Here is a 115,343-nt window from a genome sequence, read left to right on the forward strand (position 1 = left end):
TAGCAAGGTGGTCCCACACCTTCCCATCCCGAACAGGACTGTGAAACGCCTTTGCGCCGATGATAGTGGACGGACGTCTGTGAAAGTAGGTCATCGTCAAGCTCTTATTCCTCAAAACCCCCGCAAGCATCCCTTGCGGGGGTTTTGTTTTAGGCGGCGACAAAAGCGCAGGCTACCGGCCTGTCTCGGATTGCTCGAAGGCCTGACCCTGGACCGCCCGGTTCAGGCGCACCGCCACCCCTCCTGGCCCGTTCCGGGCTGCGTGTATTGCGTGTTCTTACCGACGCCGTTTGGCCTAAGTCTAGTAGGTTGGTCATGACATTCTGTCCCGGCACCATAGGATTGACGGACAATGCGTCGCTGTTTACCTTCAGAATGCTCGGTCGTTCTACTCTTGCTGTGCCGATTGTTTGTTGTTGAGACGCGGCGACAGACCACTTCTTCTTCTTCTTCTTCTTCTTCTTCCTCTTCTTCTTCTTCTGCTGCTGCTGATTGCCCCGGGTAGTGACTCTGATCGGCATGAGGGGGGCCTGCTCTATGATTGGTGCGCATAGCGCGTTTAATGCTTTAGTTGCAGACAACGTGGCTGGATCATCGCTGCAGAGTGGTCGCTCTACTCTTCGCGCTCGTAGCATTAGCAGCTGAGCTTTTCGCACCAATCAGCTTTGTCTACCAAGATTGGCGCCTGCAACTGCCGACATCTGTCTCCTTAGCTTAGGGCTGTAGCGTACTTAGTCACTGCCTGTATTCGTCCTCCCTGATCCTCCTGAAATTCCTACTCAGTTTTCTCTTTGCGCCGTAGAATATGGGTAAATACTTTAGAGCTAAAGGAGTTGCCCGTGGGTGCAGAGACAGTAGTAGACGCGATTGTGGTTGGGGCAGGGCACAACGGCTTGGCAGCAGCGGTTGAACTGGCCAGTAAAGGCTGGAAAGTTCAGGTTGTGGAAGCCAAAAGCTCGGCAGGTGGTGCGGTCAGCACTCAGGAGTTGACCTTGCCAGGCTTCAAGCATGATGTGTGCGCCATGAACTTGTCCTCCTTCGCAGGCTCTGCGTTCTTCCAGCGCCATAAAGAAGCTTTGGCTCGCCATGGCTTGGCATTCGTCCCTGCAGAGCATTGCTTTGCCAGCGTGTTCCGGGATCAAAGTTATTTGGGCGTCAGTACAGACCTGGAAACGACCTTAAGGCGTATTCGAGCTGTTTCTGAGAAGGACGCTCAGGCTTGGCAAGCCATGCTAGATGACTTCCAGAGCAAGGCTCCCCATCTGTTTGCTGTGCTCGGTAGCCCTATGCCTTCGTGGGGCCTGATGAAAAGCGCCTGGAAGAGCTGGCGGGAGCTGGGCAAGGATGGCGTTGCAGAGCTGATGCAATTGCTGCTGGCGACGCCTCGTGACTTTCTGGACCGCCATTTCGAGAGCGACTCAGTGAAAGCCATGATGGCAGCCTGGGGGCTGCATGTGGATTTCACACCAGACACAGCAGGCGGTGCCTTGTTTCCTTATCTGGAGTCCATGGCCAACCAAGCCTTCGGCATGGTGATCGGGCAGGGCGGTGCTGACACGATTATCCGTGCCATGACGAGCTTGCTGCAGGAGTTGGGCGGTGAGCTGCTGTTGAATGCCCCCGTGCAGACAGTTGAACAAGAGAATGGTCGCGCCAGTGGTGTTGTTTTGGCCGACGGTCGCCGCTTGAAGGCACGCAAGGCGGTCATCGCGAATCTGAATCCTCAGCTCGTCTTTGGTCGTCTGGTGCAGTCTGCTACCGTTCCCAAAGATTATCAGAAGAAAGTCGATGCCTTCCGCCCCGGTTTAGGCACCATGATGATCCATTTGGCTCTGGATGGCTTGCCTGATTGGACAGCTGGCACCGAGCTGCAGCGTTTCTCCTACGTCCATCTGGCACCCGATATGGCCATGATGAGCCGCGTCTATGCCGAAGCAGCTGCAGGTTTATTGCCTGCCGAGCCAGTTCTTGTGGTTGGACAAGGTACAGCACTGGATCCTTCGCGCGCCCCGGAGGGGAAACATACTTTGTGGATTCAAGTGCGTGTGCTGCCAGCCCAAGTCAAAGGCGACGCTTCTGGCAAGATTGCCGCTGGCGATTGGTCGCAGCTTAAGGATGCATATGCAGAGCGCGTCCTGGATCTGCTTGAAAGTTATGCGCCGGGCCTGCGTAGCAAGATCCTGGCCCGCCATATCATGTCGCCCCAGGATCTGGAGCAGTTCAATGCGAACTTGATTGGCGGTGATAACCTCTCGGGCAGCCACCATCTGGATCAGAACTTCTTCTTCCGTCCAGTGGCCGGTTACTCCAAATACAAGACGCCGATCAAGGATCTGTATTTGTGCGGCGCCTCGACCTGGCCCGGTGCAGGGACGGGGGCCGGATCAGGTTATATGCTGGCCAATCTGTTGGCGAAGTAAGTCAAAGAACTAAAGGCCATTCAGACGTTGCCGGGCATGTTCCAGGCGCAGCTGTTTGGCCTCCATCTCCTGTAGTTGTCGTCGTATCCCATCGATATGTTCTTTGGCGGCGCGTCGGGCCAAGTCAGCTTGGCCTTGCGTGACGGCATTGCATAAACGCGCATGTTGTCTGTCCAACCTGCGTTTGGAGTCATGGTCGGGATACAGGTGCTGCACGGACACGCGCACCGTAGATAACATCAAATCGTTGAACAGGCTGATCATATGTACCAGCACCGGGTTGTGCGAGGCCTCACAGATTGCCGCATGAAAAGCATGATCTGCCCGCGCAACCTGTTCAGGCGCTGCATCCTGCATTTGCAGATCCTCCAGTTCCTGAAAGCGTCGTCGTATCATGATGTGATCGGCTTCCGTCCCCCTGGAGGCGGCTAGTTGAGCCGCCTCGCTTTCCAGCAGCTCACGCACTTCCAGCAAGTCATATAGAGTGCGCCCTTGCGCTTGAAGCAGGTGCTCCAGCGGCTTGCTGACGGCTGAATCAATCAGGTTGGCGACAAAGGAACCTTTGCCATGCCGGGTTTCAATCAAGCCGCGCACGCGCAGGATTTGTAGCCCTTCGCGCAGGGCAGATCGGGACACCGCCAGCCTTTGCGTCAGTTGCCGCTCGGAGGGCAGGACTTGTCCCGGTTTCAGGACGCCATCCATAATAAAAGTTTCGATGCGTTGGGCGACCAGCTCGGCGGTGACTTCCAAACGCTTGGGTTCCTGCATTTTCATTCGTGGTCAGACCAGTTGTATGCCTGTGGAAATGATAACAAGCTGATTATCTATCTGTCTGATTTATAAGTATAAAGATAAACCCTAATACTCTCTTAGGGTAAAAACTGGTCGGACCAGTAGCCTGACGGCTGGACAAGCCAGCCCGCATCAAAGACCATCCGTTTCAGGAGACTTTAAAAGACAGGAGGCGTCATGAGCTTGCGCTACGACGAAAAACTGGACGGTGTGCTGCCCCGCGTGGACAGGATGCAGCTGCTTAGCCGTTTGCGTGATGATATTCCCGGCCTGGATGTGCTGCACACTGATGAGCAACTGCATCCTTACGAGTGCGATGGACTGAGTGTTTATCGCGCCAAACCCTTGCTGGTCGTTTTGCCCCGTAATGTGGAGCAGGTACAGGCCGTGATGCGCTTGGCTCACGAAGTCGGCGTGCCGGTGGTGGCCCGTGGTGCGGGTACCGGCTTGTCGGGCGGTGCCATGCCTTTGGAGCAGGGCATTTTGCTGGTGATGGCGCGCTTGAACCAGATTCTGGATCTGGACCCCGTAGCCGGGATTGCTCGCGTTCAGCCCGGCGTGCGTAATATCGCGATCTCTCAGGCGGCCCAACCCTTTGGCTTGTATTACGCACCGGACCCGTCTTCGCAGATTGCCTGTTCAATTGGTGGCAACGTAGCGGAAAACGCGGGTGGTGTGCACTGCCTGAAATATGGTCTGACCGTACACAATATCCTGCGCCTGGAAGTGATTACCGTCACAGGCGAACGATTGATTCTGGGCTCCGAAGCTCTGGATACGCCCGGCTTTGATTTGATGGCCCTGTTTACGGGTTCCGAAGGAATGCTGGGGGTAGTCACGGAAATTACCGTCAAGTTGCTGGCACGTCCCCCCTGTACGGTGGTGCTGCTGGCCAGCTTTGACGAAGTGGAAAAAGCAGCTGATGCCGTGGCCCAGATTATTGCCCAAGGCATTGTGCCGGCAGGGCTGGAGATGATGGATCAAATGTCCATCCGCGCAGCCGAGGACTTTATCCACGCTGGCTATCCTGTTGATGCACAAGCGATCTTGCTTTGCGAGATTGATGGCGCTTTGGAAGACGTGCAGGACGATGTGGCTCGTGTTGAGCAGGTTCTTTTCAAGGCCGGCGCGCAAGAAGTGCGGGTTGCGCGGGACGAGCAGGAGCGACAACGCTTCTGGGCCGGTCGTAAAAACGCCTTTCCCGCTGTAGGCCGGATTTCTCCCGACTATTACTGCATGGACGGCACCATTCCGCGTCGTCAGTTGGCTTATGTGCTGAAGAAAACCGCCGAGCTTTCCGAAGAGTACGGCCTGCGCGTCGCCAACGTGTTTCATGCGGGCGATGGCAATATGCACCCGCTGATTCTGTTCGATGCGAATCAGCCCGGCGAGCTGGAACGCGCCGAAGCCTTGGGTGGCAAAATTCTGGAATTGTGCGTGGAAGTAGGCGGCACAATTACTGGCGAGCACGGCGTAGGCCGAGAAAAAATCAATCAGATGTGTGTGCAGTTCAATGAAGACGAGCTGCAGTTTTTCCATGCGATCAAAGCTGCCTTTGATCCCAAAACCATGCTGAATCCCGGCAAGAACATTCCTACTTTGCATCGCTGTGCAGAAATGGGCGGCATGCACATCCATCACGGGCAATTGCCTTTCCCAGAGTTGGAGCGCTTCTGATGAGTACCGTAGAACATAAAAATCAGGATCGCAGCGCTGAATTGCTGGAGCAGGTCCAGCAAGCCCTGACCACTAAAACCCCCTTGCGTTTGCAAGGCGGCAATACCAAAGCTTTTTTAGGCAAAGCCGTGCAGGGGCAAGAGCTGAGCCTGGCAGGCCATGAAGGGGTGGTCGATTACGATCCGGCGGAATTGGTCGTCACGGTGCGTGCCGGGACTTCCGTGCAAGCGCTGGAAACGATCTTGAACGAGCAAGGCCAATGCCTGCCTTTTGAGCCGCCTCTGTTTGATGGCCGCGCCACTGTTGGTGGAGCCACCGCCTGTGGTCTGTCGGGACCGCGTCGTCCCTGGGTAGGCTCATTACGAGATTATGTACTGGGCTGCCGTTTGATCAGTGGCATGGGCACACATATGCGTTTTGGTGGCCAGGTCATGAAGAACGTCGCCGGTTATGACGTATCGCGGCTGATGGTCGGCGCACAGGGTTCTTTGGGTGTGATTACCGAGGTGTCTTTCAAAGTCTTGCCGCGCCCACGTAGCCGTGCCAGCCTGGTTCTGGAGGTAGCCCAGCAGGAAATCGCCGGTTTATTGCGCAGTTGGCGTGACCAAAGCCGTCCCATTACGGGCGCAGCCTGGCAGGACGGACGTTTGCATTTGCGTCTGGAAGGTGGCGACAGCTCGGTGCAATTGGCTCAAGAGCAAATCGGTGGGGAGGCTTTGGACTTGTCCTATTGGGACGATTTGTGCGAGCAGCGCCTGGAGTTCTTCAAGCAACCCGGCACCTTGTGGCGGATCGCCTTGCCAGTCGATGCCCCAGTGCAAACATGGCCCGGCCAGGTTCTGGTGGATTGGGGTGGGACACAGCTGTGGCTGAAGTCCGATGCTGCTGCCGAGCAGATTCACGCGCAGGCTCAAGCTTTGAAAGGGCATGCCCGTTGCTGGTCCGGATCAGGTGCAGGGCAGGATGTCTTGCCCGAGTCCTTGTTGATATGGCATCAGCGTTTGAAACAACAGCTGGATCCTGCTGCCATTTTTAATCCAGGTCGTCTCTTTCCTTCGGCGGAGTCCACATGCAAACACAACTGACACCATGGGCTCAGCAACTACCGCAAGCCGAGCAAGCTGAAGCTATTTTGCGCTCCTGTGTGCATTGTGGGTTTTGCAATGCCACCTGTCCGACTTATCTGGACCAGGGCAACGAGCTGGACGGCCCTCGTGGCCGGATATACCTGATCAAGATGTTCCTGGAAGGCAAAGCGACCTCGGAGCTGACCCAGCATCACCTGGATCGTTGCCTGAGCTGCCGCAATTGTGAAACCACCTGTCCTTCGGGGGTGAAGTATCACAACTTGCTGGATATAGGTCGGGCCGCACTGGAGCCCAAAGTAAAGCGTCCCTTGAAGGACCGTGCCATGCGAGTCGCACTGACGCAGATTTTGCCAGAGCCTGCTCGAGTCAGTGCCTTGCTGGGGGTAGCGCGAACCATGCGTCCCTTGCTGCCATCTTCTTTACAGGAAAAAATCCCGCCCAAGCAAAATGCGGATTTGACACGACCCGCACAGCGGCACAGCAAGCGTGTCCTGATGCTGGAAGGCTGTGTTCAGCCAGCCATGGCGCCTTCCATTAATGCTGCGACGGCCCGGGTGTTGGATCGCTTGGGCATCAGCGTGACGCCCATCGCTCAGGCAGGCTGCTGTGGCGCTTCGTCTTTTCACTTGGGTGCGCAAGAACAGGGCCTGGAGCAGGCGCGTCGCAATATCGACGCCTGGTGGCCGCAGATCGAACAGGGAGCTGTGGCGATTGTGCAGACCTCCAGCGGTTGCGGCGCTTTTGTGAAAGAGTACGTGGACCTGTTCAAGAACGATCCGGCCTACGCCGAGCGCGCTCGCCGCGTCAGTGAACTGGCCAAGGATCTGGTCGAAGTGCTGGAAGAGCAGCCTTTGGAAGAATGCCTGAACACGCAAACCCGCCCACGCCTGGCTTTCCATTGTCCGTGTACTTTGCAGCATGCGCAAAAACTGGGGGGGCGAGTTGAGACCGTGCTGACTCGTCTGGGTTTTGATCTGGGCGCCGTGCCGGATAGCCATTTGTGCTGCGGCTCGGCGGGCACCTATTCATTGACTCAGCCCGAGATCGCAGGACGCCTGCGGGATCGCAAGATGGATGCGCTGGAAAGCAGCAAGCCTGACCTGATTGTCACGGCCAATATGGCCTGCGGGAATCATTTGAATGGAGCAGGTCGGACTGCAGTCAAGCATTGGATTGAGTTGGTGGATGAGTTTTTGAACTGAGTTCGTTGGTCCGTCAGTGCTTATGTTCGTACGGGCTTCCAGTCAGACCAAACAGCATAGAGGGGGCGAATGCCCCCTCTGTTCGTTTGAATCCAAGATACAGGAAAACCATGGCATAGACACGCTGTTCTGACCTGTAATGGTCTTCAGTTCTACGTGCTTATATTCGGCACGAGCGCGATAGCGGATGAGCTTGTTGTCACCGCCCTGGATGCGTATCTAGGCTTATACCTCTGGCTAGTCTATCAACCATGACAAGCAATCAAGGCTTGCCCCTGAAAGTAGCGTGCGAATTACAGGCTTGGACTGGGGGGCTACTTCAGCTCACGTACCTTGCAACGAGTCTTTCCTAGCTCGTCCTCTCGGCAAGAGGTAGCCGCGGTACCGTCGGCATCAAAATAAATCCCCATATTTTCTTTCTTGTTGTTGGGCGGGCCGAAGCGATTGGCCGGGTTTCTGTTCTGCTCAAGCTGGGGCAGGCGGTTGCGCTCCAGTTGCTGTTCTCGTGCCGCTTGGCGTGCCTTTTCCTCATTGTTCATCGCCTTCTGGAAGTTTCTGCTGAACTCCGAGTCCTTGGCCGGATCTTTGGGTGTGGCTGCCGAGGGATTCGCTTCGCGTGGCATGACGGAGGTCGAGCGCAGCTTTTTAAGATCTTCAGTCGTGACGGAAAAGTCCGGAGAAGCCGCGTGGCTGGCAACGGCGAGGAAACTGAGCAAGACAACTGCAATAGGGTTCAGATATTTGCGCATCAGAATTTACTCGACGTGGATGAGGTTTGATTATCTATCGTTTGATAAACATTGCATGGTTTTTCCGTCTGCACTCTATACAGAGGATTGACACGAGCACAAACGGAAACAGGGCGAGCCAGGTGCCTGTGGCTTAGCCAGATAGCGACAAGCCTTACAAGGGGACGATTGAACAGAATAATGTCACGAACACAGGCTGTCAGACGTTTAATGTGGTTTTCTGACATGGACTTGGGAAAACGCATTTAGCGTTGCCGCGACGTAATATGTGCTGTGTATCCAGATAACACCTTAGGGAGGAGAGAAAATGAGCGGGCAAAAACAAGATCACAGTGCGTTTTTTTCAGTACGAACAGCCGCCATATCGCTAGTGCTTTGTATGGGAGGTGCAGCGGCTAATGCCGCTTCAGTGACGTTTTCTCATAAAGACTGGGATCTACGTTGCGATAACACGCTAACCTGCCGCGCCGCCGGGTATGCGGCTGATGGTGAGGAGCTGGGTTCAACGGTGTTATTGACGCGTAAAGCGGGCAGTGGAGAGCCGGTGGCAAATAGAGTCATGCTTGCACACTACGACGATCCCGAGTGGCCAAAAGACTCATTGCCAGAACTTGTTATTGCGGGCCGTAAAGCTGGTTCACTGAGTGTCGCGGGGGATGAGTCTTGGCAAATGAGTGAGGCGCAGTTAGCCCAGTTTTTGGCAGCCTTGAAAAAAGACGCCGTAATTTCCTTTCGTGGGAATGGCAGCACTTATGCATTCTCGGGGGCAGGTTCAAGTGCCGTCTTGTTGAAAATGGATGACGTTCAAGGACGTGTCAATACGCCAGGGGCTATTCTGCGTAAAGGGAAGGGCAGCGAGTCTACGGTCAAGGCACCTATTGCTGCGCCAGTTATCAACCGTGCACCGGTAGTTGATAAAAGCTTGCGCCCCATGACAGCGCAAGAGGACGCCTTGATAAGGCCTGTGCTGTTGAAGGTACTTGCCGCTGATGAAGAGCAATCCTGTAGCGCTGACATGCTGTCCGAGCCATGGGAAATCGCACGATTGAATCAGCAGTTTTCCCTGGTTGGCGCGCCTTGCTGGTTAGCCGCTTATAACGGTGGGGCAGCCTATTTTGTGATCAATAACAATATGCAGTCTGCTCCGGTGTTAGTGAGTACCAGCGCCACTGATTACGATAATGGCATGATCTCGTCCAGCATGAAGGGGCGGGGTTTGGGCGATTGCTGGAGTTACGAGGCATCGGTCTGGGATGGAACCGACTTTGTTGAAAGTGAACGCGGCGACACCGGGCGTTGTGCTCTGATTCGCGCTGGGGGCGCCTGGAATATTCCGGAGCATGTCAGCCAAGTGGTCGGGCCGTGAAGTTATAAAAACGCTACCGATGTGGGCTTGGAGTACTGATCCCCCCGGCTTTCGAGCCTGGGGGTTTATTTTTTTTGTTCTCAGCTCGGCAATGGTATGTTGGTGAGCGGAGAAACCTAACGGTTTCTGGGCTGGCTTGCTATGGCCGCTGCATGTTTGGCATTGCTTGCCATATGCCTATTTGCATGAGGCCAGTCGTGGGGCTTTTTGGGGCCGTCTATGTGGAATAGCTGAAAGCGGGCGATTAATTGCTTCGGATGTCAGGAAGCTAAACCATTGATTCGATTAAATTATTGATTATTTTATTTCAATGGTTTTAGATTAGCTGGTGCCGATGAAAGGAATCGAACCCTCGACCTTCTCATTACGAATGAGCTGCTCTACCGACTGAGCTACATCGGCTAACCTAAGACGATAAGTATATCCTGTTTTTTTCGGGTTTGTAAATTCTGCGCACGCATTTGGGCTGCGGCGTGCTATGTTGGGCGTTTTCAGCCTGTGAAGGGGACGATGATGCTGGGGATCAAGATCAGTTTGGTGGTAGCGGCTTTCTTGCCTTGGTTGGCGGCGATTTGTGCCAAAGCCGGTGGGGCGGGCTTTACGAATCATGAGCCTCGTCCGTGGCTGGCCAGCCTGTCGGGCTGGCGTGGTCGGGCCAATGCGGCGCAGGCCAATGCGTTTGAGGCCTTACCGTTCTTTTACGCGGCTGTCTTGTTGGCTTTGTGGTCGGGGGCGGACGCCTTGCGCGTGCAAAACCTGATGATTTCCTGGATTGTGCTGCGCATGCTGTATTTGCTGATGTACATAATGGACAAGGCCACCTTGCGTTCGCTGGTGTGGTTCCTGGCCTTGGCCGTCAATATCTGGATTGTGTTCCTGCCCGTGCTGCGGACTTGATGAAATGAAGAAGGGCCTGTTCTGTGCTTTTGATCAAGCATGGAACAGGCCCTGGGATTGCTTGCTTGGACTATTGGCAGGCCAGCCGCAAAGCTGGCCTGTTTTTATTTGCCGTTGCTTTCTTGCTCTTCCGCTTCCACGCGGGCGCTGACGGCCGAAGGGAACAGGTCCCAGCAGGCAATGAACATGGCGGCGATCAGCGGGCCAATCACAAAGCCGTTCAGGCCGAAAATCGACAAGCCGCCCAGGGTGGAGATCAGGATCACGTAGTCCGGAATCTTGGTGTCTTTACCCACCAGCAGGGGGCGCAGCAGGTTGTCTACCAGGCCGATTACCAAAATACCAAAGGCGGTCAGGATGATGCCGGGAACGTAGTGGCCCGAGACAAAGAAGTAGATGGCAACCGGAGCCCAGATCAGCGAGGCGCCCACGGCAGGCAGCAAGGACAGCACGGCCATCAGCACACCCCAGAACAGTGCGCCTTGAATGTCCAGGAACCAGAACATGACCCCGCCCAGCGCACCTTGGGTGGCTGCCACAGCGATATTGCCTTTGACGGTAGCGCGTACCACAGTGGTGAATTTGCGGAACAGATGGGTTTTCTGGCCCTCGCTCAGAGGGATCAACTGGCGGTAATGACGACCCAACTCCACGCCATCGCGCAGCAGGAAGAACAGCATGTACAGCATGATGCCCAGGCTGACCAGGAACTGGAAGGTGTTCTGGCCGACGTTCAGGGCTTGTTTCGTCAGGAACTGGCCGCCTTGCACGGCAAACTCAGAGAACTTCTCTTGCAGGGATGCAAAGTCATGCAGACCAAAACGAGCGGCAAAATCCGTCACGCTAGGGGGCAGGGCATTCAGTATTTTTTGCAGGTAGGCGCCCGGATTGAGCTGACCGCTATTCATCAAATCGTACAAAGAGGCGATTTGTTGAACCAGGGAAATGGAAATCAGGATGACCGGAATAATGACGATCAAAATGATGACCAGCAAACTGATCAGGGCAGATAGAGACCGCCGGCCTTTGGTTTTAGCCAGCAGTTTGCGTTGCAAAGGGGTAAACAAGATAGCCAGAACGGCACCCCAGAATACGGCCCCATAAAAGGGAAGAAGTATCCAGACAAAGGCAGCGGATACAGCGGCCAGCAAAAGCAAAAAGGTATGGAATTGTAGATTTGGCCGGGTGGACATGGAGTTTTTCCATTAGCGTGAATTTGAGCCGATTGTAAGGGGGAATCCTTACTATGAGCGTGAATCTTGGTATCTGTTTATTGGGTTTCTGTGGGCTTTAAAACACGCTTGTTTTGCATATTCTTGTCATATGAGTTTTGCGCGGCAGGAGAGTCCCAAAAGCTGCTTTAAGTATGAAGGGTAAGCTGGGGGCGCCTGCTTGCGGGTAGCGGCGCCAGCCGGGTTGATGCATGGGCTTGGGGCTTATTGCTCCGGTTGGCGAGCCAGCTGCAAGTAATAGCTGCTGCGCCAGACATGCTGGCTGCTGCGTTCGAACCAGCGATGGGTGTCTGTGATGCGCAAGGTGCGTGAGACATCATCATGGCCTTGTGGTGCGGCTAGAAGCTGACTGCGAACGGCGCTTAACAAATCAGCCAGGGCCTGGGCTCTGGCTTGTACTTGCTCCAGCCAATCACCAGGGGCTTGTCCGTGCAGGCCTTGCTGCGCCAGGGTATTTAGCTCTGTGGCCAGGGTTTGGGCTTGCTGGTAACGATTGTCCTGCAGGTCCGTGCTGGGCGGATGTTGCAGCCGGCTGCGCAGGCGCTGCATGTGGTCAATGGTGTGCAAGAGCGCGCTGATACGGGCGGCAACGGCGGGATCATCGGCAGCGCTGGGGATGCGTAATACAAATTCGTAGGCTTGATCCAGGACTGTCTCGATTTGCTGCAGGTCGGCAGTGGCGGTGCTGGGGCGGCTCATGTTCAGACTGTGCTGATACAGGTTCAGCAGGCGCTGGGCCAACTCTTCCAGGGTGCGTTGTGTGGTTTCCAGGGCCAGGGCCGGTACTTGCAGCAAGCTGTCGTCCAGATGGTGCTGGGGGCGGGCAGCCCGGTCGGGTACCAGGCCTTGTACCCAGCGAGCAAACTGCTGGGTAAAGGGCAGGCACAAGGCAGCCCCCAGGCCGATGAACAGGCTGTGAAAGGCCGCCAGTCCCAATGCACCGGGAGGAATGTTGATGTAGGAGCCTGTGGCGTACATGGTTTTCAGGAACAAGGGCAGGATCAGCAGCCCCAATAGACCGGCAATAACGTTGAACAGAATGTAGGCAATGGCCGTGCGTTTGGCGTAAATGGTGCCACCGATCGCAACCAGTACGCCGGTCAGGGTGGTGCCTATGGAGGCACCCACGACAATGGCGGCGGCCTGGTCAAAGCTGACGGCACCGGCATCCAATGCGGTCAAGGTCATGGCGATTGCGGCGGTCGAGGATTGCAGCACGGTGGTTAGAGCCAGGCCAGTCAGCATGATCAACAAGTGTGCGCCATAGCCTCCTGTCGGCATATGGGCCAGGCTGAAGCTGGCTGCCAGCCCTTGCATGCCGTCTTGCAGCATGCCCAATCCAAGAAACAGAGTGCCAAAGCCTGCCAGTGCCCGACCCAGCTCTTTATAGCGACCGGGGGCCAGCAGTTTGAGCAGGGCACCCAAGCCTATCAACGGCAGGGTGTAAAAGCCCAGATTCACTTTCAGCCCCAGGCCAGAGATGATCCAGCCGGTGGCGGTATTGCCCAGACTGGCACCGATGACTACGCCTATGGCTTGTGTAAAGGAGATCAGGCCCGCACTGACAAAACCAATCAGTGTGACGGTGGTGGCGGTAGAGGATTGGGCCAGTGCGGTAATCAGGGCGCCGGAAACAAAGGCCTTGATGGGCCTGCCGGTAAACGCCAGCAGGATCTGCTTGAGAGAACCACCCGCAAAAGCCACCAGTCCTTCGGACAGCAGCATCATGCCAATCAGGAAAAGGCCAAGCCCCCCTAAAAAGGGGAAAAGAGTATCAAGCATAAAAGAGTGCAAGCAGCGAAATAATCGGCAGATTCCGGCGCGACAGACCGGGATAGAAATCAGGATGCTGCATTATCGCCAGTTACGCAGCCTATGGAGTGAAATACTTCAGTGTTGCAAACTGGACGTTTCTGGAAGCGTATGTTGCAAACACAGCGGTCATTCTCTTTTTTGTGTATAAGAGCGCTTGGGCGTCTATTGTAAAAGAGAGGGCAATGTGGATTTTCGTAAAAGTGTGAAGCTGGCTGCAGGGGCCATGCTGCTGGGTAGTTTGATGGCTGGCCAGGCACAGGCGGTGCAGATGTGGCATTCCGATACGGTCTTTGCGAATCAGGGAATGTGCGCTGCGAACTTTACTTTTGATTCCCAAATGGAGCCGGTGCAGCAACTGAGGGTTCATATTCAGGTGCTAAGCAAGAAGAACAATAAGCTGGTGGCCGAGGATGTGATCGAGGTGGACGATTTTGGAAGTTCCAGTGCCGATCGCTATGCCACTGGTTATTGGTATAACGAAATCGCTTGCGATCAGAATTTGCGAGTGGTGGTGACGGGGGCGACTGCTGTGATGAATGGCGAGCGTGTTGATTTGTTGGCCAAGGATCTGCTGGAAGTGGAGAACTTTGTGCCGTATGAGATCAGCATTACACCCGCAGGAGCCAAGTAAGCGATTCTGGATAGTGATCTTGCAGACAAGGCCTCTTGAGCAATCAAGAGGCTTTTTTCATGAGGCCAGACGTAGAAAAGCCCAGCTACTTGCGTAGCTGGGCTTTTGTATTTTTGGCTCCCCGACCAGGGCTCGAACCTGGGACCTGCGGATTAACAGTCCGTCGCTCTACCGACTGAGCTATCGGGGACCAGCAAAGAAAATAATTATAGGGTAGGGCTATCGAGATTGTAAAGAGGTATTTTTTGAGAAATGTATTTTCATATACGCAAAACCGGATACGGCCTTGGCAATAGGCGTAAATCCTGATTTTTTCATTGGGAACATACCGTCTGGTCAATAAGGCTCATGAGCCCGCTTTGTAGCAAATGGTTGCAAGCCTTTTGTTTATTGGCTTTGCGACCGTTTAGCTCATTTTTTGCTGAATTCTCTGTAGGTGAAAAACTAGGGAAAATGCGTATGAAACCCAGTAAACACGCTGGATTCGGTTTATTGACACCAATATTGTTTATGTCTGAAATATAAATGCTTGCAGTATATGTGCCTCAACTATCAAGCCCCTTTCATCCCTGTTTCAGGGCTGATCTGTTGAGCAGTTTTGCTTCAAGAAATAGGAGGGGGTGCAGGGGATTGACGTCGGGAAATCAGCTTTTCAGGCGGTGGGACCCAGCACTTGATCAAGAGCCGGACAACGATAAGAAATCCGGCATTCAGACGTTTACAGAGAACAGAGAACATGAAAAAAACTATCTTGGCAGCCATGTTGATGCCTGTGTTGGCGGTTCCCGCATACGCCGCATCGAACGTGACCTTGTACGGCGTGGTGGATACAGGCCTGGGCTACGAGCAGTGGAAAGGGAGCGACCTGAAAGGCGGCGCAGAAAAACAAAGTCGTTTTGGTCTGTACGATCAGGGCTGGATGGGTAACCGCTGGGGCCTGATGGGCAGTGAAGATCTGGGTGGCGGTCTGAAAGCCAACTTCATGCTGGAAAGCGGCTTTGATCTGAGCGATGGCAATATGCGCCAGAACCGCTTGTTTGGTCGTCAAGCCACCTTGGGCCTGAGCGGCGAATCCTGGGGTCGTGTGGATCTGGGTCGTCAAACCACTGTGACTTCCCTGTACGTTGCCGGTGTAGCCAGTCCCTTTGGTGGCAACGGCTACCAGTACGGCGTGGGCGCTGCATTTGATGCGGCCAACACGGTTCGTTACGACAATATGGTCGCCTACCAGAGCCCCGAGTTCTCCGGCTTCCAGTTCGGTGCTGGCTATTCTTTCAACACCAACGGCGCACAAAAGTGGGATCGTAGCGGTTTGACTGGCAATGCCATCAACAGCGACGACGCTAACGTGAAAGCCTTTAGCGTGGCCATGCGTTACACCAATGGTCCTTTGAAAGCGGCCTTGAGCTTTGACCAGGCCCGTTATGGTTCGGCTCGTGAGCAAGGCGGCAACCTGGTTGCGGCTGAAAGCGGCAATGTCAGCGCCTGGAACCTGGCTGCCAGCTACAAATTCAGCTTTGCTACCTTGCACGCTGCTTTTGGCCAAAGCCGTAATGGTTACATCGGTGGCTCGCTGCAAACCGAACAGTTTGGTCCCGGACTGCACAAAGACCTGAAGGTTAACTCCTACGCGCTGGGCGTGACAGTTCCTGCAGGCAAGGCCGGCTCGGTTCTGGCTTCCTGGACCATGGCTGATCCACGCTCGACTCCGCGCAGTACTGATGATGCCAAGACCCAGCACGTATTTAGCGCTGGCTACCTGCACAACCTGTCCAAGCGCACCAATCTGTACGCGATTGGCTCCTACGCTCGCAACATCGGCTACTACAGCGATCTGAAGAGCACGGTTGCCACGGTCGGTATCACGCACCGTTTCTGATCTTTCTGACTGATTCTGCCAGCTCCGGGTCGACGTAGTGCGTTAGCAGCGGCGGCATCGGCCCGGGCAGGGGCTAGGTCAGGGGAAAAGAGCCACAGCGGGGCTGCATCAACATGCAGTCCCGCTGTCTTTTCGGCTGAAGGATTTTGTTTGTCCAAATGTTAATGGCGCTGCTGCGTCGTTATCGGACAGACGCGTTTTGCAGGGACAAAAAAAATCAGCCCAAAGCAAATGCTATGGGCTGATTTCAATGGTTTTCTTGGCTCCCCGACCAGGGCTCGAACCTGGGACCTGCGGATTAACAGTCCGTCGCTCTACCGACTGAGCTATCGGGGACCAGAGAAAAAGAATATAGCATGTATTTTGTGAAATGTGCAAGTTTTCATGGAGGAACAGCACAAAAGTTTTGGCATGTTGGTGCTGTTTTCACGGGCGGGCAGGCTAAGTCCTTGTCTTTATTGGGGAGTTGGCTCGACATCGTGTCATTCGCGATATTCGGTTTTGGAGAGTCGTGCACTCTAGTGGGTCATTGGCTGCAATATTGGCAGGGTCAACGTGGCCGCTGCCAGAAGCAAAGAGTAGAATCGACGGCTTGTTGACTCTTTTTTTCGCTGGGGCCAGCAGCTCTTGTGCTGACGGTGTCGCCCTGCAAAGTGATGAATTCCCATGCAAGCTAGTCAAAGCTCCAGTGCGCAGCGCAGTTCCTTTTTAATTGGACTGGCCCTGTCGGGGGGCGGCTCTATTCTTTTCTCCGCCAAAGCGGTGGTTGCCAAGCTGACCTACCAATACGATGTCAACGCCTTGACCGTTATTGGCTTTCGAATGCTCTTGTCGCTGCCTTTCTTTCTGGCTATTGCCCTTTGGCAAGTGAAGAAAGTACGGCAGGGCAAGCTGGCCGCACTGACTGGTCGTCAGAAGCTGGAGCTGGTGGTGCTGGGCTTTCTGGGCTATTACCTGGCCAGTTTGCTGGACTTTATCGGCCTTGAATATATTTCGGCAGGGCTGGAGCGGCTGATTCTGTTTTTGTCGCCTACCTTTGTGCTGATGTTCTCCGCCATCTTTCTGAAACGACGCATTCTGCCCAAACAATGGCTGGCTCTGGCGCTGGCCTATTTAGGGGTAGGGCTGGTCTTTGTGCAGGACTTGAGCCTGACCGGCGATGATGTGCTGCTGGGTGCGCTTTGCGTGTTGGGTTCGGCCATTTCCTATGCCATCTACCTGATTGGTTCGGGCGAGCTGCTCAAGGCCATTGGTTCTACACGGCTGGTGGCTTATGCCATGTCCTTCTCGGCGGTCTACACCCTGATTCACTTTTTTGCCGTGCTGGGCTGGCAGGGGCTGGTGCAGCCTGCGCCGGTCTATGGCCTGTCCATGATTCACGCCGTCTGCAATACGGTTTTGCCGACCTTTATGACAATGTGGGCGGTGGAGCGCATAGGCGCACCCATGAGTGCTCAAATGGGGCTGATTGGCCCAGTTTCGGTTCTGTTTCTGGCGAACTGGTTTCTGGGGGAACCGATTACGCTCATGCAATTGCTGGGTACGGCCTTTGTACTCAGCGGCGCGATGGTCTTGAGCCGCCGCTAAGTCCCGGCACAGGCTGGCTTACTTGCCGTTGTTGGCCAGCCGTTTTTCGATTTCGTCGCGGTGCACGTCGTAGGTGGTGAAGCCGGCCAGGTTCTCCGGCATGTTCAGCTTGTCTCGATGGATCAGCGTCTGGCGAATATCATCCAGACCGCTACGCCAGTGCTCGCGCATGGTCATGCGACCAAACTGATAGTCCTTGTAGTGCTGCTCGTAGGGCTGGTTGCGGTAAATCAGGTGCACCACGTTGTAGCGCTTGTTGCTGGCCAGCTCTTCGGCCAGGCGGCACGGCAACAGGTCTTTGCGTTGATCTTCGGGGATCAGGGTGAGCAGCTCTGACAGGATATGACGCATGTACTGCGAATGACGCATGTCCTCGGTCACCATACGGGTACGGCTGGAGTAGCGGATCTCGTTCAAGCGGTCGCTGACTTCACCCATATTGTTGGGTACCGGGCCACGCGCACTCCACAAATCCACTTGAAACACCAGGGTGTCCCGGCGGGGTGACTGATCCAGCACATAAGAGAGCGGCGTATTGGAAACCAGACCGCCGTCCCAGTAATACTGACCATCAATTTCCACGGGGGCAAAAGCCGGAGGCAGGGCACCCGAGGCCATGAAGTGTTCGGCTCGCAAGGTGGTGCGATGGTTGTCAAAGTAAACAAAGTTGCCCGTGCCTACATTGACCGCACCTACCGAGATGCGCTGACGCTTGTCGTTGATGCGATCAAAGTCACATAAACGTTCCAGCGTGTCTTTCAGGGCGCTGGTGTCGTAATAGCTGGCACCTTCGGGCACGCCCGGTGTGGCTTGCATTGGAGGGGGGAAACGGGGGCGGAAAAAGCCACGCTGTCCCAAGACCAGGGCGTTGCTGGCATTGAAGGCGCTGATGGCCTCACGCATGACATCGTTGATACCAAAGAGGGCACGCTCCAGGCAGGCTGGGCTGGACCAGCCATAGTAGGGCTCGCAAATGGTATTCCAGAACTCCCGCAGGCGTTCTACCTGCCGCTCGGGGGGATTGCCCGCAATAATCGCGGTGTTCAAGGCCCCAATCGAAATCCCGGATAAACAGTCTGGCTCGATTCCTGCTTCCAGCAAACCTTCATATACACCGGCTTGATAGGCTCCCAAAGCGCCGCCGCCTTGCAATACCAGGGCTACCGTTTCGTAGGGTGGCAAATAAGAGGGGCGGGCAAAAGCGGGGACATCTTGCGCTTGTGGCGTAGGAACAGTGTTCATGGCATCACTCGGTTCAAGAGGTGGGCAGGAGAGCGGGACTTATGGTCCCTTCTGTTTGTGCTGCACTGCAGCAAGAATAGCATTGCTGCGGGTGTCAACCATCATCAGAATGCAAACTTGCGTCAAGTTTCCGATGCGCTTGAACCGGACTCCGGGCTGTGTACATGTTCCGCAAAAGCGCTTAACACCTGGCTACGGTAGCGTTCTTTATGCAGGACCAGGGACAGGCGGCGCTTCAAATCCAGAAAAGGGGTGTCCAGGATGCGTAGTCGCTGATTGGCAACAGCATCCAGGGTAGCTGCCTGTGGCAGGCAAGCCAGGCCCAGTCCGGCGATGACCGCCTGTTTGATGGCTTCTACCTGACCCAGCTCCATCAGCACATGGCCGCCGGGCAGCACATTCAAGGCTTGTTCGGTCAGCGCTCGGGAGGCCGAGCCACGTTCGCGCATGATCCAGCTCATGCCCGCAAAGTCCTGTTTTTCCAAGGTGGCCTTGGTAGCCAGCGGGTGATCAGGGGCGGCGCAGACGACCAGCGCATCTTCGCGCCAGATCCAGGTTTCCAACTGAGGGTGATTGACCGGGCCTTCCACGCAGGCAATGTCGCAGCCATGTTCCAGCAATTGATTGATGATGTTGGCCGTGTTGTCCACGGACACATGCAGGGACACGCGCGGGTGCTGGCGCACAAACTGCCCCACCAGATCCCCAATCAGATAGTTGCCGACGGTATTGCTGGCCCCGATGCGGATTTCACCACGCAACTCGCTTTCTTCCTGCTGGCTTTGCATCTCCCGCAGGCGCTCCAGAATTTCGCGAGCGTGCGGCAGCAATTGCTTGCCGCGGCTGGTCAGTTGCATGCGCCCCGGCGTGCGTTCAAACAGGGGACAGTCCAGCTGCTTTTCCAGTTCGGCCAAGGCCATGCTGGCGGCGGGTTGGGACAAGTGAATCTGGGCTGCGCAAGCACGCACGGTGCCCAAGGTGGCAATGCCTACGAACACTTCCAGTTGTCTGATGCTGATCGCATTCATGATAAATAAAATTGATACTTACGATAAGTAATAATGAATTTTTTAATACTCGGGGTCAACCTAAAATTACTTTTACTTATTACATATCTGGAATGACGAGATGAGCAGTGTGACCGATTTACCAGCAGGAAGCACGACCCTGAAGGCACAGGGCAAATCGGGTTTCTCTCTGAAGCCGTCGCGTTGGTGGGGTTTTTTACTGGCGGTGGCCGTAGGTGTTGCGGCTATGGGCCTGGGCAAAGTGTGGCCTTTGATTGGCGGTCCGGTTTTTGCGATTGTCTTGGGCATGGTACTGCGTAACAGCATGGGCGTGGCTACGGTGTTTCAGCCCGGTTTGCGCTTTTCGTCCAAGGTGTTGTTGCAGTGGTCGATTATTGGTCTGGGTTTTGGTTTGAGCCTGCCGCAAGTGATGCGTACCGGTATGGATTCGCTGGCGGTGACCCTGGTGACCTTGACGGTGGCGTTTGTGACGGCGCTGGTGCTGGGCCGAGCCTTGGGGATTCCTTCCAAGCTGCGCACCTTGATTGGGGTGGGGACAGCGATTTGTGGTGGCTCGGCCATTGCAGCCGTCACGCCCATTCTCAAGCCTGAGGAACATGAAACCGCACTGGCGATTTCCACCATCTTTATCTTCAATATTGTGGCTGTGCTGATTTTCCCCTTGGCCGGTCACATGATGAATATGTCGGACGCAGGTTTTGGGGTGTGGGCGGGAACCGCCATCAACGATACGTCTTCGGTAGTGGCTGCAGGCTATAGCTACAGCCGTCAGGCGGGTGACCACGCCACTATCGTCAAGTTGACTCGGGCAACCTTGATCATCCCGATTTGCCTGATTCTGGCGGGTCTGGAAGTGTGGCGTTCGCGTCAGGCTGGTCGGGACTTTGACTTGATGCGTGTGTTCCCCTGGTTCATCGTCTGGTTCATGGTGGCCTCGGCTCTGCGCTCGCTGGGTTGGGTGCCGGTGGAGTGGCTGGAACCCCTGCGTTTTCTGGCTGAGTTCCTGATGGTGCTGGCCCTGGCTGCTATTGGTTTGTGTTCGGACTTGCGTGTGATGGCCCGAGCCGGCGTGCGGCCTGCCTTGCTGGGCTTGGGAGTCTGGATCGCGGTGGCGGTCAGCAGTTTGCTGGTACAGCGTTGGATAGGTGTCTGGTAAGACAGGTATGTAAAAAGCCCCTGTCAGTGGAAGATAACTTTCACTGACAGGGGCTTTTTTGTCGCCGGACCGTCCCAAGACAAAAACTCCCCCTCGGGGGGCAGCAAGCCGAAGGCGTAGCGTGGGGGCTTTTTTTGTCGCCGGGCCGTCCCAAGACAAAAAGCTCTCCCTCGGGGGGCAGCAAGCCGAAGGCGTAGCGTGGGGGCTTTTTTTGTATGTGGGCTACTGGCTTAGACGAACCAGGACGCCGGGCTGCGATTCAGCGCCACGCCTACGATATAGGCAAAGATGGCAATCGCAATCAGGGCTGCCACGCCGCGGCTAAAGGCGGTTTTACCGCGCTTGATGGCATAGCTGCCTACCACGATGTAGACCACCAGCAGCACAATCTTGGTCAGCAGCCAGGGCTGGTTGGCGGCTGCGCCCAACATGCCGGCCAGCGCCAGACCACAGACCAGCAAGACGGTATCGATGACATGCGGGGCAATGCGCACAAAGCGATTCTGCAAACAGGATGATCCGCTGACTGACCAAAAGGCCCGAATAATGAAAAACAAAATGCTCAGCCCGGCGGCTGTCATGTGCAAGTGTTTGATGGCCACGTAAGTCATGCCTGTTATTTCCTTCTGAAGTTCAGGGTGCAGAAAAGGGCAGTATACGCAGGCTGAGCCTTAAAAGTTTTTCTACGTCCGAGCCTGTGTCTGCCCGGACGCAAAAAACAGTCGTATTCAAAGCAGATTGACGGGCAGTTTCAGATAGATCTGACCATTGCTTTCTGGTTCGGGAAAGTGTCCGGCGCGGATATTGACTTGAATGGAAGGCAGGATCAGACGCGGCATGCTCAGGGTTTTATCGCGTGCGTGGCGGCGCTCGCAAAACTGTTTCTGGCTGATGCCGTCGTGTACGTGGATGTTGCTGTCCTTCTGCTCCTGAACCGTGCAGTGGAACTGGGGCTCCCGTCCTTCAGGCGGATAATCGTGGCACATGAACAAGACCGTATCTGCGGGCAGGGCTAGCAGGCGCTGGATGGATTCATAAAGCTGGCTGGCGCTGCCACCCGGAAAGTCGCAACGGGCGGTACCGACATCGGGCAGGAACAAGGTGTCGCCCACAAATACGCCCAGACCTTGAACGTGATAGGCCATATCTGCCGGGGTATGACCGGGCACGTGCAGAGCCTGCACCTGAATGGCACCGATCTGGAACGGTTCCTGATCCTTGAACAGCGTATCGAAGGGTGTGCCGTTGGCCTGAATCTCGGACTCTATATTAAAGATGCGACTGAACGTGGACTGCACTTGCTTGATGTGTTCGCCAATGGCTATTTTCCCGCCCACCTGTTCTTGCAGCCACACCGCAGCGGACAGGTGGTCGGCATGGGCATGGGTTTCCAGAATCCATTGCACCTCCAGCTGATGCTGGCGCACAAAGTCCACGACCTTCTGGGCAGACACGGTGCTGCTGCGGCCGGAGGCGGCGTCGTAGTCCAGCACCGAGTCAATGATGGCGCATTCGCGTTGATCTTCGGCATAAACCACGTAGGTGAACGTGGACGTGTCCGTATGAAAGAAGCTGGCGACCTGGGCTTGGAGCATGTCAGACCTCTTGTTGCTTATAAAATATGAAAAGATATTATATAATAATATATATTGTATTTTTGTAGAACGTTATGAATCAAACCGAACTGGAAGCCCTGCGACAGGTAGCGGGCCGAGCCAGCAGCTTGCTGGGCAGCCTGGCCAACCCCGACCGCCTGATGATTCTGTGCACGTTGGTGCAGGGCGAATGCAATGTGGGGGAGCTGGCGCAGCGCAGTGGAATTTCACAACCTACTTTATCCCAGCAATTGACGGTTTTGCGGCGCGAAGAGCTGATTGCCAGCCGCAAAGAGGGCAAGTACGTCTATTACCGCCTGGAAAACCCGGCGGTGTTGGCTGTCATGCAAACTTTATATGGAATTTTTTGTGCCCCAGGAGGCATTGATGATCGCAATTGACTGGAGTTCCTTTACCCCGTGGAGCGCCTTGTTTGGCGGCGCTTTGATTGGTTTGGCGGCCGCTGTGCTGGTGCTGTTCAATGGTCGGGTGTTTGGCATATCCGGCCTGCTGTCGGGCACCTGGAGCGGGGAGGCGGGTGACAAGGGCTGGCGCTGGATGGCCTTGTTGGGTCTGGCGGCGGCGCCCTGGCTGTATCGCCTGGCCGGGGAAACCGTACCTGTCGTGCAGCCGCAGCCCTGGATGTGGGTGGTGGTAGCCGGTTTGCTGGTGGGGTTCGGAACCCGTTTGGGTTCGGGGTGCACCAGTGGTCATGGTGTGTGTGGTTTGTCGCGTTTGTCGCCCCGTTCTTTGGTGGCAACGCTGATGTTTATGGCCAGCGGCTTTCTGACCGTGTTTGTCTTGCGTCATCTGATCTAAGGGGCCCGCCATGCATTATTTCATCGCTTTAGTTTCCGGCCTGATTTTTGGCTTGGGTTTGTTGATTTCCGGCTTGGCCAACCCCAGCAAGGTGCTGGCGTTTCTGGATCTGGCCGGAGCCTGGGACCCGTCTTTGGCCTTGGTAATGGCCGCGGCAATTGCGGTGGCGATTGTGCCGTTCAGTCTGGCACGCCGTCGTCCTTGTGCTTTTGTGACTGGCCAGCCCATGGATCTGCCCAAGCAGCGTCAAATAGACCGTCCCTTGGTGTTGGGTGCTTTGATTTTCGGCGCTGGTTGGGGTGTGGCAGGTTTCTGCCCTGGACCGGCCATTGTGCTGGCTGCGTCGGGCGCACCGTTGGCTATTTTGTTTCTGGTCGCGATGCTGATCGGAATGTGGGCGGCAGGGCGGGTGCGTGGCTAAGGACCACGTCACACCGCCTTAGCCCAAATGGGTAGTGGGAGCCGGGACTTGATCCGGCTCCATATTCACCAATCCCTGCAAAATGCCGCAATGCTCCAGGCCACCGGCCTGTCCGCAGCGGTGACGCAGTTCAATCAGTTGTTTTTGCAGGTGTTCCAGCTCGGCAATGCGTACGGCCACATGCTCGATGTGTTCATCCAGCAAATCGTTGACCGGGGCGCAGTCTTGCGCTGGGCCGTCCATGAATGCCAGCAGGCCGCGAATTTCTTCGTGCGTCATATCCAGGCTGCGGCAGTTGCGAATAAAACGTAGCCGTTCCAGGTGGATACTGCGGTACAGGCGGTAGTTGCCCTCGCTGCGCTCCGGCTCGGGCAGCAGCCCAACTTTCTCGTAATAGCGGATGGTTTCCGTGTTGCAGTGGCTTTTTTCCGCCAACTCACCAATTTTCATTGCTTGGCCTCCAAAGGGCTTGACCTTGTAGTTACTTTAGGCTTTCTACTGGTCCCATGCAAGAAGCGAGGAACTGCTATGACATCAGCTAACAACACATCAAAGCTCGGCGTGGGGCAGTGCACAACATCAGCCTGCCAGACCGAGCACGTACATGACCATAGTCATGATCACGACCATGCGGCGGGCGATCACAGCCACGAGCATAGCCATGATCACGATCACAGCCATGCAGAACAAGCGTCGCACTCCCACGAGGGGGCGTGCTGCTCGGCACCCGCATTTGGCCCATCGGTGACCTTGGCGGCCAGTACCTCCACTCGTCTGGTCGTGCATATTGCTGATATGGACTGCCCGGCGGAAGAGAACATGATTCGCTCCGGCCTGAAAAAGCTGGATCAGGTGCAGAACCTGGGTTTTGACCTGATGCAACGTGTGTTGACCGTAGACCACGTGGATGGTGCCCGTGACAAGGTGCTGGGCGCGTTGCGCGGCCTGGGCTTTGAACCCCGCATGGCCGATGAAGAGCCTGTGAAGCAGGTATCGCCCAAGCAAGGTCTGATTCGCATTGCCGGCGCTGTGGTGCTGGCTTTGGCCGCCGAGATCAGCCACTGGCTGGCGGCCCCCGAGTGGCTGGTGATTGTTCTGGCTCTGGCCGCGATTCTGTCCGGCGGCGTGCAGGTCTACAAGAAGGGCTGGATTGCGCTGCGTAATGGTCAACTCAATATCAATGCCTTGATGAGTATTGCCGTTACCGGCGCGGTACTACTGGCCCAATGGCCTGAAGCCGCCATGGTGATGTCCTTGTTCAGCCTGGCTGAGTGGATTGAGGCTCGTTCCCTGGACCGCGCCCGTAATGCGGTGGACAGCCTGCTCAAGCTGGTTCCGGATGAAGTGCTGGTCAGTGCCGATGGCAAGGATTGGCAGCGTGTACCGGCCAATCAGGTGCAGGCAGGCTGGCAAGTGCGTGTGGCCCCTGGGGAGCGTTTTGGCCTGGATGGCAAAGTTCTGCAAGGGCTAAGCACGGTTAACCAGGCTCCTATCACGGGTGAAAGTGCCCCCGTGGACAAAGCGCCCGGTGACGAGGTTTTTGCAGGCACCATCAATGGCATGGGCGAACTGGTGTATCAGGTCCAGGCCGCGCATGATGAAACCTTGCTGGCCCGTATCACACGTTCGGTTCAGGAGGCCCAAGCCAACAAGGCTCCGATTCAGCGCTTTGTCGACCAGTTCTCCCGCATCTACACCCCGCTGGTTGTGGTGGCAGCGGCCTTGATGGCTGTGGCCTTGCCCTTGATCTGGGGTGTGAGCTGGTCGGAGTCCGTGTACCGTGCTCTGGTTCTGCTGGTGATTGCTTGCCCTTGCGCCCTGGTGATTTCCACGCCTGTGGCCGTAGTCAGTGCCCTGGCCAGTGCCGCACGTGCCGGTATTTTGATTAAAGGTGGCGTGTATCTGGAGCGGGCTCGTCAGTTGCGGTACTTGGCCGTGGACAAGACCGGCACCCTGACCTTGGGCGAGCCTTCCTTGAGCGAATATGGCAGCCTGCGTCCAAGCCTGTCGGATAGCGAAGTGCTGGACATGGCCGTTGCTCTGGCCGAGCGTTCGGATCATCCTGCCTCGCAAGCGATTGCCCGTGGCCGTGTGGCATCGGGTCTGGTGCGCCTGGATCAATTCGAAGCTTTGGCGGGTAATGGTGTGCAAGCACAAGGCACGACTGGCCAATTGCGTCTGGGCAAGCGTAGCTGGGTGCTGGGGCAGAACAAGGCTGAGTCCAGCCAGGCCGAGCAGCAAGCGGTAGAGAGCGGTGCCACCATGGTGTATCTGGGTGACGAGCACGGTCTGCTGGCCTGGTTCGCCATGATGGATACGCTGCGTCCCACCACCAGCCAGGCGATTCGCGATCTGCAAGCGCAGGGTGTTCAGGTGGAAGTGCTTTCGGGCGACCACGAGCAAGCCGTGCGTCATGTCGCCCAGCAAGCCGGAATCAAGGATTTCCGAGGTGGTTTGCTGCCACAGGACAAGCTGGACCGTATCGAGGAAAAACTGGGTAACGGTTTGGTGGCGATGGTGGGTGATGGCATCAATGATGCACCCGCCCTGGCTCGTGCCGATGTGGGTATCGCGATGGGAGCTTTGGGTTCGGACATTGCGATCGAGACCGCTGACGTGGCCTTGATGGACGATGATCTGGGCAAGATTGCCTTGCTGATGCGTCAGTCCCGAGCCTTGCATGCCGTGTTGTGGCAGAACATCAGCCTGGCTTTGGGTATCAAGGCCGTGTTCCTGGTGATGGCCCTGACCGGACAAGCCACCATGTGGATGGCCGTGTTTGCCGACGTGGGTGCCAGCTTGCTGGTGGTGCTGAACAGTTTGCGTTTGCTGCGCGCCCGCAACCCTTGAACTCCGTGTTCGTTGTCACTGAGCCCCACCTCAAAGAGGTGGGGTTTTTTTTTCGCCGGGCCGTCCCAAGGCTCGGCGCCCCCGGTAAAAAGCGCCCCCTCGGGGATGAGCCTGGACACACAGTAGTCCATTGCGGACTGCTGTGTGCCTGGCGAATCCGAGCGGCATGCAGGCCGCGAGGTGGAGCGCAAGCCGCAGGCGCAGCGTGGGGCCTTTTTTATGCCGCATCAAATAAGCCCATCACTAACGTGAAGTTTTTTTGACACGCAGTAGTATCATTAAGGCTTCATTTGGGTTGAGGCCCTGCTTGTTTCTCATCTGTGTCGAGCAGGCTGGGCATGACAAGGACGCGCGATGATTGCACTGCTGGAAGCGGGTCGAGCCGGACTCCTGGGGCGAAAACACTGGCTAAATAACCTGTTGGCTGGTTTGGTGGTGGGGGTGGTGGCCTTGCCGTTGGCCATGGCCTTCGCCATTGCCTCCGGGGTCAAGCCCGAGCAGGGTTTGTATACCGCCATTATTGCCGGTTTGGCGGTGTCTTTATTTGGCGGCAGCCGGGTGCAGATTGCCGGCCCGACGGGGGCCTTCATTGTCATTCTGTCCGGGGTGGTGGCCCAACATGGGGTGGCGGGCCTGCAAATTGCCACGCTGATGGCCGGGGTGATCTTGCTGCTGCTGGGCCTGCTGCGCCTGGGAGCCGTGATCCGCTTTATTCCCGATCCGGTCATCGTGGGTTTTACCGCCGGTATCGGGGTGATCATCTGGGTGGGCCAATGGCGGGACTTTTTTGGCCTTCCCGTCGTCGAGGGCCAGCACTTTCACGAGAAACTCTGGTTCTTGCTGCAGAACCTGCCGTCCCTGGATTGGGCAACCACACTGCTGGGGATTTTGTCTCTAGCGATTCTGATTGTCGTGCCCAAGATCCCAAGTCTGGCGCGTTTGCCCGGACCGCTGGTGGCCCTGGTGGTCATCACGCTTATCCAGGCGATTTTCCGTTTTGAGTCGGTGGCCACTATCGGCTCCAGCTTCGGTGCCTTGCCCAGTGGTTTGCCGTCGTTTCAATGGCCGGAAATTACGCTGACTCGCGTGGTGGAGCTGATCGGGCCTGCGTTTGCAATTGCCATGCTGGGTGCGATCGAGTCCTTGCTGTCCGCTGTCGTGGCCGACTCCATGACAGGGACCCGTCACGACTCCAATCAGGAATTGGTGGGCCAAGGGATTGCCAACGTGCTCTCGCCCTTGTTTGGCGGGATTGCGGCTACCGGGGCCATTGCCCGTACCGCTACCAATATCCGTAATGGCGGTGACAGCCCCATTGCCGGCGTGGTGCATGTCATTTTCCTGGTGCTGGTTCTGCTGTTGCTGGCCCCGCTGGCGGCTTATATCCCGCTGACGGTGTTGGCGGCCATTCTGTTCATGGTGGCCTGGAATATGAGTCAGGCCAAGCTGGTCGTTCGCCTGCAGCGCCGTATGCCTACCGCTGACTTGTTCATTTTGTGGGTGACTTTCGCCCTGACGGTATTTGCGGATCTGGTCGTGGCCGTCAATATTGGGGTGATTCTGGCCATGCTGTATGTGCTCAAACGCACCTCGGATGGGGTGCAAGTGCGGGCCTTGGAAGGCCGCCGTTTACAGCGGGCACTGGATTTGTCCTTCAGCCAGGAGTTGCGCCAGGATATTTCGGTGCTGACTCTGGAAGGACCATACTTCTTTGCCAGTGTGGAAGCGGTGAATCGTTCCTTGCTGACGGTGCCGGAGCAGGTTCGGGCCGTGGTCTTGCGCCTGAATTACGTGCCTTTTGTGGATGCGACGGCCATGCAGGCTTTGGAGACTGCCTTGGCGGAGCTGGAACAGCGCAATGTCATGGTGGCGCTGTGCGAGGCGAACGAGAAAGTGGGTCGCAAGCTGATTCGCATGGGTCTGTTCAAGCAGATTCACGCGCATCGCGTTTTTGATAGCTTGCAGAATGCGTGGGAAAGCGTCAGCGAGACCCTGGACCATCAGGCCGTCAAGCAAAAAGAAACGGCCACGCCTGAAACGGGAATGGCATCGTAGGCCTTGATGCCTTGCTTGTCTGCCCTGAAAGAACTTGATAGTGAACAATCCTCTCGTCAAAAGCGAGGGGATTGTTGTTTGGTGCCGGGCTTGGCAAGGGTGAGCCCGGCTTTTGAGCTTAGTTTTTTATTTCATTAAGCACCGTACGAAAGCCCACATGCTGGGTAGACATGGTGGTTTCCTGGGGTTGCCGTGAAGCTGGGCGATAGCGTACGCAGAAGTTCGCCGCACACAGAAACGAGCCGCCCTTGATGACGCCTGTTGCCGGATTTCCGTTGGCATCCGTTGCTGCCACGAGAAGGGGTTTGGGCGCCAGGGGGCGATGCTGGGGCTGCCATGCACTGCGTGTCCATTCCCAGACATTGCCGACCGAATCCCACAGGCCATAGTTATTGGCCGGGAAGCAGCCTACGGGGGCGGTGCCTTCGTAGCCATCGCGCAGCAGGTTCTGGGCGGGGAAATTACCTTGCCAGGTGTTGGCCATCAAGCGGCCGCGCACTTCAGGCGTATTGCCCCAAGGGTAGGTAGCGCCTTCCAGTCCGCCGCGCGCTGCAAACTCCCATTGCTCTTCGGTGGGCAGATCGCGTCCCAACCAGCGGGCGTAAGCCAGCGCATCCTCGTAGGCGATATGGACGACGGGATGATTGTCACGGCCGTTCAGATTGGTATCGGGACCACCGGGATGCCGCCAGTTGGCACCCGGCACCCATACCCACCAGTTGTAATTGCCGGAAGGGGCGTGCTGATTGTGTCCTTCGTGGTGATCGTGATCATGCGTTGCTGCTGGTGGTGTGAAGACGGCAGATCCGGGCTGACGATACTGCTCGGGAACCTGAACATGCGGCGGAAATTCCGGCACCCGTTCCGCCTGGGTGACATAGCCTGTGGCCGCCACAAATTGTGCGAATTGGGCATTGGTGACTTCGTGCTGGTCTATCTGAAAAGCCTGGACCTCCACGGGATGTACCGGCTTTTCTTCCGGATAGCCTTCGTCGGACCCCATCAGAAAGCGCCCCCCCGGAATGGTGACCAAACCAGCCTGATTGGCGGCTCCTTGCCTGGCCGGGCCGAAGCCTGTTGGTATGCCGTTATAGGCTTGGCAATCGTGGGCCGGAACCGGAGGAGGGAGGGTATCGGAGCCGTCTGCCGTTGCAGGCAGCGGGGCTGCTGTCAGCAGCCCGCATACCGTCAGCAGTGCCTTGGCTCGGGAGAGCTTAAAGGACTTCATCCAGATCCTTGTAGTAGTTCAGGCTGTTGCTGTAGCCAGGGCGCGAAGCCAGACCTTCAAAATCCTCCACCCCGTTGCGCTTGGCATATTGCTCGTACTCGGCAATCAGCTCTTTCAGCTTTTCAGGATGTTTTTCGGACAGGTCATTCAGCTCGGAGCGGTCTTCGACCACATTGAACAGTTCCCAGCGGTCTTTGCCCCACGGTGCATTGGCGTACACGATTTTCCAGTCACCCACGCGCATGGCGCGGCGGCCATTCAGCTCCCAGCCTTGGCGGAAGGTTTCATGGACCTGATCGCTGCGACCGGTCAGCACATCGACCATGGAGTTGCCTTGCATGGGGATGACCTGGCGGCCGCGGTACTCGCCCTTGGGCTGTTCGATCTGGGCCAAGGCCAGAATGGTGGGGGCGATGTCGGTTACATGGGCCGGAGCGCGCACAAATTCGCCCTGACGCTTGCCACCGGGTACGCGCATGATGCTAGGTACCGAGATACCGCCTTCATACATGAAGGCTTTGTACAGATTGAAGGGCGTGGAGCCAACTTGCGCCCAGCCTGGGCCGTATTCCACAAAGGAGCCGGGACGGCCCGTGTTTTCATAGCTGTTATCACGATGCTTGTGGGCCCAGGCGCGGGTTTCACCTTCATCCAGCACGGTATTGCCGTCGGCACCGTTATCGGACATGAAGATCACAACGGTGTTGTCGTACTGGCCGGTTTGCTTCAGGTGCTCGATGACACGGCCAATCTGTGCATCCATGGCTTCCACCATCGCGGCGTAGACGGCCATACGTTTGCTTTCAACACGTTGCTGTTCAGGACTCAGCTCTTTCCAGCGTGGCCAGGCCGGATTGCCCACATAGCCTTGCATATCCTGGGGCACCAGACCCAGCTTCTTCATGCGCTCCAGACGCTCCTCACGCAGCACGTCATAGCCTGCGTCATAGCGGCCTTCATATTTGCGTATGTATTCCTCGGGTGCGTGCAAGGGCCAATGGGGAGCCGTAAAGGCCAGGTAGGCGAAGAAAGGCTGGTCCTTGCGCTTGTCCGCATCGATATAAGACATCAGGCGCGAGGCAAAAAACTCGCTGGAGTAGAAGTCTTTGGGCAGTTGCACTTCCTTGCCGTTCTCGCGGTACAGGGCAACCGGTGCTTTATTGGCATCAAAGGTGATGATGCCGCTTTGGTCAAAGTGGCTGGCGCCGCCGTGCATCAAGGCGTAGGACTGGTCAAAGCCGCGATTGGGTGGGGCGACTTCCTCTTTCACGCCCAGATGCCACTTGCCCGCCATATAGGTGCGGTAGCCATTGTCTTGCAGGACCAAGGGGAAGGGCAGGGCCTGGTCGCTCAGAAAGCCTTCGTAGCCGGGCAGGGCGCGCTGCTGGGGCGTCATCAGTTCGGCCATGCCACCAAAGCCAACCTGGTGGTTGTCCGCGCCTGACATCAGCATGGCGCGGGTGGGGGAACAGAAGGGGGACGCGTAAAAGTCGGTCAGTGCTACGCCGTCTTTGACCAGGGCATCCAGGTTAGGGGTGGAAATTTCCCCGCCAAACGCGCCAATGTCTGAATATCCCAGATCATCGGCCACGATCAGCAAAATATTGGGGCGTTGTTTCTCTGTGGCTGCGTGACTGCTTAGCGTACAGGCGGCCAAAGCCAGGCCCAGCAAGCTGCGCAGTAAATAGCTAGTTTTAGTGCGTCGCATTTTCTTGTGTCTCAATCTAGTTATGTTTGTAGTGACCCTCGTCGTCTGCAGGCCTCCGATGCAAGTCGGAGATGTGTCTCTACATAAAGCCGTGGACGCGAGTGCCATAGGGCGTATTGATGGGTTTTTATACGTAAAACCATCGGGTAACGGATGTGTAGACAGAGCCAGCAACAATGGCCTCACACTTTTGATCTGAGCCGCCGCTGCCAGTCTTTTAGAGGCTTGGCGTGTCTCCCCCAATTCGATTGAACACGAAGCCGCTTGGGGATTTCCAAGACTAAAAAGGTTTGCTTGCATACCTGGAAGGTATGGTGGCTAATATAAGCATTGGAAATCAAGGAACTAGGCTTGCAAGCGGCATGGGCTGTGGTTTTCCCTGATAAGTCCACAAAACGCCCTGAGTGGAGCCTGTTTATTTGACGTAGCCAGGCTTCTGGCATGCGTGAAGGGGGCAGCCATAAAAAAAGCCCCAGCAAGTGGGGCTTTGGTGAGCAGTCTGGAAATTAACGGGCCAGCTTGAACTCGTCGTCGCCCATGAAGGCGTAACGCAAGGCGTCGATCAAGGCCAGGAAATAGGCCAGCGGCGACCAGATGGCAAACAGCACTAGGAATAACAAGCCCATGCCGATCTGGCCCAGGTAAAAGCGGTGCACGCCCAGCCAGCCCAGGAATATCGCCAGCACAATCGCGATCTTGCGGTGGCTGTTGGGCTTGGACATTTCGTCTTTCTTGTTCTTGGAAATCCAGATCACCAGCGGGATGGTAATGATCAAGGCGATCAGCGCCTTGCCCCAATGTACGGTCAGGTAGCGCTGAACTTGCTGCATCAATTCGATGAAGTCATGGAACAGGAATCCCAGGTACGAGGAAATGTAGTGGAAAATGGCCTCGCCAAAGGTCAGGCCCAACATCACGATCAGGAAGATGGCAATGCCCAGAATGATTTTTTGCAGCATGGTGTTTCCGTCAAAAAAACAGCAAGTTCAATAAGTGCGTGCCTGACGCACGGCTTGTTCCCAACTGAGCATCAGGTTTTGGGCTTCATCGCGCGACATGATGGGCTCGAAAACCCGGTCGCATTGCCATAGCGCCGCAATCTCAGGCAGACCTGAATACAGACCGCTGCCCAAGCCCGCCAGATAGGCGGCGCCCAGCGCGGTCGTCTCAATAGTAACGGGACGCACGACAGGCAGGCCCAACAAGTCTGCTTGAAATTGCATCAGAAGATTATTGGCGCAGGCCCCACCGTCCACACGCAGCTCGTGCAAGGCCGGGCCGCCGTTGGCCTGTACATCCCGATTCATGGCTTGCAACACGGCGGCGCTTTGGTAGGCAATGCTGTCCAGAGCGGCGCGGGCAATGTGGGCCATGGTGGAGGCACGTGTCAGGCCGGTAATGGTGCCGCGGGCTTGGGCATCCCAATAGGGGGCGCCCAGGCCGGTGAAGGCAGGGACCAGTCGTACGCCTTGTGCATCCGGCACGCTGCGAGCCAGCTCTTCGACTTGCGCGCTATGTTCCAGTGCGCCCAGACCATCGCGCAGCCATTGGACCACCGCCCCCCCAATAAAGACGCTGCCTTCCAGCGCATAGGCGGGAGCATCGCCATGATGGGCGGCGCTGGTTGCGATCAGGCCGTTATGGGATTGGGGGACTTGCGAGCCACAGTGCATCAACAGGAAGCAGCCTGTGCCATAGGTATTCTTGGCCATGCCGGGTGTTGTGCAAGCCTGGCCGAACAGGGCGCTCTGTTGGTCGCCCGCCACACCACAAATGGGAATGGGGCTACCCAGAATTTCGGGGCTGCAATGGCCAAACTCGGAGGCGGAGCTCTGTACCTGGGGCAAGACGCTGGCCGGGATGTTGAACAGGGCCAGCAACTCATCGTCCCATTGCTGGCTATGAATGTTGTAGAGCAGAGTGCGCGAGGCATTGCTGACATCGGTGGCATGGACTTTGCCGCCACTTAAATGCCAGATCAGCCAGCTATCAATGGTGCCGAAAGCCAGTTCACCACGCGCTGCACGTTCACGGGCGCCGGGTACGGAGTCCAGCAGCCAACGCAGCTTGGAGGCCGAAAAATAGGCATCAATAGGCAGGCCGGTCTTGCCGGTAATGGTGGCTTCGTGCCCTTGTTCGCGCAACTGGGCGCAGAAGTCCTCGGCGCGTCTGTCTTGCCAGACGATGGCCTTGTGCAGGGCCTGCCCGGTTTGCCGATCCCATAGCACTGTGGTTTCACGCTGATTGGTAATGCCAATGGCGTGTATGTCCTGAGGGCGCAGCCCTGCCTGCTCAATCGCTTGCCGGGCGGTTCGGAACTGGGTGTCCAGGATTTCCTGGGGATCATGCTCCACCCAGTCTGTACGCGGGTAGTATTGCTGAGTTTCCTGCTGCGCCTTGGCCAGAATGCGGCCGTCTGCCGCTACCACAAGGCTGCGCGAGCTGGAAGTTCCCTGATCAAGAGCAAGTATGAATGTCATGCGAATGAGGCAGTAAAAGCGGAGCAGACCACAGTGTACTGGCTCTGTGTGCTCTGTGTCCGGTCGCAGAAGGGGACTTGATACGCGAGCAAACAAGTTTCACTGGACGGTAAAAGTTCAGGGGCTAAAATCAGGGTAAATCCCGAGCCAGTCAGTGTTTTTTTCGGGTGTCTGCTAATTTCAGGTCCAAAGCTCATCTTATGACTACATTAAGTTCCCCCTTATTGACCGACAGAGCCCAGATGCTGGGCGCCTTGGCGCGCACCACGCAGGTGGATATGGTCGTGGTGGGTGGTGGTGCTACCGGCTTGGGCGTCGCTCTGGACGCGGCCTTGCGGGGCTTGAGTGTGGTTGTGCTGGAAGCCTGGGACTTTGCCAAAGGCACGTCCTCGCGGGCGACCAAGCTGGTACACGGCGGGGTGCGATACCTGGCCCAGGGCAATGTCAGTCTGGTGCGTGAAGCCTTGCGCGAGCGTATGCATTTGCTCAGCAATGCGCCCCATCTGGCGCAGCGCCTGCCTTTTGTCATGCCCAGCTACAAGTGCTGGGAGACTCCGTTTTACGGGGTGGGCCTGATGGCCTATGACGGTTTGGCGGGGCGCGAGGGGTTGGGTCATACCCAATTTTTGAGTGCTTCCAAGATCCGGCAGCTTCTACCCGGTGCGCGGCAAAGTGGCCTGAAAGGTGGTGTGAAATATTGGGACGGCCAGTTTGATGATGCCCGTCTGGCCTTGGCCCTGGCCCGTACGGCGGCTCTGAATGGGGCCTTGCTCATTAATTACTGTCCGGTTGTGGATGTGATGCACAGCGAGGGCAAGGTCTGCGGGGTGCGCTGCCAGGACAAGGAAAGCGGTCAGACCTACGAGATCCAGAGCACATGCGTGGTCAATGCCACGGGCGTGTGGGTGGATCAGGTGCGACAACTGGATGCGCAGGAAGCCGGGCGTGAGCTGCGCCCTATGGTTTCGCCCAGCCAGGGTGTGCACTTGGTGGTTGATCAGGAATTCCTGCCCGGTGAGCACGCCTTGCTTGTGCCACGGACCAAGGATGGCCGGGTCTTGTTTGCCGTGCCTTGGTTGGGCAAGCTGATTTTGGGCACGACGGATACTCCCCGAGACGATATTCCGCTGGAGCCGCGCCCCTTGGCCCAGGAAGTAGATTTCATTCTGAAAGAGTCCGCGAATTATCTGCAAAAAGCGCCCACCGTGCAGGATGTGCGCAGTATCTGGGTGGGGCTGCGACCGCTGGTGCGCCCTGCAGCCGAGTCGGCCGCGGGGCAGACGCAATCCATCAGCCGGGAACATAGCATTACGGTTAGTGCGAATGGTTTGCTGACAGTTACTGGCGGCAAATGGACGACGTATCGTGCCATGGCCGAAGATGTGCTGGAACGCTGCCAGCAGTCCGGCTTGCTGGGGCCTTTGCCAGCCTGTCGGACTCAGGAGCAACGTTTGGTCGGTGCTTCTTATGTAGGTGACCGGCGTTCTCTGGGGCGTACAGCCGGTCTGGATGCGTATGGCAGCGAGGCCGATTGGGTGCAGACCTTGCCGGGAGCGGATCAGGAATTGGCGCCGGGCTTGAGTGTGGCCATGGTGCGCTTTGCTTGCCGCTTTGAATATGCCCGTACCGTTGAAGACATGCTGGCCCGTCGTTCGCGCCTTTTGTTCCTTGATGCGCGTCTGGCGCAATCGCTTGCCCCAGCGGTGGCGGCAATTATGGAAGAAGAAACCGGGCGCTCGCCCGAGCTGGAGGCCTTTCTGGAACTGGCCGAGCAATACGCCACCGTGCCTACGCGTTAAACGTATGGCAATAAGAAAGGGCCCGTTCATCACGGGCCTTTTTGCTTTTTGCGCTCAATGAAATTGGGCCTGGTGAAAGACCAGACCTGCTTTCTTTCAATGCCTGCGCTGGTTTGCCGATGAGTCAATCAAAGAAAGTGCGAGCTGTTTCAAAGCGTTTGGCGAAATAGGGATTGTCCAGTGAATCAATCCGCACGCGTCCACCACTGGAGGGAGCGTTGATGAATTGTTGCTTGCCTATATAGATGCCTACATGCGAGTTCGGGGTACCCAGCGTATTGAAAAACACCAGATCACCCGGGCGCAGCTGTGAACGACTGACACGCCGGGCCGCGCTGGCCTGGTCGCCGGTGCGGCGTGGAATGGGGGAACTGGATTCCTGGCTGAATACATAGTGCACCAGGCCGCTGCAATCAAAGCCGGTAGACGGTTCGCGTCCGCCGTAGCGGTAAGGCGTATCCAGCAAGGTCAGGGCAGACAGGACTACGGCTGAGCGGCGTTGTTCATCCACACCAATGGGTTTGCCGGCGGGTAGGTGGGACGAGGGCGTGTGCGCACAAGCCGCCAGGATCAGTGTCAGGCACAAGGCAAACAGACGTTGCGTAAAAGCAGCAGGAACCATGGGCTGTTACAAAACGGATGTGGGGGCGGCGGGGAAAGCTGTTACCAGAAGATTATCCGATATTTCGACGCTTTTTAGGCAGCGCGTGAGATGGATCGTCGAAATATGCATTAATTAATGGCTAATGTATGCAACAAAACATAATTTTGATACAGACGCTTTGATCTTTGTCATGTTACATCTCGTTTATAACTACAACATTAAGTGAGCATCTGATAATATTCTGCTGTGTCTTGATACGTTTATTGCATATATTTGATGTTTTCCATGTTTTTAGGGCATTAAAAGAGGGTATGTGTCGGAAACATCGAGAATGTAAAAATTATATTCATGCAATAGATTGCAAGGCATGATACATATTTATGTAACTTTATATATTTTAAATGTGTTTTGTTACAAGAAACTGGCTGATTAACAGATTTACAAGGATGGCTGACATGCCCGTATCGGAAAATTCGCTGCTGAATGATATTCAGGAAGTCAATTTGTCGTACTTGTTACTCGCGCAGCGCCTGCTGCGGGAGAATTTTTCGGCAGGTATGTTCCGTTTGGGCTTCGATACCGATGTGGCAGAGACCTTGTTGCGTCTGTCGCCGGCCCAATTGGTCAAGCTGGCCAGCTCCAGCTCGTTGATTTGCGGCTTTCGCTTCAATGACTACGACCTGCTCACCACCTTGACGCAGGATGTGCTGGGAGGGGTATTGCAGCAGGCCCACTCCACCATTCTTCTGTCACAGCGCGCGACGGCAGAACAAGCCGGTTAAACCGGCTGCGAATTTATTACATCAAGAACTATGGCTATAAAAAGCGTCGCCAAAGAAGCTCAGGAAATTGGGCTTGCTTCCGACATGATTGAGCTGGGGGCGCGTTTGCAGGTCCTGCAAGCAGAAACATCATTAAGCTACGACCGGCTGGCCCGTTTGTACCGTGAAGTCAAAGGCTGCTCGCCACCCAAAGGGATGCTGCCTTTTTCTGTCGACTGGTTCATGACCTGGCTGCCCAATATTCATTCCAGCCTGTTCTACAGCATTTACCAGTTCATGGCCGTGCATACGCCGTGCGATAAAAGCCGTGCACTGGTCGAGGCTTATCGCCTTTACCTGGAGCAATCGTCGGCCGGGCGTCTGGACGTGGGGCCGGATGAAGAGCCCGTGCTGAGTTTTACTCGTGCCTGGATGCTGCTGCGCTTTTTTGATAGCGGTTTGTTGCAGCTGTCCCAGTGCGAGCGCTGCAAGGGGGGCTTTGTGGCCCATGCGCACGATCCTGAATCAGGCTTTATTTGTGCCATTTGCCGTCCGCCACCACGGGCTGGCAAGACCCGTGCCAGCAAGGCACGCAGTACACCTAAATCTCCGGGCGGCAAAAGTCGAAAATCAGAGCCGGTCAAGGAGCCGCAAGCCAGGGTCACGGGGCACGTCAACGCACAGGTAGACGTGCCCATCTAGCAATAGCTTTTGTCGTCAGTGTGCAGCAAAGCCGGATAGATGCTGGTTTTTGATGTGGATCTGATAAGAATCTGAAAGTGTCAAGGCAACTGGAAGCGTCGATCTAGGCTGGAAAAAGGCCATTAACGCGTCGTTTTAGCCCGGTTGCTTGCCGCCATCATTAGCAGCGTGTATTTGAAGAAGGCGTATCCGTGCTTATTATCCTTGGATATATCATTGTTTTCGTCTCCGTTTTCGGGAGCTTTGTGGGGTTGGGCGGGCACTTGGGTGCGCTATACCAGCCTTTTGAATTACTGCTGATTGGTGGCGCGGCCCTGGGGGCCTATTTTGCGTCCAACAGCGGCAAGTCCATCAAGCTGCTGGCCAAAGCGTTGCCGATTGCATTTCGCAGCAGCCCCTACAACAAGCAGTTGTACATGCAGTTGATGGGCATGTTGTCTGTGCTGCTGAACAAGGCTCGACGCGATGGCATGATGTCCATCGAAGCGGATATCGAAAACCCCGAACAAAGTCCCATCTTTGCCGATTACCCCAATGTGGTGAAAGATCCGGCTTTGATGAACTTTGTGTCCGACTACCTGCGTTTGATGATCAGCGGCAATATGAGCTCGTTTGAAATCGAAACGCTGATGGACCAGGATATCGAGACCCACCAGCACGAACGCAACGTGCCGGCACGCGCCTTGCGTGAAGTGGCTGACGCCTTGCCCGCTTTCGGGATTGTGGCGGCGGTGCTGGGTGTGGTGAAAGCGCTGGCCTCCGTAGACCAGCCGCCTGCCGTGCTGGCAGACCTGATTTCCAAGGCCATGGTTGGTACCTTCCTGGGTATCTTGCTAGCCTACGGCTTTGTCGCTCCCTTGGCCGCTACCATCGAACGCCGTACCTCGGATTCGGTCAAGGTGCTGGAGTGCATCAAGGTCACTTTGCTGGCCAATCTGAATGGTTACCCGCCCCAGCTTGCCGTGGAATTTGGCCGTAAAGTGCTGTTTTCCTCCGATCGCCCTTCGTTCCAGGAGCTGGAAGAGCATGTACGTCAGGCCCGCTCGGGTGCTGGTCGCAAAGCCTAAGCGGATGCGTTCATGAGCAATCATAAAGATCGCGTGGTCATCCGTCGCAAGAAGACGGCCCATGCCGAGCATCATGGTGGTAGCTGGAAAATTGCCTACGCTGACTTCATGACGGCGATGATGGCTTTTTTCCTGGTGATGTGGATTCTTTCCCTGGTTCCCAAGCAGGACTTGAAGGAAATTGCCGATTACTTCCGCATGCCCTTGATGGACGCCGTTTCGGGCGGCTATCAGGCCGACTATTCGCGCAGCGTCATTCCCGGTGGCCAGCCCAGCCTGGTTCCCAATCCCCATCCCGGCACGAACAGCAGCCAGGCGGCCGATGATCGCCAGGATGTGGAGCGTCTGGAAGATTTGAAATCGGCTCTGGAAGAACTGATCCGCATCGATCCCGTGCTGAAAGAATTCCGTCCGCAACTACTGCTGGACATGACTCAGGACGGTTTGCGCATCCAGATTATCGACCGTCAAAGCCGCCCCATGTTCTCCACGGGCAGCGCACAGGTGCAGATTTACATGCGGGCCATTTTGCGCTCGCTAAGCGCCCCCTTGAACGAGATGCCTAACCGGATTCTGATTTCCGGCCACACCGACTCGCTGCAGTACGCCAGTGGCGAGCGTTTGTACAGTAACTGGGAGCTGTCGGCCGATCGTGCCAATGCGGCTCGACAGGAGCTGGTGGCTGGTGGTCTGGCCGAGGCCAAGGTCAAGCAGGTCGTGGGTTTGGCCGATAGTGTCAGCCTGGTTAAAGATAACCCCGCCGCAGCCGTAAATCGACGTATCAGCCTGCTCGTGCTCAATAGCCGGGCCGAACGACGCATGGACGAGCAAGCCGCAAGCGGTTCGGAAGAGTTTGATTTGCGCGAAGCCATGCAGGAGACCGAGGGGCCAATCAGTATTCATATTCCCGGTCTGCCTGAAATGCCTTCTGCCTTGCCAGTGGTGCCCTAGGGCTTGTTAACAGGCCCGACGGCCCAGGTGTTTGGGCTGTGCTTTTTGTTTTGTTGTTCTAAGCCATAACCAGGAAGGAAGTGTTCATGAGCTCCGGCGTAGATCTGAGTCAGTTTTACGAAACCTTTTTCGATGAAGCCGATGAGTTGCTGGCGGACATGGAGCGCTTGCTGCTGGAGCTGGATCTGGACGAGCCTGATCGCGATCAGCTCAATGCCATCTTCCGGGCCGCGCACTCGATCAAGGGCGGTGCAGGCACGTTTGGTTGCTTCGGTCAGCTGGCTGAAACTACCCACTTACTCGAAAATCTGCTCGATCTGGTCCGTAATGGCGAGATGCAATTGCGCAAGGACATGATTGACCTCTTTCTGGAAACCAAGGACGTGCTAACCGGACAAGTCAATGCCTACCGCGAGGAACAGGAGCCTGACGAGGAAGCCTATACCCGTATCTGCGCACAATTGAGGCAACTGGCCCTGGAGCAAAAGGGCATTCTGGCAACGGACGCGAAAGGAACCGAAGCGATTCTGCAAGCCGAAGCGGAACCCGAGCCGGAACCGGCCGCCAATACGGATAGCTTGCCACTGTGGGTGTCCATGGGACCGGTATCGGATAAAGATGCGGAGGCGCTGCAACAAGAAATGGAGTTGATGGGCACCATCGTCCATCAAACCCGTGAAGGCGATCGCCTGGATATCTGGGTGGAAACCACAGGTTCAGCGGACGACATCCTGGCCGTTTGCTGCTTTATTCTGAATGCCGATCAGGTGTCGGTAAAACCGGCTGCTGCTCCTGGGCAAGCGGCGGCTCCAGCATCCGCGGCTGCTTCTGCTCCTGCCGCCGCCGTGGTTGTCGAACCCGCCGCTGTCGCTCCGGCCGCTCCAGCACCAGCCCCTGTTGCGGCTGAACCTGAAAAAACCGAAACGCCTGCTCCTGCTGCTGCCCCTAAAGCTGCCGACAAACCCGCCAAGGCCGCGGCTCCCAAAGAGTCCGGTACGATCCGCGTGGGCGTGGAAAAAGTTGACCAGATCATCAACCTGGTGGGCGAGCTGGTCATTACACAAGCCATGCTGGTGCAAACCGCCTCGACGCTGGACCCGGTCGTGCATGATCGCCTGTTAAATGGCATCGAACAGTTGGAGCGCAATGCGCGCGACCTGCAAGAGTCCGTGATGTCCATTCGCATGATGCCGATGGATTACGTGTTCAGCCGCTTTCCGCGTGTGGTGCGTGAAAGCGCGGCCCGCATGAACAAGAAGATTCGTCTGGTCACCAAAGGGCAGGCCACCGAGCTGGACAAGAGTCTGATCGAACGCATTATTGATCCGCTCACGCACCTGGTGCGCAACAGTATCGACCACGGCATTGAAATGCCCGAGGATCGTCTGGCTGCGGGCAAGGAAGAAGAGGGCGTGCTGACCTTGTCGGCCCAGCACCAGGGCGGCCATATCATCATTGAAGTGGTGGACGATGGCGCTGGTCTGAACCGCGAACGTATTTTGAAGAAAGCCATGTCTTCGGGCCTGCCGGTCACCGAGACCATGCCGGACGACGAAGTGTGGCAACTGATTTTTGCCCCCGGCTTTTCCACCGCCGACAAAGTCACGGAAATTTCCGGACGTGGTGTGGGCATGGACGTGGTGCGACGTAATATCCAAAGCATGGGCGGCCATGTGCAGCTGTACTCGCGCGCAGGCAAGGGAACGACCACCCGTATTGTTTTGCCGCTGACGCTGGCGATTCTGGACGGCATGTCGGTACAGGTGGGCAATGAGGTGTTCATCCTGCCGCTGGCTCACGTAACCGAATCCATGCAGCCCACTGAAGAACAGTTGCGCAGCGTCACCGATACCGATCACGTCATGTTTGTACGTGGCGAGTATCTGCCCCTGATTTCCCTGCGTGACATCTTCTCGGTTGAAGGGGCCGAGACCGATGTGACTCGTGCGATTGCCGTTATCTTGCAGGCTGAAGACATGCGCTTTGCCTTGCTGGTCGATCATCTGATTGGTCAGCATCAAGTCGTGGTCAAGAACCTGGAAGCCAATTATCGAAAAATTCCGGGTATTTCTGCTGCCACCATTTTGGGCGATGGCAGCGTAGCCCTGATTGTTGATGTTTTTGCCTTGCAACGTCTGGCGCGGGACCCCGCCTCGACGTGGGCCTGATTATTCGGAGATCTTTATGTCCAACGACTTTACTTCCCACTCCGAAGCTGCCGAGGCTGGCGGCAAGGAGTATCTGGTATTTACTCTGGGCGACCAGGAATACGGCATCGATATTCTGAAAGTTCAGGAGATCCGGGGCTACGACTCCCAGACCGTCACTCGTATCGCCAACGTGCCCAATTTCATCAAGGGCGTTACCAATCTGCGTGGCGTAATTGTTCCTATCGCAGACTTGCGGGTGCGTTTCAACATGGAACGGGTGGAGTACGACCACCAGACCGTCGTGGTGATTCTGAACTTGCACGACCGCGTAGTGGGTGTGGTGGTGGATGGTGTCTCGGATGTACTGGTGCTGCAATCGTCCCAGATCAGCGCTGCCCCCAGCTTCGGCACCGCCTTCTCGACCGAGTACCTGACCGGTATCGGTACGCTGGGCGAACGTATGCTGATTTTGGTGGATATTGAAAAACTGATGACCAGTGAAGAGATGGCTCTGGTTGACAGCGCAGTGGCCTGATCGCCCGAGTCTGCAAAGACTTGCCAGGCGGGGACTTGTTTAACGGGTCCTTCAAGGAATGTTCGGGCCGGGGGAGGCGTCACAAGCGCCTCTGATGTTCGGATCTACTCTAGACAAGGTGCTTGCAATGCTGGATGGATTACGTTTAGCCAATCTGAAGGTGCGGACCAGTCTGATTCTGGTACTGGTGTTTTTTTTAGCAATGCTGGTGGCAGGTGCCGCTCTGGGGATTTTGTCCCTGCGCGCCAATAACGGTGCGCTGCAAAGCATCGTGGTCAATCAGCGTGTAGGCTCGGCCATGTATCAGGCCATCGAGCGCTACAAAGAGACTCAAACCCTGATTGGACGAGCGGCCATCAGCTATGTGGTCAGCAATGATCTGCAAAACCAGGACTTGATGGCCGAGTGGAGCGATGTGGCTCCCAAAACCTCGGCGATCAGCTCGGCAACCCGGGATGCCCTGGATGCCACGCGCAAGCAGTTTGAACTGGCCCAGGAAGCCTTCTTTGAATACCAGGGTGTTGCCACCCAACTGGAAGGCACCAACGATTACTACCAGCGTGTCGATGCGGCGTTCATGTCCCTGATGCAAGGTGGCGTGCTGCCCTTGATCGCCTATCTGGAGCAAGGTGATATTGCGGGTTTCCGCAGCTATGTGGCGACTACCACCAAGTTCCTGGAAGAGGATCTGTACAGCGCCTTGAACACCTTGCAGGAAGCTCAGCAGCGTTCTATCGACTCGCAATACCAGAAAGAAAACGACCAGTACAACATGGTGATCCGCCTGGTGGGTCTGGCCATGGTGCTTTGTCTGTTTATCTCCTTGGCCGTGTATGTGTTCTTGAATCGCATGGTGTTGCGCCCCTTGCGTCAGGCCGGTGCGCACTTTGATCGCATCGCCAGCGGGGATCTGACCCAGCGCGTGGAAGTGAAGTCCACCAATGAAATTGGTGTGCTGTATGACGCCGTGCGTCGCATGCAGGGCAGCTTGCAGTCCATGGTGCAGACCGTGCGCCAGGGCGTGGAAGAGATCACTTTTGGCTCGCATGAAATCTATGTGGGCAATACGGACTTGAGCAGTCGCACGGAAGAGCAGGCCGCCTCCTTGCAGCAGACTGCGGCCAGCATGGAGCAGTTGGCCAGCACGGTTCGTCAGAACTCGGACAATGCCCAGCAAGCGGATCAGGTTGCCAAGAATGCTTCCGAAGTGGCTCTGCGCGGTGGCCAGGCGGTCTCTACCGTGGTGCAAACCATGGAAGACTTGTCGGCCAGTTCGGGACAGATTGCCCAGATCGTGAACGTGATCGACGGCATTGCCTTCCAGACCAATATTCTGGCCTTGAACGCCGCGGTGGAAGCCGCCCGTGCAGGCGAGCAGGGCAAGGGTTTTGCGGTGGTGGCCGGTGAGGTACGCAGTCTGGCCCAGCGCAGTGCGCAAGCGGCGCGCGAGATCAAGGGCTTGATCGAGCAGTCGCTGGCCAAAGTGAAAGAAGGGACTCGACAGGTGGATGAGGCGGGCAAGGTGGTCATGGAAGTGGTCAGCTCGGTACAGAGCGTAACGACCATCATGGCGGAAATCTCCTCGGCTTCAAACGAGCAGTCCGAAGGAATTGAGCAGGTGAACCGGGCGGTTGCGCAAATGGATGTGGTTGTGCAGCAGAACGCGGCCCTGGTCGAGCAGGCTACCGCTGCGGCGGGCTCCTTGCAGGATCAGGCGACCCGTTTGTCCGATGCGGTGTCGGCGTTCAAAGTCAGTGCGCAAGACATTATTGATGATCCGTTTGAAGCGCCCGAGCCGGAACGATTACGTTCTACCGAGCGTCTGTCGGCGGGGCCTTTTAGCGGGACCTTGGCCAGCCTGTAGTTATATGAGCACATCTGTGGAACCTTTTGTTTATACATTGCCCTCGATCCCGCAAGCCTCGAGGGCCGACTGTGAGCGAGCCGCGCGCTTGCTCAAGTCGTATGCGGGCATCATCTTAGGTACCCACAAAGAAGATATGGTGGCCCGCACGCTGGGTATGCGCAGTCAGAACGCGGGCATGCGCGAGGTACGCCAGTACCTGGATATTCTGGAACAGGACACGCATAGCCAGGAGTGGCAGGACTTCGTCAACGCTTTCACCATCAATCACACCGCGTTTTTTCGGGAGCAACATCACTTCGATATTCTGGGCAAGTTTGTCAGTACACGCGGCAAACCCCTGGATATCTGGTGCAGCGCCGCCTCTACGGGCGAGGAAGCGTATTCCATTGCCATGACGGTGCGCGAACACTGCCCTTCACCGGATGTGAACGTATCCATTCTGGCTAGTGATATTGACTCGGCAGCCTTGGACAAGGCCCGTCAGGGCGTGTATACCCTGGAGCGCATTCAGCCCGTGCCCGATTTGTGGCTGCCGCGTTACTTTCAGCGTGGCGTGGGCGCTCGCAAGGGGCTGGCACGCGTCAAGCCCGTGTTGCGCAATATGGTGGAGTTTGAGGAGTTCAATCTGGTGGGGCCGGCCTGGCCGTCTTCCAGCCGTTTTGATGTGATCTTCTGTAGAAACACCATGATTTATTTTGATCGTGATGATCAGACACGCATTCTGGAGCGCTTTGCCGCCGTCACCAAGCCTGGCGGACTGCTGTTTGTGGGGCATTCCGAGAACTTCTCCTATCTGACCAAGGCCTTTCGTTTGCTGGGTCAGACGGTGTATGTCCGGAACTAGGGCCCATTAGTTTCACCCCGCCCCAAGCTCTGTTGGCGTTTGAAATCGGGATTATGAGTAGCATGAAGAAAATTCGAGTTTTGTGTGTAGACGATTCCGCCCTGGTGCGCAGCCTGATGGTGGAAATTATCAACAGTCATGCGGATATGGAAGTGGTGGCCGTGGCCCCCGATCCGCTGGTGGCGCGCGAGCTGATCAAAGAACACAATCCGGATGTGCTGACGCTGGACGTCGAGATGCCGCGCATGGACGGGCTGGACTTTCTGGAGCGACTGATGCGCTTGCGTCCCATGCCCGTGGTGATGGTGTCCTCGCTGACCGAGCGCAATTCGGACGTGACCTTGCGTGCCCTGGAGCTGGGCGCGGTGGACTTTGTGACCAAGCCCAAGCTGGGCCTGCGTGATGGCTTGCTGGATTACTCGGATCTGATTGCCGACAAGATCCGCGCCGCTTCCATTGCGCGTCCACGTCGTGCGACCCCGGCCCCGGCAGGGTCGGCCCCGGCTCGTCGCCTGACGCACAACTTTTCGACCACTGAAAAACTGATCATGATCGGTGCATCCACTGGCGGCACCGAGGCCATTCGCCAGGTGCTGGAGCCTTTGCCGGCCAATTGTCCGGCCATCATGATTACCCAACATATGCCAGCCGGTTTCACGCGCTCGTTCGTGAACCGTCTGGATGGTCTGTGTTCCATGCAGGTGCACGAGGCCGAAGATGGTCAGCGCGTGTTGCCCGGCCATGTGTATCTGGCTCCCGGTGGCGTGGCGCACATGAAGCTGGCCCGCTCGGGTGCCAACTATGTGGTCAAGCTGGTGGACAGTGAACCTGTCAACCGCCACCGGCCCTCGGTTGATGTGCTGTTTCACTCTGCCGCCGAGCTGGCCGGACGCAATGCCGTGGGTGTCATTCTGACCGGCATGGGCAAGGACGGCGCGCAAGGTTTGCTGGCCATGAAACAGGCCGGTGCCATGACTTTTGCCCAGGACGAAGCCACCAGCGTGGTCTTTGGCATGCCGCGTGAAGCCCTGCAAATTGGCGCGGCGGACATCGCCTTGCCCCTGGGGCAGATCAGCGAACGAATTCTGGCCAGTGTGGGGGCCTTTGGGCACCGTGTATAAACGGTCCTGAACGCACTGGCATGCTACTCATTTGGAGAATGTAAATGGTACAAAAAAATATAAAAATTCTCGTCGTCGATGACTTTCCCACCATGCGCCGGATCATCAAGAACCTGCTCAAGGATCTGGGATACGAGAATGTAGACGAAGCAGAAGATGGTCAGATGGGCCTGGAAAAACTGCGCAACGGCAATTTCGAGTTTGTGGTCTCTGACTGGAATATGCCGAATCTGGATGGGCTGGAAATGCTCAAGCAGATTCGTGCCGATGCCAACCTGTCCTCTTTGCCTGTGCTGATGGTGACCGCCGAAGCCAAGAAAGAGAACATTATTGCCGCCGCCCAGGCGGGCGCCAATGGCTACGTCGTCAAACCCTTTACCGCCGCAACTCTGGAAGAGAAGCTGAACAAGATCTTCGAGAAAATGGCCGGTTAATACGGAGTACGTCATGGATCCACAGCAAACACCGAATCATCCCGACCCCCAAAGCGTACCGGTTGATCTGGTCTACCGCATCGCCAATCTGACCCGCCTGCTGCGGGAAAGCATGCGCGAACTGGGTCTGGATCAGGCCATTAAAGATGCCGCGCACGCGATTCCGGATGCCCGTGATCGTCTGCACTATGTGGCTCGCATGACTGAGCAGGCCGCCAACCGGGTACTGAACGCGGCCGAGCAGGTGCGTCCTTTGCAGGAGTCCTTGCAAGAGGACGCCCAGGCCCTGGATGCCGAATGGGAACAGTGGTTTGAACAGCCTCTGGACCAGGACCAGGCCCGCGAACTGGTCAAGCGTACCCGCGGCTTCTTGCGCGATGTGCCCGTCAAGGCCCAGCAGACGCAGGACAATCTGCTGGAAATCATCATGGCCCAGGACTTTCAGGATCTGACCGGGCAGGTGATCACGCGCATGCTGGGTGTGGTTGGCACCATCGAGACCGAACTGGTCCAGGTGCTGGTCGATAATGTCCCCACAGAAAAACGCGAAGAAACTCAAAGCCTTATCAACGGCCCAGTGGTCTCGCCGGTAGCCTCGGAAGTGGTCACCAGCCAGGACCAGGTGGACGACTTGCTGGCGAATCTGGGCTTTTGATCCTCGCCCAAATTCGATCATCGCGTTCGCTTCAGAAAGGCGCTGCACCTTGCAGCGCCTTTTTGCTTGTGGGGAACAGCCTGCTTTTATCGGGCTTTCTCCGCGCTATCAGAGCCGTGGTGCTCTTTTAGAATGACCCCGCGGCCTGCAGTGCGAACGCGACATTCGTGCTGGGCGCGTGATTCATTCTTTCAATTCCTGCGTCTTGGCAGTCCATGGCAGAAGACAGCGATCTCGAAAAAACAGAACCGGCCTCACCCCGGCGCCTGGAAAAGGCGCGGGAAGAAGGGCAGGTGGCGCGTTCCAGAGAGCTGACGACATTCCTGATGCTGCTGGCCGGGATTGGCGGAATCTGGGCCGGGGCCAGCTATTTGTACGAGACTTTTGGCGGCATTGTGCGTCGCAGCGTCTGGTTTGATCCGCGCGTAGCGCACGATCCCAGCGCCATGGTGGTGCAGGCGGCCGGTCTGGCAGGCGAAGCATTAAAAGGTCTGGCACCGCTGTTCCTGCTGCTGGTTGTGGTCGCGATCTTTGCCTCTATCGCCCTGGGCGGCATGAGCTTTAGCGGCAAGGCCTTGCAGCCCAAGTTCGAGCGCATGAATCCGGCCAAGGGCATCAAGCGCATGTTTTCCATGCAGACCGTGATCGAGCTGATCAAGACCCTGGCCAAAGCCGGTCTGGTGGGTTCGGTGGCGGTGTATGTGATCTGGACCGAGCGCGAGCAGATGACGGCCCTGATGTATGTGCATCCCACGGCGGCCATTGCCACGGGAATGACACTGATCATCAAGTGTTGTGCCCTGATCGCCGCCAGCTTGCTGGTGATTGTCTTGATTGATGCGCCCTGGCAGTTGTGGAGCTTTTACAAAAAGCTGCGCATGTCGCGCCAGGATGTGAAAGAAGAACATAAGGAAAGCGAGGGTGACCCGCATGTGAAAGGGCGCATTCGGCAGCAGCAACGGTCCATGGCCCGTTCGCGCATGATGTCCCAGGTGCCGGGGGCCGATGTGGTGGTTACCAACCCTACGCATTATGCGGTGGCCTTGAAGTATCAGGACGGCAAGGGCGGTGCCCCCCGTGTGGTTGCCAAAGGCACGGGGCTGATTGCTGCCAAGATTCGCGGGCTGGCCGCCGAGCACAAGGTGGCCATGCTGGAGGCGCCTGCGCTGGCACGGGCCTTGTACTTCAACGTGGAGCTGGAGCGCGAGATTCCTGTGGATTTGTACTCGGCCGTGGCCGAAGTGCTGGCCTGGGTTTATCAGCTTCGTAACTGGAACAAGGGGCAGGGCGAGCGCCCGATCATACCCACCCGATTGAAAGTGCCAACTGGCATGGATGAAGGGCCACTGCGTTCGCGCAAACACTAAAAGCAATGAACAATTTTTTTGCCTTACTGAAACAAAACGGTGGTCAACACGCCCGGCTTTTAGCCGGTCCGGTGCTGATCCTCATGGTCATGGCCATGATGATTCTGCCCTTGCCACCGTTTCTGCTGGACCTGCTGTTTACCTTTAACATCGCCCTGGCCGTCATGATTCTGCTGGTGGCCATGTTCACCAAAAAGCCGCTGGACTTTGCTGCTTTCCCGGCAGTGCTGCTGTTTGCCACCTTGTTGCGCCTGGCTTTGAATGTGGCCTCGACGCGAGTGGTACTGATGAACGGCCACAAAGGCCCGGATGCTGCCGGTCAGGTGATTGAGGCTTTTGGCCACTTTCTGGTGGGCGGTAACTTTGCCGTTGGTCTGATCGTGTTCGTGATTCTGGTCATCATCAACTTTGTGGTGATTACCAAGGGTGCTGGCCGTATTGCGGAAGTGGGGGCACGCTTTACCCTGGACGCCTTGCCGGGCAAGCAGATGGCCATTGATGCCGACTTGAACGCTGGCCTGATTGGCGAAGACGATGCCCGTCGTCGCCGTACCGAGGTTTCGCAGGAAGCCGAGTTTTACGGCTCCATGGACGGTGCCAGCAAGTTTGTGCGCGGGGACGCGGTGGCGGGCTTGCTGATCATGGTCATCAACGTGATTGGCGGTCTGATTATTGGTGTCCTGCAGCATGACTTGTCTTTTTCGGAAGCCGGTCGCGTTTACACCTTGCTGACCATTGGTGACGGCCTGGTCGCCCAGATTCCAGCCCTGATCATTTCTACTGCCGCCGGTGTGGTGGTGTCGCGAGTGGCGACGGATGAAGACGTGGGCCAGCAAATGGTCAGCCAGCTTTTCCGCAATCCCATGGTGCTGTACATCACCGCCGGTATTCTGGGTTTGATGGGTTTGATTCCCGGCATGCCCAATCTGGTGTTCCTGCTGCTGGCCGCGATATTGGGTGCTGGAGCCTGGATGATGCAAAAGCATCAGCTCGAACAGCAGCAGCAAGCCAGCGAACCCAATGATGAAGTCCTGGCCGCAGCCGATTCTGCCGCCAGTGAAGCCAGTTGGAATGATGTGTCCATGGTGGACCCGCTGGGTCTGGAAGTGGGTTATCGCCTGATCTCTTTGGTGGACCATGCGCAAAACGGCGAGCTGCTGCATCGTATCCGCAGCTTGCGTAAAAAGTTCGCACAGGAAGTGGGCTTTTTGCCGCCTGTGGTTCATATTCGGGACAATCTGGAGCTCAAGCCCAACGACTATCGCATCCTGTTGGCCGGGGTGGAAATTGGCCGGGGTACCGCCACGCCAGGGCAGTGGCTGGCCATTGATCCCGGTGGCGTCACCATGAAGCTGCCCGGCACACCTACCACGGACCCGGCCTTTGGCCTGCCCGCCGTGTGGGTGGATGTCAGCATGCGCGAGCAGGCCCAGATCGCGGGCTACACCGTGGTGGATGCCAGCACGGTGATTGCCACGCATATCAACCACTTGCTGCATCGCCACGGGGCCGATTTGCTGGGCCGTCAGGAAGTGCAGCAATTGCTGGATCACGTGGGCCGCGAAGCGCCCAAGCTGGTCGAAGATTTTGTACCGCAAACCTTGTCCCTCAGCCTCTTGCTCAAGGTCTTGCGTGGTCTGTTGGCTGAAGATGTGCCGATTCGCGATATGCGTAGCATTGTGGAAACGCTGGCTGAACACGCACCGCGCATTCTGGCTCCCGGCGCGGTTCAGCCCGGCCAGGAGGCTGGCGAATTGCTTGCGGTTCTGCGCGTGGCCTTGGGACGCGCTATTGTGCAGCAGTGGTTCCCTGGCGAGGGCGAATTGCGTGTGATTGGTCTGGATGCCCGTCTGGAGCGGGTCATGACGCAGGCGCTGACCAGCAGTGGTGCGCTGGAACCAGGTCTGGCCGAGTCGGTACTGACTGATGCCATGCGTGCGGCCCAGTTCCAGGAGGAACATGGGGATCCGCCCGTGCTGGTTGTGCCGCCTGTTTTGCGGGCCACCTTGTCGCGTTTCTTGCGTCACCACATCCCACAACTGGGTGTCTTGTCCAACGCTGAAATTCCTGAAGAACGCATCCTTCGGGTCACCACCATTATTGGTCAGTCTGAATGAATATAAGTCGCTTTTTTGGTAGTACCAGCCGGGAGGCCATGCGTCAGGTGCGCATCGCTTTGGGCCCCGATGCCTTGATTGTGTCCAACCGTCGCGTGAATGGCGGGGTGGAGATTCTCGCTACCGATTCCAGCTCCGTTCCCGGTGGTGCCACTGAACGTGCACCCATGCCCAGCAGCACACCGCATCAGGCCGCTGGCATACGTCAGCAGGAGATGGCCCCGCCACCGGCCGCCGACAATGTGATGGGTGCGATTGGGGCATTGCGTGGTGCCCTGGAAGGCCGCATGGACGATCTGGTCTGGAGTCACCAGATGCGGCGCTCGCCTGTAGCGGTAAATCTGTTTCAGAGTCTTTTATCGCAAGGCTTCAGTACTGCCTTGTTGCGTGCCATGCTCAAGCGCTTGCCCGAAGAACTGGGCGCGCGGGCGGCCTTGCAATGGGTGCGGACCGAGCTGGAAACCCATTTGCCGGTACTGCGTTCCGAGGACTCCTTGTGGCAGCCCGGCTTGGCCTTGGCTCTGGTGGGCCCCACGGGTGTGGGCAAGACCACCACGCTGGCCAAACTGGCTGCGCGTGCTGTGCGCCGTTTTGGTCCCGATAAGGTCGTTTTGCTGACGACTGACACCTATCGGATCGGTGCGCACGAGCAACTGAAAATTTATGGCGATCTGATGCGGGTAGCCGTGCATATTGTTCAGGACGTGGCGCAACTGCGTAGCGTGATGCTGGGGGTGCGGCCCGATCAGGTGATCCTGATCGACAATATGGGCATCAGCCAGCGCGACCGTTATGTGCGAGAACAAGCTGCATTGCTGGCCAGTGCCGGACGCCGGGTGCAACGCTTGCTGGTCCTGAACGCTGCCAGCCAGGGCGATACCTTGGATGAGGTCGCCCGCAGCTACACGCAAGATGGTGGCACACCGCTAAGCGGTTGCATCATCTCCAAAGTGGACGAGGCGATCAAGCTGGGTGGGCCGCTGGATACGGCCATTCGCTTCAAGCTGCCTATTCATTACGTGTCCAACGGCCAGAAAGTGCCCGAGGATTTGCGTTTCATGAGTGCCGCCGAACTGGTCGACTCTGCCTTGCAGGTGCGCGAGAACCAGCGCCCCTTGTACGCGCCCAGTTCCGGTGATCTGGCTGCCTTGCTGGAAAGCGGTGGCCAGTCCGCCCAGGAGCAACAGGCTGAAGAAGAACGCCGTGCGCGTGTCTTGCCGCGTTTGTTGTCGGCTGCCTCTGCGGGTGGCCCTATCGCCCTGGAGCAGGCCCGTCGTGCAGCCGCCGACCTGGACGAGCGTCTGGCCTGCGCGGAAGCCTACGATTTCTGGCGCGATCTGCATGCCCACAATGCCCCTGTTCAGGATGGGGCGGCGGCACAGCGTGCCGAAGGCCTGATGCGTGCCGCGTGTCAGGAAGTCAGTGAGGGCAATGTGTCCCGCTTGCTGGTGATCCATGCCGATCATCAGCTTGCCGGTAGCCAGGAGCAATGCTCGTTCAGTTTCCTGTTCAGTCCCAAGGGGCAGGCCTTGAGCGTGCCGTATTATCAACGCCAAACGCCCTCCCAATGGTCGGATGTACGGGGCGTGCGCAGCATGGAACGGCCGGGCCCGACACAGGCACTGAACCAGGCCATGCAGGTCTTGAATGCCCAGGCCCAACCGGTAAACTTGCTGCATATTTTTGAAGGTGGTTCGCCCACCATGTGGCGTCAATGGGCTGATATGGAAGCCGACTGGCTGGCCCTGATTCCGGGTGCGACCTCCTTGTGGCACAAGGACGGCAAGACCACGCCTAATGCCCTTGGCAAACAGCTGGCCTTCCACGCGATTCCCGATCTGGCAGCACGCTTGCATCTGGAAACGTTGGGCCGCGCCAAGCAGGGTGAAATCGCCCTGTGGTACGCCGTCGAGCCGGTGCAGTTGCGACAACGCAATGCCGAGCCTGTGCATCTGGACCTGATCATTCTGCGCACCGTGCGTCGTCACGACGGCAAAGTGTTGAAAACCCGTTTTGCCTTGATGCACCAACGCGCAGGCTCCGAGGCCATCGCCCCGGCCAGTCTGGCCTGCTACATGATGCTGCGTAGCGAAGTGCAGGAAATGGCGCGCTTGCTAAGCACTGTGCGTGGCATTTTGCCTACCAGCAATTCCGAGTTTGAAGAAGAACTCAACTTGCTGGCCGCCGCCCAATTGACGCTGGCCGCCTGGGATTTGCTGCAGGCACCGGACAATCTGGGTGTGCGACAACTCAGCGCACGCTTGCTGGGCAAACCGGGGCTGAAGTCCAGCCACGCGGTTGATGCGCTGGTGAAGATGCTGGTGTTGAAGGAAGCGATGAGCTAAATCCAGCAAGATTGAAAAAGCCCGCCGTGTGGCAGGCTTTTTTATGTCTGTCAGAGCGCAGCTTTGGCTTGGCCCTAAACCTTCAAGCTCAAGGACGACTGCGTATTCTGCGTTTTGCCGGACGCGTCGTAAAAGGTATTGCGTCCCGTGAAGGCTTCCAGGGCATCCAGGTTTTGCTGGGTGTCGACCAAAAAGGTATCCACCAGAATGCGGTTGTTGTCGCTGGCGTTGCGTACTTTCTCGCTCAGTTCGATCAGTTGGTCCAGCTCGTGTTCCAGTTCGTCTTCTTCGGCGGCATAGCGCAGGCCCTGGATGTTGTTTTCCAGCTCGCGCTCTTGCAGGAGCTGGGCGCGAGCCTGGTCCTGTTGCTCGATACGTTCAACCAGCTGATATTTGCGCAGGGTGATCTGGGCCAGTTCTTGTGGCTCGAAGCTGCGCAGCAGCAGGGTGTTTTCTTCTGCCAGTAGCTGCTCGAAGTCCAGCAGGGTTTGGCGTTGATCGGCAAGACAGGTTTGCAAAGACATGGCCGTTTCAGGTGAGTTACTTGAGAAGATCGCGCACAGAGGCAATCAGGGAGTCGGCGATCCGACTGGTGTCAATTTTGAGCTCGCCGGCTGCAATGGCCTCGCGCAAGGCCTCGACTTTTTTCATGTCGACATCGGCACTGCTGTCTTGCAGGGAATTGAGCTGGCGGGCTGCAGCGCTGAAGTCCACTTCGTTGGTGCTGCTGCTGTTGTTGTACGCGTGGCGCGCACGAGGGGATGCCGTGCTGCGTTCTGCGGCAGACGTTTCAGCAAGGGGTGTCTTGAGGGGGGAGGGGCTGATCTTCACGTGTTTCTCCGTGCGGCCTGTTCTTTGCGTTGATCTTGTAACGGCGCTCTGGACGCAAACTTTAGCATGCTCATCCGATTTAGTTTAGAGAACGACCTGAACCGTGGATGCATCCAGTACCGTGGCGGAAATCACTTGCCCCGAACTGGCCTTGATCTGAATCTGGGTGCCTGGTGAGCCGCTTTGCAGGGCCTGGCCCTCGCCGGTCGCTACAAAACCCATACCGCGCGCAATGGTGCGCACCATCTGGCCGCGTGTTACCGACTGCGGGTCGCGCAGAGCCGAAGCCCGTATCGCATTGCCCAAAGGAATACGCTGGCTGGCGACATACCCGATGATCTGGTTGGGATCAATGACCACGCCATTGGCCAGAGCCAGCAAATCCCCCTCGCGCTCGAGCAGATCGTCCTGATGAATGGTCTCGCCCGGATTGATGCGGCGGTTGGTGACGTAATAGTGTCCCTGAATAGACAAGGTGGCGCTGATGGAGGTGCTCCAGCTTTGTGGGCTCAGGCAGCGCACGCCAACACTCATGCGCGATCGCAGGCGTTGACCGCTGGGCAGAAATATCTGGTTCTGGGTGCAGGCAGGCATGGCGTTCAGACGCGCGCTATCCAGGGTGATGGTGGCGATACCGGGATACATCTGCGCCAGCTTGAGCAGATAGTCCTGCGCCTGGTCCTGCATGGCTTGCACGCTCAGCGCCTGAACGCTCTCTTGAGCGCGCACGTTCGCTGTTGCACCCAGGGCGAACAGGCATACGCAGATCAGGAGTCTATATAAGGTCATGACTGAATTTTACGGACTCAGTCGCCAGGTCAAGAGCTGAACTGGCCGATAAATTGCGTTTTGTTCCCTGATTTGTGAAGCAGTGCCTCTGGCTACCATTCTGTTATGGCGGTGAAAAGGCGTGCGCGCGTTCACCTGGATCTCAAACTTGAACACAGAATATTGGCTTGACTCCATGATTGATCGCATCGGTGAGCACCTGAAGTTTTACCAGACGGCCCTGGCTGTGCGCCAGGAGCGCCAGGAGGTGCTGGCCTCCAATATTGCCAATGCCGACACGCCTAACTACAAGGCCAGGGATATGGACTTTACGGCCACCTTGAAGGCCGCTTTAGGGGGGCAGGGCCAGATGGCTTTGCCCAATACCAGTTTGTCCTTGACCTCGGCCCGTCATATTCCCGCCCAGGCAACCCGTCCGCCCAGCACGGACGAGTTGCTCTATCGCGTTCCTGTACAACCTTCTCTGGACGGCAACACGGTCGAGATGGATGTGGAGCGCATGCAATTTGCCGATAACACCTTGCACTATCAAAGCACGATCAACCTGGCTTCCCAGCGCTTGAAAGGCTTGATGGCGGCCTTGCAACAGTAATAGCGAGTCTTCATGTCCAGTTTCAGTATTTTCCAGATTGCCGGTTCTGCTCTGACGGCACAATCGCAGCGCTTGAACGTGTCGGCCAGCAACCTGGCTAACGCCGATAGCGTGGTTGGACCCGATGGCCAGCCCTACAAGGCCCGCCAAGTGGTGTTTCAAATGACTCCTCAGGGCAACAGCCCCGTGGGTGGCGTGCAAGTGGTGGGCGTGCAGGAAAGTGATGCGCCCGGCCGTTTGCAATATGACCCCGGCAATCCCTACGCCGACGAACAAGGCTATGTGACTCTGCCCAATGTGGATGTGGTGGCCGAGACCGTCAATATGCTGGCTGCGTCGCGCTCCTATCAGGCCAATGTGGAAGTGGTGAACACCTCCAAGAATCTGATGTTGCGCACCTTGACCATTGGCCAGTAAGCCGGTTTACGGAAGATAGAACATGAGCACAGTCAATAATGATCGCACCGCCCTGGACCCCACTGCAGGGACCATGGCTGGTGTGGATGCCCGCAACAAAAGCGCCATGGCGGAAACGGAAGACCGCTTTCTGACCATGCTGATTACGCAGCTGCGTAATCAGGACCCGCTCAACCCCATGGATAACGCCCAGGTCACGACCCAGATGGCGCAAATGTCCACGGTGGCGGGGATTCAGCAATTGAATAACACCTTGCTGGCTGTGGCCGGGCAAATGGACGTCAGTCAGTCCATGCAGGCCGCCAATCTGATCGGCAAGCAAGTGCTGGTGCCGGGCTCGAAAGTGTCCCTGGGGACCAGCCAGGATGGCGAGAAAGTGGCCATGCCCTACGGCATTGATCTGGTCAGCGGAGCGACTTCGACCGTGGTTCAGATCAAGGATAGCAGCGGCAAAGTGGTTCGTGAATACGATCTGGGCGCCAAAGACGCGGGCGTGTACTCGTTGGAGTGGGACGGCCTGGATAACGATGGTTCACCGCTGGCCGACGGTTCGTACACCGTCAGTGTCTTGGCCAGTAATGACGGCACGGCCGTCACAGCCAGCCCATTGACGCATGGCAAGGTCGATAGCGTGGCTTACACCTCCAGCGGTTTGATGCTGGACCTTGGCCTGGCGGGTTCGTTCTCCCTGCTGGATATACGCAAAATCATGTAAGCGCCGCTTGCCCCAACAGCGGGCTGGGCCAACACGACATTAAAAGGAAAGTTCATGAGCTTCGGACAAGGATTGAGTGGCTTGAACGCCGCCTCCCAAAACCTGGATTCTATTGGTAATAACATCGCCAACTCGGGCACGGTGGGCTACAAGGCCTCGACCGTGCAGTTTGCGGACGTGTATGCCAACTCGCGCATCGGTCTGGGTGTGCAGGTATCGCGGGTCAGCCAGCGTTTCTCGGTAGGTAACGTCAGCAACTCGGGTAACCAGTTCGACATGGCGATTGACGGTGCAAACGGTTTGTTCCGCCTGGAGCAAAGTAACGGCGCTGTCCTGTTCTCGCGCAATGGCCAGTTCTATCCGGACAAGGCGGGCTATCTGGTTAACGCCCAAGGTCATTACCTGACCGGTTACGGCCCAGGTGGTAGCCAGCTGGAGCGCTTGCAAGTGCCTTCGGCCAACGTGCCTCCCAAAGCCACGACAGCCCTGGATTTCAAGCCCAACCTGCCCGGCGGTGCCGAAGCAATTCCAACGACCAAAACACAGCAAAAAGTGGATGCCAACGGTGATCTGGTATTCAAGCCCAAACTGGATGCCAACGGTAATCCTGAAATGACTCCCAAGCTGGACGGTAATGGTGATCCCGTTCTGGATGGCAGCGGTAACCCCGTCATGGAGCCCGTGATGGAACCAGACATGGAAACCGTTGCGGTCAATGTGTTTGATCCCAAAGACCCCACCACTTACAGCAACGCATTCAGCTACTCCGTCTACGATTCGCTGGGTAACAGCCACGAGGTTTCCCAATACTTCGTCAAGCGCCCCGCCAATGCGGCCGGTGAGAGTGTGTGGGACGTGTATTACATGGAAGGCAGCACGCCCTTGTCGCCTGCCAGCGCGACCCTGACCTTTAACGGTTCAGGCGTGATGACCAGCCCCAATCCGGCTACCGTCAATCTGACACTGGCCAATCCCGGTGGCAATGCGTCGCCAGCGGATGATCTGGTGTTTGATGTGCGTTACACCGGCACCACCCAGTTCGGTGGCGAGTTTGCCAAGGGCAAGCCTTACCAGGATGGTTACGCCACGGGTGAGTACGCTGGCATGAGCATCGACAAGGACGGCACCATGGTGGCTTCCTACACCAACGGTGTAACGCAGCGTCTGGGTTCCCTTGTTCTGGCTGATTTCAGCAACCTGCAAGGTCTGAGCCCTGTAGGTGGTAATGCCTGGGCTGAAACCGGCGCATCGGGCCAGCCTATCCTGGGTCGCCCCGGCGAGAACGGCTTGGCCACGATCAAGGGTCAGGCGGTGGAAGATTCCAACGTGGATATGGGTCAGGAACTGGTCAATATGATTATTGCCCAGCGTACCTACCAGGCGAATGCCCAGACCATCAAGACGCAGGATCAGGTTCTGCAAACCCTGGTCAACCTGCGTTAAGAGCTGTCATGGATCGCCTGATTTACACCGCCATGAATGGCGCCCAGCGCACGCTGGAGCAACAAGACGTCATTACCAACAACCTGGCCAACGTGAACACGTCCGGTTTTCGCCAGCAGTTGGCGTATTACCGTTCCGTGCCCGTCACAAGCGATGTGGGTTCGCAAACCCGCGTAGGCACGGCCACAGTGACGCCTGGCAGCCGTTTTCAACCTGGCGCCATGGCCGAGACCGGCAATGCGCTGGATGTGGCCATTGCGGGCGAGGGCTGGTTTGCCGTCCGTGCGCTGGATGGTCAGGAAGCCTATACGCGGGCAGGCGATCTGGTGGTCAATGCCCAGAACCAGCTGGTGACACAAGGTGGCTTGCCCGTGCTCAGCGCCGATGGGCAGGTCATTGAAATCCCGGATCGCGGATCGATCACGTTCTCCAGCGACGGTCAGTTGACCGCGCTGGGTGCGGGTGACAACCCACGCGATATCCAGGTGATGGGGCAATTGAAGATGGTCAATCCCCCTTCTGCTGATTTGTTGCGGGGGCAGGATGGTTTGTTTCGCATGAGCAATGGCGCGCCGGCCCCGGTTGATCCGTCGGTACGCATGGTTTCGGGCTTTATCGAGAAAAGCAATGTGAACCCGGCTGAAGCGATGGTGGCCATGATTGCCAATGCGCGCCGCTTTGAAACCCAGATGAAGGTCATCCAGGACGCCAGCGCACGCGAAGATCGGGCCAACTCCCTACTTTCTTTTAATGGCTAAGCCGCGCTGATTGCGCAGGCGCTAGCTGCAAGGATTACACACACATGATTCGCTCTCTGTGGATTGCCAAGACCGGTCTGGAAGCCCAGCAGACCAATATGGACGTTATCTCCAATAACTTGGCCAACGTGAATACCACCGGCTTCAAACGTACCCGCGCGGTGTTTGAAGACCTGATGTACCAAACCATCCGTCAGCCCGGCGCTCAAGTCGGTGCCGCCAACCAGCTGCCTACCGGCTTGCAGGTTGGTACCGGTGTGCGCACCGTGGCGACCGAGCGTATCCATACCCAAGGTGACATGAAGCACACGGGCCACAATATGGATATCGCCATTCAGGGCAGCGGTTTCCTGCAAGTGGAAATGCCGGACGGCACGTTTGCCTACACGCGCGACGGTAGCTTGCAGCGTGACCAGAATGGTCAGCTGGTGACTGCTGGCGGTTACCCCATTCAGCCCCCCATCAATATTCCCGACAACGCGCTGGAACTGACGATTGGCCGTGATGGCACCGTGTCGGTGACTCAGCCTGGTGCAGCCGGTACCAGTGTGGAAGTGGGCCAGTTGCAACTGAGCACCTTCGTGAATCCGGCCGGCCTGCAAAGCATGGGCGAGAACCTGTACATCGAAACCGATGCCTCGGGTGCCGCCAACTTTCTGCAACCCGGTATGGACGGTGCAGGTCTGGTCATGCACAAGTACAACGAAACCTCCAACGTCAATGTGGCCGAAGAACTGGTCAATATGATCAGCACCCAGCGCGCCTACGAAATTAACAGTAAGGCCGTTTCCACGGCTGACCAGATGCTGGCTCGCCTGACACAGCTGTAAATCTAAAGAGATCGTGACAATGTTCCAAGCTCTGATGAGCCGTCTTGCCTTGTGTGCGCTTGTAGCCCTGTCCGGTTGTGCGCTGGTGCCCCCTGAAGATGTGGTAACCGGCCCCCTGACGGCCGCCCCGCCACCGGCGGTGCCTGCCGCCGTGGTGGCCAATGGCTCTATCTACCAGCCCTCGGCTTACGGTAACTATCCGCTGTTTGAAGACAGACGACCACGTAATGTGGGCGACATTGTCACGATCATGATCCAGGAGCGGACCAACGCGGCCAAGAATGTCTCGACCAATACGGATCGGACCGGAAGCGGTGGTCTGGACTTTACCGGCGTTCCAGCTTTCCTGCCTAACGAAGTGGGTAGCAAGCAGAACTTTGAAGTCAGTGGCTCGAACAAGGCTCAGGGCAAGGGTTCCAGCCGTGCCGACAATACTTTTAGCGGCACCTTGACGACCACCGTGGTCGGCGTTTTGCCTAACGGCAATTTGCAGGTGGCCGGTGAGAAGCAGATCGCCATTAACCGTGGCAGCGAGCACATCCGCTTTTCTGGTGTGGTGGACCCACGCTCCATTACTGGCAGCAATACGGTGTCTTCCACCCAGGTGGCTGATGCCCGTATCGAGTTTCGTAGCAAAGGGGTTATGGACGAAGTCCAGACCATGGGTTGGCTACAGCGTTTTTTCCTGAATATTTCTCCGTTCTGAGCCTTTTGCTTGCTATGGCGTTTTCCATGAGTCGTACTCGTTTTTCTTCTTGTCGCCATGTGCTGCAAGCCGCCATGTTGGCGGCGGGCCTGTTGCTGGCTCCGGTCAGCCAGGCCGAGCGTATCAAGGATCTGGCATCCATTCAGGGCGTGCGAGACAACCCGCTGATCGGCTACGGTCTGGTCGTGGGTCTGGATGGCAGCGGTGACCAGGTGCGTCAGGCTCCCTTCACTCAGCAAAGCTTGACCAATATGCTGTCCCAGTTGGGGGTGACCATTCCCCAGGGCAGCAATATGCAGCTCAAGAACGTGGCGGCTGTCATGGTGACGGCCCGTCTGCCCGCCTTTGCCCGTCCTGGTCAGGCCGTGGATGTGGTCGTGTCCTCCATGGGTAATGCCAAGAGTTTGCGTGGCGGGACCTTGTTGATGACGCCCTTGAAAGGTGCGAACGGTCAGGTCTATGCCATTGCCCAAGGCAACTTGCTGGTGGGTGGGGCAGGGGCCGAAGCAGGTGGTTCCAGCGTACAGGTCAACCAGCTCAATGGCGGCACCATTCCAGGCGGCGCAACGGTCGAGCAAAGCGTACCCACGACTTACGCTCGGGATGGCGTGATCAATCTGGAAATGAATTCCTCGGATTTCGGTACAGCCCAGAACGTGGTGGCGGCCTTGAACAAGCAGTTCGGCCCATCCACCGCAACAGCGCTGGATGGTCGCTTGATTCAGGTGCGCGGTCCCTTGGACCCCCAGGCTCAAACCGCCTTTATTTCGCATGTTGAAAACCTGCAAGTGAATCTGCCACCGGCACGTGCTCGCGTGGTGATCAATGCTCGTACCGGCTCGGTGGTCATGAACCGCACGGTCACGATTGATGAAGCCGCCATTGCCTACGGCAATCTGTCCGTGGTCATCAGCCGTCAACCGCAGGTCAGCCAGCCGGATACTCCTTTTGGTGGTGGTCAGACCGTAGTGGCTGACAGCACCCAGATTGAAATGCGCAGTGATAGCGGCTCCCTGCAACGCGTAAAGACCAGTGCCAACCTGGCCGATGTGGTGCGCGCTTTGAACGCTTTGGGTGCCACCCCTCAAGACTTGTTGTCCATCTTGCAGAACCTGAAAAGCGCGGGCGCTTTGCGGGCCGATTTGGAGATCATCTAATGACGGTGCAGTACTTCCCACGTCCGGGCACGGGAACGCAGGTTTCGATGTTTGACCCCCAGCAACTGGCTCAACTGCGTCGGCAAGCCGGGCAGGACGGTCAGAATCAGGCCACTCAGCTGCAAGTGGCGCGTCAGTTCGAGTCCCTGTTCATTCAAAATATTTTGAAGCAGGCACGGGCTGCCAATCCCGAAGGCGGCCTGTTTGATACGCAGTCGGTGCGCATGGCGCAAAGTCTGGGTGATGAGCAACTGGCCATGCAGTTGGCTGACCCCGGCATTGGTTTGGCCAAAGCCTTGCAGGCCCAGATGAGCGGGCAGAACAGCGAGCCATTTGGTGTCGCGTCCCATGATCCGGAAGCGGCCCCTTCGCGTCGGGCGGATTTGCGTTCGCGCATGCCTAATGACCGTTCCATTGATGCAGCATCGATTGCCGAGCTGATCGACAAGCTCAGCAATAACAGTACGGTGCAGCGTGTGTACTCGTCGATTCAGGGCGCGCCCAATCATATTCGCCAGTTTGTGGACCGCATGAACACGGCGGCCAAAGTGGCTGCCGAGGACAGTGGCGTTCCGGCCCAACTGATCTTGAGCCAGGCAGCGCTGGAGTCGGGCTGGGGCAAGCGTGAAATCATGCACGCAGATGGCTCCACCAGCCATAACCTGTTTGGTATCAAGGCTACGCCGTCCTGGAAGGGCAAAACGGTGGACGTCATGACGACGGAGTATCAGAACGGCGTGGCGCGCAAAATGACGCAGACCTTCCGTGCGTATGACTCCTATGCCGAGTCGTTTGCGGACTACGCGCGCCTGATCGGTAATAACAAACGCTATGAAAGCGTAAAACAAGCGGCTTCGCCTCAAGAAGCGGCGCAACGCATTCAGGAAGCGGGCTACGCCACCGACCCCTCCTACGCCAAAAAGCTGATCTCCATCATGGCCTACTTTGATGGCGGCAAGTCTTAATTATTGATACAGGTCTAAATATTGCACCAAGGTGGTCGTTAAAAAGCAGCATGTTCATTTTTCGCCTTGGACACTACGGGCCGGGCAGGACAGAAAGGATTTGATATGAATCTCGCCAACCTTGGTATTACCGGCTTGTTTGCCGCTCAAAAGCGCATGCAGGTGACGGGCCACAATATTAATAATATCGATACCGCTGGCTATAACCGCCAATCGGTCCTGGTTGAGACGGCTGGCTCGGTAGGAAGCGGCAATGGCTATTACGGCCGTGGCGTGCAGGTGGTTACCGTTCAGCGCTCCTACGACAACTTTCTGTATCAGCAGTTGGTGCGCTCGCAAACTACCGGTGCGGCTCTGGTTAGCTACGGTACGGAAATTGCCCAGCTGGACAATCTGTTCTCGGACCGCACGGTCGGCGTCAGCCCCGCCTTGCAAAACTTTTTCAATGGTCTGGAAGCCGTGGCATCGCAACCTGCGGATCCTTCGGCTCGCCAGGAACTGCTGGGCCGTGCAGAAAGCCTGGCTACCCAGATTCGTGACGCGACATCCTACATGAACCGCGTCAACGAGAACATCAATACCCAGGTCGGTACCACCGTTACCCAGATCAACAGCTATCTGGAACGGATTGATAACGTCAACAAACAGATCGTTGCTGCCAAAGGCACCACGCCCGGTCACGAACCCAATGACTTGCTGGACCAGCGCGAGCAGCTGGTGTCCGAGCTGGGGCAACTGATTGATGTGCGTACCGTCGAGCAGGATGGACGGATGAGCATCACCACCGCTGGCGGCCAGATGCTGCTGGGTGGCGAAAGTATTTACCCCTTGCACGCCGTGCGTTCGGCTGAAAACCCTGAGCGTATGGTGGTCGGCTTTACCTCCGCACTGAATGTGGACGGCAAGATGGTGGTGTCCGAGTTCCGCGAGGGCACCATTAAAGGCGGCACCTTGGGGGGCTTGTTGCAGTTCCGTCAGGAAAGCCTGGAGCCGGCTATCAATGCGCTGGGGCGCTTGGCTGTGGGTCTGGCTCACACGGTGAACGATATTCACCGTCAAGGTGTGGACCTGAAGGGTGAGGCGGGCAAAGACATGTTCAGCGTCAGCGGCCCGAAAGTGATTGCCAATGGCAATAACCCGGTCAGCAGCGGTGTGCCTGGTGTGTCTTTCTACAAAGACCCTGTTGATCCGGCTGATCCCAGCAAGGGCTACACCCAGCCAGTAGACAAACTGACGGGCGACAACTACCGCATCGAGCGCGTGGATGGTCGTTTCCAGCTGCGTAACTTGAGCAGCAACGACGTTACCCCCTTGAACGGTCCGGACAAGAACGGTGGCATTACCCGGGTGGATGGTCTGGAAATTGATGTCTCCGGCTTGAAGACCCAATCTCAGGATGGCGACTCCTGGTTGCTGCAGCCCACCGTCAATGCAGGCAGCAGCTTGCAGGTGGAGATCAAGCGCCCACAGGATATTGCTGCAGCTGATAAAGACACCGGTTCGGCTAACGGTGCCATCGCCCAGAAACTGGCGGACTTGCGCAATAGCAAGGTGCTGGCCGACGGCTCCTTGAGCCTGAACGATTCTTTTGGTCAGATCGTGAACCGTATTGCGGTGCAAACGCAGCAAAACGGCACGGCGGCCAAAGCCCAGTTAAAGCTGATCGAGCAAAACTATGCCGCTCAGCAAACCTTGTCCGGCGTGAACAAGGACGAGGAATACATCATGCTCCAGCGTTATCAGGAGCAGTATCAGGCCGCTGCCCGTCTGATTGACGTCAGCTCCCAGATGTTTGACACCCTTTTAGGCCTGCGTAGTTGAGTACGGCTCTTTAGTCCTGAAATTGGAACCTTGCTATGCGTATCAGTTCTTCTCTTTTCTTTCAGACGGGCCTGACTTCGATCAACAAGCAGCAGTCCGATCTGATGCGGGTTTTTCAGCAAATGGGCTCGCAAAAGCGCATGATCACCCCATCGGATGATCCGCTGGCCTCGGCCCAGACCATTAATCTGGCCCAGTCCCAGGCCATGGACAAGCGTTACGGTGAAAACCGTGAAGTGGCCATGCGTGCCCTGGGGGAGGAAGAAAACCTGCTCAATGCCGTCAACCTGCAGTTGCAAGGCGTGCAGACCCGTCTGGTGGAAGCCTCTACCGGCACCATGTCCGACGCGGACCGCAGCACCTTGGCCACGGTGGTGGAAAGTGCGCTGGATACTCTGTTTGGCTTTGCCAATACCAAGGATGGTTCGGGGCAATACCTGTTCTCCGGTGCCAAGGGCACGACACAGGCCTTCGAGCGTACGGGCAATACCTTCAGCTACACGGGCGACACCAACAGCCGCAATATTCAGGTTGAGCAAACTCGTCAAATGGATTCGGCCGATCATGGCCGCACCATTTTCGAGCGCGCCAATCCCGGCTCGACCGCCTATTTCACCCAGGCCAATGCCAATACGGGCTCGGCTGTAGTCAGTGCGCCTAATGGCAACTCCTCGTTGGCCGGTGCTGAAGCCCATTACACCATCCGCTTTACTTCGGAAACCGAGTACGACATCGAAGTGAATGGCGCGGTTGTCAGCCAGGGCGTACTGGACGAAAACGAGCGTCAACGCATTAATTTGCCCGGTGGAGTCAGCGTCCAGATCGAAGGCAAGCCTGCCGTCGGTGACAGTTTCGAGGTCAGCTCGGTAGACAGCACCAGCTCGGCAGACATGAACATGTTCAACACCTTGCAATCGGTGGTTGAGGCCCTGCGTAAACCTGTCAGTGGCGATCCCGCTGGGCAGGCAGAGTTCCGCAACGCGATGAACTCGGCCATGCAACGTATCGGGGAAAACTTCGATAACGTGCAGACCGTGATTTCCTCGGTGGGTACGCGCATGAACGAGATTGATGCCTTGAGCGCCAACGGCGCGGCTCGTGCTTTGAACTACACCAATGAACTCTCGCGTCTGGAGGATCTGAATATTTTTCAGGCTTCCACCGATCTGGAGTTGCGCAAGGCTGCGCTGGAAATGTCGGCCATGGCGTTCCAGACGATTCAGAGCATGAGCTTGTTCAATATGAATCGCTAAGCCTGCGTTCCTTTTTTGGGTGGTTTTTCCTTAAACCGGCAGTCAAGCACCACGTGCGGGAATCTTCTATGCTTTTTAAGAATTTGAGTCTAAAGGTCGGCATGACCTTTTGTATTGCTGCTCTGATGGCATTGACAGTGGCCATGGCAGGTTGGGCGCTGTATTACTTTCATGGCCTGCTGGCCCTGGGTTCGGGCGACAAAGTCTTGCGCACCCTGCAAGAGCAGCAGAGCACGTTCAATATCGTCCTGACCATTGTGCTGGTGCTGGCCGTGCTGCTGGGCCTGGCCGCGATCAGCTACTTCTTCCGTCGTGTGGTGCGTCCCTTGGGCGACTTTGCGGCGTACTTTGATGCAATTGCCAAAGGCGATCTGACTCAACGTATTCGCGTGCTGACCGCCAATGAAATCGGTGATCTGTTCGAGTCGCTGGGTCGCATGCAGGAATCCCTGGTCAAGACCACCACGACGGTACGTCTGGGCCTGGAAGAGATCCATGCCGGTGCGCAGGAAATTGCCCAGGGCAATACCAATATCAGCAGCCGTACCGAAGAGCAGGCCGCTTCCTTGCAGCAGACCGCTGCCAGCATGGAGCAGTTGGCCGGCACTGTTCGTCAGAACGCGGACAACGCCCAGCAAGCCAACCAGTTGGCCGCCACTGCATCGGATGTGGCTCATCGTGGTGGTAGTGCCGTCAATGAAGTGGTTGCAACCATGCAAGGCATTTCGGCCAGCTCCAACAAGATTTCCGACATTGTGGGCGTGATCGACAGCATTGCGTTCCAGACCAATATTCTGGCTTTGAACGCGGCTGTGGAAGCCGCTCGCGCAGGGGAACAGGGCAAGGGTTTTGCGGTGGTGGCCGCTGAGGTGCGAGCCCTGGCTCAGCGCAGTGCCCAGGCCGCGCGTGAAATTACCGCCTTGATCGAAGACTCGGTGCGCAAAGTGACGGAAGGTTCCTCGCAAGTGGAACGTGCCGGCGCCACCATGCAGGAAATTGTGGACTCCGTGCGTCGCGTGACCGACATCATGGGTGAGATTACCGCTGCCACGATTGAACAGTCCTCCGGGATTGATCAGGTGAATCGCGCAGTCTCGCAAATGGATGAAACAACGCAGTACAACGCCCGTCTGGTGGAGCAGGCCGCTCTGGCATCCTCTGGCCTGAGCGAGCAGGTGACTAAGGTCAACCAGGCCATCGCTTTCTTCCGTTCGCCCGGTACGGAAGTCATTGACGTCAGCGCGCGCCGTGTGGCCAACCGCCGCAGTGTGGCCGCTGCCTCCTCTGAAACAGAACAGCGTCGCAGCCCCGCCTTGAACGGCAGTGCCGCGGCCACCAAAGCGAGCCCCGCTACCAAAGGCTTGTCGGCGCCTGCCAAGGCTGCACCGGCCGCTAAGGCTACCGCTACTCAGGACGATAGCCAGCGCCTGCTGCGCCCGGACCTGAGCAAAAGCAGCAGCGCTGCTTCGGATGATGATTGGGAGGAGTTTTAATGTCTCGCACCCGACTGAGTACCTGGGTCGGGCTGGGACGTAAGACGCTGATAGGCTTGTGCTTGCTTACCCTGGCTGCGTGTGCCACCCAGGGTTCCTCCTTCAAGGCCTCGGGGTTGAATGATCTGATCCTGGGCCAAAGTACTCGTGCCGATGCCGAGCTGTCCTTGCAAGGTCGTCCTCATCAGGTCTACCGACAGCTCGATGGCAGTGAAATGGCCGTGTGGTTCCAGGGCACAACCCTGGCAACGGATGCGGTCTATTTTCGACAGGAACTGTGGCTTCAATTTGATGCCCAGGGGCGTTTCCAGCAAGTGGTCAAACGCAGTCATATTCCTTCCATGTATCGCGAGCAAGCGCGTAGTACCACGACAGGCTCGGTCACGATTGAGCACCCTGGCACGGACATGATCACCATCTTGCCGGTCAGCCACTAGAGTTTTCTTTGGATTTAGCAAATGCTGGGTATTGAAAGCAGTCTTCCGTCCGCGTCCCGCGCTTCTAAACGTCGTTCCTCAAAATCATTTCGCCCCAGTCTGAAGTCCGCTTCGGGCCTGAAGATCAGCACCATGCTGATGATCTGCATGGGCTTGTTCATGGTCCTGATTGTGGCCGTGGGCGGCCTGGCGGCTTACTACCTGCAGCAAAGCGGCGATGCGCTGCGTACCATCAATCGTCAGGCAGATCGTTCCGTGCAGATTCTGCAGCTCAATAACAATATGATGGAAGCGCGCCTTAGCTTGATGAGCGCAGCGCGCTTTTATCAGGAAGCTGGCATCGATAACGACGCCAATATGCTGCAAAGTGCAGACAATCTGGTGATTATGGCCAACCAGAAGCTGGATGAGGTACGCAAGGCCTTTGCGGATATCCGTGCCAATATGCCTACCGAACCGGAGCTGCGCCGACTGGCCATGGGTTTGGTGGCTTCCTACCAGGCGTATCTGGACGATGGCATTGAGCCTATGGTTCAGGCCCTGGAGACACGCGATTACAGCACTTTTTACTTCGTCAGCGAAGGTTTTGGTGTGCTGCGTGCGGCCACTTTCCAGTTCCGTATTGAAGAGTTGAGCAAGTTCTACAACGATCAGACGGATTTGCTGCTGGAACAAGCTCAATTGCAAACCCGCGTTGCCAATAGCGCGATTGGTTTGGGCTTGCTGATTGGCTTGGCCATTATTGTGGCGCTGCGCCTGGTGCTGGGTCGTACCGCTTTGGCTCCCCTGCGTGAAGCCGGTGTGCATTTTGACCATATTGCCAATGGCGATCTGACCAAGAAGATTACCTATCGTTCGGCCAATGAAGTCGGTGTTTTGTATGATGCCATGCGCCGCATGCAGCAAAGCTTGCAAGGCATTGTGCTGACCGTTCGCCAAGGTGTGGACGAAATTGCTTCAGGTTCCTCGCAGATTTTTGCAGGCAATACCGACTTGAGTTCCCGTACCGAACAACAAGCCGCCGCCTTGCAGGAAACGGCGGCCAGTCTGGAAGAATTGGCCAGTACGGTGCGCCAGAACGCAGACAATGCTCATCAGGCAGACCAGCTGGCTCATAACGCCGCCAAGGTTGCTCGCCAGGGTGGGGAGTCGGTCGGTGCCGTGGTCAATACCATGAACCAGATTTCTGCGCGTTCCGGCCAAGTGGCAGACATCGTTAACGTGATTGACGGTATTGCTTTCCAAACCAATATTCTGGCTTTGAACGCCGCCGTGGAAGCCGCCCGGGCCGGTGAGCAGGGCAAGGGCTTTGCGGTGGTAGCGGGCGAAGTACGCAGCCTGGCGCAGCGCAGCGCGCAAGCGGCCAAGGAAATCAAGGGCCTGATTGAAGCCTCGCAAAATGAAGTCCAGACCGGTACACAGCAAGTGGCCAGCGCGGGCGACATTATTCAGGAAGTGGTGCGCGCGGTAAATAGCGTGACCACCTTGATGAGCGAGATTTCCTCGGCCTCTCAAGAGCAAACGGCGGGTATCGAGCAGATCAATACTGCCGTGGCACAAATGGATGCTGTGGTGCAGCAAAATGCCTCGCTGGTGGAAGAGGCTGCTGCGGCAGCAGGCTCTTTGCAGTCTCAATCCGAGACCCTGGCCGAGGCGGTTTCCCAATTCAAGGTTCAGGAAGGCGATGTCATCGATATGGCCGAGCGCGACTACGATCGTTTGCGTTAAGCGCTTTGAGGGGAAAAAAAGGCGCATGCCTATAGTTGAAATCCCCTAGAAAAACAGGGTCCGCGAGGGCCATGCTGCATGGCACAATAATTCTTTGCCTATAGCCAGCAGAGACGCCCATGTCCTTCGCGATTCCCGGTGAATCCGTGGCCAAGACGGCGGTGCGCCAAAAGGCGCCCGGCATCTTGGCCTGGTTGATTGCTTACCCGCCTTTCGATCAGATGCAGGCGCAGCACTGCGATTACCTGATCGAGCATAGCGAGCTACGGTTTTTTTCAGCCGGACAGGTGCTGTTGGAAGAAGGCGCGCGTGTTGACCAGCTCTATCTTGTTCGCCAAGGTCAGATCTCCAGCCAGGAACACGGTGAAACTCACGAGTATGTGGAAGGGGATCTTCTGCCCGTGCGTGAACTGGTCTCGGGTCAGGCTCTGGACAGTGATTACCTGGTGCAGGAAGACTGTTTTACCTTGTGCGTGGCTGGTGAAGCCGTTGCCCATCTGCTGACCATCAGCGAGCCTTTTCGGGATTACTGCTTGCGTGGTGCCAGCAGCCTGCTGGCCTCGGTCTGGCGCAGTGCCCAGAAAAGTGCCAGCGCCGACCTGGGTGCCAGCTACACGCTGGACATGAGTCTGCAAGCCCTGACAGAACGCGGTTTGCTCAGCTGTTTGCCGGATTGTCCGGTCGAGCAGGCGGTCAAGGACATGCACGAGCGTCAGGTCAGCAGCATGGTGGTGGTCAATCCGGACCAGCATTTGCTGGGCATCTTCACCTTGCGAGACTTGCGCCGTTTGGTAGCCGGTGGTCAATACGATCCGACCCAGGCCATGTCTCAAGTCATGACACCGGACCCGGTCTGGCTGGCTCCCCAATCCTCGGCCTTTGATGCGGCTTTGCTGATGGTAGAGCATCAGATTGGCCATATCTGTCTGGTTCAAGACCATAAAGTCGTGGGCATGGTGTCCGAGCGCGATGTGTTCTCCTTGCAGCGCGTGGACCTGGTGCATTTGTCGCGTGCCTTGCGCTGTGCCCAGGACGTGTCCGTGCTGGTACGTCTGCAGTCCGATATTGGTCGGCTGGTGGACGCCATGCTGGCTCACGGTGCGCGTTCTGAACAGCTGACTGCGGTGATTACGCGTTTGAATGATCACACGGTTCAGCGCACGATTGAACTGAGCTTGCCCGGCTCCGGGCTGGATGGCATCGAGTTCTGCTGGTTGGCTTTTGGTAGTCAGGCCCGTGGCGAGCAAACCCGTCATACCGATCAGGACAATGGCATTTTGTTTGCCGCCCATTCGCCCGAACAGGCCCAAGCCCATCGCGCCTTGCTCCTGCCTTTTGCGCGTCGGGTGAATGAGGCTCTGGACCGCTGCGGGATGGCGTGGTGCACCGGCAATATCATGGCCAGCAATCCTGACCTCTGCCTGTCTGAAGCCGAATGGCTGCATCGTTTCCAGATCATGATTGAACGGCCTGCGCCCGAGCAATTGCTGGAGTCCACGATTTACTTTGACTGCCGCGCCATCTGGGGCCAGAGCAGTATGCTGCAACGCATGCAGCGCCGGGTATTGGGCATGGTGAACGATAACCCTGTGTTCCAGCGCATGCTGGCTCAAAGTACCTGTCAGACCCGTATTCCCAGTGGTAAAAAGCGCAGTCGTCTGGAAGCGCTGATGGGGCAGGGCGATGACAAGCTGGACATCAAGAAACAGGCCTTGGCACCGATGGTGGATGTGCTGCGGGTGCTGGCCCTGGCGCATGGTTGCGAACTGGCCTCGTCCATGGACAGGCTGGCCGTGCTGACTCAGCGCGGTGTCTTCACAGACGAGGAGTCAGAGGGCCTGTGCGAGGCCTACCGCTATTTGCAATTGCTGCGCTTGCAACATCACCAAACCCAGTTGCAGCAGGGGCAGGAGCCCAACAATCTGGTGCGTTTGAGTACTTTAGGTGCACTGGATGCACGTGTCTTGCGTGAAGCCTTGTCGCAAGTGCGCCGTGCCCAACGTATTCTGGCTTTCCGGTATCGCTTATGAAACTGCTTTCCTGGCTTCCTTGGCGTAAATCCTCTTTTGCCGCACGCAGTCCCTCCTTGTCCTGGAGCGGGGTGGACGAACTGGCTTTGGACGAAGCGGCCTTTACGGTGCTGGATCTGGAAACCAGTGGTCTGGAACCCAAGCGCCACCATATCGTTCAGATGGGTGCGGTCCGCCTGGAAAACGGTTCGATTGCCTTGGGCAATATCTGGTCCGGTCTGGTTCGGTCCCAGGGTGAGCGCAGTCATGAAAGTCTGCTGATTCATGAGATCAGCCCGCAACAACAGGAAGAAGGCGAGCCACTACCCCAGCTGATGCGGGACTTTGCCCGCTATTCCGAAAACACGGTATGGGTCGCCTGGGATGCTGACTTTGATCTGGCGTTTCTGGATCGTGCCTGGCCGAAGGCGGGCCTGGAACAGGCCCGGCCTTTGGCTCTGGATTTGGCTGAACTGGCTGCCTGTGTATTGCCCGACTGGCGTGGTCGTCGTCTGGGCCTGGACGATTGCCTGAAATATTGTGGCCTGCCCGTAAGTGACCGCCATGATGCGTTGGGAGATGCCCTGGTCAGTGCACAGTTGATGCAATTACTGATTGGGCGCGCCAAGCAAAAAGGCATCCTGACCATAGGCCAGGCTCGGCGCTTGATGCAATCGCACAAGCAGCGGCAGGCGCACGCGTTTTAAGAGCCTGCCAGCCCCAGCGCGACCCGCATCATGGCTTCGTAGCCGGAGTTGAATAGCTGGGTCAGGAAGGGCGTAGTCTGAGGAATGACCACGGTCAGCAAGGTCAGGCCGATTGTCAGCGTAATTGGGAAACCCACGGCAAAAATCGTCAATTGCTGGGCGGTACGGTTCAAGATCCCGAAAGCCAGGTTAATGGTCAGCAGCACAATAATCAGTGGCAGGGCCAGCAACATGCCTGACACCCACAATTCGCTGCTCCAATCGAGCAAGGCACCCCAGCCATTGATGTTCAGGTCCGCGCCGATGGGCAGCACATGGAAGGTGCGCACCAGCACACCCAGCAAGAGCAGGTGGCCGTTCAGGGCCAGAAAGGTCAGCACCGCAATCACGTTCAACAGCCGCGACAGCACGGCCGTATTCGCGCCGGTAGCGGGGTCAAAGAATGAGGCAAAAGACAGGCCCATTTGCAGGCCGATAAACTCGCCCGCTGTCTGTACCGCCGCAAACACGATGCGCATGGTCAAACCCAGCGCGACACCGATGAACACTTGCTGCGCGGCAATCAGCAGGGCCTCGTAAGAGGCTGTGGGCAGATCGGGTAGGGGCGGTAGCGAGGGCGCGACAATCAGGGTCAGGATAAAGCCCAGACCTATTTTGGCCCGCTTGGGGATGGCGGATTCGCTAAAAAAGGGAACGGTAGCCAGGGTGGCCAGAATACGGATGAAGGGCCACAGAAAGGCGTTGAGCCAGGCATAGAGCTGGGCGGAGTTCAGGTCGAGCACGGCACGCCTAGGGCCTGTTCAGTGGGCAAGGCATGGCACTTTGCCCGTCACGGATTTGCGTACTCACGGAAGGCTCCTTGTCGCGCTGGCCGGTCTTAGTTGACCAGCCCGGGAATGCCACGCAACAGGCCCTGCATGTAGTCGACCATATTGTTGATCAACCAGGGGCCCAGCAGCACCACCGTAATGCCCATGGCCAGCAGCTTGGGGATGAAAGACAGCGTCATCTCGTTGATCTGGGTGGCTGCCTGGAAAATACTGATGCCCAGACCCACCACCAGCACCACGATCAACATGGGACCGGCCATGGACAAGGCCAGTTTCAAGGCGGTGTAGGTCATGGACATGACGGTTTCGGGAGTCATCACAGTCCTTTATTGGTAGAAGCTGCGGGCCAGGGAACCCAGCAGCAGATGCCAGCCATCGGCCAGCACAAACAGCATGAGCTTGAAGGGCAGCGAGATGGTCACGGGTGGGACCATCATCATCCCCAGGGACATCAGGACGCTGGCAATCACCAGGTCAATGATCAGAAAGGGGATAAAAATCGTAAAGCCGATCTGGAAGGCGGTTTTCAGCTCGCTGGTTACAAAAGCCGGCACCAGTACGCGCAAGGGGACATCTTCCGGGGATTCCAGTTCTGCCACGCCCGCCATATCGCCAAACAGCTTCAAGTCCGCTTCGCGGGTCTGGTGCAGCATGAAGGTTTTCAGGGGCTGGGCGCCTTGCTCCAGTGCAGTTTCAAAGCTGATCTTGTTTTCTGACAAGGGCTTGTAGGCGTCCTGATACACCTGATCAAACACCGGTGACATCACAAAGAAAGTCAGAAACAGGGCCAGACCCACCAGCACGGTGTTGGGCGGCGCTGTACCGGTACCCATGGCATTGCGCAGCAGCCCCAGCACGATGATGACGCGGGTAAAGCCGGTCATCATCAGCAAGGCCGCAGGCAGGAAGGACATCATGGTCAGCATGGCCAGCGTCTGGATGCTGAGTGACCAGGTTTGCGAGCCGTTCGGGCCTGCTGTGCTGGTAATGGCCGGAACAGCCTGGGCCCAGGCCTCGGAAGGCAGGAGCAGGCTGATCAGGGCCAGAAGCAGCATCAGGTCGATGCGCTGGGCGGGAGAGAGGAGTGCGGTCATGATGCGGTCAGCGGGGCGCACGGTGCTGGTCCAGATGGGCCTGGAAGTCTGGCTCGGAGCCAGCGGGCGTTGTGGTGTGCAGCAGGCTGATCTGCTGAGGGGTGATGCCTATCAGAATTTCGCGGTCATCAATCTGGACCAAGGCCACGCTGCTGCGCGGCCCCAGGCGTTGATTGTCCAGAATCTTGATGCGTTGCTGGTTTTTGTTTTTCAGCAGCCCGCCTCGGCGGGCAACCCAGGCTGCCGCCAGAATCAGGCCTACAACCAGCAGCAGGCTGAGCATGATTCTGACGAGCTGGGCTTGTTCCATGTTCTAGCGGCGGCCGTTCAGGCGTTGGATACGATCCGATGGAGTCACGATGTCGGTGACGCGAATACCGTATTTATCGTCCACCACGACCACTTCGCCTTGGGCGATCAGGTAGCCGTTCACGTAAATATCCAGCGGTTCGCCCGCCAGACCGTCCAGCTCCACCACGGAGCCCTGGCCCAGTTGCAGAATATTCTTGATGGTCAGACGTGTGCGACCCAGCTCCACCGACAGCTGGACCGGGATGTCCATAATCATGTCGATATCGGTGGTGGCGTTCGCTTCGGCGTGCTCCATGGGCGGGAACAGATTGCTGGCCGGGCTGGGTTCGTGCACAGGCGTGGCTGCGCTTTGCTCGGCCAGTGCCGAGGCCCAGTCATCCTCCAGGGGCTGTTCCAGTCCTTGGGCTTGGGTGCTGCTTTGGCTGCCAGCCTGTTGCTCAGCCATCGCGGCTGCCCAGTCGTCCTCGGGCGCAGACCGGTCGTTAGGGTTGTGAGGGTCGCTCATAGGGACTTACCTTTAGTCAAATCGCTGTCGTTGGTGGCCAAGATGTTTTCTACCCGCAAGGAGTAGCGGCCACCGGAGGTGCCGTAGCGGCATTCCAGAACCGGCACGCCATCCACGTGGGCTTCAATAAGAGTGGGGATTTCAATCGGCAAGACATCATTGGCCTTTAACTGGGTCAGCTCGGCAATGGTCATGTCTATATTGACGAAGTTGGCAATCAGTTCAACTTCGGCGCTGCGCACTTGTCGTGACAATTGCTGGGTCCAGCGCTGGTCAATATCGTTGGTGCCTTTGTCCTGCAAGGGGCGGGTCAGCAGATCGCGCAGCGGCTCGATCATGGAGTAGGGCAGGCAGATATTCAGATTGCCGCCCTGGGCACCAAATTCAATATTGAAAGAGGTCACCACCACGATGTCATTGCTGCTGCTGATGCTGGCAAACTTGGTATGCATCTCCGAGCGCATGTACTCCGCTTCCAGCGGGTAGATGGACTCCCAGGCACCGCAGTAGCTCTCCAGCGTCAGGGTCAGCAAACGCTGGATGATGCGCTGCTCGGTCGTGGTGAAATCCCGGCCTTCGACGCGGGTGTTGTAGCGGCCATGGCCACCAAACAGGCTGTCGATAATCAGGAAGACCAGGTTCGGGTCGAAGGTAAACAGCGACACGCCCCGCAAGGGCTTTAAGGCAACCATGTTCAGGTTGCTGGGCACGGGCAGGTTGCGCTCGAAATCCGAGTACTTCTGAATACGAATGGAACCGACGGTGATGTCTGCGTTGCGGCGCATGAAGCTGAGCATGGTCGAGCGCAAACGACGGGCAAAGCGCTCGTTGATCAGCTCCAGGGTCTGCATGCGGTGACGCACTACCCGGTCTGGCGAGGTCAGGTCATAGGCCCGTACGCCAGTCAGGTTTTCGTTCAAGGGCTTGGTGTCAGCGCCTTCGCCGGTAACACCGGCCAGCAGTGCATCGACTTCGTCTTGGGATAGGAAGCTCTGATACGACATTTATTGGATGACAAAGGCGGTGAACAGGACATCATTGATGTTCGGTACAGCGGTGTTGGGCGCGTAGGGCTCTTTCAGGCCGGCGCTCAGCTGTGCAACCAGGGCTTGACGCCCTTCGGAGGTCTGGATGTAGGTGGGGCGCTGTTCAGCCAGAATCTTGAGCACGCGATCACGCACCATGGGCATGTACTCCACCAGCATGGAGCGCGAACCATCGTCCTGGACACGCAAGGTGATGCCTACGTACAAGATGCGCGAGCGGCCATTCTCGTTCAGGGTGACGGTAAAGGGGTCCAGCGGCGCAAAAATGGGTTTGGCATTGACCTTGACCACCGGCGGTTCATCCGGGGCAGGGGCCGCTTCAACTGATTGGCCTTTTTCTGCCCAGGCCAACCAGGCAGGCGTGCTGCTTTGTTGCAGGGAGTAGTACAGCGTTGCGCCCACGCTAGCGGCGATAATAAACAGAACCAGCAGACCGGTTTTCATCAGGCGTGCAAGTTTGGTGGGTGCTTTTCGGGCCATGTGATGTGAGCGATGTATTTTCTAGCGTATTACAAACAGACAAACGCATGTCGGGCCTGAGCCTGACTGCATGCCTGAGCTATTGTGCCGGAGGACAGACAGGACAGGCCCGGCGAATAGACGCTGCTTTTCGAGCTTAATCATGCTTTTTGCCGGGCTGTCTGTGGGACTGTGAATCAGGCGAAGGTATCAACCAGCGCGTCGGGGTTCAGCGAGCGTGTGGCGCTGCTGTTCACCAAGGGGCTGCTTTCGTCAGCGGAAGCCACGCCGTTCAGGCTGAAGGCGGGTTGATCGCCTTGATTGCCCTTGGCGGCCAGTTGCTCGTGAAAGGCCTGGTGCGAGGCGTGCTGGTCGCCTACGTCAGCCTGTCCCAAGGTCAGCCCGTTTTCTGCAAACTGCTGTTGCAGCTGCTGCAAGGATTGTTCCAGGGCGTGGCGGACTTGAGCATGGGGCGAGGTGATCATGGCGTGGGCCATCCCATCCTGCATTTGCAAGGTAATGCGCAAGGGGCCCAGTTCGGGTGGGTCCAGACGAATGTCGGCGCTTTGAACGCCGCCTTGAGCCTGTTGGGCCAAGGTAATCATTTGACGACCCATGGCCGCCCCCCATTCGGGGGACTGGACCGGCGTGGCAATGGCCAGCGTCAGGGGGCTGGGCAAGGCGGCCGGGCTGTTGGCCTGGACTGCGCTGGGTGCGGCGCCAAGTTGCGCTAGCAGGGAAGCATCCAGAGCGGGCAGGTTCAGATTCACGCCGGCACGGGCATCGTCAGCAATTTGTCGGCCAAAGCTAGCCAAGGAAGCCGACGCTTCATCCATCAAACGTGTCTGGGATGAGGGCACATTAGCGGCGATGCCAGTGCCTGGCGGGTTGTTGTTCAGTACTTGTGCTGTGTTCACCGCTGGTTTGCGAGCAGTGGTTGCAGCCAGCGGATTGCTGGTTTCAACGGCTTTAGGCAAGACCAGTTCGGCGCTCAGATCAAGCTCGGCTTCTGCTTCAACAGCGTTCAATGGCGCGGTCTGAGCTTGACGGCTACTTGGCTCGGCGGCCAGATTCTGGCGTGTGTTGATGGCGCTCAGTGGCAGTTTGCTATCGGTTTGGGCACTTTTGGGGTTGACCTTGCTGCTCTTGATGGCCTGTACTTGCGAAAGAATCGACAAGGCCATGGCAGGCAGGCCGCTATCGGCCGGGGCATCAGTGTCAAGTTCCAGGTCGTTCTGATCGGCAATCAGCAGGGCCGGGTCTTTGATCAAGGGGTCCAGCTCGCTGGCACCAGCCTGTTCGGCCACGGCGTCAGCCAGCTTGGGGCTGTCGGCGGGAACCTGGGTTTTGGTGCTGTCCTGCTTGGCGGCTGCCGGTGTCTTGCCAGCCCCTTTGTGTTGCACCTGCTGTTGTTGGGTTTGCAGATGCTGGGCAAAGCCTTCGTCTTTGGGCGCATGCGCAGCCGCAGGCCCGGCCGTGTTGGTGACGGGGGCCGAGGGTGCGGCAGGGGCCGCAGGTAAAACCGAAAGAGTGGGCGAAGTCATGGCGGCGCTTGTTTAATAGGCGGTCTGGCTACGGGTAAAGAGACGAGCAGCGATTTCATCGCTGTTACGTTGTTCCATTCTTTGTTGCTGGACTTGCTGGGTCTGGAGACGGCGGTCGATCAAGGTTTCATACGCTTTCAGGCGCTGCTGATGGCCATACCAGACCTGGCGTCCCTGTTCCATTTTCTCTTCCAGCGCTTGGATGACACTATTTTGCTGGGAAATGGCCTGGTCCAATGTCACGATAAAGCGCCGGAAATTGTGGTAGTTCGCCATGGTTACCCCAGTTTGGCCCACATCCAGCAGGCGCTGGGCGTAGTCCTGGCGATAGGTCTGCAACATTTCCAGCTGCGACTGGGCCGCATCGCGCTCTGTTCGCAGCTCCTGCAGATGGCGGGCCGCGTCGTCCACATTGTTCTGACTGAGATCGACCAGCGTATGTAAAGAGGCGTTGGCTTTCATGGCTATTGCTCGCTATTGAGAACGGCGTTCAATTCATCGAAGGCGCGTGGCACGTCCACACGTTGCTGCATGCCCTGGCGCAGATAGGCTTCCAGCCAGGGGAAACGATCAATGGCTTGATCAATGGCTGGATCATTGCCACGGGTATAGGCGCCCACGGCAATCAGGTCGCGGTTGCGTTGATAGCTGGAGAGCAGGCCCTTGAAGCGGTGCACCATCTTGATCTGTTCTGGCTCCACAATGCTGGGCATGACCCGCGAGATGGACGCTTCGATATCAATGGCCGGGTAATGGCCGGTTTCCGCCAGACTGCGCGACAGCACAATGTGACCGTCCAGAATCGCCCGGGCCGAGTCGGCAATCGGGTCTTGCTGGTCGTCGCCCTCGGTCAGCACGGTGTAGAACGCGGTGATCGAGCCGCAACGGCCTTGTGCATTGGGTTCGCCATTGCCGGCGCGCTCCACCAGGGCCGGCAGCTTGGCAAAAACGGAAGGAGGGTAGCCCTTGGTGGCAGGCGGCTCGCCAATTGCCAAGGCGATTTCGCGCTGAGCCATGGCATAACGCGTCAGTGAATCCATGATCAGCAGGACGTTCTTGCCTTCATCACGGAAAAACTCGGCCAGACGGGTGGCGTACACTGCGCCTTGTAGACGCAGCAAGGGCGAGACATCAGCCGGAGCAGCGACAACAACCGAGCGTTGCAGGCCCTCTTCGCCCAGGTTGTGCTCAATAAATTCTTTAACTTCCCGGCCCCGTTCACCGATCAGGCCCACGACAATGATGTCGGCCTGGGTGTAGCGGGCCATCATGCCCAGCAGCACACTTTTACCCACACCGGAACCGGCAAACAGGCCCATGCGCTGACCACGGCCTACGGTCAGCAAACCGTTGATGGCACGTACTCCTACGTCCAGAACCGTGTCGATGGGACTGCGCTTCAGTGGGTTGGGTGTGGTGTGGCTGAGCGAGACGCACGCTTGCGCGTCGATCGGGCCCAAACCGTCCAGCGGATTGCCGCTGCCATCGACCACGCGACCCAGCAGGCCGGGGCCGACCGGAACATGGCGCGAACGCGCCTGGGCGGGCAGGCTGTCCGGTTGATCGGAGTCGGGCAGCGGAACCGGCGGCTGCAATTGAGCTTCAACCGGTACAACATGTGCACCGGGAGGCAGGCCGGAAATTTCGCTCAAGGGCATCAAATACAAGGATCTGCCTTCAAAACCTACAACCTCGGCTTCGGCCCAGATGTTTTGCGCGGCAGACAGCTCCACTTTGCAAGCGGCTCCTACAGCCAGCTTCAAGCCTGTAGCTTCCAGCACCAAACCCGTGGCGCGGACCACGCGGCCGCTGCGCAAGCAGGGCTCAATGGCCTGGACCCGTTGCTGTGCCGACAGCATCTGGGCGCGCCAGCGTTCGGGGGAGGAGGCCAAAAGGGGCGTTGCCATCAGGGCTCCGATGAGACGGGCAAGCCCAGGCTGGCCAGGGCGCGTTTCCAGCGGGTGGCAAAGGTGGCGTCAATATCGCCGTAACTGGAGCGCACACGACATTCACCGCGTTGCAGCTGGGGGTCTTCTTGCAGACGCCAGGCGCGGGGCTCGCCTTGTTCAATCAGAAACTCACGCACCAGGCTGATGTCGTCCGGGTGCAAGCTCAGTTCCAGGGCGCTGGTATCGCCTGGATCACTACGCAGTACTTCGGCAACCAGATCGCGGATGCGGCTGGGTTCGGCCTTGATGGTGCTTTGCAACACATGCTCGGCAATACGTGTCGCCAGCTGAATCAGGGATTGGCCCATTTCCTGATCCATCAGTTCAATGGACTGGGCGCAGTTCTGGTTCAAGGCGACAAATTCCTTGATGTACTGGTCAATCTGTTCTTGTGCCTTGGCCATTCCAGCCGCCATTCCGGCTTCATAGCCCTGGGCATGGCCACTTTCCTGACCTGCTGCCAGACCAGCGGCGTGGCCCTGGTTGTAACCGGCCTGATAGCCCTGGGTATGGCCTTCTTCCTGTGCCTGGCTGCGCTGGTTTTCCAGATCGCGCTGCAGTTCTTCCGGGGTAGGAGGGACGAACTCGGGCTCTTCCGGTTCCGGGGCGACGACAGGATCATCCAGCCCCTGCATTTGCCAGCGGCTCCAGCTTTCCTGAAGTTCCGAATAGGCCGAGGCTTTACGGTGGCTGGACATTTACAGGCTCCCGCGCAGGCGGCTCGTGCCTGGGCACAAGATCGTAACGGCTTGGACGGGCAAGGTTTGCCCAAACGAGGCCGTCTTAGACATACTCGTCCCCACTCAGGCCGCCCAGCGTAATCTGACCCGCTTCGGCCAGACGACGGGCCACCTGCACAATGGCTTTTTGTTCCTGCTCCACTTTGGACATGCGGATCGGGCCTTGGGCGTCGATGTCTTCGCGCAGCATTTCGGCGGCACGGTTGGACATATTGCGGAAGAACTTGTCGCGCAACTCTTCGGGCGCGCCTTTCAGGGCAATCGTCAATGCAGAGGTCTCGATTTCCTTGAGCAGCAGCTGGATGGCAATGTCTTCCACATCGGCCAGGTTCTCGAAAACGAACATCTCGTCCACGATGCGCTGGGTCAGGTCGGCATCCATGCCGCGCAAACTGGTCAGGACGGACTCTTCCAGGCTGGCGTTCATGTAATTGAGCATTTCGGCTGCCGTACGTGGGCCACCCATCTTGCTGCGTTTGGCTCCCTGGCCCGATAGCATGCCGTTCAGCACTTCGGTCAGCTCGTTCAGGGCGGTGGGTTGCACACCACCAAAGGTCGCAATACGCAGAACGACGTCATCACGCAAACGATCCGGAATGAAGCCCAGAATGTCGGCAGCGCGATCACGCTCCAGATGCACCAGAATGGTGGCAATAATTTGCGGGTGTTCGTCGGCAATCAGCTCGGCCACGCTGGACGCATCCAGCCAGTTCAGGGCATCAATACCGCTGCTGGAGCCTTCGCTGTTTTCCAGCAAGTCTTCGATCAGACCAGCGGCCCGGTCCGAGCCCAGCGCCTTGTTCAGTACCGAGCGGATGTAGGCGTTGGAGTCCAGCGCCACGGCCATGAACTGGTCGGCCTCCTGGCGAAAGCTCTCCAGAGCCTCGTCCATATCGGCACGGGTCAGTTGCTTCAGGGACGCCATGGCGGTACTGAGCTGTTGTACCTCGCGAGGCGAGAGGTGGCGAAACACCTCGGCGGCGGCGTCTTCACCCAAGGACATCATCAAAATCGCACTGCGTTCGATGGAATCGTCCGGTTTAGCCGTTTTCATTTTTTTCATCTTTGTTCAACCAGGAGCGCAACACCATAGCCACAGCGCGTGGGTCATCGTGAGCCATCGTGCGGGCGGTGTTCAGATTCTCTTCGTAGCGGCTCATTTCGGCGGCACGTTGTTCAGCGGCCTGTTCGCGAGCAGATTCCTCTTTCTGGCGCTCGACGCGGGCGTCAGCCACCGCCTTGGCCTGGATCAGACCCTGGATGATGGGGTTGATGACGATGCGCCACGCCATGAACAAAATGAATGCAAAGACCAGATACTTGATCAATTCCATGGCCAGCTCTCGGTATTCCGGATTTTTCCAGAAGGGGGTATCAATATCGCCTTGCTCGTTGAACTGTCCGTTCACCACGCTCAGGCTATCGCCTCGATCAGCCGAGTAACCAACGGCTTGCTTGACCAGATCGCTGATCTTGTCCAGTTCTTCCTGCTCCAGCGGCTGTTGCTCCTTGTCCGTATTGCGGTAGTTCACCACTACGGCCACCGACAGGCGGCTGAGCTGACCCAAAGGACCTTTGACATGGCTGATGGTGCGATCCACTTCGTAGTTCACGGTGGAGTCATTACGCGCATTGCCGGTGTTTTGCAGCAAGCGGGCCTGTTCGGCCAGGGACACCAGTGAAGGGTCTGTACCGGCCGCTGCAGCGTTCGTGGCATTGGCGGTTTGTGCGGCGGCATTGGCTGGCTCAGTTGCCGGGGCGGCAGGTGTCTGGGGCTGATTCGGTGCAGCAGGCGGGTTCACCAGATTGGCGGTGGCATTGTTGGGAGCCTGATTGCTCAAGGCACCGGGCACGCCCTGGGGCTGCTGCGGGTTGCGCTGCAAGGAAGAACTGGTCTGCTGGCTGCGTACTGCGGCCTGACCGGGTTGCTGATTGGGCTTGTAGACCTCGGACGTCTGCTCGCGGCGCGAGAAGTCCACCTCGGCCGTCACCTGGGCGCGGACGTTGCCAGCACCGACCAAGGGGTTCAGCAAGGTCAGGATGCGCTGGACGGCTCGGTATTCAATATCGTTTACAAAATTGCGCTGCTGATTATCAGCGCCCATCTCGCCAGTGGGCGCGGTCAGCAAGCGGCCATTCTGGTCAATGATGGACACCTTGTCGGCATGCAGATTGGGCACGCTGGAGGAGATCAGCCAGCTGATGGCGGAAACCTGGCCTTCGCTCAGGTCGCGGCCCGGATACAGCGACAGCACTACCGAAGCGGTCGGAGACTGGCGGTCACGTACAAACAAGGTTTCACGCGGCATGGCCAGGTGAACGCGCGCTTCCTTGACGGCATGCACGGCCTTGATGGAATTGGCCAGCTCGCCCTCCAGGGCGCGCTGATAGGTGACTTGCTCGGTGAACTGGCTGGCGCCAAAGCGACTTTGATCCAGCAGCTCGAAACCGGCATTGCCACTGCGCGGCAAGCCTTGCGAGGCCATTTGCATGCGCACATCATGCACACGATCTTGCGGCACCAGAATGGCGGTACCGTTGCTGTTGAACTGGTAGGGCACGTTCATCTGGCCCAGGGCCGAGACAATCGCACCGCCATCGCGGTCGTCCAGATTGGAGAACAGTACCTGGTAGGTAGGGCCGCGGCTCCACAGCAAGAGGGCGACAATCAGAGCAATCAGTGCGGCACCCAGCCCGATCAGCGCTACCTTGGGCAAGGCGCGCAGTGTGTCGTAGCCAGGAAGTTTGTTCAGCAACTGTGCTGTCTGACTCATGGGTGAGGCAGAGGCAGGGTTCTGCATGGAATCAGGGGAGTTCAAATCAGGACGTGCTCAGGCAGCATTAAGGAAAGGGCGGCGGGCATGAAAGAATCAGGCGCTTATACCGGCATACTGGCAATTTCTTGGTAGGCGGCCACTAGGCGGTTGCGTACCTGGACGGTGGCCTGAAAGCCAACGCTGGCTTTTTGCAGGTCAATCATCACGTCGTTCAAGGAAATTCCGGGCTCGCCCATTTCAAAGGCCTGAGCCTGGGCATTGGCCTCGTTCTGTGCCTGGGAAACCCGGTTCAAAGAGCGGGCCAGCTCGGCGGCAAAACCACCGGGAGCGGCGCTGCTGGCCGAGGAGGACACAGAACTGGAAGCCCCGGCCGCTTGCGCAACTGCGCGCATCTGGGCCAAAAGGTTTTCAATGCTGGAGAGATTGGAAATCGACATATTCGCTTGCCAGAAAGTCAGGATGGGCCACGCGCACAGGTGCGGGCAGCTTGCCGTGCTTAATGTAACGTTTAGAACGCGAGGCTAAGCAGGGTATCTAAGCCCAAAAACAGGGGCTTTTCAGCCCTTATAAATAGCAGGCTCAAGTTTTTGGGGCGTCGTGCAAAGCCTGCAAGGCTTGTGTGGCCTGGGGATGGCCTTGTTCCAGGGCGTAGAGCCAGGCCAGCAATTCAGCCACGGCTTGATAGAGCTGAGGGGGGATATGACGGTCCAGATCCACCTGCATCAGCAGGCCGACCAGTTCGGGGGACTCGTGTACGTACAGACCGTGCTCGCGGGCGGTCTCGACAATTTTTTCGGCCAAGGTGCCGTAGCCTTTGGCAACGACACGCGGGGCTCCGTCTTTGGGCTCGTAGCGCAAGGCCAGGGCCTGCGGGCGATGGGAGGGGGAATCATGACTCATCGGGCAGGTCCTGCGGCAGGGTCGGGTCGGCTTCAATCTGCAATTGGCTCAGGATCAGGCCCTGGTCTTGCAGACGTTCGCGCAAGGGCAGGCTGTTTTCGTCCAGATAAGGGGCGGATTGATCGGCCTGAATATGGACCAGCAATTGCTGGTTCAGGAGGTTGAGCCGTAGGGTGATCGGTCCCAACGTGGGCAGGTCCAGTTGCAGGGTGCTGGACCAGTGTTCGGTTTCGTCCTCTGACTGGGCCTGGTGACGTTGCACGCTCCAGTTCATGTCGGCCTCCGGCCAGGCCTGACCTTGCCATTGCAGGTTCTGATGGGCCAGCGTATCCAGTTGCTGACGCACCAGCAGGCTATTGGCCGGGTCCTGGGCGCTGGCCTGAGTCTGAGGATTCTGGCTCGTGCTGGTATGTGTTTCGGCAGCGGGGCGATTCAGGTTTTGCGGCTCTTGCTGTAATTCGCCAACGCTGCGTTGCCCAAAGTGCAGATCACTAAGATGAGACTCGTAGAATAGCCCGCTTTGTTGCAAGGCCTGGGGCAAAGCCTGGCTGAAATGCTGGGCCAGAGCAGCCGTGCTGCCTGTAGGCAGGGGGCTTGGGGTTGCGGCGCCGGTGGTCGTAGTGCCCGTGCTGGGCGTGCCTGCGGCAGTGCCTGTTCCCACAGCACTGCTGCCTGTTGTCATTGCATTGGCAGAGCCCGCGTTTGCGCTGCCCGTTGCTGTGCTACCGGGCAAGGGCAGCCGCTGCTGAGCCACGGTGGCGATTGTGCTGGCGGTACTCTGTGCTGTGTTTGCGCGTCCCGCCGTCTGGGTATCACTGCCGGGGCGCGTGGGTTCCTTGCCGTCTGCCTGCATCGTGGGGCGGCCAGGTAACAAGGCCTGTCGTCCCTGGATCGCAGGGGCACGATCCGGAAAGCGCTCCAGCAAGGACAGGATCAATTGGGCAGTGCGCCCCAGGGTTGTGGGGGCCGAGCTCGTGGTGGCCGTATTGGGGCCACGTGCATTCAGAGCCGGGTCGGTCGAGGTTTGACCGCTTTGTGTGCGGATATTCCGGCTATCGCGACCCTGGGTGTGGGCGCGGGCTTGATCTACGCTCTGGCGTTGATCACGAGCCGTTTGGTTTTCGGCGCGCTCGGGGCGTTGGCTGCCCGGTGTCTGGCTGATGGCGTCCGGCCGGGCGCCCGTGGCGATATTGCTTTGCTGTCCAGTGCTGATACCCAGAACGGCATCGAGCCGTTGAATAAGCAGCGTCCCCAAAGGGGAGGGGCCGCCTATGCTCATGGATGAACGCTAGGGCTGTAATACGCTTGTAACACGGTTTGCTGGCGCTTCATATTGCCCAGCAGTGCACCCAGACGCCCCAGTTCGGGGGTGGCCAGATGGCGGATCTGGGCGTCGTCTTCCAGAATTTGGGTCAGCAACTGACGGCGTGCCTGTTTTTCAGTAATAGACAGGTCTTCCATGTTCTTGAGCTTTTCCACGGCGAGTTGATAGTGTTCGGATTGTTCAAACACATCCTCCCAGCGAGCCGTTTGGGCAAGCTCCAGCATGTGACGGGTGATGTTGGCGATAATTTGATATTGATCGACGATCGGGTTAGAGGTATCGCTCATGTTCGTACCAGGCGCTAAAGGCGCAAAGGAGGTTGGAGGTGCAGGTCAGGAACAGAACCTGTCCCGCGAGCCCCGGAGTCAAGCTGGCTGCTTGGCACGTTGGGTATCAACATTGCTGCGCCAGGCATCGGCAATATCGGTCAGCAAACGCTCGGCCAGCGTCAGCTTTTCCGCGTCATTGCGAAGGTTGGCCAGCATCAGATTGTGCAAAATCAGGTCATAGGTAGCGACCAGATTGCGGGCCAGCTCTCCGCCCTTTTCGGTATCGACCGCCATTTTCAGGCCGCTATCGACAATATCAATAGCTTTCGATAATGACTGCCCCCGCCCGGCAATATTGCCCTGTTCCATATGCAAGCGCGCTTGCAGCATGGCGGTGCGAGCACCGTTAAATAACAGGGTAATCAGATGTTCGGGGCTCGCGCTCAGGACCTCGGTTTCCAGACCTACTTGAGCGTAGGCGCGAACCGATTGTTGGCCAAAGCGACGGGAAGGGGCAGGATAGCTCATAGGGGTTTATTTATTGCTGTTCATATTGCCCAGCATGGACAGTTGCTGGCTTAGGTAATTGCTGGTGCCTTGCATGCGGTTGATCATGACGTCCAGTTGGACGAACTGCTTGCGATAGGCTTCCATCTTGTTCTCGATGCGCTGGTCAGCGGCTTCGAACTGATCTTGCAGTTTTTTGCCGACTTTCTCAGCGCCTTCCTGGGCATTATCAATACGGCCACCCTTCTTGATAAATTCCTCTGCTGCGGCCTCAACGCGACCGGCAACGCTGTGTTCGCCCACAAACATGTTCTTGACGTCGATCATATTGGTCTTCAAGACTTCGTTCAGCTTTTTCTCGTCCAGCTGCAGATCGCCTGTCTTGGGATCGATATTGATGCCCAGGCCTACCATGGAGCGGATCTCGCCTTCGCTGGGAACGTGCCCCAGGGTGGCGTCACGCATGGCATTTTGAGCCTCACGTGCCATGGAGTCGCCCGTCAGGGCGGCGCCTTTTTTCAGCTCGACGTTATAGGCTGTCAAGGAGCGAATCGACTTGTTGAACTTGTTGTACGCCTCGACATAGTCCTTGATTGCCTTGGCGGCCACGCTGTCGTCTTTGGCAACTTCTACATTGACCGGGTCACCGCCAGCCTTGTTCAGCGTGATCTCCAGACCCTCAATAGTGTCTTTGAGGGTGTTGCTCTGGCTTGTGATGGCAATGCCGTTCACTGTCAACTTGGCGTTGAGGGCCTTGGTTTGCTCAAAGCCGCTGGCAGCCGGGTCGGCAGCATCAAAGGTAAGTACCTCGGCCAGTTCATCATTGCCACTGACACTGATGGAGCTGATCGACGCTGCTTCACCCGTTGCACCGGCTGACAGTTGCAGGCGGTATGGCTCGTCCGGATCGCCAGTGTTGATAATGGTCGCTTTCATGCCCAACTCAGTGTCGGCATTGATCGCGTTCATCACGCCTTGCAAGGACGTGTCCTTGCCTTTCATGTTCAGGACGTGTTCTGTGCCATTGGCCAGGCGAACGGTAATTTCCCCGCCTTCGCCCATGGCCTCATCACGCGAGCTTTGAGAGGCCGCCGTCAAGGTCTGGCGGGTAGCCAGATTATCAACCTTGATCACGTACTGACCGGGCGCTGCTTTGGAATTGCCGGTCACTTTGATGTTTTCGCTATTGGCGGTGACTTTGACCGCGCCAAACGAGTCTTCCGAGTTCAAGGCCTTGGCGGCGGTTTGCAGCTCTGCCAGACTGCTTTTGAGCTGACCGTAGGCCGAGATCTTGTTGGTATTGGCCACCTGGCGGTTCTGGATGACAGCAAGACTCTTCTTTTCCGTCTTGCGCAAATCTTCCAGCAGCTCGTCCAGCTTCAGACCTGAGCCCACGCCAATTGAAGAAATAGCCATATCAAATACTCCTGTAGTGTCCTATTTTGTCGCGAATGTGTCGCGCGCAAAGCCCATGTCAATGGGAAGTTTCGATGCCAGTTTGGTTTTTAAACCTTCACGCTGACCGCGTTGCCCTGCAATTGCACGATCATCTTGGCAATCTGGATCACCGCGTCAGATGGGACGGTGCGCAGAACCTCGCCGGTCGAGTTGTCCACAATCGAGACCACCAGACGCTGGGCCTCGTCGTCCATATTGAAGCGAATGCCGGTGGACCAGGCCTGCAAGGAGTTGTTGATCTGGTCCAGGGTGTCGTCCAGCGTGTTGACCATGCCGGGCACGGGTTCGCGTTTGTCGGGCCAGCGTTGCTGCAACTGGGTATCGGTACTGCTTTCCTTGATGGGGGTCACCGTGGTGGCCGCCGAAGGCGTAGGGGTGCCGGGATTTTGCTCCACTGGGGAGGCTAGGGGCACCAAGGCCGTCGTTTGAGATGAAACTGAGTTGATCATGACATCACTCCAGAAGGGGCTTGGTGGCAGGCCTGCTCAATGGGGGGGCTTGGCACCTGTAACGATCCAATTACGGCACCTGCGCCTGTATCTTTAGGAGATATTTTGGTTTTTGGCCGCTTCAGACCCGTTTAAAGCCTGAATAAGATGGCGAAAGACTGTTTGATTTGGGGACTGTCGGGCAGGGCGGGCAGGCAAAATAGCTCAATCTTTATTGTCCGGATTCTTGCCTGTCCATGCCTCGTTCAGAAGACGTCCTGGTTGAGCAGTACGCCCCATTGGTGCGCCGCCAAGCGCTCCAGCTTGTGTCGCGCCTGCCTCCCAGCGTTGAACTGGATGATCTGATGCAGGCGGGCATGATGGGCCTGCTGGACGCCGTGCGTCGTTATCAGGTGGTGGCCGAGGCCCAGTTTGACACCTACGCGGTCACCCGAATTCGTGGCGCTATGCTGGATGAGTTGCGCAGCCAGGACTGGCTGCCGCGTAGTGTGCGCAGCAAAGCGCGCCAGATCGAAGTGGCCGTCAGTACCTTGCGTCAGGAACTGCTGCGCGAGCCCACCGAGCCGGAAATCGCTGAAGCCTTGTCCATGAGCATGGACGATTACTACGAACTGCTGGATGAGGCGGTCGGCGTGCAGGTGATTCATTACGAAGACCTGAAACGTCATGCCGATCCTTCCGCTGATGCGCTGGAGTTTCTGGAAGACAGCACGCGCGAGCAGGCGTACTTCGATAATCCCTTGAACCTGCTGACTTCCCAGGGGCTTCGGCAAGCCTTGATTACCGCCATCGACCAACTGCCTGAACGTGAGAAATTGCTGTTCGCCTTGCAGTTTGAGCAAGATTTGAATCAGAAAGAAATTGCTCTGGTGCTGGGCGTAACAGAAGGGCGCGTATCCCAACTGCGTAGCCAGGCCGTGGCCCGTATCCGCGCCAGTCTTGCCAAAGACCAATGGGATGCCATTTCCGATAGCGCGGAATTTCAGGTTCTTTTGTAGCTTTTTGAGCTCGCGGTTTATCTTCTCTGGGCTGAGTTCACTCGGCCTATGTTTGTGGAATATTCTTTAGGAAGTAAAAAGCCAGCCCTAGGGCTGGCTTTTTTGCTGCAGAGGATGCTGCTTACTTCTTGCGCTGCAAAATCCAGAACTCCCGGTAGTTAATGCCGTCATCGCACAGGCTGCCTTTGCGAATGACGGTAAATCCGGCACTGGCCATGGTGGTGGCTTTGGCCTCGAAATCCACTTCCGTACGTGTGGTCTCGCGTGTGCCCTGACTTTCCAGCAGGACCAGGCCGCCGGGTTTGCAGAAGTTGAACAGCTTGGTGCCGAATTCTGACAAAGGCACGCCAATCCAGTGATGCACCGCGCAGGCAATGACCAGGTCAAAGCGCTGTTTGGATTTGAAGTCATCAAAGGGCTGGCTGCTCAGTTCAATGTGCTTGTGCCCCAAATGTTCTGCCACCGCCTTGCCAACGTCAATGCAGCTTTGGCTGATATCAAATCCCAAGCCATGGGATAGATGTGGAGCCAGGCCCATCAGCAAGAAGCCATGGTTGCAGCCAATATCCAGGGCGCTGGCATTGGCGGGCAGCAGTTCTTGCAGGCCGTAGGTTTCAAGTCGCTGCATGGCAGGTCGTGAGCCTGCCAGTTTCAGCGGCTCAAAGCCTTGATAGGGCAGGCCGAAGTCGCCGAAGGCGTACTGCAGATTATCTTGCTTGTAACCTGCCCAGATTTGCTCGATCTTCTGGTGCAGGGCGGCAATGCTCTGCAGATCTGCCTGCGTGCTTTCGGGCAGGCGCGCATTGAGCTTGCGGTAGGCGTGGACGGTGTAGGGCGAATAGCGGTAGGTCGCGCAGGCTTGCCACAGGTGCTCGCAGCTTTCATTGACCTGGCCTGCTTCGTACAGGCTATCGGCCTTGGCAATCAAGGGGCGGGCCAGTTCGGGACCCTGGCTGTTCTGCGCCAGAAGCAAGGCTTGTTCGTGCTCTTGCCAAGCCTGCTCCCATTGCTGGCTGTGCGCGAGCAAGCGGCCACGGGTGGCATGGTGCTGTATCTGCTCCGCTGCTGTCATGTGTGGCTTGGCAGACTGGCTGCGGGACAGGGCCTCGTTCAGTTCTTCCGTGTCGGGCTTGACCTGTGCAGCCAGTGTGTCCCACCACTGTGCCTGAACGTCTTGTTGATCGGGGTAGCGAGCATACAGCGCGCGGGCGAGGTCTGTGGCCTCCCACCACATGCCGGCGCGATTCATGATGTCTATATAGGTTTGGCGCAGGATCAGTTCGTCTGGAGCTTTGGAGATGGCTTCCTGAATCGTCACAATGGCTGAACGATGATGCCCTGACCAGGACAGGCATTCGGCGTACAGACTCTGAACGAGTGGGTCGGCTGGATATTGCTCGATCCACTTGCGTGTCTGATGGCGGGGGACAGGCAAGTCGCTAGTGTGCAGCATTTGACGGATATGCTGAATTTCGCGCAGATCCGGCCCATTACGTTTGAGCTCAAAGTAGCCTCGGGCTTTCAGGTAGCCTTCGGCTAGTGTCGGGTCGATTTGCAGCAGTAGCTCGTAACTGAAATCATGGATGTCGTGCACCGTATCCAGCAGGAAAGCCTGCTTGAGGATCTGTGTGGGGCTCAACTGGGCCTGGCGTTGATAGCTGGGGACCAGCAAGGCAGAGGCTCGGCGCAGTTGGTTGCCGGCAGGTTGCACGGCCAGATCCTGGCGGGCAGGCATGTGTTGTTCGAACTGCTCATCGATCAGACGCAAAAGACGGAAACCATGTTGCTCGGCCCATTGCAGCAAGGCGGCCAGATCCGTTTGTCCCTCTTGTGTTGTGACCAGGGCGACGCTGACCTGGATCAGCAAGGCATTGGCCAGGCGCTCAGTGCCATGTTCCAGGATATTGGCATGGTCGTAGACGCCGTCCAGAATCAGATAGTCCAGCCAGTCCAATCCTTCAATGGCGTCCAGCGCATAGGTGGTGACGGGCAACTGAGCCAGCGTCATGGTTTTTTGGGCCAGATAGGCCGGGCCTTGTTGCTTGGCGACAGGAGGCAGGGTGCTGTTATAGGCCGCGTCCAGCGCCAAATGCAAGGTGCCGGGCTGACCATCTCCCAGCAGCGCCTGGGAAATGTAATGCAGGGATGGCTTGCTCAGTGCTTGCGCCAATGGGGCAAGTTCGCCGGAGGGATCGAAGCTGAGCAAGGTGCAGGCACCAGACTCGACCAGGTCCTGCGCCTTTTGCTGACGCAGCAGATACGAGGTGTTGTCCGCTACGGTGATCACCTGTGACAGCTGCCAGCTGAAGTCGGCTTCTGCCGGGCTGTTGTCGGGCTTGGTGTTGCGGACCTTCAGTTGGGCGGGCAAGTCGGCCATGTTGGCCTGCTGCTCCTGGGCCAGTTCCTGGCAGGTGGACTGATAGCGCTGAACCATAGGTGCCAATTGTTCGCGGAAGCGCTCGCCAAAGCCGATGAAGCGGTCGGTCATGGGCATGGCAACGTCAAAGGAGCTGATCGGGCCAATCTCGGCAGCCATGCTGGCGTTGGCTGCAACGGCATCTGTATAGGACTGCTGGCGCTCCAGGCCCAGCTGCTCAAACAGATTGTCCATGACAGTCTGGGGATCACGGACCAGGGCTTCATAATCAACCAGAAAGACGGGGTTGGGCAGGACCTGTGCCCAATGCGCCATCATGTGCTCGTAAAGTGCGATATGTTCGCCCAGGGTCGGCAGGTCGTAGCTGTAGTGGTTGCCCTCGAAGGATTTGTATTGCTGGCAGTACACCGTGGCACCCAGATCCAGCAGGCCGCGTACACAAAAAACAATAGGGGCTTTGGGTAACCACAGGCCGATAAAACCCAGGTTCCACAAGTCTGAGGGCAGGGTGGAGATGCTGACCTCTTCTCCATTTCCCAAGCTGCTCAGGTAGGTGTGCGCATCGTGCTGAATAGAACTGGGAGTCTGAGCGGTCAGATAGTTTTCAAGATTGTTTTGAAAGCGGGCCAGGACGTTTTGTCTATATTGGTCCAGTTGCAGGCTCTCGCCTGTCAGGCGCACCTTGGCGGCACTGCGGAACAGGGATTCGACCAGGCTTTTTCCTGAGCGGGAAAAGCCCGTGATGAAAATCTGTGGGGCGGACTGCACGCCAAACGGGGACAGAGCGTTGAACAGCTCCGCCGTAAAGTTCACTCGCAGCCCGTTAACTTGAGGGATCAAGCTTTTGTGAGGGCTGGCAAATGCCCCTTTTATGAGATTATTCGCTTTTTGATAATACGCGAATGCCTTGTCGGTCTCTTGCGCATCCAGCCAGATCTTGCCCAGGGTGGCCAGTACATTGGCACGGTCATTAATGGGCTGCTCTGCATCGTTCGTAAACGCTTCCAGGGCTTGCAGAATGCCGGGTTCGGGCGCCAGTTGAGTGAAAGGGGCCAGCTTGACATAGAGCAGCGCATCCAAGGGAGCGACGGCGTGCTTGAGCGCTTCCAGATAGGCATCGCGGGCCTGTGCCAGCAGCTCCTTATCTTTATAGATATCCCCTTGCAAAGCCCAGGCGCCTGCGTAGTCGGGGCGCACCTGAAGAACCTGACTGGACAAGTGCAAGGCCTCATCCAGTTGGCCCTCTTTGCGCAAACACATGGCCAGGCTCAATGTCAGGCTTTCATTGTTCTGTGGCTCCAGCGCCAGTGCCTGGCGATAAAGCCCAATTGCTTCTGGGAAACGCTCCAGGCCTCGCAGCGCATCGCCATGCCAGACCAGCAAGCGAAAATCGTCACCGTGTTTTTGGCGCAGTTTGATCAGCAGGGGCTCGACCTGGTCCCATTGATTGCGATCAAGCAGATTCAGGATGGTTTGTGCCGTCTGGGGAGAAATACCGCTTGCGGAGCGGTGCTGCTTGGGGCGCGTCATGGGGCTGAGTTCCTGCGGGATAAAAAGGCTCATTACATCAAAAAAAAACGCTCCCTTATCCGTGGATAAAGGAGCGTAATACCTGCTTGATCAAGCAGGACTAGCCAAGGCTAGACTATCGAGCGGCTTAGCGCAGCAGCGACAGAACAGTTTGTGGAACCTGGTTGGCTTGAGCCAGAACCGAGGTGCCAGCCTGTTGCAGGATCTGAGCACGAGTCATGTTGGAGACTTCGACTGCGTAGTCGGCGTCTTCAATACGCGAACGCGAAGCGGACAGGTTGGTAACCGTGTTGTTCAGGTTGGCGATGGTGGACTCGAAACGGTTTTGCACCGCACCCAGGTCGGAACGCAGGTTGTCCACGTCCTGGATAGCCTTGTCGATGGCTGCCAGTGGGGTGACTTTGGCCAGAACAGCTTCGTCGGTGATGGCGTCGCCATCAATTGTGGCAGTCACGGTGTTGGTTGCAGCGTCACCGGTCACATCAGCAACGTAGGCTTTGCCGTCTTTAACGATGTAGTGAGCGTCAGCAACAGCGCCTGTACCACCAGCGGTACCAGCCGTGCCCTTGATGGTCATCAAGGAGCCGCCGCCAGTGACGGTTACGGCAGTTTTGGAGTCGCCCATTTGAGCGGGGGTGGCAGCGGTGCCAGTACCCGTAGCAGCAGCCAGTTCGAACGAAGATGCGTCGAATTTCTTGGCCAGGCTGGCCACGTCCAGACCGTCCAGGTCCAGGGTGCCGGAATCGATCTGCTTCAGGTTAACCGAGATGGTTTCACCGTCGTTAGCGCCAACTTGAATGGCCAGGGACTGGTCTTTGGCCAGAACTTTCACGCCGTTGAACTGAGTTTGCTCGGACACGCGGTTGATTTCGGCCAGACGCTGGTTGATTTCAGCCTGGATCGAATCCAAGTCGGTTTCGGAGTTGGTGCCGGTGGTCGCTTGCACGCTCAGAGTACGGATGCGCTGCAAGTTGTTGTTGATTTCGTTCAGCGAACCTTCGGTTGTCTGAGCGATAGAGATACCGTCGTTGGCGTTGCGGGCAGCTTGTGTCAGGCCGTTCACGTTGGCGGTGAAGCGGTTGGCAATAGCCTGGCCGGCGGCGTCGTCTTTGGCGCTGTTGATGCGCAGGCCGGAGGACAGACGCTCAATGGCTTGACCCAGTGCGCCTTGCGATTTGCTCAGATTGCCTTGGGCAACGAGGGAAAGCGAGTTCGTATTGATAACAGACATGGTAACTCCCAATGTTGAGTAGAGCGGCGAAACGGTTTCGCCCTTTGCCCAGGAAAGCGTTGGCGTTCTGCTAGGCCCCGGGGGGCTGATCGCGCATTCGACACACTGCGTTCTTCCTGTACAGCACCATTAACGGATGGGGCAAAAAACTCTTTAGGGGCCTGTTGAGAAAATTTTCTCTACTTTGTCTTGAAGCCTTGAATTACGCGGCTTCAAGCATGACGACCCAGTGTGCCCAGCGGCCTGTTTGCTTTCGTTTTCCGACTCTGAATTCTGATTTTTCCAGTTCGCTGCCTGGAAATGGAACAGATTGCGCTGTGCCGCAGCAGACAATCCAGAGGCCTTGTTTGAATTGCGTAGTCAAAAAAAGCAGCGGGGCCATCTATTGACGGCCCCGCATTGCAAAAACTTAATAAAAAACTGGCTTGGGCGGATTCAAATAGCGAACCCGCCCTTGCGCTTACACGGCAATAGGCTTGCCATCCGCACGTTGGATGACGACGGTCGAAGAACGCGGGCGTACCGTGTTCATGCTGACTACCGTGGCGTCATGGGTGTCGTAGGCGGGCCAGTTCACGGGATGCTGAATGTTCAGGAACAGGCTGGTGTGGTCCGGCGTCATGGAAAAGCCCGTAATTTCGGCTTCGTTCGGGCCTACAAAGAAGCGACGCAGATCGGACTGGTTGTTGGCGTTGATGGCCGGGCCAGTGCCCGAGCTGTCCGCCAAGGCACCTGGAATCACGGCCAGCATCTGGTCGTTGGTGGCACGCGCAACATTGTTCTTGCGTCCGCCGTCGATGCCGTTGTCGGTCTGAATCCACAGAATGCCACGGCTGTCGAAGCCCAGGCCGTCGGGGCTGGCCAACTGGTTCAGGTCGGTCAGGCCGGAGCGGTTCGTATCTGCGTCCGCACCCGAGTCCGAGCCGAATACGAAGATATCCCACTTGAACTTGTTCGAGCCGGGTTCGTCGTGCCAGCGGATGATGTGACCGTTGACGTTGTTCAGGCGCGGGTTCGCGGGGTTGGTGCCAGTGGACGCGTTGCGGCTGGTGTTATTGGTCAGCGTCAGGTAGATGTCGCCATTGCTGGGGTGGGTGGCCGTCCACTCGGGGCGATCCATCGGGGTGGCACCGACAAAGTCAGCGGCGCCACGGGTATTGATCAGGATTTCTTCCAAAGTTTTGAACTTGTCAGCCAAGGTGCCGCCATCCTTGCCTTTGGTAGAGCCCGTCAGTGCCAGCCATTCGCCCGAACCGTCTTCGTTGAAGCGGGCGACATACAAGGTGCCCTTGTCCAGATACTTGGCGCCCACGGCCAGGCGATCCGTGCGCTGGGCGTCTTTCGGGTCCCAGTTGGCTTCGGACACGAAGCGGTACACGTATTCAAAGCGCGAATCGTCGCCACTATAGAAAGCCAGGGGTTTGCCGGCTTCGGGCTTGCTGTAGGCACAGCCTTCGTGAGCGAAGCGACCCATGGACGTGCGTTTGGTGGCAATGCTGCTGGGGTCGTAAGGGTCGATCTCGACCAGGTAACCAAAACCGTTGACTTCGTTGCGCCAGTCCTCGGTGGCACTGGCGCCTGTTTCGGTCACGTTAAAGCGGGCGAATTCGCCCAGGACTTCCGAAGGATCCTTGGCAGCCGTTTCCCACTGGTAGCGGCCAACGGGGCCAGCCGATACGCCCACACGCTGCTGGTGGGCCGGACGATTGCCGGTGTTGACAAAGCAGGCCGCCCAGTTTTCTTCAGCGGTGATGTAGGTGCCCCAGGGCGTGGTGCCGTTACCGCAGTTATTGTTGGTGCCGCGCACTTGCGTGCCGTTGGGCGAGAAGGGGGTCTTGACCCAGTCCGTGCCACCCACAGGGCCAGCCAGTTTCATGGCCGTGGCCGAGGTGAAGCGGCGGTTGTAGCGCGAGTTCTGAACGATGTCCCAGCGGCCATTGGTGCGACGAATATGGATGATGGCCACGCCGTGGGCGTTGATTTCCTTGCGTACTTCTTCTGCCGGGCGCTTGCCATTGACCAGGGTCGGCCCATTGGGGTGCAGGGCTTTTTCATCAATGTATTCGTGGTTGACGGCCAGCAAGCCCTCGGTAGAGCTTCCTTCCAGGGGGAAGAAGTGCATGCCGTCATGGTGCATGCCCATGGAGTTGAGCAAGTCGTTGGAGCTGTTATTGCCGTTCTTGTCCCAAGGCAGGGCATTGTCATTGATTGGCGTACCCCACGGGGCCAGTACATGGGCAATGTAGCCGGGAGGAACGACACAGCCGTCGGTCATGGAGGTGGGCAGGGATTCAAAACCCAGTTTGACGCTTGCTGGTGGTTCCGGATCAGGGCCGGGACCAGGGTTCGGGTTCTCGCCGCCGTTATCAGTGGAATTGCCTCCTGTGCTGCTGCTATCGCAACCAGCCAGACCAAAGCTGCTCATGGTGGCCAAGGCGGCTGCCAGGCCACCGCGCATCACGGCGCGGCGAGTCATGCTTCGTTCCAGGATTTCACTAAAAGGGGTGTTCTGACTAGCGTTACGAACAGTCTTGTCGGAGATATGTTTGCTCATAGTGATAAATAGCGCCAAGGCTGAGTTGTGGGGGTAGCGCTCATGCTAGTGGCCCAAGGTGAAAGGACTATGACAACAAGCTGAATATCCGGGATGGTGATTTTTTGGCGGCTTACCCGTATCTGGTGAGGCTCGTTGGCAAGCGGGCAGGGTCAGGCGCCGTTTTAGCGATGCAGGTTTGGACGCCGGATCAGGCCGGAATTGGACTTTTGTTTTAATTAAAAAAATCAGTGCCTTGGCTATTGGGCGAATATCGATTTTGTTTCATGTACAGAGTTGTACATTTTTTATGTTTTTTGCCGTAACCCTGTTTGCTTATTTCCCTATCTATTTAGAACACAAGGACTAAAGCGACCTTGAGTTCTTTTTGGTGTTCAGCAATCTTTAAGGTTCAAAGCCCGTTTTTTCCCTTGTGTACGCCCTATGAATGGGCATTTCCCACAGGCTTTGATACTTCCTATTTGTTGTACTATGTTTCTTTTTTTTCTTCGGGAACTCAATGAAGCAAGGGGTTTTACTGCGCAGTGGCCGTGCCGATGCTTTCATGGCTTTAGGTGAGGGCGGCCGACCGGTATTTCGCTCCGCTTTACAGTTGCGAGAAGCCTTGCGCCGTCGGGCAGGCAACTTTGCCGACCATCTGGCAATTCCGCAAAGCAATGAAACGGGTTCCACGCTGGATTGGTACAGCCCGGTCTCCGGCCAGGTCGTGCCCTGGACTGCAGCCACCGAGCAAGAACGCGAGGAAGGCTTGAAGCAATTAAGTGCTTTTCAGGCCCGGCTGAACGAGATGGCCCCAACGATGGATGCCCAAGAGCAAGAGGCTTTGGGCGACAAGGCTCTGTTTTCCAGCTTGCTGCGCCGCGTGCTTTATTTCCCGGACGATAACTTTGTGTATCTGGTCAACGGCAAGCCCGTGTTGACCTTCTGGGGTTTTCTGCATCACGGTGCAGATCAGAATCAGGACCCCTTGCTGCCTTTGATGCCTGCGCCTAAGCCCGCAGCCGTGGTGGCCCCGCCGGTAGTGCCGCCTGTCGAGCCTGTGGTAGCCCCTGTTGTGGCCCCGGTTGCTGCCAGTTGGTGGTCCCGCTGGTGGTGGCGTTTGTTGGCTTTGCTCTTATTGTTGGCCTTGCTCTTGTTTGGTTTGCGCTGGTGCACCACGCCGGTCGTGCCTGACACACCGTTGGGTTCTTTCACCTCCAGCGTAGGCAGCTATTTACCCGAGAAAGTCCGTAATTGGTTTGGCTGGTCCTTGCCCAAGCTGGATGCGGGTGCCTTGCTGCCCAATGGCCGTGTTGATGCAACAGGAGTCTTTCCCACGGGGACTGTTCCCGTGGTTCCTGGCGCTACGGGTGCTGGCACCGCTCCCGGTGTTGACGCTCCTGGTGCCGTTGCTCCGGGGACGGATGCCCCTGCCGCACCGGATGCGGGACAGGCTTCTGACACCCCCCCGCCCGCACCACCCGCCGACCCGACAGCAAACCCGGACACCAATCCTCCGCCGCCCGAGTTGCCACAAGACCCGGCAAACCCGCCCGCTGATCCCGCTGCTCCTCCAACACCCGATACCAACCCGGCTGCTCCGGCTACGCCTGCTGCAGTCCCGCCCGGTTCCTTGGTGGTGCCGCCCGATGCCTTGCAGTCTGGCAAGATGGATTTCCTGAATGGTCAGTGGGCTGCCCGCATGGGTGTGCAAGACAGTCAGACCGGCAAACCCGTGCAACTGCAATATCAGTTGAAAGACGGTGCAGGCAATGTGCAGATCAAGCGGGGTGACGGTGTTCAGTGCGAAGCCCCCGTGTCGGCTTCGTCTGAGCAGGGTCGCTTGATTTTGAATGCCAATTCCGCGGCAAAGTGCACGGACAATGCCGCTTACGATATGCCCAAGATTGTGTGCGACCCCGGTGCGGCAGGTGCTGCCGCCCAATGCGCGGGCATGTACGGCTCCAATGCCTTTCCTTTGATCTTGCAGCAATCCGAATGATGAGTGCTTGAATCTTATGTTGCCTGAATTACTCAAACACGATGGCTTGGTTACCTTGATTGAAAATACCGGAGTCCAGTTCATGGACTTCGGTTTTGACATCAATGCTCCCACTGTGGGCAGCAAGAAGCTGGGCACCTTGAACCATTCTTTCTTCAGCACGAACGGCCAGAACTGGCGCTTTCTGTTTGAAGGCTTGCAGTTTGGTCAGGAGCAAACCCTGTTCCATCAGCCCGAAGGCGAGGTTGGGGTGTACCAGGGCGGTGGCCGCAATGATCAGGAATGCGATGTCTCCCTGAGCCGTACCCTGGACCTGTTCGATGGCCTGTGGCTGCCTGTGCCCTATGTGCGCTTTGTGGCGCCGCATCGCTTTGACCATGGCCCGGCCAGTTGGAGTCGCCTGCGCGTGGTGCGCCTGGAAACGCCTGATCGCGACGGCAATACGCACCGAATTACGCTTGCCTGCGATACCAGCGTGGTGGACCTGACCGAGGGCGCGGCTTACCTGGCCCCCTTGCGTGAAGATATCAATGCCGGGGCCTTGTTCCGCATTGCCTGCGACAGCGCCCATATGGACTGGTTCCTGAACCGTGACTGGGTGCAGGAATGGTTGCTGGAAGTCTATAAAGACAACGTCAATAAAACGCGCAACATCGATTTTGGTGAAGATGTCAGCGCCTTGCACTCGGCACAGCTGCATTTCCTGAATTTGCTCAGCCTGTTCGCCCCACCGCATGAGTGCGTGGATGGCCGCTCCGAGGCCTGGGTGCGTCTGCCGGACATCAAGGTGCTGGCCGCTAACTGGCAAAGTGAGCAGGTCATTCCTGTGGATCTGGTGCTGGACGTGGGGAATTCGCGCACTTGCGGGATTCTGATTGAAAACCACGGTCAGGACGATTCCGGCTTGCGGCAGAACTATGTGCTGCAACTGCGGGACTTGTCTCATCCGCATCAGGTGTACAGCAAGCCTTTTGAAAGTCGCGTGGAGTTTGCGCAGACGGATTTTGGCAAGAACCACTTGTCCCTGAAAAGCGGACGTCCCACCGCCTTTTCCTGGCCCACTTTGGTGCGTGTCGGGGATGAGGCCGCACGTCTGGCTGCCCGCCGTCGCGGCACCGAGGGCACGACCGGGCTGTCCAGCCCCAAGCGTTACTTGTGGGACGAAAACGAATACAAGCACGGCTGGCGGTTCAGCCAGCAGTACGACCGCTCCGATGCAGAACCGCGTGCCCTGGCGGCACCGTTCTCCCTGCATATCGACGAGCGTGGCGAAGCCCTGTACACCCTGGACGAAGACGATCGTCTGCCGGTGTTCGAGCCTTTCTATTCGCGCAGCTCGGTCATGACCTTCATGCTGACCGAGGTGCTGGCTCAGGCGCTGTTGCAAATCAACAGCCCGGCCCAACGGGTACGCCAAGGTCACTCCAACAAACCACGTCGCTTGAGCAATATCGTTCTGACCGTACCGCCCGGCATGCCGCTGGTAGAGCGCAGCCTGCTGGCCGAGCGTTTGCGCCAGGCCATTGGTTTGCTGTGGACCAGCATGGACTGGTATCAAGGCGAAGAAGACCCTTATGGTCTGGAGCCTTCCGAGTCGGGCCGCATGCCGGAGAACCTGCTTGTGCCTCTGCCCGAGTTCCGGGTGGAGTGGGACGAAGCCACCAGCTCTCAACTGGTCTACCTGTTTACCGAAATTACTCAGAACTTTGCAGGCCATGCTGACGAGTTCTTTGACGCGGTTGCCGCTCCCTACAAGGAAGATCGGGAAACCCTGACGCTGGGCATTATTGATATTGGTGGCGGTACCACCGATATCGTGATCAGCGACTACACCTTGCGTCGCCCGGCAGGGGCGGGCGGTGGCAGCAATCTGACCATCTCGCCCAAGCAGCGTTTCCGCGACAGTTTCCGCGTGGCTGGGGATGACATCTTGCTGGACGTCATTCAGCGTTATGTGCTGCCTGCTTTTGAAGACGCCTTGAGCCATGCCGGTGTGCAAGACACGGATGTGTTCTTGTCGCGACTGTGCGGCAATGAAAAGGCCGATGCTGATAAAGCCGTTTTGCGTCAGCAACTGGCCCTGCAGGTTTTTGTACCACTGGGCCTGGAGTTCCTGAAACGCTACGAAGCCTACGATCCGCATGAAGACCCGCGCGCCGTCCAGTCCTTGCCGTGGGGCGAACTGCTGGAGTTCGAGCACTTGCAGGGCGATCAGGCCAATGCACCGCTGTCCCATGCCTCGGCAGGTTCGGCGGATGCTTTGCCACGAGTCTCCAGCAAGGTCGTTCAGTACGTTCTGGACGAGCTGCACAAACATGCCGGTCAACGCGTCGACCTGGAGTTGGCCAAGGTTGAACAGCCTTTTGATCTGGCTCATTTGCATCAAGGTCTGGTCAGCGGTTCCTTGAATATCAACGACCCCTTGCGCGCCTTCAGTGAGGTGCTGAACTACTACGATTGCGACATTGTGCTGATGGCCGGACGTCCTTCGCGTCTGCCGGGTGTCCAGGCCTATATGCGCTCGCAAATGCCGGTATCGCCAGCGCGTCTGCTGCCTTTGCACAATTACCGCACGGGTAGCTGGTATCCCTTCCATACCAATGGTCGGATCGACGATCCCAAGAGCACGGCCTCGGTAGGCGCCATGTTGTGCCTGCTTTGCTACAACATGAATATCGACCAGTTCAATTTCAAAGTATCGAATCTGCGCCCGCGTTCTACCCTGCGTCACATCGGGATTATTGACTCCAACAATCAGATCAAGGATCAGGACATCGTCTACAAGGACGTGCTCCAGATGGACCCCGATACCCGCGAGGAAATGGTGACGCTGGAGAGCGTCAGCAGCGAAGACTCGGACGGTTATCACCTCTTGATGCAGGGCAGTTACCTGCGCCTGGGTTACCGACAGCTGGATGTGGAGCGCTGGCCCGCTTCGCCCTTGTACTACCTGCACTTGAACGAAAAGGTGCGTCGTCAGATGGCCGATGCGCCCGACGACGATGGCCAACTGCCATCCATGGAAGTGACCTTGATGGTGGATAAGGCTTCCCAAGGTGGGCAAGGCCGTCGTTTGATCAGCGATCGACTGAAGATCAAGAACTCGGCACCCCGAGACTTCAAATTGAGTGGCGTGTCCAAAGGGGCCGTCCGTATCCAGCTCAACACCATGCTGGAAGCAGGCCTGGGTGATTCTCCATATTGGCTCGATAGCGGGAGCGTAGTGCTCAAATGATGGACATGACGACCTTACAGCAGGATTTGTGCCAGGACTGGCAGAACGTATATCAAGGTGCCGGAGAGGCGATTGACTGGGTGATGCAGGCGCGCGCTTCGTCGCAACGCCTGAACGCACAGGCCGATAGCCTGGTGCTGGAACTGCGCCGTGCCCGCAATACCGCCCGCAGTCTGGGTGTGGTCTCGGGCCGCCCCATGACGATTGGTTTTTTTGGTCTGTCGCAGGCGGGCAAGTCTTATCTGATTTCCAGCCTTGCTGCGGGTGGCAATGGCCGTCTGGAAACCAATTACGGCGGTGAAACCATCGACTTCCTGCGCCACGTGAACCCGCCAGGGGGGGGTAAGGAGGCTACGGGTCTGGTAACGCGCTTTAGTCGCAATGCCACCGCAGGCCCTGATGCCTATCCCGTCGAACTGCAGATTTTCTCTGAAGTCGATATGGTGAAAATCCTGGTCAACAGTTATTTCAATGACTTTGACAAGGAGCAGATCGGCTACACCTTTGCCGCAGACCGCATCAAGGCCTTGATCGAATCGCTCAAGAGCCGTGCCGGTGCCAATGATGCTGGTTTGAGCGCCGATGACGCCGTGTCCTTGTGGGACTACGTGCGCAGCAGCTTTGGCAATACCACTCGCTTGCTGGACAGTACGTACTGGCCAGAGGTCATCAATCTGGCCCCCGCCTTGCGTCTGGAAGACCGGGCACAGTTGTTTTCCATCTTGTGGGGCGAGCAGGCTGAGCTGAGCGAACTTTATATTGGCCTGGCTAAAGTGCTGCAGGCTCTGGGTCATCCCAGCAAGGTTTATGCACCGCTGACAGCGCTGATCCGTCGCGAAGGCGATGGCTTTGTACAGCAAGACAGCATCATGAACGTGGATGTGCTCGAATCGCTGGGCAGCCCCACGGAGAAAAGCCTGAGCGTCTTGCCCGTGCGTGAACAGGATGGCCAGCCCGTCGTTGCCGCCCAAGCGGTGGAAGTGCCTTTGGCTCATCTGGCAGCGTTGACGGTGGAGCTGACTTTCCCCCTGATTGGTGAAACCCAAGGCGGCGGCGTGGACAAGGTCGATCTGCTGGATTTCCCCGGTTACCGTGGTCGCTTGAATATTCGCTCCGTGCAGGATGCCGGTGCGGCGTCGGAAAGCAGCGGTGGCAACCCCGCCTCGCAACTGATTCTGCGTGGCAAGGTGGCTTATCTGTTTGAGCGCTATACCGATCAGCAGGAAATGAACGGTCTGGTCATGTGTACCGCTTCGGACAAGCAAAGCGATGTGAAAGATGTAGAGCCCGTGCTGACACGCTGGGTCCATCGCACTCAGGGTGCCACGCCGCAGGAACGCCAGAACCGTAAAGTGGGTCTGATGTGGGCCATCACCATGTTCGACAAGCGTATCGGTGCCTCCCTGATTCAGGACGACGCCCAGGTACGTGACAGCTGGGACGGTCTGATGAAGATGAGCTTCAAAGAGCGTTTCGGCCACTGCGAATGGTTGCAGCAATGGCGTCCGGATCAGCCCTTCTCCAACACCTTCCTGGTGCGCAAGCCCGGCATGCCCACACCCTTTATTGATCTGGACACCGAAAGCCGGGAGCTATCCATTACGGCATCCGTGGCCGACAAAATGGATCGCATGCGTGGCAGCTTTATTGAAAATCCGCTACTGGCGCAGCAATTAAGCGATCCGGCCGAAGCCTGGGATGCCATGCTGGCCTTGAATGATGGCGGCATGCAGCGTTTGCGTGCGTATGTGGCTCAAATCGGTGGTCTGGACTTCAAGCTGATGCGCTTGCAGGAACAGTTCCGCAGTTTGCATGACAGCCTGGTCAAGAAGTCCCTGCATTCCTGGTATAGCCAGGACGGCGATCAGCAATCGGTGGTCAAGGAGGCCCTGGCCAAACAGTTCCGGGAGGAGCTGCCTGCTTACCGCGCCATTGTGGGCGAGCTGCTGGCTGCGCTGCACCTGCCGCAAGATACCTTGCGGGATCTGTTCCTGAGCCTGGGTTCCAGCAAGTCCGAGCCGGACGAGTCGGGCGTTCTGACCCAGGAGCAGCCCTTCGAGCAGCAGTACGCCGATCTGGTGTACCGCAGCTGGGTCAGCCAACTGCGCGAGTTGCCTGCCAGTCGTACCAATCAAAACGTGTTGCGCATGCCGGTGGACTTGCTCTCCAGCCTGGTTGAAGAGCTGATTGTGGCCTCGGATCGTTGGGCCTTGCGTGACAAATTGCTGGCTGTGCTGACCAAGCGCCGCCAAAGCGGTGTGCGTCGTGAGCGTCTGGCCGATCGCCAGGTTTGCAATGTGGCCATGACGATCAGCGAGTTTGTGACCTGGTTCTACCTGAAAGGCGGCAGCGACGACTTCTTCAAGAGTCCCAAAGCCTTTGCCCAGGATGGCATGCCGATCCTGCCGGCAGAGCCCCAGGATCACGGCGCAATTTTCTTTGAACAATGGTTGGCCGCTTTGGCCCATACCACTTTGCATAACGCCGGTTATGAAGGTGGCCGCGAACTGAGTCTGGAACAGAATCAGGCTTTGGGACGCATTCTGGAACGATTTACCGATAAGAGCGTGGCATGAAATTAAGATTTAGTTTGCAGGCTTTGGAGCCCGCGGTCCCTGGCCGCGCTCGTCTGTATGTGCGGGATCTGGATGAAGAGCTGGACCTGGGCGAATACTCGATCGCCATTCAGCGCAGTCAGAACAGCTATTACTTGCACTCGGCCCAAAGCTGGGATGCATCCTTGCGCTGGTTGCCGCAACAAGGCTGGACCGAGCATGAAGAAGGTATTGCCGTTCTGCTGAACGCAGACATTGTGGATTCGCTGCTGGCCAATGCCAGCGATGCGTATCAAATCACTCTGGCCGATAGCAGTGGCGAAGAGCTGGGCCGCAGCCCGCTGAAGCTGGACAAGGCGATCTTGCCTTCCACGGCCGGTGGCAATGCCCAGGCCATGGAATTGACCATGCCGGCAGTTGCTGCGCCCGAGCCTCCCGCTCCGGAGCCAGTTGTTGAAACACCGCCCGTGGTTGAGGTGGTGGAACCTGTGCCCGAGCCCGAGCCGGTCAAGGTAGAAGCACCTGCTCCCAAAAAGGAGACGGTTGCTCCTGTCGCGCCTCCCGCCAAAAAAGGTGGCGTGGCCAAATGGATCGTCTTGCTTGTTCTTTTGTTGATTCTGGCAGGCGCTGCAGGCTACTGGTTCTATAGCCAATCCGCCAAGGGCGACAGCCCGGCCGTGCCCGATGCCCCAGAGTCCAGGCCTGCAGTGGTGGAAACAGACAATTGCACCATGGACAAGCTGGCAGACCGTCCCGGCCTGCAATTTGTGCAAGAGTGTGTCAAGGAGAGCAAAACCTCCGAGCAATGGCTGGCCGTGATCGAAGAAGCCAAAAAGGCGGAACAGTGTGACGTGGCTCAGCGTTTGTACGTGAACAAGGCACAGTCTGGTGATGTGAAAATTGCCATGGCTTACGCCCGTGAATACGACCCCAAAGATCACCAGGCCAACACCTGCTTTAGCAAACCTAATCCTGCTACCGCTGCATACTGGTATGAAACCGTCTTGCTGTCCGAGCCTGATAACGCGCAAGCCAAGGCCCGCTTCCAGGAGTTGAGTCAATGATGATGCGTCCCCTTGTTCGATTCAGTTTGCTTGGTGCTCTCCTGTTGGGCGCAAGCCAGGCACAGGCCGCGGCTCCCTTGCTGCAAGAGGGCAAGAAGACGCTGTATCAACGTGTTCTGACTACGCCGTCCTGCCGTCTGTTCTCTTCGGAAACGGATCAGCAGGGCAAGCCGGTGCCTGCGTTCAGCCGCTTTTATATTTACCAGCGCAAAGAGCAGGGCGGGGCAGAGCGTGTGCAGGTTGGTCCAGACAGCCAGGGCAAGACCGTAGGCTGGCTGGACAAGGCCTGCACGGTGGACTGGAAAATGCAGTTGACCCTGGCCTTCACCAATCCGGCCAACCGCGATCGCATGCTGTTTTTCAAGGATCGCGCCTTGCTGGAAAAAGTGCTGGACACGCCAGACCCGGCCACTTTGGTGGCCCCTATGCGCCAGGCTTTGCGTAAGGACGCGCAAACAGAGGGCGTATTGGCGCAAGAGCCCGAGTACTTTGTGGATGTGCAGGAACAGTTCTACCTCTTGCCCGTTTTGAGTGGCGAAGAGGTCATGACTGAAAACGGCTTCCGTACTCGTTTGCTGAATGTGGCGTCTGTCACCAAGCACACCGCAGATAAGAAAGAGCCGGAAGCCGCTAAACAAGAATCTGAGCAAACCCAGGATCAGGACGCCGCCCAACGCACGTCCCAGATCAAGGGCTTTAGTGCGGCCGTGGTCTTTGTAATTGACTCCACCATTTCCATGGACCCCTACATTGATCGCACCCGCGAGGCCGTGCGCAAGGTCTATAGCAAGGTGGAAGAGCAGGGCTTGTCCGATCAGGTCAAGTTTGGTCTGATCGCGTTTCGCTCCAATATGGAAGCCGCGCCAGGGATCGAGTATTTGACGCATGTGTATGCGGACCCCAATACCGTAACCAGTAGCGAGGACTTCTTGTCCAAAGTGTCGGACTTGAAGCAGGCCAAGGTATCCACCGTTGCTTATGACGAAGATGCCTACGCAGGCGTGCTGGAAGCGCTGGACAAGGTGAACTGGAACAATTTCGGCGCACGTTATGTGGTGCTGATTACCGATGCCGGGGCGCTGGAAGGCAATAACAAGTACTCTTCGACCGGATTGGACGCACCGCAACTGCGTATTGAAGCGGCCAAGCCCGGTGTGGCGATTTACACCCTGCATTTGAAGACACCATCGGGCAAGAACAACCATGCCAAGGCCGAAGACCAGTACCGAGAGCTGTCCACTTACGGTGGCACACAGACCTCGCTGTACTACCCGGTTAATGCCGGTGACGTGAACCAGTTCGGCAAGATGGTCGATAATCTGGCGACCGCGCTGACCGAGCAGGTCAAAGTGGCTTACCAGGGAGGGGATGCGATTGGCAGTGCGGCGCGTGCCCAGGAGACCGGCGACACCACCACCGACCAGATGCTGACCGACGCCGAGCTGATCGGCCATGCCATGCGCCTGGCGTATTTGGGCAAAACCACGGGCACCACCGCGCCTGAAGTGTTCCATGCCTGGATCAGCGACCGGGACCTGGTGCGCCAGAACATCCCGACAACCGACGTCCGTGTCTTGTTGACCAAAGCCCAACTAAGTGACTTGAGCGATGTGGTCAAACAGATTCTGGATGCGGCTAATGAAGGCATGATCTCGCCCACTGATATGTTCAACCGCTTGCGTTCCGTAGCAGCGGCGATGGGGGCGGACCCCAGCACCCTGAAACAGGAAAAGGGCACCAAGCTGGCCGAACTGGGCCTGATGAGCGAGTACCTGGAAGATCTGCCTTACCAAAGCGCGGTGCTGACTTTGGATGAAGATACCTGGACCAGCTGGGATGCCTTGAGCCAGGAGAAATTCATTCGCGATCTGAGCACCAAGCTGCGCCACTACGAGCGCTATAACGCCGATGCGGATCGCTGGGTGTCCTTGGCTGAAGGCGCGGATGCACGTGATGACGTTTATCCCGTGCCTTTGGAGATGATGCCCTGACATGCTCCGCATTCAGCAGCTAGAGGTCTCCCGGGGGCAAGGCTCCCACGCTTTTCGTGTGCAACTGCCCGAGCTTGCTCTGGACGCAGGGCAGATTGTGGCCGTAACCGGCGTCAGCGGTTGCGGCAAAAGCACCTTGCTGGAAACCCTGGGGCTGCTCCTGCGGCCCGCTCAGGTCCAGGTTTTCACCTTGGGTCAAGAGGCTAGGGATATCAAGGCCTTGTATGCCAGCGGGCGCGAGTCTGAATTGGCCCAATGGCGGGCCAGGAACCTGGGCTTTGTGCTGCAGAACGGCGGCTTGCTGCCGTATCTTTCGGTTTGGGAAAACATGGTTTTGCCGCGCCGCTTGCAGGGCTTGCCGATCAAGGCGGACCATCTGGATGCGGCCATTGCTACCCTGAAACTGGAGCGGCTACTGAATCTGTACCCTTCAGCCTTGTCGATTGGGGAACGACAGCGGGTGGCCTTTTCTCGCGCTATTGCACATGCTCCCGGTCTGGTACTGGCCGATGAACCTACTGCCGCTCTGGACCCTGAAACGGCTCACCATGTTTTCCAGCTGTTTTTCAGTCTGGCCAAGGAGCTGAACTTGGCGGTCTTGCTGGTCTCTCACGATTGGGACAGTTTGAGCCAGTTCGCTATTCCGCGCTTGCAAGCCAGGCTGGAACCGGGTTTGAGCATTTTTGTTCCCGAGGTTGCCGCCCCATGTTTGTAAACGTCTTTCGTCTGGCCTGGGCCGACTTGCGTTTTGACTGGCGCATCTCGTTTTGCATGGTTGCAGCCATGGTGGCCGTAGTGGCCCCTTTGCTGCTGCTTTTTGGCCTGAAGTACGGTGTGGTCACCCAGTTGCAGCAGGAGTTGCTGCAAGATCCGCGCAATCTGGAAGTGAAGATGTTGAGTAGCGGCAGCTTTGACCAAGCCTGGCTGAACACGCTGCGTGAAATGCCCGGCGTGGGCTATGCCATTGGCATGACGCGCTCCTTGAATACCCAGGCAGATCTGCGCCTGGACCGACGCCGCTTTCTGGAAAATGTAGAAGTACTGGCCAGCGCACAGGGTGATCCCTTGTTGCAAACTCAGGCCCGTGACTTGTCTCCCAATGAAATCATTCTGACTCAGGAAGCCGCCCGTCGCTTGAACTGGACGGCGGACGAGTCCGTGCATCTGCGCCTGAACCGTCGCCTGGACGGACAGTTTGAGCAGGGCGACAAAGCCATGACGGTGGTGGATGTGTTGGCTGAACATCGCTATTCGCGTCCTGCTGTATTCGTCGCCCCGGAAACTTTGCTGGCCTTGGAATACGCCCGCGATGGTTTTCAAATCCCCGACTTTTCCCTGCTGACTGGCAAGCCTTTGGCTGCCGATATGCCCGTGCTCTACGCCCGCGCCCGTGTCTATGCCAGCACGATTGATCAGGTTGGCGAGGTGGCACACGGACTGGAGCAGCAAGGCATTCCGGTCGCCAGCCGTTACGCCGATATTGAAAACGTGCGTGCTATCAACCGGGTACTTAGCCTGATTTTTGGTGTGATCGCTCTGACAGCCATTGTGGGCTGCGCCGCCTCCTTGGGTGGGGCCTTTTTGGCGAACGTGGATCGTAAACGCAAAGATCTGGCGGTCCTGCGTTTGCTGGGTATTGATAGCGGTGGCGTCATCCGCTACGTGCTGATTCAGGCCATTTTGCTAAGCCTGATCGCCTATGCCTTGGGACTGGGCCTGTATGGCCTGGGCAGCACCTTATTCAATCAACTACTGGTGGGAGATGGCCTGCAGACGGACTTCGTGTGTCGCATTACCGTAGCCCATGCCCTGTACGCCTTATTGATGGTGGCAGGGTTGGCGTGTGTGGTGGCGGCGATCGGAGCCTGGCGGGCCGTTCGTGTTCAACCTGCGGAGAGTTTGCGTGAAATTTAAACCTTTGTTCAGTGCAGCCAGCTTGCTGCTGGGTTTCAGCGCTGTGGCGCAGGCAGCGCCCTGGGACGAGAAGTACTACAACCCCAAGCCAGCCGAAGGGGATGTGGTTCTGCCCATGCCTTGCGAAGGCGCCATGGTATTTCGTCGCGTGGCCGTGCCCGTGGCTGGACCTTTAGACGATATGCGAGTGGTGGTAGGACAGGAAGCCGAGGAATGGGGCTATATCGAACACAAGCGCCCCGAGTTCATTGCAGGCAGCTTTACCGATAGCAAGGCGGGTTCGTCGCGCTACTACCTGATGGCCAAGTACGAACTGAACAAGTTGCAGTACCAGGCCTTGACCGAGGCCACTTGCCCTACGCCCAAGAACAACTTGGTGGTGCCGCAGACCGACATCAGCTGGATGGATGCGGTGCATTTCTCCGATCTGTACAACCAGTGGTTGCGCGAGAACGCCGCCGACAAGCTGCCCAAAGAGGATGGTTTGGCCGGTTTTGTACGTCTGCCTACCGAAATTGAATGGGAATATGCCGCCCGCGGCGGCTCAGCCCTGTCCTCGGCCGAGTTCCGTGATGTGCGTTACCCCATGCCTGAAGGCATGAATGACTACGAGTGGTATGCCGGTGCCCAGTCCTCCAACGGGGCGGTTCAGTTGATGGGACGGCTCAAGCCCAACCCGCTGGGCCTGCATGACATGCTGGGCAATGTGGACGAGATCATTCTGGAGTCTTTCCGCCTGAACAAGCTGGATCGTCAGCACGGACAGGCCGGTGGCTTTGTGGTGCGTGGCGGCAATTTCCTGTCCAAGCCCGAAGCACTGCGTTCTTCGGCTCGTAAAGAGCTGGCGTACTACGGACCTAAAGGACCAACAAAAGCCAAAACAACCGGCATGCGTCTGGCCCTGGTGTCGATTGCCCTGACTTCGCGCGAGCGTGTGCAGGCGATTGAAAAGAGCTGGCAAGCCCTGGGCACCGAGCAAGGCACGGTGAATCCGAATGAGCCAGCCGAAGAGTCCGCGGTGCAGCGCCTGGGCTCCTTGGCCAGTACGCTGGAAGACGACAAGCTCAAAGCCCAGTTGAAGCAGTTGGAAGGGGATTTGCGAGCGGCCAATCTGCGTCAGGAAGAGATGCGTGACCAAGCCATTCGCGCCAACCTGGAGCTGGGCTCTTTCCTGTGCACCAAGCTGAAGGACGACGTGCTGTTCGTGGAATTGCTGCACCGAAATTACGATGCCTTGTGTGAAGCCGATACGGACGACAAGCAATGTGCCAGCCGTAAGGTGAAGTTGGACGAGCAGGAAGACCGTGTCGCCAAACTGGCCCGCTATTATGCGAGCAATTTGATTGACGCCTCGTCCTTGTATGGCCTGAATTTGCTGGAAAAACAGGTGCCGGTAGAGCGCCAGATGATGGAACAAAACAAGAGCCTCAGTGCCTTGAAACCCTACCTGGAAGTGCATTGGAAAAATCAGAAGGATTATCTGAAAACAGATGCCATTGATATCAATGCCTGGAAAAACAGTTGTAAATCCGTGCCCAACTCGTAAATCACGAGTCAATAAAAATAGACGTACTTCAAATGGAAGAGGAAGTTATGCAACACGTGCGCCGTTTTACCCCTAGAACTTTGCTGGGCAGCCTGATGCTGGGCGTGGCCTTGCTCTCGGGTTGTGCCAGTACTGGCAGTAGTTTGCTGGGCGGTACCCAGGCCGATGACCGTCTGACCAGTGGTCAGGATGCGAAATTCTTTAGCCGCTCGGGCTTTCAGGCGTGTGCTGGTGCTGCGGCAGTGGGTGTGCTGGCTTGCATGTTGTCCAACTCCAGCAATAAAGCGGCTTGCGCGATTATTGCGGGTGTGGCCGCTTGCGGTGTCGCCATGGGGACCAACTACTATCTGGACCAGCGTCGCACGGAATACGCCAATACCTCGGATCGTCTGGCCGCCATGCAGCGCGACGTAGAAGCCGATACGGCCAATATCATTGAGCGTACCAATACGGCTCAACAAGTGATTGCTGACGACAAGCGGCAGATTGCTGAAATCGAAAAGCACATGAAAGAAAAAACGATGGAGAAAAAACAGGCCGAGAAGCAATTGGCCCGTATCGATAAAAATATCGAAGTGCTCAATCGTGATCTGAAAAACATGAACGAAAAGGTCAGCCTGTACCGCGACGTGGCCGATGCTGAACGCAAGGACGGGGGCAAGAAGTCCGAAGTCCAGCGTCTGGATCGTCAAATTGACCAGATGAATGTGAAAGTGGCCGTGCTGCAGAAAGAAGTAGACGACCTGTATTCCATGCGTTCCGCCGTTACTTTGGGTTAAGGATTATGCGAGTATTTCTGCGTTGGACCCCTTTGGCAGCCAGCCTTTTGCTGGCCGGTTGTGCCACCACCATGAGCGAATGCGATCCTTCTGATCAAGACGCCGGCTTTTTTACCAAAATCAGTTGCGACACCTCGGGTGCGTATCGTCAGCATATTGATGCGCGCGAACAAAGCCTGCTGAGCGCGCAGGAAGCCAATGCGTTGTTTCATCAGGTTTACAAGGATATTCAGACACAGCAAAGTCTGAGTAAGGCCAGTCTGGCCCAGCAACGTCAGGCACAGACGGCGTTGAACCGCTCCATGGGGCAACTGGTTCGCAGTTTGCAGGCCAGCAAAGGCAAGGAAGCCGGTTTGCAAAACCAGCTCAAGGACCTGGATAAAGGCCTGAAAGACGTGAACCGCTCTACCGAAGACAATAGTCCGGCTGCGATCGCCCAAAAGCAGCAGCAATTGCAGCAGCTGCAAAAAGACGTCAGCCGCCTGCAGTCCAGTTTGGGATACGACGAGTAAAAGCCTATGCAGCGCGTCATTCTTGATTCGGTTGGACCATCCTCGGCGTATCAGCAGCATCAGCATGCGCTCAATGTACTGAAACGCCAGGACGAACCCTTAACGCATCTGTTTTCCACCTATCAGGCTGATGGTTCCGAGACCACCGCCTGGTGGACGGGCATGCAGGGCCAGGCCGTGCCCAAAAGTAGCTTGTCTGCGGCACAGCAACAGGCTCTGGATGCGCGTTACCAGCAATCGCTGGACCGGATCGAGGTCCTGAGCCGCCAGCTGCAAGAGCAGGGGGCGACGCAGGACGCGCAAGCGCTGCAAGCTTTGCTGAAAGACGTGTCGGCCAAAGGCGCGGTTTACAGCGTAGGCGGCAAGCCTTTGCTGCTCATGAGCGAGAACCCGGCGCTGTCGCCCGAGCCCTTGTTCGAGTCCTATCAGAAGCGGGTGGCACCACCACCGCCTGTGTCTTCTGCGGTGCCTGCGGCAGCAGCCGTGGGGGCAGGGGCTGCGGCGACGACTGTGGCCACCTCCAAAGGTCGTCCGTGGCTGTGGTTCTTGTTGGCTGCTTTGCTGGCTTTGTTGCTGGCGCTGTTCTTGTCCTGGTGGTTCAAGTGGCCCCCAGGCTGGTGGGATAAAGATGTGGTTCCGGTAGAGCCACCCGCTGTGGTCAAACCCGATCCCGTAGTGGAAGAGCCTGTTGTGCCTCCTGCTCCACCGCCAGAAGAGCCGGTGACGCCTGTTCCTGAACCGGAACCCGAACCAGTCAAAATAGAGCCTGCGCCCGAGCCCGTGGTGGAAGAGCCGCCTGCGCCGCCTCCTGCACCGGAGCCACCGCCCAAGCCCGAGCCACCACCCAAACCTAAGCCTGAACCCAAACCGGGTCCCAAGGTGTCGTCTGATCCTAACTTTGTGTGTGCTCAGGACGAAAAGGGGGAGGTACTCAAGCCCGAGGTCTATATCATTTTTGATTCCTCCATGTCCATGTTGCTAAGCGTCAATGCCAAGATTCAGGACGAGGAGTGGTTCTTCAGCCAGGATCTGGACGATATGGGCTCCTGGAGTGATTACGCTACCCAACGTGCTCGAACCTTGTTTCAGGGCACCTCGCGTATCGATGCGGCACGCAGTGCTTTCTCCAGCATGGTGGACAGTTTGCCGGCCGGGCAGGATCTGCACTTGGTGACCTTTGCGCAGCAGTGTGCAGCACCCAATTACCAGGGCCGCTTTACGACCGCACAGCGTGGACGCTTGAAGAGCTTGATCCAGAATATCGAGGCCAAGGACAGTACCAACCTGGTGCAGTCCCTGAATCTGGCGGCCAGCCGGGTCGATGGGGTGAACCGGGATGCCTTGATCGTCTTGTTTGTGGATGGCAATGACGGTTGCGATCAGGATATTTGTGCCGTGTCCCGCAGCATTGCGCGTGCCAAGCCACGTTTGCGCATTAACGTGGTGGATATCACCGGGCAAGGTTTGTCGGCTTGCGCGGCAACGGCAACCGGCGGGGTCACGCTGGCTCCCAAGCAGTCTGGTCAGATTGCCAAAGCCCTGCGTGATGCCACAACGGACTTTGTGAAGCGCGCCGAGCAAGCCTGCAAGTAAACACATAGCTTGTTGATGTGCCGTGATCAGCCTGGGTTCGCCCAGGCTGATTCGTTTCTGGACAGGCAGAAAAAGACAGGGTCACAATAAGGGCCTGGTGACTATGTGTGAACCTGCCAAGAGGGCTGAGGTCTGGCTCTGTCCGTGTTGACCGTCAGTGATGCCTAGCTTGTGATGAGATTTCTGTGGCAGAACGGGAGGTCTGAGGCTTGGAATTGTTTTCCCCGAGACTTGGCTCCGCACTATTCAATACCGCTTTTGCGCTGAACTACGCATAGACTGTGGAAATGTCTACATCGTTCTCTCGCCCTGACTCGCCCGAACGCCGCCTGCGTCGCATGAAGCGCAGCGCATTGGCTTTGCTGGCGCTGACTATCTGCCTGTTCCTGCTAAGCCACGCCATGATGCGGCAGGGCGAGGCGGCGCCCATTGCCGGATTTTGGCCCTGGTTGCGTGCCTTTAGTGAGGCCGCCACCGTCGGTGCGTTGGCAGACTGGTTTGCCGTCGTGGCCTTGTTCCGCCACCCGCTGGGCCTGCCGTTTCCACATACTGCGATTATTCCCAACAAGAAAAACAGCCTGGGTGAAAGCCTGGGCGTCTTTGTACGCGACCACTTTCTGGACTCCGCCATGTTGCTGGAAAAGCTGCGCAGCCTGGACCCGGCAGCGCGTTTGGGGCAGTGGCTGTCGCAACCCGAGCAGAGCGAACGTGTCAGCCGTGCCTTGCAAACCGCCATGGGCGAGGCCCTGCGTTTGCTGGACGAACGCAGCGTCAAACAAGCGCTGACCGATGGCGTACGTGGCTATTTGATGCGGGTGGACATGGCCAGTTCCAGTTCCCAGATTCTGGGGCTGCTGACGCGCAATGCCCGCCACCAGCGCCTGCTGGACGAAGTCTTGCAGCAATTGGGTGGCTATTTGTCCAACGAGGCAGTCAAACAGCGTGTGGCTGATGTATTGGTGCGCTACGCTCAGCGGGAGTGGCCCAAGCTGCTGGCCATGGTCGGGGTAGTGACCTCGGTAGACGAGCTGTCGGGCAAGATGGCCGACCGTCTGGCGCGGGCTCTGGTGGATGAAGTGCAAACCATTTTGAGCGAGCCCGAGCACCCCTTGCGCAAGGATTACGAGCAATGGGTACACGACTATATCCAGCGCCTGGGTCAGGACCCGGACTTGATGGAGCAGGTAGAGGCGATCAAGCAGCGCTTTTTGCACCATAAAGATGTGGGTGAGTACATTGATGGTGTCTGGACGGACGTCATGCGTGTTGTGCGCAATGATCTGGCCAAAGAGGATTCGTCTGTGGCGGCCCATCTGCGTCAGGTGGCGCAGGATTTGGGGACACGCTTGAATACGGATGCGACGCTGCGTGAAACCTTGAATGAACACATGCTGTCCGCAGCAGCGGGCCTGGCCGAGCAACTACGTGAAGGA

The 115,343-nt window shown here is 57.4% G+C and carries 99 protein-coding genes, 3 tRNA genes and 1 rRNA gene (1 of these 103 running past the window's edge); 60 read left to right on the forward strand and 43 right to left on the reverse strand.

Going from position 1 to position 115,343, the window contains the following annotated elements:
- Together rrf and M2Q46_RS00010 are read left to right on the forward strand one after the other, a co-directional pair.
- Positions 1 to 102, forward strand: a 5S ribosomal RNA gene (gene rrf, locus M2Q46_RS00005); the annotation flags it as partial.
- Positions 103 to 839: 737 nt separating this feature from the next.
- Positions 840 to 2,420 (forward strand): NAD(P)/FAD-dependent oxidoreductase, encoded by a 1,581-nt coding sequence (locus tag M2Q46_RS00010; RefSeq protein WP_302356135.1) that lies wholly within the window; start codon positions 840 to 842, stop codon positions 2,418 to 2,420.
- Positions 2,421 to 2,429: 9 nt separating this feature from the next.
- Here M2Q46_RS00010 and glcC read toward each other — a convergent pair whose 3' ends face one another.
- On the reverse strand, positions 2,430 to 3,194 hold the full coding sequence (gene glcC / locus M2Q46_RS00015; protein WP_051316371.1) for a transcriptional regulator GlcC: 765 nt from the start codon (positions 3,192 to 3,194) through the stop codon (positions 2,430 to 2,432).
- Between the two features lie 195 nt (positions 3,195 to 3,389).
- Between glcC and glcD the strand changes: the two genes are divergently transcribed.
- Genes glcD through glcF form a run of 3 tightly spaced genes read left to right on the forward strand, consistent with a single transcriptional unit; the run spans position 3,390 to position 7,179 of the window.
- Complete coding sequence (gene glcD / locus M2Q46_RS00020; RefSeq protein ID WP_035268958.1) at positions 3,390 to 4,889, forward strand: glycolate oxidase subunit GlcD; 1,500 nt, start codon at positions 3,390 to 3,392, stop codon at positions 4,887 to 4,889.
- Entirely contained in the window at positions 4,889 to 5,974 is a 1,086-nt protein-coding gene (gene glcE, locus M2Q46_RS00025; RefSeq protein ID WP_052159231.1) for a glycolate oxidase subunit GlcE, read from the forward strand. Before glcD ends, glcE begins: the two co-directional genes overlap by 1 nt.
- Positions 5,959 to 7,179 (forward strand): glycolate oxidase subunit GlcF, encoded by a 1,221-nt coding sequence (gene glcF / locus M2Q46_RS00030; RefSeq protein ID WP_302356139.1) that lies wholly within the window; start codon positions 5,959 to 5,961, stop codon positions 7,177 to 7,179. The genes glcE and glcF overlap by 16 nt, the downstream gene beginning before the upstream one ends.
- Positions 7,180 to 7,493: 314 nt before the next feature.
- Here glcF and M2Q46_RS00035 read toward each other — a convergent pair whose 3' ends face one another.
- The gene (locus M2Q46_RS00035) at positions 7,494 to 7,928 is read right to left on the reverse strand and encodes a hypothetical protein (protein WP_302356141.1); all 435 of its coding nucleotides are present in this window, start codon (positions 7,926 to 7,928) and stop codon (positions 7,494 to 7,496) included.
- Between the two features lie 307 nt (positions 7,929 to 8,235).
- Here M2Q46_RS00035 and M2Q46_RS00040 point away from each other — a divergent pair, with 307 nt between their 5' ends.
- Positions 8,236 to 9,294, forward strand: coding sequence for a DUF1176 domain-containing protein (locus M2Q46_RS00040; RefSeq protein ID WP_226349710.1), 1,059 nt, complete (start codon positions 8,236 to 8,238; stop codon positions 9,292 to 9,294).
- Positions 9,295 to 9,620: 326 nt separating this feature from the next.
- On the opposite strand, the gene M2Q46_RS00045 is transcribed toward M2Q46_RS00040, so the two are convergent.
- Positions 9,621 to 9,696, reverse strand: a tRNA-Thr gene (locus M2Q46_RS00045).
- 111 nt (positions 9,697 to 9,807) lie between these two features.
- Between M2Q46_RS00045 and M2Q46_RS00050 the strand changes: the two genes are divergently transcribed.
- The gene (locus M2Q46_RS00050; protein ID WP_302357033.1) at positions 9,808 to 10,191 is read left to right on the forward strand and encodes an MAPEG family protein; all 384 of its coding nucleotides are present in this window, start codon (positions 9,808 to 9,810) and stop codon (positions 10,189 to 10,191) included.
- Between the two features lie 104 nt (positions 10,192 to 10,295).
- Here the strand turns inward: M2Q46_RS00050 and M2Q46_RS00055 are convergent, their stop codons facing one another.
- Both M2Q46_RS00055 and M2Q46_RS00060 read right to left on the reverse strand, forming a co-directional pair.
- Complete coding sequence (locus M2Q46_RS00055; protein ID WP_035268966.1) at positions 10,296 to 11,384, reverse strand: AI-2E family transporter; 1,089 nt, start codon at positions 11,382 to 11,384, stop codon at positions 10,296 to 10,298.
- 243 nt (positions 11,385 to 11,627) lie between these two features.
- Complete coding sequence (locus M2Q46_RS00060; RefSeq protein WP_302356145.1) at positions 11,628 to 13,205, reverse strand: Na/Pi cotransporter family protein; 1,578 nt, start codon at positions 13,203 to 13,205, stop codon at positions 11,628 to 11,630.
- 217 nt (positions 13,206 to 13,422) lie between these two features.
- On the opposite strand from M2Q46_RS00060, the gene M2Q46_RS00065 reads away from it, so the two are divergent.
- Entirely contained in the window at positions 13,423 to 13,869 is a 447-nt protein-coding gene (locus M2Q46_RS00065) for an IrmA family protein (protein ID WP_035268971.1), read from the forward strand.
- A gap of 114 nt (positions 13,870 to 13,983) precedes the next feature.
- Here the strand turns inward: M2Q46_RS00065 and M2Q46_RS00070 are convergent.
- Positions 13,984 to 14,059: transfer RNA gene (locus tag M2Q46_RS00070), tRNA-Asn, on the reverse strand.
- Positions 14,060 to 14,605: 546 nt separating this feature from the next.
- Between M2Q46_RS00070 and M2Q46_RS00075 the strand changes: the two genes are divergently transcribed.
- Positions 14,606 to 15,748 carry a porin gene (locus M2Q46_RS00075; protein WP_035268974.1) on the forward strand — a complete coding sequence of 381 codons (1,143 nt, stop codon included), beginning with the start codon at positions 14,606 to 14,608 and terminating at the stop codon, positions 15,746 to 15,748.
- Positions 15,749 to 16,008: 260 nt separating this feature from the next.
- On the opposite strand, the gene M2Q46_RS00080 is transcribed toward M2Q46_RS00075, so the two are convergent.
- A tRNA-Asn gene (locus M2Q46_RS00080) sits at positions 16,009 to 16,084 on the reverse strand.
- A gap of 330 nt (positions 16,085 to 16,414) precedes the next feature.
- Here M2Q46_RS00080 and M2Q46_RS00085 point away from each other — a divergent pair.
- Entirely contained in the window at positions 16,415 to 17,335 is a 921-nt protein-coding gene (locus M2Q46_RS00085; protein WP_026484585.1) for a DMT family transporter, read from the forward strand.
- 18 nt (positions 17,336 to 17,353) lie between these two features.
- Here M2Q46_RS00085 and M2Q46_RS00090 read toward each other — a convergent pair whose 3' ends face one another.
- Together M2Q46_RS00090 and M2Q46_RS00095 are read right to left on the reverse strand one after the other, a co-directional pair.
- Positions 17,354 to 18,577: a patatin-like phospholipase family protein gene (locus tag M2Q46_RS00090; RefSeq protein WP_026484584.1), complete on the reverse strand. Its 1,224-nt coding sequence runs from the start codon at positions 18,575 to 18,577 to the stop codon at positions 17,354 to 17,356.
- 122 nt (positions 18,578 to 18,699) lie between these two features.
- Positions 18,700 to 19,605, reverse strand: a complete 906-nt coding sequence (locus M2Q46_RS00095; protein ID WP_035268980.1) for a LysR family transcriptional regulator — start codon at positions 19,603 to 19,605, stop codon at positions 18,700 to 18,702.
- Positions 19,606 to 19,705: 100 nt separating this feature from the next.
- On the opposite strand from M2Q46_RS00095, the gene M2Q46_RS00100 reads away from it, so the two are divergent.
- Positions 19,706 to 20,761 carry a YeiH family protein gene (locus M2Q46_RS00100; protein ID WP_026484582.1) on the forward strand — a complete coding sequence of 352 codons (1,056 nt, stop codon included), beginning with the start codon at positions 19,706 to 19,708 and terminating at the stop codon, positions 20,759 to 20,761.
- Between the two features lie 230 nt (positions 20,762 to 20,991).
- Here the strand turns inward: M2Q46_RS00100 and M2Q46_RS00105 are convergent, their stop codons facing one another.
- Both M2Q46_RS00105 and M2Q46_RS00110 read right to left on the reverse strand, forming a co-directional pair.
- On the reverse strand, positions 20,992 to 21,372 hold the full coding sequence (locus M2Q46_RS00105; RefSeq protein ID WP_060186835.1) for a SirB2 family protein: 381 nt from the start codon (positions 21,370 to 21,372) through the stop codon (positions 20,992 to 20,994).
- Between the two features lie 117 nt (positions 21,373 to 21,489).
- Entirely contained in the window at positions 21,490 to 22,356 is an 867-nt protein-coding gene (locus M2Q46_RS00110) for an MBL fold metallo-hydrolase (RefSeq protein WP_115634895.1), read from the reverse strand.
- Between the two features lie 74 nt (positions 22,357 to 22,430).
- On the opposite strand from M2Q46_RS00110, the gene M2Q46_RS00115 reads away from it, so the two are divergent.
- The 3 genes from M2Q46_RS00115 to M2Q46_RS00125 are packed head-to-tail and all read left to right on the forward strand — an operon-like array spanning position 22,431 to position 23,596.
- Positions 22,431 to 22,757: a helix-turn-helix transcriptional regulator gene (locus M2Q46_RS00115; protein WP_009456065.1), complete on the forward strand. Its 327-nt coding sequence runs from the start codon at positions 22,431 to 22,433 to the stop codon at positions 22,755 to 22,757.
- Entirely contained in the window at positions 22,747 to 23,175 is a 429-nt protein-coding gene (locus tag M2Q46_RS00120) for a YeeE/YedE family protein (RefSeq protein WP_088453199.1), read from the forward strand. Before M2Q46_RS00115 ends, M2Q46_RS00120 begins: the two co-directional genes overlap by 11 nt.
- Before the next feature lie 10 nt (positions 23,176 to 23,185).
- Positions 23,186 to 23,596, forward strand: coding sequence for a DUF6691 family protein (locus M2Q46_RS00125; RefSeq protein WP_115634896.1), 411 nt, complete (start codon positions 23,186 to 23,188; stop codon positions 23,594 to 23,596).
- Between the two features lie 18 nt (positions 23,597 to 23,614).
- Here the strand turns inward: M2Q46_RS00125 and cadR are convergent, their stop codons facing one another.
- Positions 23,615 to 24,046: a Cd(II)/Pb(II)-responsive transcriptional regulator gene (cadR, locus tag M2Q46_RS00130; protein ID WP_021446839.1), complete on the reverse strand. Its 432-nt coding sequence runs from the start codon at positions 24,044 to 24,046 to the stop codon at positions 23,615 to 23,617.
- 78 nt (positions 24,047 to 24,124) lie between these two features.
- On the opposite strand from cadR, the gene M2Q46_RS00135 reads away from it, so the two are divergent.
- Together M2Q46_RS00135 and M2Q46_RS00140 are read left to right on the forward strand one after the other, a co-directional pair.
- A complete protein-coding gene (locus M2Q46_RS00135; RefSeq protein ID WP_230940664.1) occupies positions 24,125 to 26,446 on the forward strand; it encodes a cation-translocating P-type ATPase in 2,322 nt (773 codons plus the stop codon).
- 354 nt (positions 26,447 to 26,800) lie between these two features.
- Positions 26,801 to 28,501, forward strand: a complete 1,701-nt coding sequence (locus tag M2Q46_RS00140; RefSeq protein ID WP_115634898.1) for a SulP family inorganic anion transporter — start codon at positions 26,801 to 26,803, stop codon at positions 28,499 to 28,501.
- Positions 28,502 to 28,619: 118 nt separating this feature from the next.
- Here M2Q46_RS00140 and M2Q46_RS00145 read toward each other — a convergent pair whose 3' ends face one another.
- From M2Q46_RS00145 to glpK, 4 genes are all read right to left on the reverse strand, one after another.
- Positions 28,620 to 29,729, reverse strand: a complete 1,110-nt coding sequence (locus M2Q46_RS00145; protein ID WP_115634900.1) for a formylglycine-generating enzyme family protein — start codon at positions 29,727 to 29,729, stop codon at positions 28,620 to 28,622.
- Positions 29,716 to 31,437 (reverse strand): arylsulfatase, encoded by a 1,722-nt coding sequence (locus M2Q46_RS00150; protein ID WP_205717080.1) that lies wholly within the window; start codon positions 31,435 to 31,437, stop codon positions 29,716 to 29,718. Before M2Q46_RS00150 ends, M2Q46_RS00145 begins: the two co-directional genes overlap by 14 nt.
- Before the next feature lie 506 nt (positions 31,438 to 31,943).
- The gene (locus tag M2Q46_RS00155) at positions 31,944 to 32,396 is read right to left on the reverse strand and encodes a TM2 domain-containing protein (RefSeq protein WP_035269009.1); all 453 of its coding nucleotides are present in this window, start codon (positions 32,394 to 32,396) and stop codon (positions 31,944 to 31,946) included.
- Positions 32,397 to 32,423: 27 nt separating this feature from the next.
- Complete coding sequence (gene glpK, locus M2Q46_RS00160) at positions 32,424 to 33,917, reverse strand: glycerol kinase GlpK (RefSeq protein WP_035269011.1); 1,494 nt, start codon at positions 33,915 to 33,917, stop codon at positions 32,424 to 32,426.
- 200 nt (positions 33,918 to 34,117) lie between these two features.
- On the opposite strand from glpK, the gene M2Q46_RS00165 reads away from it, so the two are divergent.
- Positions 34,118 to 35,716, forward strand: a complete 1,599-nt coding sequence (locus M2Q46_RS00165; protein WP_203144958.1) for a glycerol-3-phosphate dehydrogenase/oxidase — start codon at positions 34,118 to 34,120, stop codon at positions 35,714 to 35,716.
- 124 nt (positions 35,717 to 35,840) lie between these two features.
- On the opposite strand, the gene M2Q46_RS00170 is transcribed toward M2Q46_RS00165, so the two are convergent.
- The gene (locus tag M2Q46_RS00170) at positions 35,841 to 36,338 is read right to left on the reverse strand and encodes a C40 family peptidase (RefSeq protein WP_137431366.1); all 498 of its coding nucleotides are present in this window, start codon (positions 36,336 to 36,338) and stop codon (positions 35,841 to 35,843) included.
- Between the two features lie 437 nt (positions 36,339 to 36,775).
- Here M2Q46_RS00170 and flhD point away from each other — a divergent pair, with 437 nt between their 5' ends.
- The 14 genes from flhD to flhF all read left to right on the forward strand — a co-directional run bounded on the left by flhD (position 36,776) and on the right by flhF (position 53,236).
- Positions 36,776 to 37,102 (forward strand): flagellar transcriptional regulator FlhD, encoded by a 327-nt coding sequence (flhD, locus tag M2Q46_RS00175; protein ID WP_009455187.1) that lies wholly within the window; start codon positions 36,776 to 36,778, stop codon positions 37,100 to 37,102.
- 30 nt (positions 37,103 to 37,132) lie between these two features.
- Positions 37,133 to 37,783, forward strand: coding sequence for a flagellar transcriptional regulator FlhC (gene flhC / locus M2Q46_RS00180; RefSeq protein WP_035269018.1), 651 nt, complete (start codon positions 37,133 to 37,135; stop codon positions 37,781 to 37,783).
- 191 nt (positions 37,784 to 37,974) lie between these two features.
- Positions 37,975 to 38,850, forward strand: coding sequence for a flagellar motor stator protein MotA (motA, locus tag M2Q46_RS00185; RefSeq protein WP_026484570.1), 876 nt, complete (start codon positions 37,975 to 37,977; stop codon positions 38,848 to 38,850).
- Between the two features lie 12 nt (positions 38,851 to 38,862).
- On the forward strand, positions 38,863 to 39,801 hold the full coding sequence (gene motB / locus M2Q46_RS00190; RefSeq protein WP_009455181.1) for a flagellar motor protein MotB: 939 nt from the start codon (positions 38,863 to 38,865) through the stop codon (positions 39,799 to 39,801).
- Positions 39,802 to 39,887: 86 nt separating this feature from the next.
- The gene (cheA, locus tag M2Q46_RS00195) at positions 39,888 to 41,969 is read left to right on the forward strand and encodes a chemotaxis protein CheA (protein WP_302356164.1); all 2,082 of its coding nucleotides are present in this window, start codon (positions 39,888 to 39,890) and stop codon (positions 41,967 to 41,969) included.
- A gap of 16 nt (positions 41,970 to 41,985) precedes the next feature.
- Positions 41,986 to 42,486: a chemotaxis protein CheW gene (locus M2Q46_RS00200; RefSeq protein WP_009455177.1), complete on the forward strand. Its 501-nt coding sequence runs from the start codon at positions 41,986 to 41,988 to the stop codon at positions 42,484 to 42,486.
- 127 nt (positions 42,487 to 42,613) lie between these two features.
- Positions 42,614 to 44,350, forward strand: a complete 1,737-nt coding sequence (locus tag M2Q46_RS00205) for a methyl-accepting chemotaxis protein (RefSeq protein WP_035269028.1) — start codon at positions 42,614 to 42,616, stop codon at positions 44,348 to 44,350.
- Between the two features lie 4 nt (positions 44,351 to 44,354).
- Entirely contained in the window at positions 44,355 to 45,197 is an 843-nt protein-coding gene (locus tag M2Q46_RS00210) for a CheR family methyltransferase (protein ID WP_026484567.1), read from the forward strand.
- A gap of 62 nt (positions 45,198 to 45,259) precedes the next feature.
- Complete coding sequence (locus M2Q46_RS00215; RefSeq protein WP_021446831.1) at positions 45,260 to 46,318, forward strand: chemotaxis response regulator protein-glutamate methylesterase; 1,059 nt, start codon at positions 45,260 to 45,262, stop codon at positions 46,316 to 46,318.
- Positions 46,319 to 46,362: 44 nt separating this feature from the next.
- A complete protein-coding gene (gene cheY, locus M2Q46_RS00220; protein ID WP_009458133.1) occupies positions 46,363 to 46,752 on the forward strand; it encodes a chemotaxis response regulator CheY in 390 nt (129 codons plus the stop codon).
- A 13-nt stretch (positions 46,753 to 46,765) separates the two neighbouring features.
- Positions 46,766 to 47,407, forward strand: coding sequence for a protein phosphatase CheZ (gene cheZ, locus M2Q46_RS00225; RefSeq protein ID WP_021446830.1), 642 nt, complete (start codon positions 46,766 to 46,768; stop codon positions 47,405 to 47,407).
- Between the two features lie 215 nt (positions 47,408 to 47,622).
- Entirely contained in the window at positions 47,623 to 48,774 is a 1,152-nt protein-coding gene (flhB, locus tag M2Q46_RS00230; RefSeq protein WP_088452359.1) for a flagellar biosynthesis protein FlhB, read from the forward strand.
- Positions 48,775 to 48,779: 5 nt separating this feature from the next.
- The gene (gene flhA, locus M2Q46_RS00235) at positions 48,780 to 50,891 is read left to right on the forward strand and encodes a flagellar biosynthesis protein FlhA (protein WP_035269032.1); all 2,112 of its coding nucleotides are present in this window, start codon (positions 48,780 to 48,782) and stop codon (positions 50,889 to 50,891) included.
- Positions 50,888 to 53,236 (forward strand): flagellar biosynthesis protein FlhF, encoded by a 2,349-nt coding sequence (gene flhF, locus M2Q46_RS00240; RefSeq protein ID WP_035269033.1) that lies wholly within the window; start codon positions 50,888 to 50,890, stop codon positions 53,234 to 53,236. Before flhA ends, flhF begins: the two co-directional genes overlap by 4 nt.
- Positions 53,237 to 53,310: 74 nt before the next feature.
- On the opposite strand, the gene flgN is transcribed toward flhF, so the two are convergent.
- The 3 genes from flgN to flgA all read right to left on the reverse strand — a co-directional run bounded on the left by flgN (position 53,311) and on the right by flgA (position 54,856).
- On the reverse strand, positions 53,311 to 53,760 hold the full coding sequence (gene flgN / locus M2Q46_RS00245; RefSeq protein WP_060186847.1) for a flagellar export chaperone FlgN: 450 nt from the start codon (positions 53,758 to 53,760) through the stop codon (positions 53,311 to 53,313).
- A gap of 16 nt (positions 53,761 to 53,776) precedes the next feature.
- On the reverse strand, positions 53,777 to 54,067 hold the full coding sequence (gene flgM / locus M2Q46_RS00250) for a flagellar biosynthesis anti-sigma factor FlgM (protein WP_035269036.1): 291 nt from the start codon (positions 54,065 to 54,067) through the stop codon (positions 53,777 to 53,779).
- A gap of 84 nt (positions 54,068 to 54,151) precedes the next feature.
- Entirely contained in the window at positions 54,152 to 54,856 is a 705-nt protein-coding gene (gene flgA / locus M2Q46_RS00255) for a flagellar basal body P-ring formation chaperone FlgA (RefSeq protein WP_035269039.1), read from the reverse strand.
- 175 nt (positions 54,857 to 55,031) lie between these two features.
- Here flgA and flgB point away from each other — a divergent pair, with 175 nt between their 5' ends.
- The 16 genes from flgB (at position 55,032) to M2Q46_RS00335 (ending at position 71,887) form a co-directional block, all read left to right on the forward strand.
- A complete protein-coding gene (gene flgB, locus M2Q46_RS00260) occupies positions 55,032 to 55,448 on the forward strand; it encodes a flagellar basal body rod protein FlgB (RefSeq protein WP_009458122.1) in 417 nt (138 codons plus the stop codon).
- A 12-nt stretch (positions 55,449 to 55,460) separates the two neighbouring features.
- Positions 55,461 to 55,865, forward strand: coding sequence for a flagellar basal body rod protein FlgC (gene flgC / locus M2Q46_RS00265; protein ID WP_009458120.1), 405 nt, complete (start codon positions 55,461 to 55,463; stop codon positions 55,863 to 55,865).
- Between the two features lie 22 nt (positions 55,866 to 55,887).
- Positions 55,888 to 56,580 carry a flagellar hook capping FlgD N-terminal domain-containing protein gene (locus M2Q46_RS00270; protein ID WP_035269042.1) on the forward strand — a complete coding sequence of 231 codons (693 nt, stop codon included), beginning with the start codon at positions 55,888 to 55,890 and terminating at the stop codon, positions 56,578 to 56,580.
- Between the two features lie 54 nt (positions 56,581 to 56,634).
- A complete protein-coding gene (locus M2Q46_RS00275) occupies positions 56,635 to 58,023 on the forward strand; it encodes a flagellar hook protein FlgE (RefSeq protein ID WP_060186850.1) in 1,389 nt (462 codons plus the stop codon).
- Between the two features lie 8 nt (positions 58,024 to 58,031).
- Positions 58,032 to 58,781, forward strand: coding sequence for a flagellar basal-body rod protein FlgF (gene flgF / locus M2Q46_RS00280; RefSeq protein ID WP_035269047.1), 750 nt, complete (start codon positions 58,032 to 58,034; stop codon positions 58,779 to 58,781).
- A 44-nt stretch (positions 58,782 to 58,825) separates the two neighbouring features.
- Positions 58,826 to 59,611 carry a flagellar basal-body rod protein FlgG gene (flgG, locus tag M2Q46_RS00285; RefSeq protein WP_021446824.1) on the forward strand — a complete coding sequence of 262 codons (786 nt, stop codon included), beginning with the start codon at positions 58,826 to 58,828 and terminating at the stop codon, positions 59,609 to 59,611.
- 19 nt (positions 59,612 to 59,630) lie between these two features.
- Entirely contained in the window at positions 59,631 to 60,317 is a 687-nt protein-coding gene (locus M2Q46_RS00290) for a flagellar basal body L-ring protein FlgH (protein WP_009458110.1), read from the forward strand.
- 26 nt (positions 60,318 to 60,343) lie between these two features.
- On the forward strand, positions 60,344 to 61,474 hold the full coding sequence (locus tag M2Q46_RS00295) for a flagellar basal body P-ring protein FlgI (RefSeq protein ID WP_009458108.1): 1,131 nt from the start codon (positions 60,344 to 60,346) through the stop codon (positions 61,472 to 61,474).
- On the forward strand, positions 61,474 to 62,439 hold the full coding sequence (flgJ, locus tag M2Q46_RS00300) for a flagellar assembly peptidoglycan hydrolase FlgJ (protein ID WP_254002861.1): 966 nt from the start codon (positions 61,474 to 61,476) through the stop codon (positions 62,437 to 62,439). Before M2Q46_RS00295 ends, flgJ begins: the two co-directional genes overlap by 1 nt.
- A 105-nt stretch (positions 62,440 to 62,544) precedes the next feature.
- The gene (gene flgK / locus M2Q46_RS00305) at positions 62,545 to 64,260 is read left to right on the forward strand and encodes a flagellar hook-associated protein FlgK (RefSeq protein ID WP_009458104.1); all 1,716 of its coding nucleotides are present in this window, start codon (positions 62,545 to 62,547) and stop codon (positions 64,258 to 64,260) included.
- Between the two features lie 35 nt (positions 64,261 to 64,295).
- A complete protein-coding gene (flgL, locus tag M2Q46_RS00310) occupies positions 64,296 to 65,513 on the forward strand; it encodes a flagellar hook-associated protein FlgL (protein WP_083053885.1) in 1,218 nt (405 codons plus the stop codon).
- Positions 65,514 to 65,581: 68 nt separating this feature from the next.
- A complete protein-coding gene (locus M2Q46_RS00315; protein WP_302356183.1) occupies positions 65,582 to 67,006 on the forward strand; it encodes a methyl-accepting chemotaxis protein in 1,425 nt (474 codons plus the stop codon).
- Positions 67,006 to 67,443 carry a hypothetical protein gene (locus tag M2Q46_RS00320; protein WP_035269056.1) on the forward strand — a complete coding sequence of 146 codons (438 nt, stop codon included), beginning with the start codon at positions 67,006 to 67,008 and terminating at the stop codon, positions 67,441 to 67,443. The genes M2Q46_RS00315 and M2Q46_RS00320 overlap by 1 nt, the downstream gene beginning before the upstream one ends.
- A 21-nt stretch (positions 67,444 to 67,464) precedes the next feature.
- Positions 67,465 to 69,171: a methyl-accepting chemotaxis protein gene (locus M2Q46_RS00325; protein WP_083053884.1), complete on the forward strand. Its 1,707-nt coding sequence runs from the start codon at positions 67,465 to 67,467 to the stop codon at positions 69,169 to 69,171.
- A gap of 119 nt (positions 69,172 to 69,290) precedes the next feature.
- Positions 69,291 to 71,201: a DUF294 nucleotidyltransferase-like domain-containing protein gene (locus tag M2Q46_RS00330; protein WP_137431359.1), complete on the forward strand. Its 1,911-nt coding sequence runs from the start codon at positions 69,291 to 69,293 to the stop codon at positions 71,199 to 71,201.
- Positions 71,198 to 71,887, forward strand: coding sequence for a PolC-type DNA polymerase III (locus M2Q46_RS00335; protein ID WP_026484548.1), 690 nt, complete (start codon positions 71,198 to 71,200; stop codon positions 71,885 to 71,887). The genes M2Q46_RS00330 and M2Q46_RS00335 overlap by 4 nt, the downstream gene beginning before the upstream one ends.
- Here the strand turns inward: M2Q46_RS00335 and fliR are convergent.
- The 20 genes from fliR to M2Q46_RS00435 all read right to left on the reverse strand — a co-directional run bounded on the left by fliR (position 71,884) and on the right by M2Q46_RS00435 (position 88,050).
- A complete protein-coding gene (gene fliR / locus M2Q46_RS00340; protein ID WP_088452383.1) occupies positions 71,884 to 72,669 on the reverse strand; it encodes a flagellar biosynthetic protein FliR in 786 nt (261 codons plus the stop codon). The genes M2Q46_RS00335 and fliR overlap by 4 nt on opposite strands.
- A gap of 95 nt (positions 72,670 to 72,764) precedes the next feature.
- The gene (gene fliQ, locus M2Q46_RS00345) at positions 72,765 to 73,034 is read right to left on the reverse strand and encodes a flagellar biosynthesis protein FliQ (protein ID WP_003804652.1); all 270 of its coding nucleotides are present in this window, start codon (positions 73,032 to 73,034) and stop codon (positions 72,765 to 72,767) included.
- Between the two features lie 9 nt (positions 73,035 to 73,043).
- Positions 73,044 to 73,772, reverse strand: a complete 729-nt coding sequence (gene fliP, locus M2Q46_RS00350; RefSeq protein WP_226349341.1) for a flagellar type III secretion system pore protein FliP — start codon at positions 73,770 to 73,772, stop codon at positions 73,044 to 73,046.
- A gap of 46 nt (positions 73,773 to 73,818) precedes the next feature.
- Positions 73,819 to 74,121, reverse strand: coding sequence for a flagellar biosynthetic protein FliO (fliO, locus tag M2Q46_RS00355; protein ID WP_226349335.1), 303 nt, complete (start codon positions 74,119 to 74,121; stop codon positions 73,819 to 73,821).
- Between the two features lie 3 nt (positions 74,122 to 74,124).
- On the reverse strand, positions 74,125 to 74,628 hold the full coding sequence (gene fliN / locus M2Q46_RS00360; RefSeq protein WP_009458083.1) for a flagellar motor switch protein FliN: 504 nt from the start codon (positions 74,626 to 74,628) through the stop codon (positions 74,125 to 74,127).
- Positions 74,625 to 75,632 (reverse strand): flagellar motor switch protein FliM, encoded by a 1,008-nt coding sequence (gene fliM, locus M2Q46_RS00365; protein ID WP_009458081.1) that lies wholly within the window; start codon positions 75,630 to 75,632, stop codon positions 74,625 to 74,627. Before fliM ends, fliN begins: the two co-directional genes overlap by 4 nt.
- The gene (locus tag M2Q46_RS00370) at positions 75,633 to 76,118 is read right to left on the reverse strand and encodes a flagellar basal body-associated FliL family protein (RefSeq protein WP_226349333.1); all 486 of its coding nucleotides are present in this window, start codon (positions 76,116 to 76,118) and stop codon (positions 75,633 to 75,635) included.
- Positions 76,119 to 76,330: 212 nt separating this feature from the next.
- Positions 76,331 to 77,677 carry a flagellar hook-length control protein FliK gene (locus M2Q46_RS00375; protein ID WP_302356194.1) on the reverse strand — a complete coding sequence of 449 codons (1,347 nt, stop codon included), beginning with the start codon at positions 77,675 to 77,677 and terminating at the stop codon, positions 76,331 to 76,333.
- Positions 77,678 to 77,689: 12 nt separating this feature from the next.
- Positions 77,690 to 78,139 (reverse strand): flagellar export protein FliJ, encoded by a 450-nt coding sequence (fliJ, locus tag M2Q46_RS00380; RefSeq protein WP_009458076.1) that lies wholly within the window; start codon positions 78,137 to 78,139, stop codon positions 77,690 to 77,692.
- A 2-nt stretch (positions 78,140 to 78,141) separates the two neighbouring features.
- Positions 78,142 to 79,536: a flagellar protein export ATPase FliI gene (fliI, locus tag M2Q46_RS00385; protein ID WP_302357035.1), complete on the reverse strand. Its 1,395-nt coding sequence runs from the start codon at positions 79,534 to 79,536 to the stop codon at positions 78,142 to 78,144.
- Between the two features lie 47 nt (positions 79,537 to 79,583).
- Entirely contained in the window at positions 79,584 to 80,324 is a 741-nt protein-coding gene (gene fliH / locus M2Q46_RS00390) for a flagellar assembly protein FliH (protein WP_021446819.1), read from the reverse strand.
- Positions 80,325 to 80,409: 85 nt separating this feature from the next.
- Complete coding sequence (fliG, locus tag M2Q46_RS00395) at positions 80,410 to 81,420, reverse strand: flagellar motor switch protein FliG (RefSeq protein WP_042487491.1); 1,011 nt, start codon at positions 81,418 to 81,420, stop codon at positions 80,410 to 80,412.
- Complete coding sequence (fliF, locus tag M2Q46_RS00400) at positions 81,407 to 83,140, reverse strand: flagellar basal-body MS-ring/collar protein FliF (RefSeq protein WP_302356197.1); 1,734 nt, start codon at positions 83,138 to 83,140, stop codon at positions 81,407 to 81,409. Before fliF ends, fliG begins: the two co-directional genes overlap by 14 nt.
- Positions 83,141 to 83,244: 104 nt before the next feature.
- A complete protein-coding gene (fliE, locus tag M2Q46_RS00405) occupies positions 83,245 to 83,580 on the reverse strand; it encodes a flagellar hook-basal body complex protein FliE (RefSeq protein WP_009458068.1) in 336 nt (111 codons plus the stop codon).
- A 142-nt stretch (positions 83,581 to 83,722) separates the two neighbouring features.
- Positions 83,723 to 84,043 carry an EscU/YscU/HrcU family type III secretion system export apparatus switch protein gene (locus M2Q46_RS00410; RefSeq protein WP_035269091.1) on the reverse strand — a complete coding sequence of 107 codons (321 nt, stop codon included), beginning with the start codon at positions 84,041 to 84,043 and terminating at the stop codon, positions 83,723 to 83,725.
- Entirely contained in the window at positions 84,033 to 85,322 is a 1,290-nt protein-coding gene (locus tag M2Q46_RS00415; protein WP_137431354.1) for a flagellar hook-length control protein FliK, read from the reverse strand. The genes M2Q46_RS00410 and M2Q46_RS00415 overlap by 11 nt, the downstream gene beginning before the upstream one ends.
- Positions 85,319 to 85,654: a flagellar protein FliT gene (locus M2Q46_RS00420; protein ID WP_137431353.1), complete on the reverse strand. Its 336-nt coding sequence runs from the start codon at positions 85,652 to 85,654 to the stop codon at positions 85,319 to 85,321. The genes M2Q46_RS00415 and M2Q46_RS00420 overlap by 4 nt, the downstream gene beginning before the upstream one ends.
- A gap of 78 nt (positions 85,655 to 85,732) precedes the next feature.
- Entirely contained in the window at positions 85,733 to 86,164 is a 432-nt protein-coding gene (gene fliS / locus M2Q46_RS00425) for a flagellar export chaperone FliS (protein WP_026484537.1), read from the reverse strand.
- A 6-nt stretch (positions 86,165 to 86,170) separates the two neighbouring features.
- Positions 86,171 to 87,559 carry a flagellar filament capping protein FliD gene (gene fliD, locus M2Q46_RS00430; RefSeq protein WP_302356209.1) on the reverse strand — a complete coding sequence of 463 codons (1,389 nt, stop codon included), beginning with the start codon at positions 87,557 to 87,559 and terminating at the stop codon, positions 86,171 to 86,173.
- A gap of 89 nt (positions 87,560 to 87,648) precedes the next feature.
- Positions 87,649 to 88,050, reverse strand: coding sequence for a flagellar protein FlaG (locus tag M2Q46_RS00435; RefSeq protein ID WP_170978593.1), 402 nt, complete (start codon positions 88,048 to 88,050; stop codon positions 87,649 to 87,651).
- Positions 88,051 to 88,286: 236 nt separating this feature from the next.
- Here M2Q46_RS00435 and M2Q46_RS00440 point away from each other — a divergent pair, with 236 nt between their 5' ends.
- Complete coding sequence (locus M2Q46_RS00440) at positions 88,287 to 89,048, forward strand: RNA polymerase sigma factor FliA (RefSeq protein WP_083053875.1); 762 nt, start codon at positions 88,287 to 88,289, stop codon at positions 89,046 to 89,048.
- Between the two features lie 121 nt (positions 89,049 to 89,169).
- On the opposite strand, the gene M2Q46_RS00445 is transcribed toward M2Q46_RS00440, so the two are convergent.
- The 3 genes from M2Q46_RS00445 to M2Q46_RS00455 form a co-directional block, all read right to left on the reverse strand.
- Complete coding sequence (locus M2Q46_RS00445; protein ID WP_302356216.1) at positions 89,170 to 92,955, reverse strand: sulfotransferase; 3,786 nt, start codon at positions 92,953 to 92,955, stop codon at positions 89,170 to 89,172.
- A 127-nt stretch (positions 92,956 to 93,082) separates the two neighbouring features.
- The gene (locus M2Q46_RS00450; protein ID WP_302356218.1) at positions 93,083 to 94,186 is read right to left on the reverse strand and encodes a FliC/FljB family flagellin; all 1,104 of its coding nucleotides are present in this window, start codon (positions 94,184 to 94,186) and stop codon (positions 93,083 to 93,085) included.
- Between the two features lie 460 nt (positions 94,187 to 94,646).
- Complete coding sequence (locus tag M2Q46_RS00455) at positions 94,647 to 96,740, reverse strand: PhoX family phosphatase (RefSeq protein WP_302356220.1); 2,094 nt, start codon at positions 96,738 to 96,740, stop codon at positions 94,647 to 94,649.
- A gap of 499 nt (positions 96,741 to 97,239) precedes the next feature.
- Between M2Q46_RS00455 and M2Q46_RS00460 the strand changes: the two genes are divergently transcribed.
- The 12 genes from M2Q46_RS00460 to M2Q46_RS00515 form a co-directional block, all read left to right on the forward strand.
- Complete coding sequence (locus M2Q46_RS00460) at positions 97,240 to 98,721, forward strand: SrfA family protein (protein WP_302356223.1); 1,482 nt, start codon at positions 97,240 to 97,242, stop codon at positions 98,719 to 98,721.
- Between the two features lie 16 nt (positions 98,722 to 98,737).
- Positions 98,738 to 101,956 (forward strand): virulence factor SrfB, encoded by a 3,219-nt coding sequence (locus M2Q46_RS00465; RefSeq protein WP_035269121.1) that lies wholly within the window; start codon positions 98,738 to 98,740, stop codon positions 101,954 to 101,956.
- A 5-nt stretch (positions 101,957 to 101,961) separates the two neighbouring features.
- Entirely contained in the window at positions 101,962 to 104,532 is a 2,571-nt protein-coding gene (locus M2Q46_RS00470; RefSeq protein ID WP_302356226.1) for a virulence factor SrfC family protein, read from the forward strand.
- Positions 104,529 to 105,575, forward strand: a complete 1,047-nt coding sequence (locus M2Q46_RS00475) for a hypothetical protein (protein WP_302356229.1) — start codon at positions 104,529 to 104,531, stop codon at positions 105,573 to 105,575. The genes M2Q46_RS00470 and M2Q46_RS00475 overlap by 4 nt, the downstream gene beginning before the upstream one ends.
- The gene (locus M2Q46_RS00480) at positions 105,572 to 107,566 is read left to right on the forward strand and encodes a vWA domain-containing protein (protein ID WP_302356232.1); all 1,995 of its coding nucleotides are present in this window, start codon (positions 105,572 to 105,574) and stop codon (positions 107,564 to 107,566) included. The genes M2Q46_RS00475 and M2Q46_RS00480 overlap by 4 nt, the downstream gene beginning before the upstream one ends.
- 1 nt (position 107,567) lies before the next feature.
- On the forward strand, positions 107,568 to 108,281 hold the full coding sequence (locus tag M2Q46_RS00485) for an ABC transporter ATP-binding protein (protein ID WP_302356235.1): 714 nt from the start codon (positions 107,568 to 107,570) through the stop codon (positions 108,279 to 108,281).
- Positions 108,272 to 109,480 (forward strand): ABC transporter permease, encoded by a 1,209-nt coding sequence (locus M2Q46_RS00490; protein ID WP_268380264.1) that lies wholly within the window; start codon positions 108,272 to 108,274, stop codon positions 109,478 to 109,480. The genes M2Q46_RS00485 and M2Q46_RS00490 overlap by 10 nt, the downstream gene beginning before the upstream one ends.
- A complete protein-coding gene (locus M2Q46_RS00495) occupies positions 109,470 to 111,026 on the forward strand; it encodes an SUMF1/EgtB/PvdO family nonheme iron enzyme (protein ID WP_083053866.1) in 1,557 nt (518 codons plus the stop codon). The genes M2Q46_RS00490 and M2Q46_RS00495 overlap by 11 nt, the downstream gene beginning before the upstream one ends.
- A 47-nt stretch (positions 111,027 to 111,073) precedes the next feature.
- The gene (locus M2Q46_RS00500) at positions 111,074 to 111,805 is read left to right on the forward strand and encodes a hypothetical protein (protein ID WP_035269133.1); all 732 of its coding nucleotides are present in this window, start codon (positions 111,074 to 111,076) and stop codon (positions 111,803 to 111,805) included.
- Positions 111,806 to 111,810: 5 nt separating this feature from the next.
- A complete protein-coding gene (locus tag M2Q46_RS00505) occupies positions 111,811 to 112,317 on the forward strand; it encodes a hypothetical protein (RefSeq protein WP_088452413.1) in 507 nt (168 codons plus the stop codon).
- 6 nt (positions 112,318 to 112,323) lie between these two features.
- A complete protein-coding gene (locus tag M2Q46_RS00510) occupies positions 112,324 to 113,910 on the forward strand; it encodes a VWA domain-containing protein (RefSeq protein ID WP_052159240.1) in 1,587 nt (528 codons plus the stop codon).
- Positions 113,911 to 114,197: 287 nt separating this feature from the next.
- A protein-coding gene (locus M2Q46_RS00515; protein ID WP_302356247.1) for a DUF445 domain-containing protein crosses the window boundary here: on the forward strand, positions 114,198 to 115,343 show its 5' portion. The gene runs 171 nt beyond the window's last position; the window shows 1,146 of its 1,317 coding nt (coding positions 1-1,146); the start codon lies at positions 114,198 to 114,200; its stop codon lies beyond the right edge, outside the window.

It is taken from the genome of Alcaligenes sp. YSL9 (assembly GCF_030515105.1).
GTDB lineage: Bacteria > Pseudomonadota > Gammaproteobacteria > Burkholderiales > Burkholderiaceae_B > Alcaligenes > Alcaligenes phenolicus.

Coding starts and splice junctions, on each gene's coding strand:
- glcC (WP_051316371.1), bottom strand. CDS start 3,194: ATGAAAATGCAGGAACCCAAGCGTTTGGAAGTCACCGCCGAGCTGGTC.
- glcD (WP_035268958.1), top strand. CDS start 3,390: ATGAGCTTGCGCTACGACGAAAAACTGGACGGTGTGCTGCCCCGCGTG.
- glcE (WP_052159231.1), top strand. CDS start 4,889: ATGAGTACCGTAGAACATAAAAATCAGGATCGCAGCGCTGAATTGCTG.
- glcF (WP_302356139.1), top strand. CDS start 5,959: ATGCAAACACAACTGACACCATGGGCTCAGCAACTACCGCAAGCCGAG.
- M2Q46_RS00035 (WP_302356141.1), bottom strand. CDS start 7,928: ATGCGCAAATATCTGAACCCTATTGCAGTTGTCTTGCTCAGTTTCCTC.
- M2Q46_RS00040 (WP_226349710.1), top strand. CDS start 8,236: ATGAGCGGGCAAAAACAAGATCACAGTGCGTTTTTTTCAGTACGAACA.
- M2Q46_RS00050 (WP_302357033.1), top strand. CDS start 9,808: ATGCTGGGGATCAAGATCAGTTTGGTGGTAGCGGCTTTCTTGCCTTGG.
- M2Q46_RS00055 (WP_035268966.1), bottom strand. CDS start 11,384: ATGTCCACCCGGCCAAATCTACAATTCCATACCTTTTTGCTTTTGCTG.
- M2Q46_RS00060 (WP_302356145.1), bottom strand. CDS start 13,205: ATGCTTGATACTCTTTTCCCCTTTTTAGGGGGGCTTGGCCTTTTCCTG.
- M2Q46_RS00075 (WP_035268974.1), top strand. CDS start 14,606: ATGAAAAAAACTATCTTGGCAGCCATGTTGATGCCTGTGTTGGCGGTT.
- M2Q46_RS00085 (WP_026484585.1), top strand. CDS start 16,415: ATGCAAGCTAGTCAAAGCTCCAGTGCGCAGCGCAGTTCCTTTTTAATT.
- M2Q46_RS00090 (WP_026484584.1), bottom strand. CDS start 18,577: ATGAACACTGTTCCTACGCCACAAGCGCAAGATGTCCCCGCTTTTGCC.
- M2Q46_RS00095 (WP_035268980.1), bottom strand. CDS start 19,605: ATGAATGCGATCAGCATCAGACAACTGGAAGTGTTCGTAGGCATTGCC.
- M2Q46_RS00100 (WP_026484582.1), top strand. CDS start 19,706: ATGAGCAGTGTGACCGATTTACCAGCAGGAAGCACGACCCTGAAGGCA.
- M2Q46_RS00105 (WP_060186835.1), bottom strand. CDS start 21,372: ATGACTTACGTGGCCATCAAACACTTGCACATGACAGCCGCCGGGCTG.
- M2Q46_RS00110 (WP_115634895.1), bottom strand. CDS start 22,356: ATGCTCCAAGCCCAGGTCGCCAGCTTCTTTCATACGGACACGTCCACG.
- M2Q46_RS00115 (WP_009456065.1), top strand. CDS start 22,431: ATGAATCAAACCGAACTGGAAGCCCTGCGACAGGTAGCGGGCCGAGCC.
- M2Q46_RS00125 (WP_115634896.1), top strand. CDS start 23,186: ATGCATTATTTCATCGCTTTAGTTTCCGGCCTGATTTTTGGCTTGGGT.
- cadR (WP_021446839.1), bottom strand. CDS start 24,046: ATGAAAATTGGTGAGTTGGCGGAAAAAAGCCACTGCAACACGGAAACC.
- M2Q46_RS00135 (WP_230940664.1), top strand. CDS start 24,125: ATGACATCAGCTAACAACACATCAAAGCTCGGCGTGGGGCAGTGCACA.
- M2Q46_RS00140 (WP_115634898.1), top strand. CDS start 26,801: ATGATTGCACTGCTGGAAGCGGGTCGAGCCGGACTCCTGGGGCGAAAA.
- M2Q46_RS00145 (WP_115634900.1), bottom strand. CDS start 29,729: ATGAAGTCCTTTAAGCTCTCCCGAGCCAAGGCACTGCTGACGGTATGC.
- M2Q46_RS00150 (WP_205717080.1), bottom strand. CDS start 31,437: ATGCGACGCACTAAAACTAGCTATTTACTGCGCAGCTTGCTGGGCCTG.
- M2Q46_RS00155 (WP_035269009.1), bottom strand. CDS start 32,396: ATGCTGCAAAAAATCATTCTGGGCATTGCCATCTTCCTGATCGTGATG.
- glpK (WP_035269011.1), bottom strand. CDS start 33,917: ATGACATTCATACTTGCTCTTGATCAGGGAACTTCCAGCTCGCGCAGC.
- M2Q46_RS00165 (WP_203144958.1), top strand. CDS start 34,118: ATGACTACATTAAGTTCCCCCTTATTGACCGACAGAGCCCAGATGCTG.
- M2Q46_RS00170 (WP_137431366.1), bottom strand. CDS start 36,338: ATGGTTCCTGCTGCTTTTACGCAACGTCTGTTTGCCTTGTGCCTGACA.
- flhD (WP_009455187.1), top strand. CDS start 36,776: ATGCCCGTATCGGAAAATTCGCTGCTGAATGATATTCAGGAAGTCAAT.
- flhC (WP_035269018.1), top strand. CDS start 37,133: ATGGCTATAAAAAGCGTCGCCAAAGAAGCTCAGGAAATTGGGCTTGCT.
- motB (WP_009455181.1), top strand. CDS start 38,863: ATGAGCAATCATAAAGATCGCGTGGTCATCCGTCGCAAGAAGACGGCC.
- cheA (WP_302356164.1), top strand. CDS start 39,888: ATGAGCTCCGGCGTAGATCTGAGTCAGTTTTACGAAACCTTTTTCGAT.
- M2Q46_RS00200 (WP_009455177.1), top strand. CDS start 41,986: ATGTCCAACGACTTTACTTCCCACTCCGAAGCTGCCGAGGCTGGCGGC.
- M2Q46_RS00205 (WP_035269028.1), top strand. CDS start 42,614: ATGCTGGATGGATTACGTTTAGCCAATCTGAAGGTGCGGACCAGTCTG.
- M2Q46_RS00210 (WP_026484567.1), top strand. CDS start 44,355: ATGAGCACATCTGTGGAACCTTTTGTTTATACATTGCCCTCGATCCCG.
- M2Q46_RS00215 (WP_021446831.1), top strand. CDS start 45,260: ATGAAGAAAATTCGAGTTTTGTGTGTAGACGATTCCGCCCTGGTGCGC.
- cheY (WP_009458133.1), top strand. CDS start 46,363: ATGGTACAAAAAAATATAAAAATTCTCGTCGTCGATGACTTTCCCACC.
- cheZ (WP_021446830.1), top strand. CDS start 46,766: ATGGATCCACAGCAAACACCGAATCATCCCGACCCCCAAAGCGTACCG.
- flhB (WP_088452359.1), top strand. CDS start 47,623: ATGGCAGAAGACAGCGATCTCGAAAAAACAGAACCGGCCTCACCCCGG.
- flhA (WP_035269032.1), top strand. CDS start 48,780: ATGAACAATTTTTTTGCCTTACTGAAACAAAACGGTGGTCAACACGCC.
- flhF (WP_035269033.1), top strand. CDS start 50,888: ATGAATATAAGTCGCTTTTTTGGTAGTACCAGCCGGGAGGCCATGCGT.
- flgN (WP_060186847.1), bottom strand. CDS start 53,760: ATGTCTTTGCAAACCTGTCTTGCCGATCAACGCCAAACCCTGCTGGAC.
- flgA (WP_035269039.1), bottom strand. CDS start 54,856: ATGACCTTATATAGACTCCTGATCTGCGTATGCCTGTTCGCCCTGGGT.
- flgB (WP_009458122.1), top strand. CDS start 55,032: ATGATTGATCGCATCGGTGAGCACCTGAAGTTTTACCAGACGGCCCTG.
- flgC (WP_009458120.1), top strand. CDS start 55,461: ATGTCCAGTTTCAGTATTTTCCAGATTGCCGGTTCTGCTCTGACGGCA.
- M2Q46_RS00270 (WP_035269042.1), top strand. CDS start 55,888: ATGAGCACAGTCAATAATGATCGCACCGCCCTGGACCCCACTGCAGGG.
- M2Q46_RS00275 (WP_060186850.1), top strand. CDS start 56,635: ATGAGCTTCGGACAAGGATTGAGTGGCTTGAACGCCGCCTCCCAAAAC.
- flgF (WP_035269047.1), top strand. CDS start 58,032: ATGGATCGCCTGATTTACACCGCCATGAATGGCGCCCAGCGCACGCTG.
- flgG (WP_021446824.1), top strand. CDS start 58,826: ATGATTCGCTCTCTGTGGATTGCCAAGACCGGTCTGGAAGCCCAGCAG.
- M2Q46_RS00290 (WP_009458110.1), top strand. CDS start 59,631: ATGTTCCAAGCTCTGATGAGCCGTCTTGCCTTGTGTGCGCTTGTAGCC.
- M2Q46_RS00295 (WP_009458108.1), top strand. CDS start 60,344: ATGAGTCGTACTCGTTTTTCTTCTTGTCGCCATGTGCTGCAAGCCGCC.
- flgJ (WP_254002861.1), top strand. CDS start 61,474: ATGACGGTGCAGTACTTCCCACGTCCGGGCACGGGAACGCAGGTTTCG.
- flgK (WP_009458104.1), top strand. CDS start 62,545: ATGAATCTCGCCAACCTTGGTATTACCGGCTTGTTTGCCGCTCAAAAG.
- flgL (WP_083053885.1), top strand. CDS start 64,296: ATGCGTATCAGTTCTTCTCTTTTCTTTCAGACGGGCCTGACTTCGATC.
- M2Q46_RS00315 (WP_302356183.1), top strand. CDS start 65,582: ATGCTTTTTAAGAATTTGAGTCTAAAGGTCGGCATGACCTTTTGTATT.
- M2Q46_RS00320 (WP_035269056.1), top strand. CDS start 67,006: ATGTCTCGCACCCGACTGAGTACCTGGGTCGGGCTGGGACGTAAGACG.
- M2Q46_RS00325 (WP_083053884.1), top strand. CDS start 67,465: ATGCTGGGTATTGAAAGCAGTCTTCCGTCCGCGTCCCGCGCTTCTAAA.
- M2Q46_RS00330 (WP_137431359.1), top strand. CDS start 69,291: ATGTCCTTCGCGATTCCCGGTGAATCCGTGGCCAAGACGGCGGTGCGC.
- M2Q46_RS00335 (WP_026484548.1), top strand. CDS start 71,198: ATGAAACTGCTTTCCTGGCTTCCTTGGCGTAAATCCTCTTTTGCCGCA.
- fliQ (WP_003804652.1), bottom strand. CDS start 73,034: ATGACTCCCGAAACCGTCATGTCCATGACCTACACCGCCTTGAAACTG.
- fliP (WP_226349341.1), bottom strand. CDS start 73,772: ATGCTGCTTCTGGCCCTGATCAGCCTGCTCCTGCCTTCCGAGGCCTGG.
- fliO (WP_226349335.1), bottom strand. CDS start 74,121: ATGGAACAAGCCCAGCTCGTCAGAATCATGCTCAGCCTGCTGCTGGTT.
- fliN (WP_009458083.1), bottom strand. CDS start 74,628: ATGAGCGACCCTCACAACCCTAACGACCGGTCTGCGCCCGAGGACGAC.
- fliM (WP_009458081.1), bottom strand. CDS start 75,632: ATGTCGTATCAGAGCTTCCTATCCCAAGACGAAGTCGATGCACTGCTG.
- M2Q46_RS00370 (WP_226349333.1), bottom strand. CDS start 76,118: ATGAAAACCGGTCTGCTGGTTCTGTTTATTATCGCCGCTAGCGTGGGC.
- M2Q46_RS00375 (WP_302356194.1), bottom strand. CDS start 77,677: ATGACTTCGCCCACTCTTTCGGTTTTACCTGCGGCCCCTGCCGCACCC.
- fliJ (WP_009458076.1), bottom strand. CDS start 78,139: ATGAAAGCCAACGCCTCTTTACATACGCTGGTCGATCTCAGTCAGAAC.
- fliI (WP_302357035.1), bottom strand. CDS start 79,536: ATGCTGTCGGCACAGCAACGGGTCCAGGCCATTGAGCCCTGCTTGCGC.
- fliH (WP_021446819.1), bottom strand. CDS start 80,324: ATGTCCAGCCACCGTAAAGCCTCGGCCTATTCGGAACTTCAGGAAAGC.
- fliG (WP_042487491.1), bottom strand. CDS start 81,420: ATGAAAACGGCTAAACCGGACGATTCCATCGAACGCAGTGCGATTTTG.
- fliF (WP_302356197.1), bottom strand. CDS start 83,140: ATGAGTCAGACAGCACAGTTGCTGAACAAACTTCCTGGCTACGACACA.
- fliE (WP_009458068.1), bottom strand. CDS start 83,580: ATGTCGATTTCCAATCTCTCCAGCATTGAAAACCTTTTGGCCCAGATG.
- M2Q46_RS00410 (WP_035269091.1), bottom strand. CDS start 84,043: ATGAGTCATGATTCCCCCTCCCATCGCCCGCAGGCCCTGGCCTTGCGC.
- M2Q46_RS00415 (WP_137431354.1), bottom strand. CDS start 85,322: ATGAGCATAGGCGGCCCCTCCCCTTTGGGGACGCTGCTTATTCAACGG.
- M2Q46_RS00420 (WP_137431353.1), bottom strand. CDS start 85,654: ATGAGCGATACCTCTAACCCGATCGTCGATCAATATCAAATTATCGCC.
- fliS (WP_026484537.1), bottom strand. CDS start 86,164: ATGAGCTATCCTGCCCCTTCCCGTCGCTTTGGCCAACAATCGGTTCGC.
- fliD (WP_302356209.1), bottom strand. CDS start 87,559: ATGGCTATTTCTTCAATTGGCGTGGGCTCAGGTCTGAAGCTGGACGAG.
- M2Q46_RS00435 (WP_170978593.1), bottom strand. CDS start 88,050: ATGATCAACTCAGTTTCATCTCAAACGACGGCCTTGGTGCCCCTAGCC.
- M2Q46_RS00440 (WP_083053875.1), top strand. CDS start 88,287: ATGCCTCGTTCAGAAGACGTCCTGGTTGAGCAGTACGCCCCATTGGTG.
- M2Q46_RS00445 (WP_302356216.1), bottom strand. CDS start 92,955: ATGACGCGCCCCAAGCAGCACCGCTCCGCAAGCGGTATTTCTCCCCAG.
- M2Q46_RS00450 (WP_302356218.1), bottom strand. CDS start 94,186: ATGTCTGTTATCAATACGAACTCGCTTTCCCTCGTTGCCCAAGGCAAT.
- M2Q46_RS00455 (WP_302356220.1), bottom strand. CDS start 96,740: ATGAGCAAACATATCTCCGACAAGACTGTTCGTAACGCTAGTCAGAAC.
- M2Q46_RS00460 (WP_302356223.1), top strand. CDS start 97,240: ATGAAGCAAGGGGTTTTACTGCGCAGTGGCCGTGCCGATGCTTTCATG.
- M2Q46_RS00465 (WP_035269121.1), top strand. CDS start 98,738: ATGTTGCCTGAATTACTCAAACACGATGGCTTGGTTACCTTGATTGAA.
- M2Q46_RS00470 (WP_302356226.1), top strand. CDS start 101,962: ATGACGACCTTACAGCAGGATTTGTGCCAGGACTGGCAGAACGTATAT.
- M2Q46_RS00475 (WP_302356229.1), top strand. CDS start 104,529: ATGAAATTAAGATTTAGTTTGCAGGCTTTGGAGCCCGCGGTCCCTGGC.
- M2Q46_RS00480 (WP_302356232.1), top strand. CDS start 105,572: ATGATGATGCGTCCCCTTGTTCGATTCAGTTTGCTTGGTGCTCTCCTG.
- M2Q46_RS00485 (WP_302356235.1), top strand. CDS start 107,568: ATGCTCCGCATTCAGCAGCTAGAGGTCTCCCGGGGGCAAGGCTCCCAC.
- M2Q46_RS00490 (WP_268380264.1), top strand. CDS start 108,272: ATGTTTGTAAACGTCTTTCGTCTGGCCTGGGCCGACTTGCGTTTTGAC.
- M2Q46_RS00500 (WP_035269133.1), top strand. CDS start 111,074: ATGCAACACGTGCGCCGTTTTACCCCTAGAACTTTGCTGGGCAGCCTG.
- M2Q46_RS00505 (WP_088452413.1), top strand. CDS start 111,811: ATGCGAGTATTTCTGCGTTGGACCCCTTTGGCAGCCAGCCTTTTGCTG.
- M2Q46_RS00510 (WP_052159240.1), top strand. CDS start 112,324: ATGCAGCGCGTCATTCTTGATTCGGTTGGACCATCCTCGGCGTATCAG.